Origin of the sequence: Pseudomonas fluorescens, from assembly GCF_902497875.1 — a bacterium.
GTDB lineage: Bacteria > Pseudomonadota > Gammaproteobacteria > Pseudomonadales > Pseudomonadaceae > Aquipseudomonas > Aquipseudomonas fluorescens_BR.
On sequence record NZ_CABVHY010000032.1, the window covers coordinates 1 to 86,877 of the forward strand.

86 protein-coding genes and 6 pseudogenes are annotated in these 86,877 nt (G+C 58.6%); 54 read left to right on the forward strand and 38 right to left on the reverse strand.

Features of this window, described 5'->3' with window-relative positions:
* The coding region (locus F8N85_RS26415) for an L-lactate permease (RefSeq protein WP_150806453.1) at positions 1–1,656 on the forward strand (1,656 nt) is incomplete at its 5' end.
* Between the two features lie 250 nt (positions 1,657–1,906).
* On the opposite strand, the gene F8N85_RS26420 is transcribed toward F8N85_RS26415, so the two are convergent.
* Both F8N85_RS26420 and F8N85_RS26425 read right to left on the reverse strand, forming a co-directional pair.
* Entirely contained in the window at positions 1,907–2,995 is a 1,089-nt protein-coding gene (locus tag F8N85_RS26420) for a polyamine ABC transporter substrate-binding protein (protein WP_150806454.1), read from the reverse strand.
* A gap of 50 nt (positions 2,996–3,045) precedes the next feature.
* Positions 3,046–4,347: an NAD(P)/FAD-dependent oxidoreductase gene (locus F8N85_RS26425; RefSeq protein WP_150806455.1), complete on the reverse strand. Its 1,302-nt coding sequence runs from the start codon at positions 4,345–4,347 to the stop codon at positions 3,046–3,048.
* A 166-nt stretch (positions 4,348–4,513) separates the two neighbouring features.
* On the opposite strand from F8N85_RS26425, the gene F8N85_RS26430 reads away from it, so the two are divergent.
* Positions 4,514–5,434, forward strand: coding sequence for a LysR substrate-binding domain-containing protein (locus tag F8N85_RS26430; protein WP_150806456.1), 921 nt, complete (start codon positions 4,514–4,516; stop codon positions 5,432–5,434).
* Positions 5,435–5,539: 105 nt separating this feature from the next.
* Positions 5,540–6,034 (forward strand): PaaI family thioesterase, encoded by a 495-nt coding sequence (locus F8N85_RS26435; protein WP_150806457.1) that lies wholly within the window; start codon positions 5,540–5,542, stop codon positions 6,032–6,034.
* 98 nt (positions 6,035–6,132) lie between these two features.
* On the opposite strand, the gene F8N85_RS26440 is transcribed toward F8N85_RS26435, so the two are convergent.
* Positions 6,133–6,600 (reverse strand): YMGG-like glycine zipper-containing protein, encoded by a 468-nt coding sequence (locus F8N85_RS26440; RefSeq protein WP_150806458.1) that lies wholly within the window; start codon positions 6,598–6,600, stop codon positions 6,133–6,135.
* Between the two features lie 249 nt (positions 6,601–6,849).
* Here F8N85_RS26440 and F8N85_RS26445 point away from each other — a divergent pair, with 249 nt between their 5' ends.
* Together F8N85_RS26445 and F8N85_RS26450 are read left to right on the forward strand one after the other, a co-directional pair.
* Entirely contained in the window at positions 6,850–8,562 is a 1,713-nt protein-coding gene (locus F8N85_RS26445) for a cation:proton antiporter (RefSeq protein WP_150806459.1), read from the forward strand.
* Positions 8,563–8,918: 356 nt separating this feature from the next.
* Entirely contained in the window at positions 8,919–9,287 is a 369-nt protein-coding gene (locus F8N85_RS26450; RefSeq protein WP_150806460.1) for a DUF5064 family protein, read from the forward strand.
* A gap of 16 nt (positions 9,288–9,303) precedes the next feature.
* Here F8N85_RS26450 and F8N85_RS26455 read toward each other — a convergent pair whose 3' ends face one another.
* From F8N85_RS26455 to F8N85_RS26465, 3 genes are read right to left on the reverse strand one after another with little or no spacing between them, the layout of a single operon-like run.
* Entirely contained in the window at positions 9,304–11,091 is a 1,788-nt protein-coding gene (locus tag F8N85_RS26455) for a SulP family inorganic anion transporter (RefSeq protein ID WP_150806461.1), read from the reverse strand.
* 48 nt (positions 11,092–11,139) lie between these two features.
* Positions 11,140–11,961 carry a polyphosphate kinase 2 gene (ppk2, locus tag F8N85_RS26460; protein WP_150806462.1) on the reverse strand — a complete coding sequence of 274 codons (822 nt, stop codon included), beginning with the start codon at positions 11,959–11,961 and terminating at the stop codon, positions 11,140–11,142.
* Between the two features lie 57 nt (positions 11,962–12,018).
* Positions 12,019–12,678 carry a hypothetical protein gene (locus F8N85_RS26465; protein ID WP_150806463.1) on the reverse strand — a complete coding sequence of 220 codons (660 nt, stop codon included), beginning with the start codon at positions 12,676–12,678 and terminating at the stop codon, positions 12,019–12,021.
* A 330-nt stretch (positions 12,679–13,008) separates the two neighbouring features.
* Here F8N85_RS26465 and F8N85_RS26470 point away from each other — a divergent pair, with 330 nt between their 5' ends.
* On the forward strand, positions 13,009–14,283 hold the full coding sequence (locus F8N85_RS26470; RefSeq protein ID WP_150806464.1) for a flavohemoglobin expression-modulating QEGLA motif protein: 1,275 nt from the start codon (positions 13,009–13,011) through the stop codon (positions 14,281–14,283).
* Positions 14,284–14,568: 285 nt separating this feature from the next.
* Here F8N85_RS26470 and F8N85_RS26475 read toward each other — a convergent pair whose 3' ends face one another.
* From F8N85_RS26475 to F8N85_RS26485, 4 genes and pseudogenes are all read right to left on the reverse strand, one after another.
* A complete protein-coding gene (locus F8N85_RS26475; protein WP_150806465.1) occupies positions 14,569–15,795 on the reverse strand; it encodes an acyl-CoA dehydrogenase family protein in 1,227 nt (408 codons plus the stop codon).
* Positions 15,796–15,853: 58 nt separating this feature from the next.
* Positions 15,854–15,946, reverse strand: a pseudogene (locus F8N85_RS35175) (hypothetical protein); the annotation flags it as partial.
* 184 nt (positions 15,947–16,130) lie between these two features.
* On the reverse strand, positions 16,131–16,451 hold the full coding sequence (locus tag F8N85_RS26480; protein WP_150806466.1) for a DMT family transporter: 321 nt from the start codon (positions 16,449–16,451) through the stop codon (positions 16,131–16,133).
* An 83-nt stretch (positions 16,452–16,534) separates the two neighbouring features.
* Positions 16,535–16,990: a carboxymuconolactone decarboxylase family protein gene (locus F8N85_RS26485; RefSeq protein ID WP_150806467.1), complete on the reverse strand. Its 456-nt coding sequence runs from the start codon at positions 16,988–16,990 to the stop codon at positions 16,535–16,537.
* Positions 16,991–17,232: 242 nt separating this feature from the next.
* Between F8N85_RS26485 and F8N85_RS26490 the strand changes: the two genes are divergently transcribed.
* The 4 genes and pseudogenes from F8N85_RS26490 to F8N85_RS26505 all read left to right on the forward strand — a co-directional run.
* Positions 17,233–17,847 carry an FMN-dependent NADH-azoreductase gene (locus tag F8N85_RS26490; protein WP_150806468.1) on the forward strand — a complete coding sequence of 205 codons (615 nt, stop codon included), beginning with the start codon at positions 17,233–17,235 and terminating at the stop codon, positions 17,845–17,847.
* A gap of 165 nt (positions 17,848–18,012) precedes the next feature.
* Positions 18,013–19,431: a PLP-dependent aminotransferase family protein gene (locus F8N85_RS26495; RefSeq protein ID WP_150806532.1), complete on the forward strand. Its 1,419-nt coding sequence runs from the start codon at positions 18,013–18,015 to the stop codon at positions 19,429–19,431.
* 135 nt (positions 19,432–19,566) lie between these two features.
* Positions 19,567–20,166, forward strand: coding sequence for a TIGR00730 family Rossman fold protein (locus tag F8N85_RS26500; protein WP_150806469.1), 600 nt, complete (start codon positions 19,567–19,569; stop codon positions 20,164–20,166).
* A gap of 115 nt (positions 20,167–20,281) precedes the next feature.
* A pseudogene (locus F8N85_RS26505) lies at positions 20,282–20,626 on the forward strand (isochorismatase family protein); the annotation flags it as partial.
* Positions 20,627–20,842: 216 nt separating this feature from the next.
* On the opposite strand, the gene F8N85_RS26510 reads toward F8N85_RS26505, so the two are convergent.
* The gene (locus F8N85_RS26510) at positions 20,843–21,265 is read right to left on the reverse strand and encodes an HD domain-containing protein (RefSeq protein WP_150806470.1); all 423 of its coding nucleotides are present in this window, start codon (positions 21,263–21,265) and stop codon (positions 20,843–20,845) included.
* A 340-nt stretch (positions 21,266–21,605) separates the two neighbouring features.
* Between F8N85_RS26510 and F8N85_RS26515 the strand changes: the two genes are divergently transcribed.
* The 7 genes from F8N85_RS26515 to F8N85_RS26545 all read left to right on the forward strand — a co-directional run bounded on the left by F8N85_RS26515 (position 21,606) and on the right by F8N85_RS26545 (position 28,338).
* Positions 21,606–21,896, forward strand: a complete 291-nt coding sequence (locus F8N85_RS26515) for a fructose-bisphosphate aldolase (protein WP_150806471.1) — start codon at positions 21,606–21,608, stop codon at positions 21,894–21,896.
* A gap of 261 nt (positions 21,897–22,157) precedes the next feature.
* Complete coding sequence (locus tag F8N85_RS26520) at positions 22,158–22,610, forward strand: Ohr family peroxiredoxin (protein WP_150806472.1); 453 nt, start codon at positions 22,158–22,160, stop codon at positions 22,608–22,610.
* 110 nt (positions 22,611–22,720) lie between these two features.
* Positions 22,721–23,173: an Ohr family peroxiredoxin gene (locus F8N85_RS26525; protein WP_150806473.1), complete on the forward strand. Its 453-nt coding sequence runs from the start codon at positions 22,721–22,723 to the stop codon at positions 23,171–23,173.
* Between the two features lie 252 nt (positions 23,174–23,425).
* Positions 23,426–23,932, forward strand: coding sequence for a peptide-methionine (S)-S-oxide reductase MsrA (gene msrA, locus F8N85_RS26530; RefSeq protein WP_150806474.1), 507 nt, complete (start codon positions 23,426–23,428; stop codon positions 23,930–23,932).
* 390 nt (positions 23,933–24,322) lie between these two features.
* Positions 24,323–24,829, forward strand: a complete 507-nt coding sequence (locus F8N85_RS26535; RefSeq protein WP_150806475.1) for a sigma-70 family RNA polymerase sigma factor — start codon at positions 24,323–24,325, stop codon at positions 24,827–24,829.
* Complete coding sequence (locus tag F8N85_RS26540; RefSeq protein ID WP_150806476.1) at positions 24,826–25,794, forward strand: FecR domain-containing protein; 969 nt, start codon at positions 24,826–24,828, stop codon at positions 25,792–25,794. Before F8N85_RS26535 ends, F8N85_RS26540 begins: the two co-directional genes overlap by 4 nt.
* Positions 25,795–25,896: 102 nt before the next feature.
* Complete coding sequence (locus F8N85_RS26545; RefSeq protein WP_150806477.1) at positions 25,897–28,338, forward strand: TonB-dependent siderophore receptor; 2,442 nt, start codon at positions 25,897–25,899, stop codon at positions 28,336–28,338.
* Positions 28,339–28,890: 552 nt separating this feature from the next.
* On the opposite strand, the gene F8N85_RS26555 is transcribed toward F8N85_RS26545, so the two are convergent.
* On the reverse strand, positions 28,891–29,874 hold the full coding sequence (locus F8N85_RS26555) for a GlxA family transcriptional regulator (RefSeq protein WP_150806478.1): 984 nt from the start codon (positions 29,872–29,874) through the stop codon (positions 28,891–28,893).
* 218 nt (positions 29,875–30,092) lie between these two features.
* On the opposite strand from F8N85_RS26555, the gene F8N85_RS26560 reads away from it, so the two are divergent.
* Positions 30,093–30,884, forward strand: a complete 792-nt coding sequence (locus F8N85_RS26560) for a cysteine hydrolase (RefSeq protein ID WP_150806479.1) — start codon at positions 30,093–30,095, stop codon at positions 30,882–30,884.
* Positions 30,885–30,945: 61 nt separating this feature from the next.
* Positions 30,946–31,044, forward strand: a pseudogene (locus F8N85_RS26565) (alpha/beta fold hydrolase); the annotation flags it as partial.
* A 3-nt stretch (positions 31,045–31,047) separates the two neighbouring features.
* Here F8N85_RS26565 and F8N85_RS26570 read toward each other — a convergent pair.
* Positions 31,048–31,389, reverse strand: coding sequence for a helix-turn-helix domain-containing protein (locus tag F8N85_RS26570; protein WP_150806480.1), 342 nt, complete (start codon positions 31,387–31,389; stop codon positions 31,048–31,050).
* 253 nt (positions 31,390–31,642) lie between these two features.
* On the opposite strand from F8N85_RS26570, the gene F8N85_RS34645 reads away from it, so the two are divergent.
* From F8N85_RS34645 to F8N85_RS26600, 7 genes are all read left to right on the forward strand, one after another.
* Positions 31,643–31,801 carry a hypothetical protein gene (locus F8N85_RS34645; protein ID WP_191636267.1) on the forward strand — a complete coding sequence of 53 codons (159 nt, stop codon included), beginning with the start codon at positions 31,643–31,645 and terminating at the stop codon, positions 31,799–31,801.
* Positions 31,802–32,017: 216 nt separating this feature from the next.
* Entirely contained in the window at positions 32,018–32,872 is an 855-nt protein-coding gene (locus F8N85_RS26575; protein WP_150806481.1) for a MurR/RpiR family transcriptional regulator, read from the forward strand.
* 2 nt (positions 32,873–32,874) lie between these two features.
* Complete coding sequence (locus tag F8N85_RS26580; RefSeq protein WP_150806482.1) at positions 32,875–33,519, forward strand: isochorismatase family cysteine hydrolase; 645 nt, start codon at positions 32,875–32,877, stop codon at positions 33,517–33,519.
* The gene (locus tag F8N85_RS26585; RefSeq protein ID WP_150806483.1) at positions 33,516–34,871 is read left to right on the forward strand and encodes a glutamine synthetase family protein; all 1,356 of its coding nucleotides are present in this window, start codon (positions 33,516–33,518) and stop codon (positions 34,869–34,871) included. Before F8N85_RS26580 ends, F8N85_RS26585 begins: the two co-directional genes overlap by 4 nt.
* On the forward strand, positions 34,855–35,607 hold the full coding sequence (locus tag F8N85_RS26590) for an N-formylglutamate amidohydrolase (RefSeq protein WP_150806484.1): 753 nt from the start codon (positions 34,855–34,857) through the stop codon (positions 35,605–35,607). Before F8N85_RS26585 ends, F8N85_RS26590 begins: the two co-directional genes overlap by 17 nt.
* Positions 35,608–35,757: 150 nt before the next feature.
* A complete protein-coding gene (locus tag F8N85_RS26595) occupies positions 35,758–37,101 on the forward strand; it encodes an APC family permease (RefSeq protein WP_150806485.1) in 1,344 nt (447 codons plus the stop codon).
* Positions 37,102–37,237: 136 nt separating this feature from the next.
* On the forward strand, positions 37,238–38,284 hold the full coding sequence (locus F8N85_RS26600; RefSeq protein WP_150806486.1) for an ornithine cyclodeaminase: 1,047 nt from the start codon (positions 37,238–37,240) through the stop codon (positions 38,282–38,284).
* A 211-nt stretch (positions 38,285–38,495) separates the two neighbouring features.
* Here F8N85_RS26600 and F8N85_RS35180 read toward each other — a convergent pair.
* From F8N85_RS35180 to F8N85_RS26625, 5 genes and pseudogenes are all read right to left on the reverse strand, one after another.
* Positions 38,496–38,600, reverse strand: a pseudogene (locus tag F8N85_RS35180) (metallophosphoesterase); the annotation flags it as partial.
* 158 nt (positions 38,601–38,758) lie between these two features.
* A complete protein-coding gene (locus F8N85_RS26610; RefSeq protein WP_150806487.1) occupies positions 38,759–40,351 on the reverse strand; it encodes an MFS transporter in 1,593 nt (530 codons plus the stop codon).
* Positions 40,348–41,445: an HlyD family secretion protein gene (locus F8N85_RS26615; RefSeq protein WP_150806488.1), complete on the reverse strand. Its 1,098-nt coding sequence runs from the start codon at positions 41,443–41,445 to the stop codon at positions 40,348–40,350. The genes F8N85_RS26610 and F8N85_RS26615 overlap by 4 nt, the downstream gene beginning before the upstream one ends.
* Positions 41,446–41,536: 91 nt before the next feature.
* Complete coding sequence (locus tag F8N85_RS26620) at positions 41,537–41,950, reverse strand: cupin domain-containing protein (protein ID WP_150806489.1); 414 nt, start codon at positions 41,948–41,950, stop codon at positions 41,537–41,539.
* 80 nt (positions 41,951–42,030) lie between these two features.
* Positions 42,031–42,792, reverse strand: coding sequence for an SDR family oxidoreductase (locus F8N85_RS26625; RefSeq protein WP_150806490.1), 762 nt, complete (start codon positions 42,790–42,792; stop codon positions 42,031–42,033).
* Between the two features lie 256 nt (positions 42,793–43,048).
* Here F8N85_RS26625 and F8N85_RS26630 point away from each other — a divergent pair, with 256 nt between their 5' ends.
* From F8N85_RS26630 to F8N85_RS26640, 3 genes are all read left to right on the forward strand, one after another.
* Positions 43,049–44,647, forward strand: coding sequence for a winged helix-turn-helix domain-containing tetratricopeptide repeat protein (locus F8N85_RS26630; RefSeq protein WP_150806533.1), 1,599 nt, complete (start codon positions 43,049–43,051; stop codon positions 44,645–44,647).
* Positions 44,648–44,872: 225 nt separating this feature from the next.
* On the forward strand, positions 44,873–45,493 hold the full coding sequence (locus F8N85_RS26635; RefSeq protein ID WP_150806491.1) for a dihydrofolate reductase family protein: 621 nt from the start codon (positions 44,873–44,875) through the stop codon (positions 45,491–45,493).
* 162 nt (positions 45,494–45,655) lie between these two features.
* Positions 45,656–46,138, forward strand: coding sequence for a cupin domain-containing protein (locus F8N85_RS26640; protein ID WP_150806492.1), 483 nt, complete (start codon positions 45,656–45,658; stop codon positions 46,136–46,138).
* Positions 46,139–46,196: 58 nt separating this feature from the next.
* Here F8N85_RS26640 and F8N85_RS26645 read toward each other — a convergent pair whose 3' ends face one another.
* On the reverse strand, positions 46,197–47,138 hold the full coding sequence (locus F8N85_RS26645) for a LysR family transcriptional regulator (protein WP_150806493.1): 942 nt from the start codon (positions 47,136–47,138) through the stop codon (positions 46,197–46,199).
* Between the two features lie 155 nt (positions 47,139–47,293).
* Between F8N85_RS26645 and F8N85_RS26650 the strand changes: the two genes are divergently transcribed.
* The 3 genes from F8N85_RS26650 (at position 47,294) to F8N85_RS26660 (ending at position 50,397) form a co-directional block, all read left to right on the forward strand.
* Positions 47,294–48,499 carry an MFS transporter gene (locus F8N85_RS26650; RefSeq protein ID WP_150806494.1) on the forward strand — a complete coding sequence of 402 codons (1,206 nt, stop codon included), beginning with the start codon at positions 47,294–47,296 and terminating at the stop codon, positions 48,497–48,499.
* A 121-nt stretch (positions 48,500–48,620) separates the two neighbouring features.
* Entirely contained in the window at positions 48,621–49,163 is a 543-nt protein-coding gene (locus F8N85_RS26655) for a Chromate resistance protein ChrB (protein WP_150806495.1), read from the forward strand.
* Positions 49,150–50,397: an MFS transporter gene (locus tag F8N85_RS26660; protein WP_150806534.1), complete on the forward strand. Its 1,248-nt coding sequence runs from the start codon at positions 49,150–49,152 to the stop codon at positions 50,395–50,397. Before F8N85_RS26655 ends, F8N85_RS26660 begins: the two co-directional genes overlap by 14 nt.
* 173 nt (positions 50,398–50,570) lie before the next feature.
* On the opposite strand, the gene F8N85_RS26665 is transcribed toward F8N85_RS26660, so the two are convergent.
* Positions 50,571–51,002: a DUF1801 domain-containing protein gene (locus F8N85_RS26665; RefSeq protein ID WP_224795751.1), complete on the reverse strand. Its 432-nt coding sequence runs from the start codon at positions 51,000–51,002 to the stop codon at positions 50,571–50,573.
* Positions 51,003–51,245: 243 nt separating this feature from the next.
* Between F8N85_RS26665 and F8N85_RS26670 the strand changes: the two genes are divergently transcribed.
* The gene (locus F8N85_RS26670) at positions 51,246–51,665 is read left to right on the forward strand and encodes an organic hydroperoxide resistance protein (RefSeq protein WP_150806497.1); all 420 of its coding nucleotides are present in this window, start codon (positions 51,246–51,248) and stop codon (positions 51,663–51,665) included.
* A 49-nt stretch (positions 51,666–51,714) separates the two neighbouring features.
* Here F8N85_RS26670 and F8N85_RS26675 read toward each other — a convergent pair.
* Positions 51,715–52,396 (reverse strand): annotated as a pseudogene (locus F8N85_RS26675) (cation:dicarboxylate symporter family transporter); the annotation flags it as partial.
* A gap of 226 nt (positions 52,397–52,622) precedes the next feature.
* On the opposite strand from F8N85_RS26675, the gene F8N85_RS26680 reads away from it, so the two are divergent.
* The 4 genes from F8N85_RS26680 to F8N85_RS26695 all read left to right on the forward strand — a co-directional run bounded on the left by F8N85_RS26680 (position 52,623) and on the right by F8N85_RS26695 (position 55,908).
* Positions 52,623–52,973 (forward strand): DUF6152 family protein, encoded by a 351-nt coding sequence (locus tag F8N85_RS26680; protein WP_150806498.1) that lies wholly within the window; start codon positions 52,623–52,625, stop codon positions 52,971–52,973.
* Positions 52,973–53,485, forward strand: a complete 513-nt coding sequence (locus tag F8N85_RS26685) for a DUF6644 family protein (RefSeq protein WP_150806499.1) — start codon at positions 52,973–52,975, stop codon at positions 53,483–53,485. Before F8N85_RS26680 ends, F8N85_RS26685 begins: the two co-directional genes overlap by 1 nt.
* A gap of 51 nt (positions 53,486–53,536) precedes the next feature.
* Positions 53,537–54,127 carry a histidine phosphatase family protein gene (locus F8N85_RS26690; protein WP_150806500.1) on the forward strand — a complete coding sequence of 197 codons (591 nt, stop codon included), beginning with the start codon at positions 53,537–53,539 and terminating at the stop codon, positions 54,125–54,127.
* A gap of 326 nt (positions 54,128–54,453) precedes the next feature.
* Positions 54,454–55,908, forward strand: a complete 1,455-nt coding sequence (locus tag F8N85_RS26695; RefSeq protein ID WP_150806501.1) for a TrkH family potassium uptake protein — start codon at positions 54,454–54,456, stop codon at positions 55,906–55,908.
* Between the two features lie 38 nt (positions 55,909–55,946).
* Here the strand turns inward: F8N85_RS26695 and F8N85_RS26700 are convergent, their stop codons facing one another.
* Positions 55,947–56,834, reverse strand: coding sequence for a LysR family transcriptional regulator (locus F8N85_RS26700; RefSeq protein WP_150806502.1), 888 nt, complete (start codon positions 56,832–56,834; stop codon positions 55,947–55,949).
* Between the two features lie 173 nt (positions 56,835–57,007).
* Between F8N85_RS26700 and F8N85_RS26705 the strand changes: the two genes are divergently transcribed.
* The gene (locus F8N85_RS26705) at positions 57,008–58,540 is read left to right on the forward strand and encodes an MFS transporter (RefSeq protein WP_150806503.1); all 1,533 of its coding nucleotides are present in this window, start codon (positions 57,008–57,010) and stop codon (positions 58,538–58,540) included.
* A gap of 117 nt (positions 58,541–58,657) precedes the next feature.
* Here the strand turns inward: F8N85_RS26705 and F8N85_RS26710 are convergent, their stop codons facing one another.
* The 3 genes from F8N85_RS26710 to F8N85_RS35185 form a co-directional block, all read right to left on the reverse strand.
* The gene (locus F8N85_RS26710) at positions 58,658–58,882 is read right to left on the reverse strand and encodes a hypothetical protein (protein ID WP_150806504.1); all 225 of its coding nucleotides are present in this window, start codon (positions 58,880–58,882) and stop codon (positions 58,658–58,660) included.
* A gap of 215 nt (positions 58,883–59,097) precedes the next feature.
* A complete protein-coding gene (locus F8N85_RS26715) occupies positions 59,098–59,766 on the reverse strand; it encodes a DUF3313 domain-containing protein (RefSeq protein WP_150806535.1) in 669 nt (222 codons plus the stop codon).
* Positions 59,767–59,814: 48 nt separating this feature from the next.
* On the reverse strand, positions 59,815–59,994 hold the full coding sequence (locus tag F8N85_RS35185) for a hypothetical protein (protein ID WP_224795752.1): 180 nt from the start codon (positions 59,992–59,994) through the stop codon (positions 59,815–59,817).
* Between the two features lie 268 nt (positions 59,995–60,262).
* Between F8N85_RS35185 and F8N85_RS26725 the strand changes: the two genes are divergently transcribed.
* A complete protein-coding gene (locus F8N85_RS26725; RefSeq protein WP_150806506.1) occupies positions 60,263–60,973 on the forward strand; it encodes a response regulator in 711 nt (236 codons plus the stop codon).
* Positions 60,970–62,319, forward strand: a complete 1,350-nt coding sequence (locus F8N85_RS26730; RefSeq protein WP_191636268.1) for an ATP-binding protein — start codon at positions 60,970–60,972, stop codon at positions 62,317–62,319. Before F8N85_RS26725 ends, F8N85_RS26730 begins: the two co-directional genes overlap by 4 nt.
* Before the next feature lie 211 nt (positions 62,320–62,530).
* On the opposite strand, the gene F8N85_RS26735 is transcribed toward F8N85_RS26730, so the two are convergent.
* The 5 genes and pseudogenes from F8N85_RS26735 to F8N85_RS26755 form a co-directional block, all read right to left on the reverse strand.
* A complete protein-coding gene (locus tag F8N85_RS26735) occupies positions 62,531–63,166 on the reverse strand; it encodes a DUF502 domain-containing protein (RefSeq protein ID WP_150806507.1) in 636 nt (211 codons plus the stop codon).
* A gap of 171 nt (positions 63,167–63,337) precedes the next feature.
* A complete protein-coding gene (locus F8N85_RS26740) occupies positions 63,338–63,604 on the reverse strand; it encodes a hypothetical protein (protein WP_150806508.1) in 267 nt (88 codons plus the stop codon).
* Between the two features lie 245 nt (positions 63,605–63,849).
* Complete coding sequence (locus tag F8N85_RS26745) at positions 63,850–65,397, reverse strand: phospholipase D family protein (RefSeq protein WP_150806509.1); 1,548 nt, start codon at positions 65,395–65,397, stop codon at positions 63,850–63,852.
* 69 nt (positions 65,398–65,466) lie between these two features.
* Positions 65,467–65,673: pseudogene (locus F8N85_RS26750) on the reverse strand (PLP-dependent aminotransferase family protein); the annotation flags it as partial.
* Positions 65,674–65,787: 114 nt separating this feature from the next.
* Positions 65,788–66,549, reverse strand: coding sequence for a FadR/GntR family transcriptional regulator (locus F8N85_RS26755; RefSeq protein ID WP_150806510.1), 762 nt, complete (start codon positions 66,547–66,549; stop codon positions 65,788–65,790).
* 246 nt (positions 66,550–66,795) lie between these two features.
* On the opposite strand from F8N85_RS26755, the gene F8N85_RS26760 reads away from it, so the two are divergent.
* From F8N85_RS26760 to F8N85_RS26795, 8 genes are all read left to right on the forward strand, one after another.
* The gene (locus F8N85_RS26760; protein ID WP_150806511.1) at positions 66,796–67,536 is read left to right on the forward strand and encodes an SDR family oxidoreductase; all 741 of its coding nucleotides are present in this window, start codon (positions 66,796–66,798) and stop codon (positions 67,534–67,536) included.
* 59 nt (positions 67,537–67,595) lie between these two features.
* Entirely contained in the window at positions 67,596–68,444 is an 849-nt protein-coding gene (locus F8N85_RS26765) for a fumarylacetoacetate hydrolase family protein (RefSeq protein ID WP_150806512.1), read from the forward strand.
* Positions 68,445–68,458: 14 nt separating this feature from the next.
* Positions 68,459–69,736 (forward strand): L-fuconate dehydratase, encoded by a 1,278-nt coding sequence (locus tag F8N85_RS26770; protein WP_150806513.1) that lies wholly within the window; start codon positions 68,459–68,461, stop codon positions 69,734–69,736.
* 5 nt (positions 69,737–69,741) lie between these two features.
* On the forward strand, positions 69,742–70,605 hold the full coding sequence (locus F8N85_RS26775; RefSeq protein ID WP_150806514.1) for an amidohydrolase family protein: 864 nt from the start codon (positions 69,742–69,744) through the stop codon (positions 70,603–70,605).
* Positions 70,602–71,378, forward strand: a complete 777-nt coding sequence (locus F8N85_RS26780) for an SDR family oxidoreductase (protein WP_150806515.1) — start codon at positions 70,602–70,604, stop codon at positions 71,376–71,378. Before F8N85_RS26775 ends, F8N85_RS26780 begins: the two co-directional genes overlap by 4 nt.
* Complete coding sequence (locus F8N85_RS26785; RefSeq protein ID WP_150806516.1) at positions 71,375–71,722, forward strand: L-rhamnose mutarotase; 348 nt, start codon at positions 71,375–71,377, stop codon at positions 71,720–71,722. The genes F8N85_RS26780 and F8N85_RS26785 overlap by 4 nt, the downstream gene beginning before the upstream one ends.
* Positions 71,723–71,878: 156 nt before the next feature.
* The gene (fucP, locus tag F8N85_RS26790; RefSeq protein ID WP_150806517.1) at positions 71,879–73,105 is read left to right on the forward strand and encodes an L-fucose:H+ symporter permease; all 1,227 of its coding nucleotides are present in this window, start codon (positions 71,879–71,881) and stop codon (positions 73,103–73,105) included.
* A 48-nt stretch (positions 73,106–73,153) separates the two neighbouring features.
* Positions 73,154–74,473 (forward strand): MFS transporter, encoded by a 1,320-nt coding sequence (locus F8N85_RS26795; protein ID WP_150806518.1) that lies wholly within the window; start codon positions 73,154–73,156, stop codon positions 74,471–74,473.
* A 372-nt stretch (positions 74,474–74,845) separates the two neighbouring features.
* Here the strand turns inward: F8N85_RS26795 and F8N85_RS26800 are convergent, their stop codons facing one another.
* Positions 74,846–75,802: a GlxA family transcriptional regulator gene (locus F8N85_RS26800; protein ID WP_224795753.1), complete on the reverse strand. Its 957-nt coding sequence runs from the start codon at positions 75,800–75,802 to the stop codon at positions 74,846–74,848.
* Between the two features lie 191 nt (positions 75,803–75,993).
* Here F8N85_RS26800 and F8N85_RS26805 point away from each other — a divergent pair, with 191 nt between their 5' ends.
* The 6 genes from F8N85_RS26805 to F8N85_RS26830 all read left to right on the forward strand — a co-directional run bounded on the left by F8N85_RS26805 (position 75,994) and on the right by F8N85_RS26830 (position 81,326).
* Positions 75,994–77,043, forward strand: a complete 1,050-nt coding sequence (locus tag F8N85_RS26805; protein WP_150806520.1) for an ABC transporter substrate-binding protein — start codon at positions 75,994–75,996, stop codon at positions 77,041–77,043.
* Positions 77,044–77,058: 15 nt separating this feature from the next.
* Entirely contained in the window at positions 77,059–78,126 is a 1,068-nt protein-coding gene (locus F8N85_RS26810) for an ABC transporter ATP-binding protein (protein ID WP_150806521.1), read from the forward strand.
* A complete protein-coding gene (locus tag F8N85_RS26815) occupies positions 78,123–78,965 on the forward strand; it encodes an ABC transporter permease (RefSeq protein ID WP_150806522.1) in 843 nt (280 codons plus the stop codon). Before F8N85_RS26810 ends, F8N85_RS26815 begins: the two co-directional genes overlap by 4 nt.
* Positions 78,962–79,750, forward strand: a complete 789-nt coding sequence (locus F8N85_RS26820; RefSeq protein ID WP_150806523.1) for an ABC transporter permease — start codon at positions 78,962–78,964, stop codon at positions 79,748–79,750. Before F8N85_RS26815 ends, F8N85_RS26820 begins: the two co-directional genes overlap by 4 nt.
* Before the next feature lie 35 nt (positions 79,751–79,785).
* Positions 79,786–80,799, forward strand: coding sequence for a proline racemase family protein (locus tag F8N85_RS26825; RefSeq protein WP_150806524.1), 1,014 nt, complete (start codon positions 79,786–79,788; stop codon positions 80,797–80,799).
* A gap of 368 nt (positions 80,800–81,167) precedes the next feature.
* Positions 81,168–81,326, forward strand: a complete 159-nt coding sequence (locus F8N85_RS26830; RefSeq protein ID WP_150806525.1) for a DUF2986 domain-containing protein — start codon at positions 81,168–81,170, stop codon at positions 81,324–81,326.
* A gap of 268 nt (positions 81,327–81,594) precedes the next feature.
* Here F8N85_RS26830 and F8N85_RS26835 read toward each other — a convergent pair whose 3' ends face one another.
* From F8N85_RS26835 to F8N85_RS26865, 7 genes are all read right to left on the reverse strand, one after another.
* On the reverse strand, positions 81,595–82,572 hold the full coding sequence (locus F8N85_RS26835; RefSeq protein WP_150806526.1) for an IS5 family transposase: 978 nt from the start codon (positions 82,570–82,572) through the stop codon (positions 81,595–81,597).
* A 126-nt stretch (positions 82,573–82,698) separates the two neighbouring features.
* Positions 82,699–83,139 (reverse strand): hypothetical protein, encoded by a 441-nt coding sequence (locus tag F8N85_RS26840; protein ID WP_150806527.1) that lies wholly within the window; start codon positions 83,137–83,139, stop codon positions 82,699–82,701.
* Between the two features lie 101 nt (positions 83,140–83,240).
* On the reverse strand, positions 83,241–83,741 hold the full coding sequence (locus tag F8N85_RS26845; protein WP_150806528.1) for a DUF4822 domain-containing protein: 501 nt from the start codon (positions 83,739–83,741) through the stop codon (positions 83,241–83,243).
* A 418-nt stretch (positions 83,742–84,159) separates the two neighbouring features.
* The gene (locus F8N85_RS26850) at positions 84,160–85,137 is read right to left on the reverse strand and encodes an IS5 family transposase (RefSeq protein WP_150806529.1); all 978 of its coding nucleotides are present in this window, start codon (positions 85,135–85,137) and stop codon (positions 84,160–84,162) included.
* Positions 85,138–85,326: 189 nt separating this feature from the next.
* Positions 85,327–85,563, reverse strand: coding sequence for a hypothetical protein (locus tag F8N85_RS26855; protein ID WP_150806530.1), 237 nt, complete (start codon positions 85,561–85,563; stop codon positions 85,327–85,329).
* A 46-nt stretch (positions 85,564–85,609) separates the two neighbouring features.
* Entirely contained in the window at positions 85,610–86,206 is a 597-nt protein-coding gene (locus F8N85_RS26860) for a DUF4157 domain-containing protein (protein WP_150806531.1), read from the reverse strand.
* Between the two features lie 217 nt (positions 86,207–86,423).
* A partial coding sequence (locus F8N85_RS26865) for a tRNA (adenine(22)-N(1))-methyltransferase (RefSeq protein ID WP_191636269.1) occupies positions 86,424–86,877 on the reverse strand: 454 nt, incomplete at its 5' end.

Below are 86,877 nucleotides of genomic sequence, written 5' to 3' on the forward strand. Positions count from 1 at the left end.
AAGGCGCATCTGGCGGCGCTGCTGGCTCTTACGTCGGCCTTGCTGATCGCGATCTTCGCCTTCGGCATGCCCGCGAACATGGCGGGCTCAGCCGCGCTGTATGGCGCCGCCAACGGCCTGCTGCCGATTGGCTGGATCGTGCTCAACATCATCTTCCTGCATCGGCTTACCACCGAGAACGGCTCGTTCAAGGTGCTGCAAGACTCCCTGACGCGCATCACCGACGATCGCCGTCTGCAATTGCTGCTGATTGCCTTCTGCTTCGGGGCTTTCTTCGAAGGGGCTGCCGGCTTCGGCACGCCCGTGGCGGTCACCGGGGCCATTTTGATCGGGTTGGGCTTCTCGCCCCTGGCCGCGTCCGGCCTGGCGTTGATCGCCAATACCGCGCCCGTGGCATTCGGCGCCCTGGGCACGCCCATCATCACCCTGGCCAAGGTGACCGGGCTGGATGAAATGGAGCTGTCGATGATGGTCGGCCGGCAATTGCCGTTCTTCTCGGTGATCGTGCCGTTCTGGTTGATCTGGGCCTTCGCCGGCTGGCGCAAGATGCTGGAAATCTGGCCGGCGATCCTGGTCGCCGGGGTCAGCTTCGCCGTGCCGCAGTTCCTCGTGTCCAACTACCACGGGCCGATGCTGGTGGACGTGATCGCCGCGCTGATTTCCATGGCCAGCCTGACCGGTTTCCTCAGGGTCTGGAAGCCGGCCACCGTGCATACCTCCGCAGCCCTGTCCGGGCGGGTCGACAACTCCAAAATAGCTGAGGAGCATGACGAACAACCCGTGGCCAGCGCGACCTTTGCCAGCGATGTCAAACCCGCGGTCATGCGCGCCTGGATGCCGTGGATCATCCTCACGGTCTTCGTCTTCGCCTGGGGCACCCAGAGCTTCAAAAACATGTTCGATACCCGGCAGGCTGTAGATCCGCAAACCAGCTCGGCCAAGCTCGATCCCCAGGGCAAGCCGATGCGCGAAGCGAACCCGATCTTCGCCCCGACCCTGACCTTCACCACCATTCACCAGCAGATCGAGAAGGTTCCGCCCGTGGTGCCCGCGGCCAAAACCGAGGAAGCGGTCTACAAGTTCAACTGGTTCACCAGCACCGGTAGCGGCATCCTGCTGGCGGCGATCCTGGGTGGATTGCTGATGGGTTATTCCATCCCGCAACTGATCCACCAATACCTGCGAACGCTGTGGGTGGTGCGTTACTCGCTCATTACGATCGTGGCCATGCTCGCCCTCGGCTTTCTCACCCGCTACTCCGGCCTTGACGCCACCATGGGCCTGGCCTTCGCCGCCACCGGCATCTTCTACCCCTTGTTCGGCACCCTCCTCGGCTGGCTCGGCGTGGCCTTGACCGGCTCGGACACGGCCTCCAACGTACTGTTCGGCGGCCTGCAACGGGTGACCGCCGAGCAACTGGGGATCAGCCCGGTATTGATGGCCGCCGCCAACAGTTCCGGCGGGGTCATGGGCAAGATGGTCGACGCCCAGTCGATCGTGGTGGCCTCCACCGCCACCCGCTGGTACGGCCATGAAGGGGAAATCCTGCGTTATGTGTTTTTCCACTCCATCATCCTGGCCATTCTGGTCGGTGGGCTGGTGACGTTGCAGGCGTATGTGGTGCCCTTCAGCCATATGGTGGTGGGCGGGCCTTGATGACGCGACGTGGTTGATTTTCTCGGCCCAAGGACGGGGCTCTCGTAGCAGCTGCCGAGCCTGCGAGGCCGTGTTCGAGCCGGGGTCGCGCTCGACCGAAGTCCTCGCAAATCCAGCGTACGCGGATTGCCTGAAAGAACCCATTGCCTGATTTTACGACCGCTTCTCGGTCGAACGCAGCCTCGCAGGCTCGGCAGCTGCTACGGACTCAGCAGTTGCACCATTTGTGGGATCACCAGGAGAGATACCGTCAGGTGTTGGTTTTCAGCTTGGTCCACAGACGAGTACTCAACCGTGCGATGGCAGCGGGGAGATCCTCTACGGTGAACAGCTTATCCATCACCGTTTTCTGTGGGTAAATCGCCAGGTCCTGCTTCACCGACGGAGTCACATAGGCATCCGCCGCACTGTTGGGGTTGGCGTAATGGACGCTGTTGCTGATGTTGGCGATGACCTGCGGTTCAAGCAGGTAGTTCATGTAGGCGTAGCCATTCTTCTCGTGCGGCGCGCTCTTGGGCATGACCACCATGTCGAGCCAGAGGGTAGAACCCTCATCAGGAATCGAATAGGCGATTTCGATCCCGTTGTTGGCTTCCTTGGCGCTGGCGGCAGCTTGCACAACGTCGCCATTGAAGCCAATCACCGCGCAGACATTGCCGTTCGCCAGATCGCTGATGTACTTGGATGCATGGAAGTACTGCACATAGGGTCTGATCTTGAGCAATGCCTGCTCGGCTTTCTTGTAATCCGCCGGCTCATGGCTATGGGGCGGCAGCCCCAGGTAATTGAGGGTAATCGGCAGGATCTGCGTCGGGTTATCGATAATCGCCACGCCGCACTCACTCAGCTTCTTGATGTTGTTCTCATCAAAAAACAGGCTCCAGGAATGGGTGACATCGGTGTTGCCGAAGATCGCCTTGATTTTCTCGACGTTGTAGCCAATACCCGCGGTGCCCCACATGTACGGATAACCGTACTGGTTGCCTGGGTCATTGACCTCCAGCTTTTTCATCAACTCCGGGTCAAGGTTTTTCCAATTGGGCAGCTGGCTTTTATCCAGTTTCTGAATCGCCCCTGCCTTGATCAATCTGGACAGAAAATGGTTCGAAGGACTGACCACGTCATAACCGGTATTGCCCGTCATCAGTTTCGATTCCAGGACTTCGTTACTGTCATGAATGTCGTAAGTCGCCTTGATCCCGGTTTCCTTGGTGAAACGGGTCAAGGTATCGTCGGCGATGTAGCCGTTCCAGTTGGAAATATTGACGACTTCGTCCGCGTAACTGGCTGCCGAAAACGTAGAGAGCAGTACTGCCAGGGAAAGAGTATTGACGTGCATGTTCATTCACCTTTTTTAGGAGCTTTTGTTCTTTTTTGATAGTCGGATTTCTAGATTTCTGTCCTGGCCCTGACCGCCTCCACGCGCATTCGAAGCATGGCACCGATGTCGAGTAAAGGTCGGGGCGGGAGCCAGCCGGGCTGCGCTCTGTGCATGACCGACTGCAATATTGGCGAGCTGGCACCCGAGGCCAATTCAGCCAGCAGACGTCCCCAAAGCGTCCCGCGCGCGACGCCCGAACCATTGCATCCGGCCACGGCAAACAGCCCCTCTTCGACCTTGGCAAAATAAGGTTGCCCGGTGCGTGAGGCACTCAGGTGTCCGGTCCAGGTGTAGTGAATATCCTGCTCGGTAAGCCACGGAAAACGGCGCTGCAAGCCCAGCACATGGTGTTTGCGACGGTGCAAGAGCTCACTGTCGGACAAATCCCGAGAGCGGTATTCCGCCGTGTTGCGGATCATCACTCGACGATCCGGGGTCAGTCGCACCGTGGCGCCGAGTGGCCGGGTGGACAGCACGCCCCAAGGCTCGACACCGCCGATAGCTCGGAACTCTTCGTCGCTGAGCGGCCGCGTGAGGCTGGCGCTGAGTTCCATCGGGAACGTTGCGCTGTCATCTATTCCCGTGCGTGGGATGAAAGCGTTCAGGCAAACCAGGACCTGCTTCGCCTCAATGCTTGCATCGATGCCATTCGCGCGAATACGTCCTTTATCCAAGCGCTCCAGGCCAGTGATATCGGTGTTTTCGTAGAGGGTCACATTGTCCGGCAGCGCATCCAGCAGGCCCTTCACGTATTTAGCGGGTTGAAGCAGTGCGTTGCCATTGCCGCACCAGATCGCGGCTTGGTAATGCCGGGTTCCCAGCTTTTGTATGAGTTGTTCACCTTGCAGAAATTGCGCAGAGGCACCGACAGCCTGCAGCGTCGCCAGCTTGGCCTCGACATGGGTCAGCTTGCCTGGATCGCTGACGGCAAAAAAATAGCCGCAATCCCTGAAGTCGCACTCGATGCCATGACGAGCAATGCGCTTGCGTACTTCCTCGCTGGCGACACGTCCAATTGACGTATCCACTTCAAAGCCGGCAAATCCCTGATTGCCTATAAGCTCATCATTGCCCGGATGTTCGTGGGCCACCACGAACCCGGAATTGCGCGCCGAGGCACCCTGCGCTGCTCGCTGCCGATCGACGACCACGATGCGTGCCTGAGGGTGCATTTCGGCGAGCGTATGAGCGGCACAAAGGCCGGTGATACCGGCACCGATGACTAGCCAATCGGCTTTTTGCGTGCCGCTCAGGCGAGCACGAACGGATGAATTTCCAGCTTGCGCAATCCAGCCACATACATTTTCCATGCATCACCTCATTTGACTGTCGTTCTGCGAGCCGCCTCTATCCAAAGCAGAAATACATGCAGTAATCGCATGAGTTGTTTGAGATGACGGTAGCTAGAGCTAGACTCTATAAGGTCTGCGGTCATACAACCAACGTTATAAAATCATTGAGCCATTCTGAAAACGCATGGATAAAATTCGCCACGTCCCCTCTCTTCAGGCCTTTCAGGCATTAGTGGAAGTCGCTGACTCGGGCAGCTTCACTCAAGCTGCGCAAAAGCTCTGCCTGACCCAAAGCGCGGTGAGCCGGCAAATCCAGCAGTTGGAGAGTCACTTCGGCGTACCTCTGTTCGTCAGGAGCAGTCGCAGTATTCGACTGACCCCAGAGGGCGAACAGGTGCTTGGTAGCGCCCGGAGTATCCTGGAGCAACTGAAAACACTCGAGGAGCGGCTTTCTCCGCTGCAGCGCCCTTTTCGCATCCGCATGCATGTGTCGCTGGCGGTTCGCTGGTTGCTGCCCAAGCTGAGCGACTTCTACCGGCGTCACCCGGAAATTTCCCTGTCGATCGAGACCGTCGCGACTGAGGTCGTCGAGCCGTCCAGCGACAGCGACGCCTACATTCTCTACCTGCCCGAGCCATCCAGCGATTCAGCCTGTCTGACCCTGTTCGAGGAAGCGCTGGTTCCGGTGTGCGCGCCTGGCCTGGCCAGCTCAGCCCAGCCACTGGCGTCGGTGGAGGATCTTGTCCGCTTCCCCCTGCTCCATCGTTCGGCGGACAAGCAAGCCTGGATCGATTGGCTGGCAGCCAATGGCGGCAAGTCGCTGGAGGACTACCGGCACATACCCTTCAACCTCGACGAATTGGCGCTCGATGCCGCGGCGCGCGGTCTGGGGGTGGCCGTGACCGACCTGACCCTGGCGCAGGAGTCTATCGAACGCGGGGTACTCGTCGTCCCCTTCGGCCGCCCGCTGAAGACCAGGGGGATTTACTCGCTGTGCCTGCAGCCCTCAGCGGCCTCTCATCCGGCGTCTTCACTGATCAGGCAATGGTTCGCCCGGCAGGCGGAACAGGACGAAGGTGGAATGTGTCTACCCCAACAGGGTTGATACCATCTGCAACCCTGCCTGACAGGTCGAACGTTCACCGGTTCTGCTTCGCCGTAAAAGCGGATAAGGCCGGTTGATATTTTCAAGGATTAAAAAGGTATAGCCATGTACGACGCCTCTCTGCAAGACATCGCCGCGCCGGAAGGCGTCTGTTATGGCTGCGGCAGCAGTAACCCACACGGGCTGCACATCAAGAGCTACTGGCATGCGGATGGCGTGCACGTCATGGCCGAGCATCTACCTGACGCCAAGTATTGCGGCTGGCCGGATCTGGTCTACGGAGGGCTGATCGCGATGCTGGTGGATTGCCATTCGAACTGGGCGGCCATGGCCTACCACTACCGTGCGGGAGATCGCGAGGTGGGAAGCCTTCCCCGCATCCACTGCGTCACGGGCAACCTCGGCATCAAGTTCATCAAGCCGACACCGATGGGCGTCCCGCTAGTCTTGCGGGCAAAGGTAGAGGGTGATGTGGGGCGCAAGAGCCGTGTTATTTGCGAGGTGTATGCCGGCGACGTACTCACCGCGATTGGCGACTCCACGTTTGTTCGCGTCGATACCGAGCAACTGGCAGCCGCGGCTCATGGTCGTGAGGATTGATGCTTCCAGGTTGACGACTGGCTCGCCACGACTCATGGGCCCTTGAGTTTTGTGGCGAACGCTCGAGGCAAGCGTTGGCAATGGAAATGAGCGCAGGCTCAGGGAGTCACTTGATAGCCACGCTGCTGCATGCAACTGCTGTAGGCGGAGGAAGTGGCAGCAGCGTTCTGCTCCGTAGCTCTGCGATCCTCGCGACGATCCTGGCGCTGCCTGGATCCGCCCACCACCACCCCTGCCACTGCAGCATCCTTGGCCTTGTTCTGGCGGTACTCCTGTTTGACATCATCGTCGACCCGGTCATATACCTCGTCATGGCGACGACCGCGCGCTCCGGCGACCGCGGCACCCGCGACTGCACCGGCAGCGGCACCCCGCACGCGTCCACCTGACTGCGAGCTACTGGTACTGGCGCTGCTCGTGGTACCGGCCTGAGCCTGGCATGCACTGATGTCCTGCTGGACGATTTCGGGGGACTGCCCTTTGAGCGGCGTTACTGTCTCGGCCGTGGCGCAAAGGCAAAACATCGAGAGGAGCGTGGCGACGCAGGGGAGTATGGACGGTTTCATAAAGACCCCATTGCTGTTTAGAGTGCTCTGGATCTTTTAGTTTAGCTTGGCATCTCGACCCAGCTATGCTTTTTGCGCGGACTACAATACCCCCAGTAACAACGCCCTGGTGTAGAGCCACTTAGGGAAGAGCCGATTTCAAAAAATCGGCAAGCTCTGGTGCAACTCATTCGCCTTGAATTTCACTGCGCAATGATCGCGGCTTGCTGCCTCTTCGTTTGAGTAAGTAGAGCCGTCGCGGGAGTTTTTATGTTCGTCAGCCTATTGATCATCCTCGTCTCTTCGCTGGTAGTCATTTCCCTGTTCCGACGCCTGCGTTTGCCGCCGGTGCTGGGCTACCTCTGTGTGGGGCTGATAGTCGGGCCGAAGGCGTTCGGTTGGGTGAACGAAAGTGAAGCGTTGCCACTCCTCGCCGAACTGGGCGTGGTGTTTTTGTTGTTCTCCCTGGGGCTGGAGTTTTCTCTGTCGAAAATGATAGCGCTGCGTCGGGTTGTATTTGGCCTCGGCAGCCTTCAAGTCCTGATATCCGCGGTGCTGTTGGGCGCTGTGCTGATGCTGTTAGGCATGCCAGCCACGCCTGCGTTTTTACTCGGCGGCGGTCTGGCGTTGTCTTCCACGGCCATTGTCAGCAAAGAGCTTGGCAGCCTCGGCGAGATTTTCAGCAGCCACGGCCAGAATGCCATCGGCGTGTTGCTATTCCAGGACGTGGTGGCGGTGCTGTTGCTGACCCTGGTGCCGGTGTTCGCCGGCACCAGCGATCAAGTATGGTATTGGGCGTTACCCGTGACGCTGGGCAAGACCGTCGCGCTGTTTGTCGGGCTGTCGCTGGCCAGTCGCTGGTTGTTGCCACACCTGTTTCATGAAGTGGCCGCGGCCCGTTCCGCAGAGCTGTTCGTGCTGTTGGCCCTGGTCATCGTTCTGCTGGCCGCCGGGCTGACTCACCTGCTCGGCCTCTCCCCTGCTCTGGGCGCCTTTCTCGCCGGCATGCTGCTGGGGGAAAGCCACTACCGGCATCAGATCGAGGCCGACATCCGGCCGTTTCGCGACATCCTGCTCGGAATATTCTTTATCAGTATCGGCATGCTCATCGACTTGCGGTTGTTTGCCAGCCACGGCCTGCTGATCCTCGGCCTGGCCCTGGGGTTACTGCTAATCAAGGGCTGCGTGGTCGCGCTATTGGTCAAATGGCGCGGCAGTGATAATGAAACCGCATGGCGCAGCGGCCTGGCATTGGCTCAGGGAGGTGAGTTCTGCTTTGCACTGATGGCGCAGATGCAGCAAAACAAAATGATGCCCGCCGACCTCGGCGGACTGCTGCTGGCCGCGACTTTCTGTTCAATGGTGGTAACACCGTCGCTGCTGCGCGCCGCCCCTCGCATTGCCGCACGCTTGCACCGCAAGCCCAACGAAGAAGCGAAACTCGAGGAAATCAGCGCGCTCAACGCGGGGGTGCAGGGCCATGTGGTGATTTGTGGTTATGGTCGCGTGGGGCAATCCATCGGACGTGTCCTGCGCAATAACCATCAGCCGTACATCGCTCTGGATAACGACCCGGTACGGGTTCAGGAAGCAGCGGTCGATGAAAGCTGTGTGCACTACGGCGATTCACATCGTGGTGAACTGCTGGTCGCAGTAGGACTGGAGCGCGCCAAACTGTTGGTGATCGCCGTGGACCAAACCGACATCGCACTGACGATACTCAAGGAGGCGCGCCAATTAAACTCGAGCGTGCCGATTCTGGTGCGCACCCGCGATGACAGTCAGTTGGTCGAACTGAAGGCCGCTGGCGCCAGCGAAGTCGTGCCCGAATTGCTGGAGTCCAGCCTGATGCTCGCCTCTCATGCGCTGATCATGCTGGGTTTTCCCGCGCATCAGGTGCAGGACCGGGTCGACCAGGTACGACAAGACCGCTATCGCCTGCTGCACGGTTTTTATCCCGGCGCCGAGGATGCGGAATCCTAGACAGAGCGCGCCTTGAATCTGGCAGTTTCATCGGTAGAAGTGTCGATTCGATCTGACACCCTCGCTTTCGAAGGCGATCAGCGGAAGGGTCATCAGACAGGCGTCAAACCAGCAGTAAACGCGAGGGGCATCCCCTCTCAGGTTTGGCAAAAGCGGCGCAAACCAATGACGTCATCATCCGCTTGCAGCTGGTCAACTGCCCGCTAAGCTTGATACAGAGCTGTGGCAGGGATCGGCCATTCCAGGCAGGCGTCAGCGCAGCAAGGGTCGTCGTTCAGTGCAACCAGCCCGAAGCCGAAGCTCAAAGGAGGCGATTTTACAGAGCCCACTGTCACTAAATAGCAAAGGAGCATCACATGTTCACGCCTGGTCACCTTAATCGCACCAATACTCTTGGTACTCCCGGAGTACCGGAATACAACGTTGATGTCTTCTATGAAGTTCGTCGCGACCCCAAGGAAGGCATGCTGATGCACTTCAGGATGGTCGGAGTGGTATCAGGCCGGGAGTTCATCGAAGAATTCGATATGCACCGTGACACTGCCTTCAATTTTGCCAGCCGGGTGGCCAAGGCTGCCGTCAAGCATGGGGTGCCCGCTAATGCCAGTCTGATCATGCGCGGTCACTCTGAATACGACGCGATGTTCAAGGATATCCGCGATAAGCTCGGCGCCAAGGCGGGCGAGCCGATAAACCTGGACAACCTTGAGAAGGACGGACTCTGACTGTCTCCGATGCCGCTCAGCGATCCTCGTCCTCCCGGTCCGTCCAATCCACCGGATGAATCACGAGATAACTGTCGACGGCGGCACCGATAGTCGGAAAAAACGCCTGTTCGCCAAACCGCGCAAAGAGCCCAAATCGCTTCAGCTTGTCCTTGACCGGGTCCTTCATTTCGGCCACGCACAACTTGATACCCGCCGCGTGCAAGGTTTCGTCCAGCTCAGCCAGCATGTCGGCGGAGGTCACGTCCACGCTGGTGACCGGTTCCGCCGCAACGACCAGCCAACGCACTGGCGTAGGGGATGTAGCCACTGCGTCCAGCACTCGGTCATGGAACAGTTCGGCATTGGCGAAAAACAACGGGGCATCCCAGCGAAACAGGACCAGCCCGGGGATCAGGCGCGCCTCGGGATAACGCGTGATGTCGTGGTAGCCCTTGACGCCATCGGCACGTCCCAATACCGCGGAGTACGGACGCCAGCCATCCCACAGGAATTCGATGACGGCGATCAAGATGGCCAGGCCGATGCCCTCGATCGCACCGAACACGGCGACGCCGACGGTGCAGACAATCGAGAGCCAGAACTCCCAACGCTGGATGCGATAAATTCGTCGCAGGTCGGCGACTTCAATCAGGCCGATAGCCGATGCGATCACGACCGCCGCCAGTGCGCTGGTGGGTAAATGCTCCAACAGGTCGGGCGCCACCATCAGCAGTAAGGCAACAGCCAGCGCGCCGACGACTCCGGTGAGCTGGGTTTTGGCGCCTGCGGCCTCGGCCACGGGCGTACGCGACGAACTGCTGCTGATCGCAAAGCCCTGAAAAAATCCGGCGGCCAGGTTGGCGACGCCGAGCCCCACCATCTCCTGGTTCGGGTCGACGTAGGTACGGGTCCGCGCCGCATAGACACGCGAGAGCACGCTGGTGTCGGCGAACGAAACAAGGGCGACGGCGCAACCGCCGATCAGGACGGGGACCATATCAGCGCGGGTGATCCAGGGAATAGCGAATGCCGGCAGACCTTGTGGAAGAGAGCCGAGGACCGACACACCGGCGCGCGCCCCAAGGTCCAGCACACCAACGGCAACCGTCGCTCCTGCCACTGCGATCAGAATGCCCGGTATGCGCTTGTTGCCCTTGAGTAGAAGGATCACCACCAGGGTGGCTGCGCCGACCATGAACGCGGCCCAGTTGGTCTTTCCATCCATCACCGCCGTGGCGATCGCCCATAAGTTTCTCAGCGGTCCGTCGGACTCGATCGAAAAGCCGAAAAGCTTCGGCAGTTGACTGATCAATACCGTCAGCGCGATCCCATTCATGTAGCCGTAGCGGATCGGCTTGGAAAGAAGCTCCGTAATGAAACCCAGCCGCGCGATGCCAGCCAGAATGCACACCGCGCCCGACACGATCGCCATCATGCCCGCAAGAGCGACTGCGCGCTGCGGGTCGCCGCCCGACAGTGGCAGGACGACGGCAAGGATAACGGCAGCCAGCGAGGAATCCGGACCCAGCACCAGAATCCGGCTAGGCCCGAACAATGCGTAAGCGAGTAGCGGAACGATAGTCGCGTAGAGCCCATAGATGCCGGGTACACCCGATGCCACCGCGTAGGCGATGCCGACGGGCACCAGCATCGTGGTCAGCACCAGTCCGGCCATGATGTCGTGACGCAACCAGGCCACTTGGTATTCGCGCAGCGTGCGCAGTCCAGGGAGCCAGCGGCTCCAGCCGGTATCGTTGCCGGTATTGCCACGTGCAATCCGGCCCGGTTCCGGAACGGGAGGCGAAGCATCCGAATGGCTCATAGGACTGTGACCTTTTGGTGTACACCGCAGATTCGTTTAACGTGCCCGTCAGAATTTTTCGGGAATGTGCCGCAGCGGATAATCCGGTTCACGATAGCCGCCTGGCTTCTGCCGCTTGGGCAAAACCACCTTCTCGCGCGGTACATTCTTGTATGGAATGCGGCTGAGCAAATCCGAGATGATGTTGAGGCGCGCCCGCCGCTTGTCGTTCGAGTTGGCCACAAGCCACGGTGCATGGTCGGTGTCGGTTGCCTTGAACATGTCGTCACGCGCGCGCGAGTAGTCATACCAGCGGCTGTAGGACTTGAGATCCATCGGGGTTAGTTTCCAGATTTTGCGTCCATCCTTGATCCGCGCCTCGAGCCGGCGGGTCTGCTCCTCCTCGCTGACTTCCAGCCAATACTTAAGCAGGATAACGCCCGAGTCGACCATCATGCGTTCCATGAGGGGTGCCAGGTTCAGGAAACGGGATGCCTGCTCATCGGTACAAAATCCCATCACACGCTCGACCCCTGCGCGGTTGTACCAACTGCGATCGAAGATCACCACTTCGCCAGCCGCTGGCATGTGCGACAGGTAGCGCTGTATATACATCTGGCTCTTCTCGCGCTCGGTCGGCGCCGGCAGCGCCACCACCCGAAACACCCGTGGGCTAACCCGTTCGGTGAGCGCCTTGATCGTCCCGCCCTTGCCAGCGCCATCGCGCCCCTCGAAGACGATACAGATCTTGATGCCTTTGGTTTTTACCCACTCCTGCAATTTGACCAGTTCGACGTGCAGCAGGCGCAACTGATCCAGATAGTCTTTGTTCGTCAGTTTCAAGCGTTCAGCGGAATCACTCTTGGGGACTTTCTTCTTGTTCTTTGCCATGACAAGACCTCATCAATACAAGTCGCCGATAGGTAAACAGCGTAAGTTGCTATGTGCTCATCCGCCGAGCGCGATGATCGCGACGATCAGCATCGTGCCGGTGACTGCCAACGTAATTGCGCCAAGCCAGGGTTTTGCGCCCGCGTATCGCGCAAGAATCCAGCCGGCGATGAATAGCACTCCGATCCCGACCAAATTAGACACGCGTACTGCAAGAGCCGTCTGTTCAAGCAACAGAAACGGCACCACGAGTGGGAATGTGGCGAACACCACCAACAGAAAAACGCCGAGGGCGCCCTTGAAGTCGTCCAGGCCGAGGCGCGGCTGCACTGCCCCGGCTGAGAGTCCGACCAGGCGCTGGCGCAGCGATTCCAGCTCCTCGGTGCCGGCCGCTGCCGCGAGACGCGGCGGTAGCTCATCGGCAACGAGCGCCTGCCCGGTGGTCGCATCCGCCCCGCACAAGCTTGCAAGTAATGTGCGGTTGCGCGTGCGTTCGATCAAGGTCCGTAACAGATACATCATCGCGTCAGCGAGTCCCCAGGCGAGGTTGCAGCCGAGTGCCGCGATCATCATCGTACGTTCATCTTCCTGGCCAGCCGTTGCCACACTGATCGTTCCGGTGAAGGTCATTGCCATGAGCAGGCCGAAGATCACCTCTGTGACACGTTCGATCGGATCGAGCACTCGTGCCCGCTTTTGTTCTCCAGTGCTTTGCATGCGTCCTTCCTCGCCGGGGCCGCGCGGCCATGCAGCCAGAAGCCATACACAGGCTTGCCCACCAGCGGCCAACTCTCGGAGATGGGCGCGGGCACCATGGATTGCCGCCTTGCAGATCGCTGCAAGAATATGAGGTGGCTAATCCAGCATAGACGCTCAATGAGTGGTCGTAGGCAACTACGTTTTATCCGCACGCACGTGCGCCCTGTGGACCGTCCGCAATGGGTCCAGGCCGTGTGAATACGCCGCCGTGCAACTGAAAGTTAAAAAACAGAGCACACTCTCAACTAAGCTTTTGAGAGTGACCCACATCTCCCAAGGAGCTTTTCTGTGAGCACCGCTCCCCTGTCCGAACTCGATGCCGCTCTGCCCGGTTTGGCCCGCAAGATCCGCGTGCTGGATGCCTTGGCCTGGCCGGATGGGGTCGAGGAGGTGTTCCTGGCGCATTGGCGCGCCGGGCATGCGGAATTGCCCAGGGTCGAGCTGCGTCCGCGCGAGCACAGCGCCGACATCGCCGCCCTGGAAGCCTTTACCAGCCACTGCGACGAGGGGCATCCGGCCGGGCGCTACCTCGCCATGACGGCGCGCAGCTATGCCACGGCCGGGCGCATGCTGGGTGCCATTGGCACACCCGCCTTCACCCAGTACTCGTCAGCGCTGTACCGGCGCCCGGACTTCTACTACTCACGCCTGAAACTGAGCATGTTGGACGCGGCCCAGTTCTTCCTGAACACCACCGACGCCCTTCTGGGGGGTGCGCGGATTCCACCGAGCCAGGCCGAAATCCCGGCCGAGGTCTTCGCCGCCTGGATGCAGCCGGAACTGGACCGCTTCTTCGGCCCGGGCCGGATCACCGTGGTGCTCGATCCGACCCTGGCCGCCAAGGCCATCGCCGGGGCGAGCCGCATCCGCCTACGGGCCAGCGCCCTGTTCTCGGAACTGGACAAGAACCAGCTATTGCAGCATGAGGCCTTCGTGCATGTCGCCACGGCACAGAACGGCGCGCTCCAACCCAACCTGAAAAGCCTGGGCCTGGGCGCGCCACGCACGACCCAGACTCAGGAGGGCATCGCCACCCTGGCCGAGCTGTTCACCGGCAGCATGGACATCAACCGTCTGCGCCGCCTCGCCCTGCGCGTGCTCGGGGTCCAGCAGGCACTGGATGGCGCCGATTTCATCCAGGTATTCGAAGGCTTTCTCGCGGCCGGTCAGTCGCAGGAGGAGTCCTTCCGCTCGACCCAACGGGTTTTCCGTGGCGCCAACCTGCGCGGTGGTTCGGCGTTCACCAAGGATGCCGCCTACCTGACCGGTTTGCTCGGCGTCCATACCCTGCTACGCATCGCGATCCGTGACAACCGGCCGGAACTGGTGGGCCATCTGTTCGCCGGGCGCCTCAGCCTGGGTGATACCGTACGCCTGGCCCCGCTCTTCGAGTCCGGCTGGCTCCAGGGGCCGGTCCATGTTCCAGCCTGGGCCGCCGATCTGCGTCTGCTCGCCGCCAACCTGGCGTTCTCCGCCTTTATCGCCCGGATCAAGCTGGATGTGCTCGATCTGGAGGTGCTCATGGCCTTCGCAGACGAGCATGAAGCCGATGCCAGCGCCTAGAGTAGAGGCGCCAAATGCAGAACCTGTGGCGAGGGAGCTTGCTCCCGCTGGGGCGCGAAGCGGCCCTAAAACCTGCAAGCCGATTCTGCCATGCATACCGCATGTGCAGGCTTTACGACTGCTTCGCCCGCGCGCGGACCGGCCGGCGGGAACAAGCGCCCTCACCACAATTAATATCATTTAACCAGGCCCTATGAGCGGGCTTGTAACCACCTCGGCAAGCCGCTCCATCGACTGGCAGCACCGAGTCCTCATGCACAAGGAGGTGCATGCCCAGTTGGAGCATCAGCCAACGCACTCCTTGCCAAAGATCGCCCGGGCAATGACCAAACGCTGAACTTCATTTGCGCCCTCGTAAATTTCGCCGATCTTGCTGTCCCGATAAATCGCTTCCAAGGGAAACTGCTCGCCAGTCGCGGCCAACTCCTTGACGAAGCCATAGCCGCCGCACACTTGAATGGCATCTCGTGCAACATCACCTGCCAGCGAACTGCCGATCAACTTCGCCATGGCGCACATCGACTGGATATTCGGACGTTTTTTATCGACGACCAGAGCGGCCTTGACGTAAAGATTGCGGGCGTTCTCCAATTGCGTCGCGTACTCGGCAAACTTGAATTGCCAGTATTGAAACTGCGCAATCGTCTTGCCAAAAATTTCGCGCTGTTTCATATAAGCACTGGCGAAATCGAACGCTGCCTGGGCCATGCCGACACCGCAGGCACCGATACCCACACGGCCAAGCGTCAGCGACGTCAACGCAGCTTTCAGCCCCGCACCACTGTTACCGACCAGATTTTCGTCTGGCACAAAGACGTCCTCGAAGTAGACATCGGCGGTCAGTTGGCAGTGATTTCCCATTTTCTTGTCGGGCTCACCCACCCGCACTCCATCGCTACTCATGTCCACCAGGAGCATGGTCATGCCATCTTCCATTTTGCAGAGCACAAACATGTAGTGTGCAACCGGTGAATTGGTGATCCAACGCTTGCGTCCGCTGATCCGGTATCCCCCTTCGACTTTCCTGGCTTCGGTTTTCAACGCCTTGACACTTAAATCGGTGCTCGCGTCGGGCTCACTCGTGGCAAAGGCGCCAACGATTTCGCCCCTGCACAGGGCGGGGAAAAGTTTTTCCTTGATCGAGGGCTGCGCGTGCTTGAGCGTATGGCCGAACAGGATCAACTGGACGTCAATCAGCGCAGCGGCCACACCAGAGGAAACGTAGGCAATTTCCTCGAGCATGATCATGGTCGCCAGTGTCGGGTACTCCAGTCCGGCACCCCCATATTGCTTCTCGAAAGGGATGCGTAAAAGGCCTGCATTCCCCATTTGTTTAAGCAATTGCCACGGGAACGCCGCGACACTTTCCGGCGTGTTATTCAGTTGGTGGGCAATGGGGCGGAGCACGGTTTCTGCAAAATCCCGAACCTGCTTGCGCACGGCAAGCGTTTCGTCAGGCAACCAAAGGTCATCGTAGATTTGATCAGAAATGCGCGGCGTGACTGTACTCATGTTTAATCCTTACTGGATGTCGTGACAATGGAGAATCAAATTACCCGGACATAGCCGTTCAGAACTGCGCGGCATCCAGCAGGTAGAGTGACTCACTGCCGGCTTTCACTGAGGCAGCCAGAGAATGGACACGTGGCAACAGGCGAGCAAAAGCCGAACTGAAGGTTGAAGGCAGTATCCACGCAAGGGTCGCCTTTCGATTGACGGGCTGGGACATTGGATTGACATTTCGGGACACTATCCAACTCGTCTTGCTGCACAGGGCCGGGGTTTAACGCGCCTATCTCCCGTTCGCTATATAAGCGATTCCCCACTAAACAGTGCCGCAATCATCCTCAGTTTCCAGACACCAGCTTGAGTCCGATAACGCCCGCCAGAATCAGCGCAATACAGAGAATCCTCAGTGGCGCAATGGAGTCGCCCAGCACCGCCATTCCCAGAATCGCAGTACCCGCCGCGCCGATACCGGTCCAGACCGCATAGGCCGTCCCCACTGGCAACGTACGGAGCGAGAGTGAAAGGAGAAAAATACTCGATAAGCCGGTGGCAGCTGCAAAGAGTCCAGGTGTCAATCGGGTGAAACCTTCAGACCCCTTCATGGCGAAGGCGAATGCGATTTCGAGAATGCCGGCGATGCCAAGTAGTGCCCATGCCATGGTGATAGATCCGTTCGTTGACTCGCCAGGCGTTACCGCCGGGCGAGTTTTGGTGTGTGCGAAGCACTCGCTGAAAAGCTATTTCAAGCGTTGGCAGCCGCAGTGGGGATCGAACGGAACGTAACTCCGAATCGGTTAAAAGCACTCATCAACCCGATCGCATAGGTCAGATCAGCGAGTTCTTTATCATTGAACTCGGCAGCAGCGGCTTCATAGTCAGCGTCTGGAACACCGGTTTCGGCGACGCGGGTGACGGTTTCCGCCCAAGCGAGCGCAATGCGTTCGCGGGTACTGAATACTTCACCCGCATCACGCCACACGGGTACCAGTACGAGTTTGTCCACCGTAACGCCGAGCTTGAGCAGATCGCGCGAATGCATATCGATGCAATAGGCGCAGCCATTTATTTGCGAAACCCGCAGGTACACAAGATCGATCAGTTCGTGTGAAAGGCCGCACTGTTGAAGAGTGACGTAAACCCCGCCGAAAGCCTTGTAACCTTCAGGCGAAGCGTTGGCGTAGTCGAGACGATTGCTCATGATGAATCCTTCTATTGGCTGATTGGAGGACTCCATCGTGCTGTGTCTTGGACTAGTGGAGAAGGTCCATGTTCGGTCTTTAGTTCCAGGCCATGATGGGGTCTTCCCGGAACCGTCATGGCCCAGTTCTGATTGCCATTCATGGACCTTTTAGGTAGGTCATGAAGTTTGTAGCATGACTGCCTGGCTCGCGCTCAGGCGTGAGCAACGGCATTCAGATACAACCTGGAAGTGAGTAAACAATGAAAATTCTGCACGTTAGTTGCAGCCCTCGCGGGCAAGCTTCCGAGAGCAATAGGCTCTCTCAAAACATTATTGGCTATTTGCTGAAGAGCGATCCAACGGCGGTCTTGATAAACAGGACAGTGGTGGGTGAAGGCGCTCTATCGCATGTTGATGAAAACTATGCGACGTCCCAACAGTCGTCCGCCGACGTATCCCAAGAGGGTTCTATTTCCCGGTCCGAAGAGCTGATTCAGGAACTGAAAAGTTCAGATGTTCTTGTGATTGGAACACCCATGCATAACTTCTCCGTACCTTCCACGCTGAAGGTCTGGATCGATCATATCGCTCGGGTTCGTCGGACATTCAATGTGAGCGCGCAAGGAAAAACCGGCACGTTACGCGACCGTCCGGTCTTTGTCGCCGTGTCCTCGGGGGGAAGATTTTCCGGGGAGCGTGCGCGTCAGCCCGACTTTCTTACCCCGTATCTAAAAGCCGTTCTGGGCATGATCGGACTGCATGATCTAAATTTCTTCACCATAGAAGGAACAGCCTTGGGCCCGGATGCGGTGGCTGAGGCCAGGACCCAGGCAGATCAAGCGCTTCAAGCGTATTTTTCTTCGTTTCACCCTTGATCTAATGGTGTTCATCAACAGGTTTGGTACCCACTATGGGGTCGCGGCTGCATAGGAGGGTTAGCCCCAACACCAGTCATTTCGCCTTCATGCAGGCAACCGATGATTTCAATGCCGTCATGCTGGATTTCCTGGATAAAAAATAATGGCGCAGTTCCCGCGGCGATGACAAATCAACTCAATAGCTTTTCACCACTCGACCCGACCTCCAGAGAGCCTATCTACCGGCAAATATACTGGCGGTTCCGTGGCGCGATAACGGACGGATTGCTCACACCGGGAGAGCGGATTCCCGCGGCCAGGGCACTGGCGAAAGAACTTGGACTGGCGAGAGGGACCATCGATACCGCGTATTCACTCCTGACCGCCGAGGGCTACATCCAGTCTCGCGGCCAGGCAGGCACGGTCGTGGCGCCGGGTATCAACGTCAGGGCCTCCTCTTCCCAGGCGGATCGAGTCTTCAGTTCGGCCGAAGGCAGCTCAATCCGGCATAAGGCGCAGGTATTGCCCTTTCAAATGGCCCTCCCCGCATTGGACGCCTTTCCAAGAAAAATCTGGTCGCAAATTGGCGCACGCTGCGTTCGCGCCACACAGGTCCCGGACATGGCCAATCCGTCGGTCTATGGACTGGAATCGTTGCGCACCGCGATTGCCACCTATCTACAAGTTGCGCGTGGAATTACCTGCACGCCCTCCCAAGTGTTCGTCACGTCGGGATACCGAAACACCCTGGCGTTGATTGCTTATGCACTCCTCAAACCTGGCGACCGCGTGCTCGTCGAAGACCCTGGCTACGCTCCCACCCGACAGTTGCTGGAGCATCTTCAGATAGCGGTTGCGCCCGTTCCGGTCGACCAGGACGGCATGCGGGTCACGCAAGGTGTGAACCGTTCGAAGGGCGTGCGTGCGGCCGTCGTCACACCGGCCCATCAGAGCCCACTGTGCGTGTCGCTGTCGCTGCCGCGACGCCTGGAGCTACTGGAGTGGGCGACTCGGCAACAAGCATGGATTATCGAAGACGACTACGACGGTGAGTACCGCTACATCAGCCGCCCGCTGCCCGCGCTCAAGAGCCTGGATCGCGATGGCCGGGTGCTCTATGCCGGCACCTTCAGCAAGGTGCTGTTTCCGGGGATCCGCCTCGCGTATCTGGTTGTGCCGCAAGCGCAGGTCGAACGCTTCGAACATGTCAGCCAGACATTCCTCGGGGGCTGCCCGGAACTCACCCAAGCCATCGTCGCCACTTTCCTGACAGAGGGCCATTTCGCTCGCCATATCCAGCGTATGCGAAAACTCTACGGCGAACGCCGGGAGGCGACCGCGAGGGGTCTCAAGAAAGCCCTGGGCGAGCGCATCCGCATTGATGCTCAACCGGGAGGCATGCACCTGATCCTGCGACTGCCGGAACAACAGTCCGATCGTTCGCTGGTCGAGCGCCTGCTGCAAGCGGGTATTTACGCAGAAGCCCTGACAGACTGGAGTATCTGCGGCACAACCGACTCCGCGCTGTTGCTCGGGTTCGCCAACATCGACTCGCAGGAATCTGCCGAACAGCTTGGGAAACGCATCCTGGAGCTGATGTGAAGGTATCGGCGCTGCTCTCCATGACCGCTACTCGATGAGCATGGCCCATTCAAACAGCCGATTCTTGGACCTTTTGCGCGGGTCCAGCAGACCCCATGATCTCAGCACTCAACACCATCGACCCGGAACAATCCGATGCCCACTCCTGCCCCACTTCGTAGCATTGCTGTTTTCTCTGGTTCCAATTACGGCTTCAACCCCGACTATGTTGAAGGTGCCCAAGCCTTGGGTCGGGAAATCGCCAAACGCGGCCTGCGACTGGTCTATGGCGGCACCAACAAGGGTTTGATGGGCGTCATGGCCGATGCTGTGCTCGCCGAGGGAGGCGAAGTCATCGGCATCATTACTCGCCTGCTGTTCGACCTCGGGCATCTGCATGACGGCCTGACTCGGCATGAAGTGACGCAAGACATGCGCAGCCGAAAAACCCGCATGAGTGAATGGGCGGATGCATTCATTGCATTGCCTGGCGGCCTGGGGACCTTTGAAGAACTGTTTGAAGTCGCGACCCTGACTCAACTGGGTGAACACCACAAAGGTGTCGCTTGCCTGAACATCGGCGATTTTTTCAACCCGGTTCGCAGCCTTCTCGACCATGCCGTGAAAGAAGGCTTCATGAAAGCCGAACACAGCGAGATGCTGATCTTCAACACCGATCCGTCTGCGCTGATCGATGCACTTGAGCAGTGGCAAGCCCCTACCGTAACGAAATGGATTGGCCCTCCGGGTTCTTGAACTCCGGTCATTCTTCCAAGTACCTTTTTTCCAGGTGATCACGCTATGCATTTTCGAGTCGTTCGCGCAGAAACTCGATAAACCGTTGGGATTTCGCTGGCAACGAATTCGCGTCCGCATCCAACGCCTGGGTATCGTCAACGCCATGGACGATGAACACTTCGCCGCCGCGATCAAAGCCACGGGCCGTAAAAAACTCATCATTGCCGGTGTCACCAACGACGTCTGCACGGTCTATCCGGCGCTCAGCCTGGTGCACAATGGGTATGAAGTTCAGGTGGTTGCCGGCGGTGGCGGCTCACCGACTGTCATGGCCGAGGACATCGCCCTGCGGCGGATGGATAAAGGCGGCGTGACCCTGGCCACCACCAACCAGCTGATTGCCGAACTCGCCGGAAGCTGGGCCATCCCGGAAGGCGGGCAGTTGGTGCAAGTGCTGATGACAGTGCTTCAAAACTGAAGACTTCCGTGAGCGATTGGCGGAACTGCTATGCGTTGTTCTGCCAATCTTCGGTTGAGCAACGGGCATGTAAGCGTGAAATCCCGGCCAGCCTACGATCCAAAAAAAACGCTGAATCATGGGCTGTCCCCAAATCCAAACACCAACCCCCATCAGCGTAGGAGCTGCCGAAGGCTGCGATCTTTTGATCCTTGGCTCCGAATACACACCCATTCGCTACGAACGCAACACACCCATCGCCCGCCGATACTTCTCAATGCGTTCCAGATCCTCCCAGGACGGCTGGGCAATCCGCGACAAGTCGCTGTTCTCTTCCAGATCCGCCAGCTTCACCACCCGCCCGATCGGGTTCTGCGCCGCGCGCTCGACAAACGCCTCGTAGGACTCGCCCGGCACCTTGGTCACCGACTCGATCGCCGTCAGCACCGTTTCGCTGAAGCCTTCCTTGCGCAGATCCTCGAAGCTGATACCGCAGTCTTCGACCACATCATGCAGCACCGCAACGATGCGCTCTTCCAAAGTGTTCACCCGCATCATGACTTTAAGCGGATGCAGGATGTAAGGCGCTCCGCCCTTGTCCACCTGCCCTTCATGCGCAGCGGCGGCGATGGTAATGGCGCGTTCCAGTGTCTGACTCATGGGATTCTCCTCAGGTTAAGCGCCATAACGACCAGTGAAATGACCGCGCAGGCATCCTACAGCCCGGTTGTGGGCACCAAAATGGACATTTATATTCGACCTGTCGCTGACAGCAATCGGCGATAGGGTTTCGCAGCCCTCAAGATTGACACCAAAGTACCGTCAGGCATGATGCAGCCGGCTCCGACCGCATAATGTTTTATGGCGGTTGTGCGTGGGAGGCCTTCGGGTCTGCCGGGTCTTGGTGTAAATCGTCCGGTCTGCGAACCCGCGCACAGCTGCCACCCAATTTGTTTCGCAGCAGAAAGGTGGCAATTCTTCTTTTGTGAGGATTTACACCATGACAACACACCCGCCCCGCCGCTTCACCCCCATGTCCCAATTCGCCACGGACTACCCCGTCCTGCTCATCGACAGCGACGCCCCGCTACGCGAACTCCACAACTGCGTCAGCGAACGCCTCAACGCCGTCCTCAAATACCTGCACCTCATGGCCTGCACCAGCCTCCCCGACTACGCCGAAAACGACATCAACACCGTCACCAACATTGCGCGGATCCTGATTCAGGATGTGAACGATGTGTTTGGGGTGATTGAACAGCGTGGGTTTGATACGCCTCAGGGGCAGTGAACCCTTGTAAGCCGGATACCGGCCACCTGCCCAATTTTCAAAGCCCGCCCTGCGCGGGCTTTGTCGTATCCGCGGGCGCAAAACTGGTCGCAATCGGCAACTCCCAAGCTGACATAGCATCGACCCGACCACTCGTCGCCGAGGCGTAGGGCTACCCCTTGACTCCGATTGGCATCTGCGCGATTATTATTTGCATCGCATACGATCTAATCGCATACGACAATAAACACTCACCTATCGCAACGTTTGAGGATCCACCCCATGAGCAAGATCGAAAAAGTCCTGGCCTCCGGCAAGACTCACACCACGTTAAGCAACGCTGGCAACACTTCGCGTGGCCATAACGGCAGCCTCGACATCGAGCTCTCGTCGCCCGGCAACGCGAACCCGGCGCATGTATTCGCCGCCACCCAACCGCACCCACACGCCGAACAACTGTTCGCCGGGGCATGGTCGGCCTGTTACATCGCTGCGGTCGGGCTCGCGGCCAAGCAGATGAAAGTGACGCTTCCAGCCGATCTGTCCGTCGACATCGAGATCGATCTGGGCCAGACCGGTCCGGCCTACTTCCTCCAGGCCCGGTTCGATGTCCGTATACCAGGCGTGGCACACGACGTCGCGACGGCGATCGCGCACGCCGCGCACGAAATCTGCCCGTACTCGAAGGCGACTCGAGGCAACATCGACGTGGCCCTCAACGTGCTCACGGCTTGACGCACGGAGCGGTTATCACATAGCTAGGCATTTTTCTCACAGCATATATATCGTATGCGATTAAATCGCATACAAATTACAATTTTATTGAACCGTTCAGGTAATCATCCATGAGCAAGATCGAAAAAGTACTGGCCACTGGCAAAACCCATACCACCGCCAGCAGCGCGGGCACCACATCGCGCGGGCATAACGGCAGCCTCGACCTCGAGCTCTCGTCGCCCGGCAACGCGAAGCCCGCGCACGTGTTCGCCGCCACCCAGCCGCACCCGGCCGCCGAGCAACTGTTCGCCGGCGCATGGTCGGCCTGCTACACCGCCGCCGTCGGGCTCGTGGCCAATGATATGAACGTGGTGCTGCCGTCTGATCTGTCCGTCGATATTGAAGTCGATGTGGGTCAGACCGGTCCGGACTACTTCCTCCAGGCTCGGTTGACCCTCCGCGTGCCGGGCCTGGCGCACGACGTTGCGACGACGCTGGCGCACACCGCAGACCAAATCTGCCCGTACTCGAAGGCGACACGAGGCAACATTGACGTGGCCCTGAACGTGCTCACAGCATGATCACCGCGCGACCGGTTCGACGTTGCCATGCTCGTCGAACCGGCCGCCGGCCTCTGATCGCAACCCTGGATTCAACCCGGGGACTGAGCGTTTACCGGCCGGACACCCAAGGATGAAATTGACGTTCAGACGAGCGCAGGTAAATACTCGAATGCCAGGCAAAACCATTCTTGGTACATCAACCGACAACTGGCGACCCATTAACCTGCGGCACATTCAAAAGGTAAGTTCACTGATGGGAAGGACCGTAATATGACGAAGCGAACTGAAACTGCCATTCTGGCCGGTGGCTGCTTCTGGGGCATGCAGGATTTGCTAAGGCGATACCCAGGCGTGCTGTCTACGCGGGTGGGCTACACGGGCGGTGATGTACCCAACGCTACCTACCGCAACCATGGCACCCATGCAGAAGCGATCGAGATCGAATTCGATCCGGAGCAGATCAGCTATCGCCAGATCCTCGAGTTTTTCTTCCAGATCCACGACCCGACGACAACAGATCGTCAGGGTAACGATAGGGGTACAAGTTACCGCTCGGCGCTCTTCTATTTCGACAATGAGCAGAAGCAGGTGGCCGAGGACACAGTGGCCGACGTTGATGCATCCGGTCTCTGGCCCGGCAAGGTCGTCACTGAGATCATGCCCGCAGGCCCGTTCTGGGAGGCAGAGCCGGAGCATCAGGACTACCTCGAACAATACCCCAACGGTTACACGTGCCATTTCATTCGGCCAGACTGGAAACTGCCGAAACGAGGCTGATGGTGAGACCAAGCCGCTGTTATGCCTGGGTTCCAGCGACGGAACCCAAGGTCGGCGCATAAGGCGTTATGCATTGAAAAAAAACGCGACACCCATTAGCCAGTCTCATTTTTCCGGGGGCCGGACATTGGTTGATGGAAGCGGCGCCAACCCAGACTATTCGAGCGATTCGCGACTTCATCGCGCAGTGACGCGTCGAAATCTCGCAAGGGGAAGTTCTTGCAGGTAGACGCTTTCTCTGGATTTACGATCCGCACGTGGCAGGTCGGGCCATGGGTCCTTTTCACGCAGACCACAATCTGTTCCATCGGCGAAGTCAAAGATTGCAGTCGTTATCATCACAAGGGTAGTATTGAGAACGATTCACACTAACATCTGGAACGCCAACGGGTGCAACCTCTTTCGACCAGCAAGCTGGGCTTCTTTTTCAGCGCTCACCATCGTTGGCTGCTGCAGCATATACAGCGCCGTATGCGCAATCACGCGGACGCCGAGGACACCGCCGCCGATACGTTTTGCCAGATGCTGGTGGCCCGGGTTGATCCCGACAGCATCGAACAACCTCGTGCTTACCTTTCGACTATCGCTCGACGACTGATTTTCGATCGTCATCGCCGGCGCAAGCTGGAATTGGCCTACCTGGAACGCCTGTCCACTCTGCCCGAAGCGCTGGCGCCCTCCCCCGAAGAACAGTTGCAGCTGATCGAAGCTCTGGTCGCCATCGACCGGGCGATCGACGGTTTGCCCATGGTCGTCAAGGCGACCTTCCTCTACAGCCAACTGGACGGTCTGAGTTACGTGGCGATTGCGCAGAAGTTGGGGCTGTCGGAACGCACGGTCAGCCGTTACATGAAACAGGCGTTGCGTCAGTGCTACCTGAGCGAATTATCGCCATGAGCAAGCTGCGCCTGGACCCTGTCAGCGAACAGGCCATTGACTGGATGGTCAAGCTACGTGCCGGTACGCCCGATGCCACGCTGCAAGAGCATTTCAACGCCTGGCTGAGCATGGACCCCGCGCACGCCCAGGCCTGGGAAAAATTGCAGGAACGTCTTGGTGGTTCCTTCAACACGGTTCGCTCCCTGGATCGACGTTTGCCCGGCCAGGCCGGCGAAGCCCGCAAACTGCTGCTGCAGCCCCAGGGTTCGCGGCGCGACGCACTCCGGGTGATCGCCGGTTTGGGGGTGCTCGGTGGCGGTTTGTGGCTGGGTGCTCGCAGCCCGCTGGGCGACTCGCTGTTGGCCGATCTGCACACCGGGCGCGGCCAGCGTCAGGACTTCAATCTGGCCGACGGCAGTCGCCTGAGCCTTAACGCCGAAAGCGCAGTGGATTTGCATTTCGATGAAAAGCAAAGGCTGGTGATTCTGCGTCACGGCGAACTGGTGATTGAGGTGGCCGGCGATCCCCAGCGTCCACTGCGCGTGCGTACCGCCCAAGGTGAAATACGCGCATTGGGCACGCGTTTCCTGGTCGCTCAGGAGCAAGACGCCAGTCGAGTGGTGGTACTCCAGCATTCGGTCCAGGCCCGGCTGTTCGGCGGCACAACGCTTGACCTGCAAGAAGGTCAGTCGGCCTTGCTGTATGCCGGGAAAATCAGCCCCGTTGCCGGCGACCAGCGCCATCGCGGCGACTGGCTCAGCGGGCGACTGAACGTGCTGGACGATCCCCTGGAGCAGGTGATCGGTGCTCTGCGCCCTTACAGTCGGGGTTTTGTGCGCATTGCCCCCGAGGTTCGCAACTTGCGCGTTCAGGGCGTATTCCCGCTCAACGACCCTGATCGGGCCTTCACCGCTCTGGCTGAAACCCTGCCAATCCGGGTAGATCGCTACGGCCCCTGGTTGACGCTGATTCGTGCGAAATAGTCCTGCTGATGAAATATTTTTGAAAATCACTCTCATTCGTGTCCGGTTTTCATTTCTCATCCCACCTATCTCCTGACACTTCCACACGATCAGGAGAATGCTGTGTTCAACCCGTGGCCCCATGCCCTTTCCGTCGCCGTTGTCCTGGCAACCCTGGCGAGCCCTGCCCTGGCGCAGGCGCAAAACCTGACCTTCAACCTGCCGGCCGGTCCACTCGCCAGCACGTTGAACGCCATCGCCAGCCAGCGCGGGCATATCGTTTCATTGGAACCCTCGCTGGTTCAGGGCAAACAGGCACCGGCAGTGAACGGCCAGATGCCCCCTGAACAGGCAATGCGCAGGGCGCTGGCTGGCAGCGGTCTGCAGTTGCGTGTCACCGAGCAAGGCAACTTCAGCGTCGAGCCAGCCACGGACAGCGATGCGGCGCTGCAACTGGGCGTCACCACCATCGTCGAACACAGCGCCGACGCCACCACCGAAGGCTCGGGCTCCTACGCCGCGCGGGCGGTGACCATCGGCAAGGGCACCCACACGCTCAAGGAAATTCCGCAGTCGGTCACCGTGATGACCCGCAAACAAATGGACGACCAGGGCCTGACTGACCTCAAAGACGCAGCCAACCAGACCACCGGACTGGTAGGGGTTCAGGGTGTGGGCAAAGGCATGATCCTGACCTCGCGCGGTTTCCAGATCGATGACTGGCAGTACGATGGCGTGCCGATCCCGCGCAACACCTACGCGCTGGGCAACTGGGCCACGCAGGACCTGATCTTCTTCGATCGCATGGAAGTGTTGCGCGGTGCATCCGGATTGCTTCAGGGCACCGGCAGCCCCGGCGGTGCGATCAACCTCGTACGCAAACGCGGCCAGAACGCACCGACCGTGACCCTCACCGGCAAGGCTGGCACCTGGGATCACTACGGCCTGCAACTGGACGCCGGCGGGCCGCTGAACCAGACCGGCACCGTGCGCGGACGCTTCGTTGCCGACGAGGATCAGAGCGATTCATTTATCGACTACGAATGGAGCAAGACCCACTCGCTGTATGGCGCTCTGGACATCGATCTACGCGACGACACCACCCTGGGCCTGGCAGTCAGCCACTCTGACGCCGAATCGCGGCCGATGCTGCGTGGCCTGCCACGCTACGCTAACGGCGACCCGGTCGACGTGTCGCGTTCAACCTACACCGGCGCTCGCTGGAACCATTCGGACATCGACGTCACCACCGTCTATGCCGATCTGGAGCATCGCTTCAACGATGACTGGGCCTTCAAGGTTGGCGCAGTGCGCATGAGTGAAGACAACGCATCCACCCACCAGCGCGTGCAAACCTCCGGGGCCGGTCTCAACGCCGACGGCAGTGGCGTGCAATACGCCGATTGGGTCACCGACTTCGACTCCACCAAGATCGGTCTGGACATGAACCTGACCGGGCATTTTGAAGCCTTGTCCATGCAGCAAGAAATCATGCTCGGCGGCAATTACGCCAAGATGACCACGGATGACCGTTACGCGCGAACCTTCAATAACAGCCGCGACAGCATTTTTGGTATCGACCACGACCGCCCCGAAATCAGCTACGACGGTTTGCTCAATACCGCTGGCGGCCGAGCGACCACCAGCCAGTACGACATACGCCAGAAAGGCCTGTACGGCAGCTGGCGAATCAAGCCATTCGAGCCGCTGACCCTGGTACTCGGCTCCCGGGTCAGCTGGTACGACTACAGCTACACGTCTGCGAACCAGGCGGCATTTACCAACCTTTCTATCGCCAATGCTCCAAGTACCACGAACGAAACCGGGGAAGTCACGCCCTACGCCGGCATCGTCTACGACCTGAACCGCGAATGGGCGGTCTATGCCAGCTACACCGACGTGTTCGAACCACAGACCGCACGCACTGCGAGCGGCTCGGTGCTCAAACCGGTGATCGGCAGCAACTACGAAGTCGGCCTCAAGGGCGAGCTGATGGATGGCCGGGTCAATACCTCCCTGGCCGTGTTCCGCTACGACCAGGAAAACCGTGCCGTCAACGACGTCGCCTCGGGCTTCGCCTGCGACGGTTGGTACTGCTCGACGGCCGCGGGGAAAGTTCGCAGCCAGGGGATCGAGGCAGAAATCAGCGGCGAAGTGCTCAGCGGTTTGCAATTGTTCGCCGGCTACACCTACAACACCACCAAATACCTCGAAGACCCCGTCGACGAAGGCAGAGTCTTCAGCCAATGGACGCCAAAACACATGCTGCGGGTCTGGAGCGACTACCAGTTCACTGGCGACTGGAACCGAGTCAGCACCGGCCTGGGCTTCACCACCCAAAGTCACACCCTGGGTTATGAACGAACTTACCAGGTGCCGGGTTACACCGTATGGAACGCCCGCCTCGGGTACCAACTCACCCCCGAGATCGGTCTGGCGCTCAACGCTAATAACCTGTTCGACAAGCACTACTACATGGCGGGGTACAACCAACTTAATGGCAACAACAACTTTGGTGATCCGCGAAACGTCATGTTCAGCGTGAAATACACCCCCTCGTTTTAGCAACGAAGCATGTGGCACTTACGCTAGGGAACCTGGCAGGTCGAGCCTTGCTTGATGCCTGCCAGAGACTTGCTCAGGTCACGAACCATGATTATCGGGATCGCAAGCGAAACCCCCTAAGCCAGAACAACGCATTCGCACAATCGGGCCAAGAGCGGCGTTCTCATCACTCGTGCAAGGGGGGCCAATTCAGGCGTCGCCCATTGGGCCTGCTCCTCGCGGATTATTTCGGCTGGCTCGTCGACCTCGCGGTGCCTGCCGAGTGCGAGGCGTTGCAAGCCTGGCACTCGAGAATGCAGGAACGTCCAAGCGTACAAAACTGTGTGACGATGTCAGACCCAACCAAGACGTCCGTTTGAAATCGAGTTCTCGACCGGCCCCTGCGATCCAACCGGTCGAGAGTCGGCAGTCTTCGCGGCCAGAAGTGGACTATCACGCAGATCCTATGGGGCTGCTTCAGCGTTGCAAGGCTGACTCGAACGAGCCTGGCGTGAGATTGCGAACAGATTCCGGCGCGGTTGTCGCGCAAGCTACCGGGGCGTGCAGCGCGGACTATTGGTCTGCCTTTCTCCCAGACCGGCCATCTCCTTTGGCCTGGCGAGCGCTGCGGCGCAGTTCTTGTGGCGTGCGCCCAATGACTCGCACGAAGCAGCGCAGCATGTGATCGGCATCGCCGAATCCGAAGCCCCTGGCGATCCCCTCGAAAGTTTGATGCCCGTCCTCAACCAGCGACCTCGCTGCCTCGATACGAAGGCGCTCGATAGCTTTCGCCGGCGTCACCCCGATGGATGCCGCGAACACGCGGCCAAACTGACGTACGCTCATATGCGCGACTTCTGCCAGGCGCTCAACTGACAGATCATCGCGCAGATGATCGCGCGCATAGCTCAGCACCGTGCGGATGCGATCTGAGCCAGGGTCGAAATCCAGCAGCGAAGAGAACTGATGCTGACCACCTGGCCGCCGATAGTAGACAACCAGCATGCGTGCGATGGAGCGCGCCACCTCCTTGCCCAGGTCCTGCTCGATCATGGCCAAGGCCATGTCGATGCCAGCCGACATGCCTGCTGACGTCCAGACATTCCCATCCTCGGTCCAGATTCGATCTCCGTCCACGCGCAGCGACGGATAGCGAGCTTGCAATTGTGGCGCGTAGTTCCAATGCGTGGTCGCGACACGACCGTCGAGCAGGCCGCTCTCGGCTAGCACGAAGGCGCCGGTACAGACGCTGGCAGTGCGGCGCGAGCGCAAGGACATCTGCCGGATCGCAGCCGCCATCGGCACTATCCAGTCACCGACCGGAACGGCTGGCGCGCCGACGATGATGAGAGTGTCGAGGCGGTCGACAACTTGCAATGCCTGGGTCGTGACCTGCAGTCCGCCTGAGGCGCAAATCAATCCGCCCTCAAGCGAAGCGAACGTGAATCGATAGCCCGAAGGGCGAGCACGATTTGCGTTGGAGAAGGCTTCGAGCGGGCCACTCAGATCCAGCAATACGAACCCTGAATAGACCAGGAAACAAACGTGACGCGGCATGACCTGACCGCCAAAAGTCTGGCTGAAGAGTCATTAGACGCCGCCCCTGTTTGGAACGTCAACGGGTGCAACAACGGGGCTCGGCCCTTGCCAGACTAACGCGCCCGCCTCTCTCAAGGCGGCTGCGTCAGTCGGCTGAAATCTAGGGATAAACGTCCTTTTCGTAGCTTCTTCTCGCCGTACCGTAGACGCGCCACTTCCACTTTGAGGACACGAAAATGACCTTCAACAGAACTCATCCCAAGAGAATGATCTCCTACGCCACCTTGTTGGGAGCCATCCTGATGGCGCCTGGCATCGGCTTCGCCGCCGAGACCCCCTACGCCGATCCGGTCAAGCCCGCACTCCCGGCCTCCACCTTTCAATGGGATCAAAGTCGAACTGCTCTGGTCGTGATCGACCCGCAGATCGACTTCATGAGCCCAGAGGGTGCAGGCTGGCCGGTCTTTGGTGAGAGCGTTACCGAGCAAAATCTAGTCCCGAATCTGCACCGGCTTTTCGCGGCGTTTAAGAAGTCCGGAACGACCGTAGCCATCTCGCCGCACTACTACTATCCCCACGATCATAAATGGAAGTACGAGGCGCCGGCGGAGACCGTTCAGCACACGCTTGGCCTCTTCGATCGCAAGGGCGCCTTGACGCTGGATGGGTTCCGTAACTCGGGTGCCGATTTCATGCCGCAGTTCAAGCCCTTCATCGAAGACGGCAAGACCATCGTCGCATCACCGCACAAGTTGTATGGCCCGCAAAGCAACGACTTGATGCTGCAGCTGCATAAGCAGCGGATCGACAAGATCGTCCTTGCCGGCATGGCCTCCAACCTGTGCGTCGAATCGCACCTTCGCGAGTTTCTGGAGCGCGGTTTCGAGGTGGTTGTCGTGCGTGACGCCGTCGCCGGCCCAAAGCTTCCTGACGGCGACGGATACGGTAGCGCACTGGTCGACTTCCGCTACATCGCCAACGATGTGGTAACCACCGACGAGGTAGTGGACAAGCTGGAAGGACGCTGACCATGGGGTCGACCAACCTCCCGACCAGACACGGGAGCCCTGGCGGCTCCCGTGCTGACTGAATAAGACCGATTTCACGGATGACCTACGGGCGATCACCGTACCTACCTTGGTAATGCACGGTGACTACGCCCAGATCGTTCCCATTGCCGACTCCGCGCTGTCAGGAGTCACTGTTGCCCGGTGCCGTGTACTCAGCAAGCGATGACGCAAGCCGTGCAATGGCATTCCGATCGCCTTGGTTAAGGCGGCGGTAATTCTCAATGACTCTGGTTTCTTCATCAGGCAGATCTTCTTTAAAACGGGACTTCTTCCCCGTCAAAAGGTAGAGAACGTCCACTCCCCTGATTGCGATGGCCGTCAAGTAGTCGGCCCTGGGAAACCGGGATCCCTTCTCGTACTTGCTTTGGGCGTTTGCCAAAACCCCTCCCAGAGCGCCGAACTCTTGCTGGGAGAGGCCTAGAGCCATGCGTTCCTCTTTCAGTCGCCTACCGAACATCTTCATTTTAGTAGCCTGCTCCATGAGTTCGGTTAAAAATCATAGCTTATCGAATATGGCTGCGCCGGCTCGAATATGAGCGCACAAGAGCAGCTAGGGATTGCGCCCTCACACTTGCTCACTGATCGTGTGAATGCAGGTGGTGGTGCGCAGCAATGGTATTGATCCCTGATAGAAGGCTCAATATTTTTCCAGCTCGCTCACTAACATAAGTGGAAACGAGCGCGGCTCGAAAAGGGTACATCGGAGGTTGATCAGAATGGACACGCAGAAGCTTAAACTCGCCGCCCGCGTGCTGATAGACGCCATGATTGAAGAACTCGATGAAGACGATCGATTGTATGAGAAGGGCTTTGCGGATGGTTACATCGCCAGCCCTTCGGCTGGCTTACAAACGACGGTGACACACCTCTGCTGAACCGCTCATGGAACGACCCATCCGCACCCAGTGCCTTAAAACCTGCGATTTCTCTCAAGAATCGCCTGCATACCATTGATATATATTGATTTTTTACAGCACCTGCGTCTGTTTTTACGTTTGTATTTCAAAAAACTAGACTGTAGCAAACACTACACATATACTCTTCTAAGCAAATGTGAAGCAAAACAAACACACCCATAAGAAAACGCCCACATGACAAATTTGCGAGAACAACTCACGGATGCCGCGCTGAACCCAACGCCTTCCGAACGCAAGGTGATTCGCGCGTTACTAGACCACTACCCGCGTAGCGGGTTGGGGCCTATGGCCAAGCTGGCTGAACATGCCGGCGTCAGCGATCCGACCATCGTGCGCCTGGTCAGGAAGTTAGGTTTCGGTGGCTATGCCGACTTTCAGGACGCCTTACTCAGTGAGATGGACCACCGTCTGCGGTCCCCTGTCACACTCTTGCAACCCCGCGCGCACTCATCCCAAGACGATGCCTGGACGAGCTACTTGAATGAGTGCAGCCGTACCCTGCAAGAAACCCAGGCACTGACCCAGCCTGAAGATGTGCGCGTGCTGGTAGATCTGATACTCGATACCCGCCATCAGCTTTTTTGCTTCGGTGGACGCCTCAGCAGTTTCCTTGCCGGCTACATGGTGAGTCACCTGCGCCTGCTGCGCCCGGGTTGCCATGCACTGGAAGACAACGCCCAACTGCCGGACCGGCTATACGACGTCCAGCGCCAGGACATTGTCCTGCTGTTCGACTACCGCCGCTATCAAACCCAAGCCCTTCGCGTCGCCAACGCCGCCAAGGCACGCGGTGCACGCCTTGTACTTTTCACGGACATCTACGCCTCGCCCTTGCGCGAACTCGCAGACCTGGTCATCAGCGCCCCCGTTGAATCCATTTCTGCCTTCGACACGATGGTGCCGGCGCTCGCACAAGTAGAAGCCCTGATTGCCGCTCTCACACTGCGCAGCACTGACCCGGAAGATCGACTGGAAGGCATCGACAAGCTGCGCACCAGTTTCGCCGCCCACCTCCTCGAGGAAAAATAATAATGTTCACACTCCCTCATCATTCACCACGTGACCTTCCTTATGTGCACGGCCATACCGCCCTGTTGCTGGTAGACATGCAACGTGCCTGGCTGGACCCGCAACTCGATCCACATTTGCAGGGTCCTCAAGCGGAATATTTTCTGACACGTACCCAGGCCAAGGTGATACCAAACCAGCAACGGCTACTCAAGGCGATGCGCGAAGCGAATCAGAATGTGCTCCATACCATCATCGAAAGCCTCACGGCCGACGGGCGTGATCGCTCGCTGGACCACAAGCTGTCGGACATGCACCTTCCCAAGGGCAGCTACCCCGCCGGCATCATCGACGAGCTGGCCGCCGGTGAGAACGAGGTGATCCTGCCCAAGACGTCATCAGGTGTTTTCAACTCGACCAACATCGATTACGTACTGCGCAACCTGGAAACCCGTCATTTGATTATCGCGGGCATTGTCACCGATCAGTGCGTGGACATGGCGGTTCGTGACGCAGCGGATCGCGGCTACCTGGTGACGCTGGTCGAAGACGCTTGTGCCACCTACACATCGGCACGGCACCAGGCGTGCCTTGAAGCAATCAAAGGCTATTGCTGGATCACTGACACCGAGACAGTTATCAAGCGCCTGCAGGAGATGCAAGCATGAATCGGCCCACACCTGGCAATGGCCTGATTACGCCCATTGCGATGACGACGATCGTCACCACCGATTTGATCGGCATCACGCGCGGCCGTTCATTTCCCACCGACGAACTTGAAAGCTATCAAGCCAGCGGCTGTGGCTGGGTACCGGCCAACAGTGCGCTCACCCCACAGGATGTAGTGGCCGACAATAATCCTTGGGGGGCTTACGGCGACTTGCGGTTGATACCAGACATGAACTCGCGCGTTCAGGTACCCAATGGTCCCGACGCCAATGCGCCTGCACTGGACTACGTTCATGCCGATATCTGTGAAACCGATGGTCGGCCTTGGGCTGCGTGCCCGCGCACGCTGTTGCGCAATGAAGTCGAACGCTACCGCGATGAACTGGGTCTGGATGTCACGGCCGCATTCGAACATGAATTCAACCTCGGCGAGCTTGATACACAGCCATCGCACCGTGCATTCTCACTTGGTGCGCAGCACCACGCGGCCAACTTCGGCGGCTGGCTGCTCAGTGCCTTGAGGGCCGCCGGGGTCGAGCCTGAAATGTTCCTGCCCGAGTACGGCAAGGCGCAGTACGAAATCACCTGTCGCCCCACACAAGGCGTTGCCGCCGCCGACCGGGCCGTGAACGTTCGCGAAATCACCCGCGAGATCGCTCGCCAGATGGGCCTGGACATCAGCTTCTCGCCCAAACTTGAAGAGCACGGTGTCAGCAACGGTGTGCACCTGCATATCAGCCTGCAGGATCAAGACGGCACCCCGGTGATGTATGACCCCGAACATACCAATGGCTTGTCGACATTGGGACAGCATTGGGCTGCAGGTGTGTTGAAGTACTTGCCGGCGTTGTGTGCCTTCAGCGCTCCGACACCCATTTCCTATTTGCGCTTGAAACCCCACCACTGGAGTGCGTCCTACGCCTGCCTGGGCCAACGCAACCGCGAAGCCTCGTTGCGCATTTGCCCAACGATCACCATTGGCGGCAAATCACCGGCTAAACAGTACAACCTCGAGTTTCGGCCACTCGACGCAACGTCTTCGCCACACTTGAGCATGGCAACCGTGCTGATGGCCGGTCGGCTGGGCATAGAACAGAAGCTCGCGTTGAACGCCACCACCGATGAAGAGCCCGACACCCTGACCGACGAACAACGGGAGGCTCGCAATATCATCGCCCTGCCGGGCACGCTTGGTGAAGCGCTGGCTTGCTTGCGCCAGAGTAAGGAGCTGTTCGAAGCGCTGCCAAAACTCATGATGGACGCTTACTTCGCGGTCAAGACTCAGGAGCTCAAATCGACAGAACCATTCACACCTGCTGAACTATGTGAACACTATGCCCGCCTTTATTGAAACCCCAGAGCATGGCTTGTACAGCGAGCCGGTTTACGCCCTGAGCCAAGAGCACTCCGAGCACCCGGTGATCTTGGTGTGTGAACATGCAAGCCCCTACATTCCGGCGCAATTGGAACGTCTGGGGTTGAGCGCGGAGGCGGCACGCGAGCATATCGCTTGGGACATCGGCGCCCACGCCCTGGCGCAACAGCTGTCAAAAACCCTTGGTGCGACCCTGATATCAGCGGGTTATTCACGCCTGCTGATTGACCTGAATCGCCCCCTCGAGGCGCCTGACAGCATTCCAGAGCGCAGTGAAGTCTACGAGGTGGTCGGCAACCAGAATCTAGACGATGCCACACGCCAATATCGACGAGACTGCCTGTTCACCCCTTTTCATCAAAAACTCAGTGCGTTGATCGACGCCAGGGTCGCCGCAGGCCGAGCCGTACGAATCATTGGGATCCACAGCTTCACCCCGATGTACTTTGGCCAGCCACGCACCCTGGAAATCGGCGTGTTGTACGCCCGTGCTCATGCCTATGCCCATCGGTTGCTCGAAGGCCTGGCGGCACAGGGCCTGAAGGTGGCGGCAAATCAACCGTATGAAATCAACCCTCTCGAGGATATGACCGTCCCCTTTCACGGTGACAAACGCGGCATTGATGCTGCGCTGATCGAGGTCAGAAACGACCTGCTGCGGACACCGGATGCCGTTCAGTCATGGTCAGATGTACTGGCTCCACTGCTCTAAACGCTGTTGCTTGGTAAATCGGTAATACAACTATAAAAACACCGCTTGGGCGCTTTTTAACCTGCCGGGTTTAAAAACTTGTTTCAGTCGCCGCGTTGTCATCAGACAGTGACCGAACATCCGCCTTACTCGCTTATGGAGTACCGTGTCATGGCTATCGAAGATTTTGGTTATAAACAAGAATTAAAACGTAGTTTGTCGCTTGCCGACCTGGTGATCTATGGAATGATCTTCATGATCCCCATTGCACCCTTTGGGGTGTACGGGTACGTGAACCAGCAAGCCCCTGGAATGGTGCCACTGGCTTACATCATTGGCATGGGGGCTATGTTGTTCACTGCATTGAGCTACGGCAGCATGGCGCGCGCCTTTCCCATTGCCGGTTCAGTCTATTCTTATGCGCAACGGGGCTTGCACCCCAACGTTGGCTTTCTTGCAGGCTGGTTGCTGCTGTTGGACTACTTGCTGATTCCGCCTTTGCTGTACATATACGCCGCCATGGCACTTAACCATCTCTACCCTGAAATTCCAAAGTTTGCCTTTATTTTCATTTTCCTGATCAGCGCTACGCTGGTGAACTTGCGAGGCATCACCTTCACCGCCCGCATGAACATTCTGTTCCTGATCGCGCAGCTCGTGGTACTGGGCATTTTTCTTGCCTGTGCCTGGAAGGCATTGCACGCAGGCGGCGGCAATGGGCAACTGACATTGGCCCCTCTGTACAACCCGTCGAATTTCAATTTTGCCTTGATGATGCAGGCTGTTTCGATTGCGGTGCTTTCTTTTCTTGGGTTCGATGCCATTTCCACGTTGGCGGAAGAGACCAAGGGCGATGCCGGTCGCAGCGTTGGCAGGGCCGCGCTGATCAGCCTGCTGATCATGGGTGGAATATTCGTCGTACAAACATGGCTTGCCGCTGACCTTGCAGCGGGCATGGGTTTCACCTCAGCCGACACTGCGTTCTATGAAATCGCCACCATCGCCGGTGGCGATCGGTTGGCATCCTTGACGGCTGTAGCAACAGCTTTGGCCTGGGGCGTGGCGGTGTCCATCACATCGCAAGCGGCAGTTTCGCGATTGTTGTTCGGGATGGCGCGGGATGGAAAATTACCAAAAGTCCTCGCAAAAGTTCACCCCAAATACAGCACTCCGCACTTGAGCATTTACTTGGTGGCGATACTGTCGCTGGCGATCTGTTACTTTTTTATCAATGCCGTCGACACCTTGACTTCACTGGTAAACTTCGGCGCATTGAGTGGCTTTATCATTCTGCATCTCACCGTCATTAACTACTACTGGCGCCGGCAGAAATCAGGAAACATTCTAGCTCATCTGATTTCACCAATTATGGGTTTTATCATCACCGGTGCAATCATGTACAACATGGGCCTGGACGCACAAAAACTTGGCGGTGTCTGGATTGCGATAGGCCTTGTCTACTTGTGCACTCTCAATCGAAAAGGTGCAAACCTGGTATTATCCAAGGATATCTGACTCAGCCATTATATTAATAAGCCTCTAAACACTTCGGTGCATTGATCACCCTAGCCCATGTATGGGGTAACGGATGGCGGCTGCCCTGAAACGCCGTTGATGCACCCATTATTGCTTTTGTCCGAAGGATGACAGAATGACCCGTTATATCGATGTTAACGACCTCACCCAATTGGTATCGCATAAAGGCTTGACGGCGTGCTTGGCGGAAATGGCCGAATGCATACGTGAAGATTACTTACGTTGGCACGAATTCGATAAGTGCGCGCGCCTTGCCAACCATTCGAAGGAAGGTGTGATAGAGCTCATGCCAGTGTCAGATACCTCGCTGTACGCCTTCAAGTACGTCAATGGCCACCCAAAAAACACCCTCAATGGCATGCTCACCGTAATGGCATTTGGTGCACTTGCTGATGTGGACACCGGCAAACCGGTGCTGCTCAGCGAAATGACCCTGACCACTGCAATTCGTACCGCCGCAACATCGGCGTTGGCGGCACGCTACATGGCCAGGCCTGGCTCGCGCAGCATGGCGCTGATTGGTAACGGTTCACAGAGCGAATTCCAGGCAGTTGCCTTCCACACGATGTTGGACATCAACGAAATTCGCTTGTTCGACATCGATCCCAAGGCGACCCGCAAGCTGGCAAAAAACCTCGAAAGCTTCCCGGCGCTCAAGATCGTGATCTCGACCTCGGTTGCCGAGGCCGTGCGAGGTGCCGATATCGTGACCACGGTGACGGCGGACAAGGCCTACGCCACTATCCTGACCCCGGAAATGATCGAACCCGGCATGCACCTCAACGCCGTCGGTGGCGACTGCCCGGGCAAGACCGAGCTGCACCGTGAGATCGTCGGGCGTTCCCGGGTGATCGTGGAGTTTGAACCGCAAAGCCGTATCGAAGGCGAGATTCAACAGATGCCCAGCGATTCGCCTGTCATCGAATTCTGGCGCGTGGTCAATGGCCAGGAAGCAGGCCGTAAACATGCAGATGAGGTCACGCTGTTCGATTCGGTTGGCTTTGCGCTGGAAGACTATTCAGCGCTGCGATATGTCCTGGCCGTTGCCCTGGCGTGCAATATCGGACGTGAAATTGAACTGGTGCCTGAACTGGAAAACCCAAAGGACCTGTACGCACGTCTGATTACAGCCAAGACGGAAGTTCACAAGAGACGCGCCTGAACAACATCGCCCCGCACCGCAATGTGAGGCGTCTTGATGACGTCCTGACCCTTCACGTAGTCGGCACAAAACAACTCACCGGCCCCAGAGCGCCCGTTAACATGGAAACCAACACCTACGAAAAGGAATTCAGGGCGCAACTCGTGGCGCTTTTGTTGCAAAGCTGTCGGCGGTGGAAATGTGTGTCTTGCCAAGACAGTCCAGGGAAAGGTCATTCCAGTAGCGAGACCAGACGCGGCTCTATTGAGGTCTCAAGCACCTCAAGCAGAGCCAGCGTCACCGGCAGCTTGAAGCGCCGCCGTCCAGCGCTGCCGGGGGCAAACGCCCTCGACGTGCGCGGTCAGCTCGCAAAGTCATAGACGGCGATCAAAGCCGTAGCCTCGTCCTGTCATCGTGTGGTGTACCTGCGAGGCTCTCGTGACCCGAAGGACGCGCAGGGAGAATCCGATCCAGTGCTGGTTGGCGTAGGCTGTCTCACGCGACGGTTCGCGCAGCGCGTACTTTCGCGTATCGCGAGAATCCGATCTTGATGCCGACCAGCATGGGGGCGGCGATTGCAAAAAGCAGGGTAACGGCGATGAACGCTGAGTCGAAGGCAATCACCGTGGACTGACCTGACACGACCCGGCCCAGGAGGCTCGTCGCTGCCCGGCCAGCGGCCACGGCATCCATGCCTTTCGCCGACAGCATGGCCGTCGTGGTCGTCAGCCGTTCGATGACCGCGGCCCCACCGGGAGTAACGCTGGCACCGAGGACCACGGCATTGGCGGTAACGTTATGCTCGATCAGCGTCTGGAGTCCTGCGACCCCCATAAGGCCACCCAGTTGGCGACCCGTGTTGAAAAGGCCTATTCCGCAAGCAAGGTTTCGGCTGTTGAGGTCGCTGAAAGCGATCAGCGTGATCGACAGAAACAGGAAGCCAAGGCCCAGGCCGCGTAACAGGATGGCTGCCATCATGTCGTCGGTGCCGCTTTCGCTGGTCGAACCGGACAGCATCCACATCGCAACCATGATCATCGGGATGCCAAAGGGCACAGTGGCGAACGGCGCAACGTGGCGGACCTGCATGAGAAAGGCAGCAATGAGCAGCGCGCCGATAAAAAAAGCACCACTGGGCAACAGGAGCAGGCCGGCTTCGGTGGGCGTGAACGCGAGGACCGACAGGGCGAACGCCGGAATCAGGAACGCGCTGCCGAACAAGGCGGCGCCGGCGACAAAGCTGACGATAAAGGCGAAGGAAAAATCGCTCGATTTGAACAGGGTGAAGTCGAGCAGACCCTGGCCTTTGGCCAACACTTGTTGACCGAGAAAGGCCAACAGAGCGGCTGCGCCGATCACCGTCATCCAGAGGATGCGAGGCTCCTCGAACCAGTCCCATCGGCTGCCCTGGCTGAGCACATAAGTGAAACAGAACAGGGTGGCAGAGATCAGCGAGAAGCCGATCCAGTCGAACGGCCGGTGCCGGGCCTTGGCGGGTATCGGGCCGCCTGCGATCAGCAGCAGTCCGCTAGCCGCCAAGGCCAGCGGAACAACGCTGAAGAAGATCCATGTCCAGGATTGGCTATCGATCAACCACCCCTGAAGGGCCGGGGCCAGCGTCGCGGGCGCGACAACGGCGCCCATGGCAAACAGGGCTTGAAGGATGGGTTGATGGGATCGCGCAAAGGCGCGAAAGATGATCGCCTGCCCCCCGACCAACAGGGTGCCGCCGGCGAAGCCCTGAATCATTCGAAACGCGACCAGCAGATCCAGTCGAACCGTGATGGCGGCAATGCCGCATGCCAGGCCCATGACCAGGATTGAGCCGATGATCAGGTTACGTGGAAAGAAACGGCTCATCAGCCACGGGGCCGTCATGAACCCGATCAGCTTGAGCGCGGTGTAGCCGATATCCAGCCAGGCAAACTCATCAGGCGTTGCATAGGTGTCGCCGATGATGTCGCCGCGTCCAAGCGACAGAACGGTGCTGGCGATCGCTTCCGTCAGCGTGGCAAGCACGATGCCCGCAATAAGTAGAACGCCGGTCGTAACGCTGGCGTTGCTCCGCGTGGTGGTAGCCGTGTTCATGACCCGCTCCCTTGCACAACCTCGACACGCGCGGACAGGCCCGGCACGATGCGGCCCGGCAACGGGTTGTGGGCAAGCCGGATCTTTACCGGAACCCGCTGCACGACACGCACGAAGTTCCCTGTTGCGTTGTCGGGGGGCAGCAAGCTGAACGCCGACCCGCTACCCGGTGCAAAGCTGTCGACCACACCTTCAAGTGCCCCGTTGGGGTAGCCGTCGACCGTGATGCGCACGTGCTGACCGGGGTGGATGTGTTCGAGCTGGGTTTCCTTGAAATTCGCCACGACCCACACATCATTGACCGGCACGATATCGAGCAAGGCAACGCCCGGCGTGACGAACCGGCCGATGCGGACCTGGCGGTTACCGACCACGCCATCAACCGGCGCGCGGACCACGGTGCTGTCGAGATCGATCCGGGCGAGATCACGCGCGGCCTGCGCCTGCGTCACCGCAGCAACGGCCGCTTCTCGCTGGGCGACAAGGACGGTGATGCGTTGCTGTTGAGCGTCTACCGTTGCCGAAGCAGCCGAAACCGTCGACTCGGCCCTGGAGCGTGCCGCGTCGGTTTCGTCGACCAGGGCCTGGCTGACTGCGTTGCTGAGGATCAGTTTGCGGCTGCGATCATGGGTCTTGTTCGCCAGATTCATCCCGGCGGCGGCCGAGCGGCGTTGCGCTTCGGCCTGACGAATCAGGGCCCGCTGAAGCTGGGTCTCGGCATCGACATGGGTCAGGCGAGCCTGGGCAGCGCTGACATTGGCCTCTGCTTGCGCAACCCGTGCGCGGTAGTCCCGGTCGTCGATCCGGAACAGGACGTCACCCGCCCGGACGCTTTGGTTGTCCTCGACCTCCAGCGCGGTGACATAGCCGGCCACCTTGGCGGCGAGCGAGGTGACGTCGCCGCGGACATAAGCGTTGTCGGTCGAGGTCGTGCCACTTGAAACAGCCATGGTCCATCCGGCTGCCACGACCACCAGGGCAGCGACGCACAGTAACAGGCCGATCCTCTTTCTCTTGCCTTGCCGCGCCACGACATCAGCGGTTTCAGCGCTTGCGCCGGTGGTAATGGCGGCCTTGTCCTGGAGCGCGTTCATGTTCTCATTTCCTGTTTAATGCCAAGGATCTACAGCCGAGCGGCAGTCGTCTGCCGCCCGCTGTCAGGCGTCGATGAGCGCGTTGCCGGGCTCACTTCCCGGTGGGCGTGACGAGCACCTTTTCGTCGCTGTCGAGGACGAACACGGCCAGCAGGCGTGCAGGTTTCGTGTCGCTGGCGTTTGCGCTGACCTGGTGATGGGAGCCAGGCTCCTCAACGAAGTTTTCGCCGACGTTGTAGACCTTTTCCGGTGCGTCGTTGACGCGGCTGCGGACCGCGCCCTCAAGCACCGTTGCGTAGATGAAGGCCGTTTTCGGATGCGTGTGGGCCGGCGACGCGGCGCCCGGCGCGTACTCGACCAGCACGCCCTTCATGCTCTTGCCGGGGATGTTGGGAATGGGGCGGTCGAATACGACCGTCACCTTGCCGGCGGGCCGCTCGTCGGCCGATGCTGAGGTGATCGACAGCACTGCAAAGGCAGCGGCCAGGAGGTATCGGGTAACCATGGCAATTCTCCTTGGTGGGTATGTGTTGTGAAGGCGCGGCCCGTTACCGGGCCTACGCTTTCCTGAAGGTTCCGGGAGCCTCAGCGTCCCGCTTGGGCCATCGACTGACCGAGCCAGTCCTCGAAGCGGATCGCGCCCAGGCGCGGGTTCTTGCCGGGAGTCAGGGATTGATCGTCGAGCACGGCGCCGAAGTAGCGCGCGTGCACGTCCGGCACCACCTTGCGCGTGTCCTGAGTGGCCCGCAGGAAGCGCCTGACCAGTTCGTCGAGCGGCATGGCCTCGGGACCGGCGACTTCGACCGTGCCATTGACCGGCGTTGCCAGCGTGACATCGGTAAGCGCCGCCGCCACGTCGTCGGACGCCATCGGTTGGATCAGCGCCGGCGACAGGCAAACCTCCTCGCCGACGGTGGCTGACTGCGCGATGCCGCCGACAAACTCGAAGAACTGCGTGGCACGCAGGATGGTGTAAGGAATGCCGGACGCCTTGATGAGGTTTTCCTGCGCGACTTTGGCCCGGAAATAGCCGTTCTCGGGAAGCCGTTCGCTGCCGACGATCGACAGGGCAACGTGATGGCGAACCCCGGCGGCCGCTTCGGCAGCCAGCAGGTTGCGGCTCGAGGTTTCGAAGAACTCGAGGACGGCCTGGTCTTCCCACGACGGCGCGTTGGCCACGTCGACGACGATATCGGCGCCATCCATCGCTTGGGCCAGGCCCTCGCGGGTAATGCTGTTCACTCCGGTGTTGGGGGAGGCTGCGAGCGCGTCATGGCCGCGCTCGCGGAGGTTCTTCACAAGTTTCGATCCGATGAGGCCGGTGCCTCCGATGACGACGATCTTCATGGGTTCTCTCCGCTTCCCGACGGCAACCATTGCTGTCGATGTAGAGAAAGAGTGCCTGCGCGCGTGAGGGAAGTCCTTGTGCCGGCCTTGAGTTTGTCTTTGGGCAAGCTTGGTTTTTCGTCCAAAGAAGCAAGTGGGCAACTGGCATCCCTTGCTGGACGGTGCAGCGGGTTACGCGCTGCCGTATTATCGATACCTCGTTCTAATCGCCAGCTCGGACACGGAGTCGAGGGCGCTCGACCAGGGGATCCTCACCTTGCAATTCGTGTTTGAAGACTACGTGCTCGATCAAGAGCGCCGGGAACTCACCTTGCGCGGGCAAGTCGTGGCCGTCGGGCCGCAGGTCTTCGACCTATTGCTGCAGCTCGTCAGCAACCGCGATCGCGTCGTCAGCAAGGACGACCTGCTCCAGGCGGTGTGGAGCGGCCGGATCGTCTCGGAATCGACGATCACCAGCCACATCAATGCGGTGCGCAAGGCCATCGGCGATACCGGCGAGGAACAGCGCCTGGTGCGCACGGTCGCCCGCAAGGGTTACCGCTTCGTCGGTGAGATCAAGGTCGGCGAGATCGGCGAAGCGCAACAGCCTGACCGCAAAGGCATCGACGACCCTGCGCCCGTGGACCCGAAGCAAACGCCTCCGTCCACGCTCGTCCTGCCGGACAAACCCTCCATCACCGTCTTGCCCTTCCACAACCTGAGCGGCGATCCGGAGCAGGAATATTTCGCCGATGGCATGGTGGAGGACATCATCGCCGCCCTGTCGCGAATCCGCTGGCTGTTCGTCATCGCGCGCAATTCGAGCTTCACCTACAAAGGCCGGGCGGTGGACGTCAAGGGCGTCGGCCAGGAGCTCGGCGTGCGCTACGTGCTGGAAGGTAGCGTGCGCAAATCCGGGAACAAGGTACGCATCACCGGGCAACTGATCGACGCGACGAGCGGAACGCACATCTGGGCGGAGCGCTTCGAAGGCATGCTCGACGACATCTTCGAACTGCAGGATCAAATCGCCGAAAGCGTCGTCGGCGCCATCGCGCCGCAGCTCGAACGGGCGGAAATCGAGCGCGCCAAACGCAAACCAACAGAAAGCCTGGACGCCTACGACTATTACCTGCGCGCAATGGCGAAACTCCACAGCGGCACCCGCGAAGCCATCGAGGAAGCGCTGCCATTGTTCTACAAGGCCATCGAACTCGATCCGGAGTTTGCATCGGCCTACGGCATGGCAGCCTGGTGCCACTTCTGGCGCAAGGTGAATGGCTGGATGACCGATCGGACTCGAGAGATCGCCGAGGGCGCGCGGCTTGCGCGTCTGGCAGTGGCGCTCGGCCGCGATGATGCGGTGGCGCTGACGCGAGGCGGACATGCACTGGCCCATCTCACCGGTGATGTCGATGGCGGCATTGCCCTGCTCGACAGGGCACGCCTGCTCAATCCCAACCTTGCTCCCGTCTGGTTCCTGGGCGGTATCCTGCGCGCGCTGCGCGGTGAAACAGACGAAGCGATTGAGCATTTGGCCCATGCCGCCCGCTTGAGTCCGCTGGATCCGGAAATGTTCAGGATGCAGGTCGGGATGGCGCTCGCGCATTTCTTCGCCGGGCACTTCGACGCCGCTTCGGCCTGGGCGGAAAAGGCGTTGGGGAACCTGCCCAGCCTCCTGGTGCCGGTTGCCCTGGTGGCGGCCAGTCACGCGCTCAGTGGACGAATGGACAAAGCGCAGCAGGCGATGCAGCGCCTGCGCGAGCTGGATCCAGCTTTGCGCGTCTCCAAGCTGAAGGATTGGCTGCCGATCCAACAGCCCGAGGATCTCGCGCGGTTCGCCGACGGACTGCGGCTGGCCGGGTTGCCCGAATAACCGCGGCCCGCTTGGCCCTCGCCGATGTCTCACAGTCATTCACACGCCATCGCGACAAGAAACGCGACATGGTCGCCTGATAGTAGTCAGGCGTCATCAGGGCCTCGCACTGTCGATTTCGCAGAGTCTCGTTCGACTATCGTTAGGGAATGAATCTGATGGGTCGCAGTGATCGCAGGCGTTCCCTGTACGAGAATTTTCACGAGGACGAACCTGAAGAAGCGTATGCGCAAGCTCATCGTTGCCGCTTTCATTAGTCTCGATAGCGTTATTCAAGCGCCCGGCGGACCTGAAGAAGATACCAGCGGCGAATTCCGCTTCGGTGGCTGGATAGTGCCCTACGCCGACGAAATCGGCCAGGCCGTGCAGGACCTGTTCTCGCAGCCGTTCGAGTTGCTGCTGGGGCGTCGCACCTACGATATATTCGCGGCGTATTGGCCGCACGTACCGGCCGATTCACACAGCCGCGCCATCGCTGATTTGTTCAACAACGTGCCTAAGCACGTGGCCACGCATCGATCCGATACGCTTGATTGGCACAACAGTCATGCGTTGGAGGGCAACCTTGCCGACGCGATACGCGCGCTTAAGCACCAGGGCGGCGCCCACCTATTGACGCAGGGCAGCGGCGATCTGGTGCGCCAACTGCTTGCAGCCGGGTTGGTGGACGAGTTTCGACTTATGATTTTTCCCATCGTACTTGGGCGCGGCAAGCGCTTGTTCGGCGACAACGCACAAGCGTCGGCCTTCACCTTGGCGCACTCGACCAGCACGCCTGGCGGTGTGCTGATCACCCGCTACGTGCGCAGCGGCGACGTGCGCACAGGAACGTTCGAAGAACGCTGATCAGAAAAAAGCCAGTGACGCCTGACAACTCGTTGAAGGCCGACGTCCCTGGCGGGTTGCGGCCTTGACTCAAACGTCAGGCCAGCTTGTTTATGGACCGATAGTAGCTTTAATAAAGTGTGGGGCTGCGAGTAACAATTGTTCCTTCCAAGGGAGAAGCAAATGTACACATTAAGAGTCTTTGTGGCGTCAAGCGCACTCACACTCGCCGCACTCATGACGTCTGCCGCGTCGGGCGCTGAGCAACCTATGGCGGGCCACATATCGGTTCTACCCTCTGATCTCAAATGGTCTGATGCACCATCGGTCGCGCCTGGTGCCCAAATCGTAGTCATTGAAGGCGACCTGAAAGCCGCAGATCCGTTTACCTTTCGGCTCAAGCTTCCTGCCAACTCCAAAATAGGTGTCCATACTCACCCGGTGGTCGAACGTGTCACTGTAATTTCCGGCACTTTTCACTTGGGAATCGGCGACAAATTTGACCCCGCCAAAGCCAGGGCCTACACGCCGGGCGGTATCACGATCATGCCTGTTGGTATGCCGATGTATGTATTCACCCAGGAAGAAACCGTGGTACAGATCCATGGGACCGGCCCGTGGGGTATCACTTTTCTCAATCCCGCGGATGACCCCAGAAAGAAGTGAACTTATCTGCCTGACTTTCCGGCCATCAGGCAGGCGCATGGTCGAGCATGCGCCTGCATCACGAATTCACAGGACTACCCGGTTTGCCACCACACGGCGTCAAACCGGCTGCAAGTACCTCCAACAACGCACTGACCTTGGGAAGCGCCTGACGGCTTTTTTGCCAAACCAGATTAATCGCCAGACCATCGGTTGCCAAATGGGGGAGCACTTCAACCAATGACCCCTCTTCAAGTTGATGTTTGATCAACCACGTCGGTAATTGCGCGATACCGCATCCCGCCAGTACCGCAATCACCAGGCCTTCGCCATCACCGACGACGAACCTTGCGGGCATGACCCTGCGCTCAGTTTCGCCTGGGCAGGCTCCTGAAAAACGCCAAGGGCCGACCGTTCCATCCCCCCAGCCGTACGCGATGCACTGGTGATGTTCCAGATCGCGATCGGTCTCAGGCGTGCCTTGCTTGCTCAAATACGCGGGCGAGGCACAGAAGATATGCCACTCACTGCCCAGGTAGCGATGCCCCAATGCGGCGGGCCAAACATCCGAACCACCGATGCGCACGACGATATCGACACCTTCCTCGATAGGGTCGATGAAACGGTCGGAAAACGAAATGTGCGGTAGCAACTGAGCGTGCTCCTGGGCAAACCGCAGTATGACCGGAAGTGCCTGCAAGCGGCCGAAGGCACCTGGAAGGCCAATGTGAACCCTGCCACGAGGCTCGGTGTTTTCGGCATGCAAGGACAGCTCAGCCTCTTCGAGGTCAGTCAGCACGCCTGTGCAGGTGCGATGGAACGCAATCCCCGCCTCCGTCAGTGACAAGCGCCGGGTCGTTCGATCAAACAAGCGCGCCTGCAGCCTGCTCTCCAGTCGAGCGATGCTTTTACTGATCGCCGAACCCGTCAGATTCATCCGCTCGGCAGCGGCCTTGAAACTGCCGCAGTCCGCGACGCAGACAAATACATCAATGCCCTTTAATCGCTCAGAGGAAAACATAGCCGCCCCGTATTCATGAATTCAGTTCCACCGACTCGATAAAAAACATCATAAATCAGAACTGGATTCCCAAGTAAGCTTGAGTCCATCGCATCCATCAACGATATGCGACTAGCAAACTCCATAAAAATAACCCGCTGAACGATGAGGCAAGGATGCTGACAACGCTAAAAAACTATCCGACGACAGTAAATTTGCTGCTGTCAGCGTCTCTCATATTGACCTTGGCACGAGCAATCACCCTGCCCTATCTGGTCATCTACCTTTCCGGCAGTTTCAGCTTGAGCGTCGCCGATATCGGCGTGGTCATTGGCAGCACACTGATCATCGGATCGCTATTGAGTCTTTACGGTGGCTTTCTGGTCGACAAGATGTCCAGTTACCGGCTGATTTCGAGCTTTTGCGGTGTGTTCACACTGGGGTTTCTAGGGACGTTTCTGGCTCGCGATCTTTGGCTGTTCTACCTCTGCCTGGTGTTGATCAACCTGGCTTATGCGGTCATTGATATCGCGGTTAAATCAGGATTTGGCAGCCTGCTTCCCGCCAGTGATCGCAGCGAAGTGTTCTCGATCAAATACACGCTAACCAATGTCGGGTATGCCGTCGGCCCATTTCTTGGAGCCGGCATGGCCAAGCTGGATATCAACTTGCCATTCCTGTTGTCTGCCGGACTTGGCGCCGGGTTCTTCTTCATCTATTTCGTTTGGGGCGATAGAGACCTGACCGCCGTGGATGCGACTCAGAAACCCGCACCGTTTCTGGCCCTGGGAAAACTTCTGCTGCAGGATTATCGGTTGGTCTGTTTCACCCTTGGCGGGCTGCTCAGCGCCGTGGTCTTTGGCCAGTTCACGGCTTATCTCTCGCAGTATCTGGTGGTCACGACAACGCCTGAAGCCACCTATCAGATCATCAGTACCGTTGTGGCGACCAATGCGCTGATGGTGATCAGCTTGCAATACTCCATTGGCAGAAAAATTTCCCACCGGCACCTGAACCTGTGGCTGGCGGCGGGACTGAGTATGTTCATGATGGGGTTGGCGGGTTTCGCCCTGTCGACCAGTGTTGTGCTCTGGGTGATATCCATGGCCATTTTCACTGTCGGCGAGATTATCGTATTCCCCGCTGAATACATGTTCATCGACAAAATCGCTCCCGACCACCTGCGAGGCATGTATTACGGCGCGCAAAACCTGTCCAACCTCGGTGCGGCACTGGGTCCGGTGCTTTGCGGAGTCGTATTGGCGACCCAGCCTGCCCATTACATCTTCTACATGCTCGCCCTTTTCATTGTTGCGGGTGGATCGTTTTACTTCCTGGGCGCCTCCTGTTTGAGCAAGACAACGGGTAACGAAGCGGATTGAGGGGCAGCCGCTGAGCAGGCTGCTAACCAGGGTTGCGATTCCCCTCGACTGTCTCTCAGCTGTTTGGTTTCTGGATTCAGTTCGGATAGGATGTAACCATCGTTACATTTTAGGAGTATCCATGAGCGCATTAAACTGGCTACTGATCACCTACAAAGTCCCGGCAGAGCCGACCACCAAACGCATTGCCTTGTGGCGCCGCGTGAAAGCCATGGGGGCCGTGTACTTGCAAAGCGGGGTGTGCCTATTGCCCAAGACCGATGACCATGTGCGCCGACTGCAGATGATTGAAAACGATATCGCCGGCATGGGGGGTGATTGTGTGATCCTCGAGACGGTGGCGCTGGACCGTGCGCAGGAAGACAAAGTCGTCGCTCGTTTCAAAGCCGATCGGGACGACCAGTACCGCGAGTTCCTCGGCCGCTGCACGGACTTCGAAGCCGAGATCGCCAAGGAGGTGGCGATCCAGAAGTTCACCTACGCGGAGCTGGAGGAGGAAGATACCGACCTGAAGAAATTGCAGCGCTGGTTCGAGAAGATCCGCAAGCTCGATTTCTATGGAGCGCAACTGGCCGAGGTAGCGGCGACGCGGCTGCAGGGGTGCGAGGCGCTTTTGGATGCCTATGCCAAACAGGTTTTCGAGGCTCATGATGAAAACCACTGACAAGTCGGATGGCACTTCGAATACTGCGCCAATCGAGAAGGCGTCAACCGTCAACGTCTGGCGCACCATGCCTGGCGGCATCTGGGCGTTGGGCTTCGTCTCGATGCTGATGGACATCTCCTCAGAGATGATCCACGCACTGTTGCCGCTCTACATGGTGACAGTACTGGGCACCTCCGTTTTGATGGTGGGCCTCATCGAAGGCATCGCCGAGGCTACGGCCTCAATCACCAAGGTATTCTCCGGGGCACTCAGTGATCGATTGGGCAAGCGCAAACTGCTCGCGGCGCTGGGCTATGGGCTGGGGGCGCTGTCCAAACCGATCTTTCCTTTGGCGGGCTCGCTGGACTGGCTGACCGGGGCGCGCTTTATCGACCGCATTGGCAAAGGTATTCGCGGCGCTCCGCGCGATGCGTTGGTGGCCGACATCACGCCGCCGGCGATACGGGGGGCGGCTTTCGGCCTGCGTCAGACTCTGGATACCGTTGGCGCATTCCTGGGACCGTTGCTGGCGATCGGGCTGATGTGGCTAACCGCGAACCACTTCCAGACGGTGTTCTGGGTGGCCGTCATCCCGGCCTTCCTTGCCGTCGCGGTGCTGCTGGTGTTCGTTCATGAGCCCAAACAAGTGGAAGGGACGCAGCGTGTGCGTGCGCCTTTGAGCCGGCGGGAATTGGCCCGGCTGGGCGCTGGCTACTGGTGGGTGGTGGGAGTCGCTACGGTGTTCACCCTGGCGCGTTTTAGCGAAGCCTTTCTGATTCTGCGCGGTCAGGCCGTCGGGCTGTCGCCGATGTGGGCGCCCGCGGTGCTTGTCCTGATGGGGGTGGCCTACTCACTGTCAGCCTATCCCGCCGGGGCCTTGTCTGATCGTGTCAGCCGCGTCGCGGTGCTCGGCGCAGGTCTGATCGTGCTGATTGCTGCCGACCTGACGCTGGCGTTCGCGCCGGGTATTGGTGGCCTGGTCGTCGGCGTCGTTCTATGGGGGCTGCACATGGGGTTTACCCAAGGGATATTCGCCGCCCTGATCGCCGATTGCGCGCCGGCTGAACTGCGCGGGACGGCATTTGGCATGTTCAATCTGTTGACCGGGTTAGCCTTGCTGCTGGCCAGTGTGATCGCTGGAGCGTTGTGGGACACGGTAGGTCTCCAAGGCACTTTCTTGATGGGAGCGGGCTTCGCTGTTCTGACTTTGCTGGGATTGTGGGTGATCCGGACGAGAGTCCAGGTTCGATAGCAACGAGCGATGAAATCCCGGAGCCACCGGCCATTCAAGGACCTTCAATCAATCAGCTCATTGAACATTTACGCAGGTCATTCAGACAGGACAGCAAGGCCGTCTGCTTCGGGTCCAAAAGCGGCCCCGCTGTCGGCTGTCGATGAGACCGAATCAGGGTTTCGCAGGGCAGCTCATTCAGCCGGTCTGGCGCGGGCCGCTCGCACCGACATGTTGAGAGCCACGGCGGCGTGAATGAGCGCCTTCAAGGCTGTTTGATCAATCCTGTCGCCCTCATGGAAATCAATGGCACGTCTGGTGTGGCCTTCGAGGCTGGAGTTGAAGAGACCTGAAGGGTCATCCAGCGAGGCGCCCTTGGCGAAGGTCATTTTCACGACATTCTTGTACGTCTCACCGGTGCAGATGATTCCGCCGTGCGACCACACCGGCACCCCCCTCCACTTCCATTCCTCGAGCACTTCGGGGTCGGCCTGCTTGATGAGCGTTCGGACCCGAGCGAGCATCTCGCCCCGCCAATCACTCAGCGCCTTGATTCTCGCCTCTATCAGCTCAGAGGCAGAGCCTCCTCCATCGCCTTCCTTTGAGTCGATCGTTGCCTTCTTCATGCTGGTTGTCGCTCTCTTCATGATGGTTCTCGCTCCCCCCGCCACTTGAGTATCGCTGACCGGTAATTTGTAACGGTCTGTATTTTTTCCGGCGATCTTACACAACGTTACACAAGCGCCGTTTCACGACACATCTGAAGTACATGTGAGTGAAAGAATCACCCGCCTCGGAATCCTGGTGTTACCCGATAACGCTACCGACATAAATGGTAAAGAGTCCCCAACCTTAGCAGGAACCCCTCCATGATCAATCACTTCGACAACGTGCTTTATACCGGCAAGACTCACACTACCGGAGGCCGCGACGGTGAGTCTCGAAGCTCGGATGGACGTTTGGACATCAAGCTTTCCCCTCCGGGCTCTTCAGGTACTGGCACGAATCCCGAACAGCTGCTGGCTGCGGGTTGGTCGGCTTGCTTCATCGGCGCGATTGGCAAGGCGGCCGCCAGGTTGGAGGTGGCTCTGCCTGCCAACCTGGCCGTCGATACCGAGGTGGACCTGGGCAAGACCGGGAATGGCTTTTTCCTCCGCGCGCGCCTCAATGTAAGTCTTCCGGGAGTGGATCCGGCTCTCGCACGGGCACTGATAGAGGCGGCACACGAAACCTGCCCGTACTCCAAAGCGACCCATGGCAACATCGACGTCGAGATCAATCTGGTTTAACAGATCGACAATCTGGCGATGACCCCTGCGATGCTCATCGCCAGAACGCTTACCCCTGAGAGACGCTTTTGAAGTCAGGCAACAGGGGACTGGCTGCCGTCGATGACGCAACAGCAATACTGTCTGCTTGAACCGCCTCGGGCCTCTCCTCTTCTACCTCCCCGTTAAGCGCTTTGTGCATCTTTACGATGTCCAGCGCGCCGACCCATTTAGCAATGGCCATGGTCCCGACGCCGTTGCCGATGGTGTTGGTGATCGCGCGCTTCCGACATGAACCGGTCGACGCCTAACAACAGCACCATGCCCGCCACCGGAATGGTGCCGAGGGAAGATAGCGTCGCCGCAAGAATGATGAATCCCGAACCGGTGACACCCGCAGAGCCCTTGGAGGTGAACATCAGCACTGCCAGTACGATCAACTGATCAGTCAGGGTCAACGGGGTGTTCGTTGCCTGCGCAATGAAGATGGCGGCGATGGTGCAATAGATCGCCTGACCATCCGGGTTGAAGGTCAAGCCCGAGGGAATGATCATCCCGGCAACGGGTTTGGAAACACCGGCCTTTTCCATCTTGGAAATCATCTGCGGCAGCACCGATTCCGAGGAGCTGGTGCCCAGTACTGTGAACAGTTCTTCCTTGATGAATTTCAGAAACTTCCACAGGCTGAAACCGCTGTCGCGGCAGATCGGCCCAAGCACGAAGATCACGAACACCGCGCAGGTCAGGTAGACGCCCACGCTGGCGCTGGTCGACATCGATCACCTGGATGAAGCGCAATCTTCGTTCGACTGAATAGTCGTTGGCCGGCGTCAGCTATCGGTCAAGAGCGGTGAGTCAGTAAAAGCAAAAATCAGCTAACCTGCCAACAGCACGGATTTGTACTATTTTTATAGCTTCTCTGGATTGACCTTCCTGATCAGAACGGACTGCCGTCGATCCATAACAGGAGATCGCGCCATGAAACGCTTGCTTGGGTCCCTTGGACTCTCGTTGTTACTGGTGGCATCGGCGGTGTTCGCTCATCACGGCTGGAGTGAGTACGACTCGAGCAAAACCTTGCAGCTGGACGGGACGATCGAGGAATCCGGCTATTCCCACCCACATGGATTCGTGCGTCTCAAGACCGACGACAAGACCTGGAACGTCGTGCTGGCGCCGCCATCGCGCATGCAGAATCGGGGTCTTTCCAAGGAAATGCTGAGTGTCGGTAATCGAGCCACGGTGGTCGGCTATCAGAATCGCAACAAGCCCGATGAGCTGCGGGCAGAAAGCATCACGGTCGACAACAAGACCACCGAGTTACGCTGATGCAGGCAACCGGTACCAGCGGTGGATCGGGTCCCGAAGGCTGGCTGGACTATGTGGATGGCTCGCAACTCGGTTCGGCCATGCGCAGCGAGCTGTGGCTGTATCCGATAGTCGAGGTGGTTCACATCATTGGATTCGTGGTGCTCGTCGGCTCTGTCGTCATGTTCGATCTGCGGGTTCTCGGGCTGTCGAGAGATATTCCGGTGACGGCACTGGCTCACCACCTCCTGAAGTGGGGAGTCGCTGGCCTGCTATTGATCGTCCCGGCTGGGCTGATGATGTTTTCAGCACACCCACATGACTTCGCATCCAACAGCATTTTTATTCTGAAGCTTTGCCTGATCGGTACCGCGGGCCTCAATGCGGCCCTTTTCCACGTGGGTGTGTTCCGTTCGGTGGCCCAGTGGAACACCGGCGCCGCGGCGCCTGGAATAGCAAAAATCCAGGCAATGCTGTCGATTATGTTGTGGATCACCGTGGTGCTCTGCGGTCGACTGCTGGCCTATACCTGACAGGGCAACATGGCGTGTTGCTGGCGGTCACTCACGACCATGGGCACTCTTATGCGCCGCACATTGTTATCCGGGCTTTTGTTTGCACTTGCATTCAGTTTCGGCCAGCCGCTCGCCTTCTCCGAAGCCCTTCCAGATGAAGAAGGCATCTGGGCGGCGCTCAAATCCGGCGGATATGTCGTCTTGATGCGGCACGCCATAACCGAGCCCGGCATCGGCGATCCTCCAGGCTTTACGCTCGATGATTGCCGCACACAGCGCAATTTGTCGGCCCAGGGACGTATCGACGCGCAGCATATTGGCGAGGCTTTCCGCCGCCGTGGAGTACCTGTGAGTGAGGTGCTTTCCAGCCGCTGGTGCCGATGTCTCGAGACCGCAAAACTGGCCTTTGGCAGCGTGACTCCCGCGCCGATGCTTGATTCGATGTTCAGGGAGACCGGTACTGCAGGCGAAGAAAAAATGCGGCAAGTGTTCGCGGCCGCCAAGCGGCGACCGTCTGCAGAAAATCTGGTTTTCGTTACCCATAACCAGAACATCCTGGCGCTGACCGGCTTATCCGTGGCCTCAGGGGAAATGGTCATTGCAGTGCCCAAGGGGGACGAACAATTCAAAGTCATCGGGAGGCTGAGTATTGAGCGTTAGGCTGGTCGCGGGTTCATGCCTGGCTGTGGAGTCAGTGGCCGGTATGTCTGCTGTGAGTCCAGAGTGTGTAAAAACGCTTCTACGAATCCTTGCTATGGTTTCTGAGGGTTTCATCGCCCGCGGGCCATAGGTCACAGGAATAGAAGTTCAGGAATCTACAGTGACCGCGGACATGGTCAGTCGCGACGCTTTTGGCTAAGTGTTCACGCAGATAGCTGATGCCGATCAGATGGACTCAGTTCCACTGGTGAATTTTACGCAAACTTTACGGGCAGCCATGTTGAGTCAATCGATACTGTGCGACGCTCATCAGCCAGGCGTCTTTTATGTCCATTGCAGTACTGCGGCTTATCGGATTTATCCTGGGTATTTTTTTGATCACATTGGCCGTGAGCATGGTGATTCCCATGTTTACGCTGGTGGTTTATGACCGCAGTGATGATCTGTCGGCGTTTCTCTGGTCGAGCCTGATCACGTTCGTCTGTGGGCTGGCGTTGATTATTCGCGGGCGTCCAGAGGTTGCCCAACTTCGTCCACGAGATATGTACCTGTTGACCACGGCCAGTTGGGTTGTCGTCTGCGCCTTTGCGGCTTTGCCGATGGTGCTCATCCATCACATCAGCTATACCGATGCATTTTTTGAAACGATGTCCGGCATCACCACCACCGGCTCGACGATTTTGACGGGGCTGGATACCGCGTCACCAGGATTACTGATTTGGCGCTCGATGCTGCACTGGCTCGGGGGAATCGGTTTTATCGGTATGGCTGTGGCGATTTTGCCTTTGTTGCGAGTCGGCGGCATGCGTCTGTTTCAGACAGAATCTTCAGACTGGTCAGAGAAAGTGACACCACGCTCTCACGTCGCGGCGAAATATATTCTGGTGCTCTACCTCGGGCTGACCGGGGTGTCCGCTCTGGCGCTATGGGTAGCGGGCATGACGCCTTTCGAAGCGATCAATCATGCGATGTCATTTATTTCAACGGGCGGCTTTTCAACCTCGGATGCATCTCTGGCGCACTGGCCTCAACCGGCTATTCATTGGATATCCGTGGTCGTCATGATACTCGGCAGCCTGCCTTTCACTTTGTATGTCGCCACACTACGGGGCAACAGAAGTGCATTATTAAAAGACCATCAGGTGCGAGGGTTCATTGGGTTTCTAGTGATTACCTGGCTGCTGTTGGGTACGTGGTTGTGCTTTAACAGTGACTACGGCTGGTGGGAAGCGTTTCGAATCGTGGCCGTCAATGTGACCTCGGTGGTCACGACCACCGGTTTAGCCCTCGGGGATTACACCTTATGGGGCAGCTTTGCTGTTCTGCTGTTTTTCTATTTGACCTTCGTCGGCGGCTGCTCCGGGTCTACGGCGGGAGGGCTTAAAATATTCCGCTTTCAGGTCGCCTCCTCATTGCTGGTGGGCAGCCTGAAACAACTGATTCATCCTCGTGCGGTCATTCGGAAAAAATACAACGGCCACCCGATTGACGAAGACATCGCGCGCTCGCTCTTGACCTTTTCATTCTTTTTCACCATCACCATCGGTGGCATTGCCCTGGGGTTGGCGCTGATCGGTCTTGATTGGACGACTGCTTTAAGCGGTGCTGCCACCGCAGTATGCAACGTTGGCCCCGGACTGGGCACGATCATTGGTCCTGCGGGCAATTTCTCGACCTTGCCGGATGCAGCAAAATGGCTGTTGACCATCGGCATGCTCTTGGGAAGGCTGGAAATTTTGACCGTGCTGGTGCTGCTCACACCAGTCTTTTGGAGGTACTGATCGGGTTGGCAGGAGCGCACTTTACACTGGCGTCCGGATCAGGTTTTGAAAAGCTCCGCGCCCATGAAGTCGATGAACGCGCGCAGCTTCGGCGCCAGGTGCTTGCTCGACGGCCAGAGCATGCGGAAGGTGCCCTGATGATGGTTGTAGTCGTCCAGCACCCTCACCAGTTCGCCGGCCGCGATGGCATCGCGCACCATGAAATCCGGAAGGCAGGCGATTCCAAGGCCATCGCGGGCGACGTGAAACAGGGCCTCGGTGGTGTTGCACACCATCGAGGCCAAGAGGACGGGTTCTGCCTCGCCCTCCGGACTGCGCAAGGGCCACGACTCGAACTTACCGGTACTCGGGAACTTGTGTTGCAGGCAGGCGTGGCCCGTCAGGTCGGCGGGCACGCGCGGAGTGCCGCGCGCGGCGAAGTACCGGGGCGAGGCAACTAGCAGCAGCTTGAAGGTACCCAGTGCACGGGACATCAACCGGGAATCAGTCGGTTCTCCGGTGCGAATGACAACATCGAATCCGTCCTCGATTACATCGACCATCCGATCCGAGAAATCCACGTCCAGTTCGATGGCGGGGTAGCGGTGCATGAAGGCCGTCAGCGCCGGCATGACCAAGCTGCTGACCAGCGGCATGCTAACGCGCAGCTTGCCTTGGGGCGCCTGCCGGGTTTCCGACAGTTCCAATTCCGCCGCCTCGACCTCGCAGAGGATGCGCCGGCAACGCTCCAGGAACAGCGTGCCCTCGGCGGTCAGCGTGATACTGCGCGTGCTGCGGTGGAGCAGGCGCACGCCCAGCCGCTCCTCCAGCCGGGCCACGCTCTTGCCCACGGCGGAAGACGAGACGCCGAGCACGCGCCCGGCTTGCGAAAAGCTACGGTCTTGCGCCGCCTGCACGAAGAACGCGATGCCATTGAGGGAGTCCATTCTTCACCGCTCCAAGAAAATTTGTCCGATATGTTCGGAACCTTAGCCCATTTTTCTTAATCGAGCCCGCACTTACGCTGACGGCTGCACAGGTTGGATGCGGCTGTCTTGGCTTTCGAGATACGGCTTTGGCGTCTGCCTGACCCTCTACTGACTCTTTGCGGATGTTTCCCATGACACAAGCCCTGACCGCCACAAGCGGTACCACCGGACGCGACTGGCTGCAACTGCTCGCCGCCTGCCTTACCGGCATCCTGATCCCGCTGTGCTTCACTGGGCCGGCCGTCGTGCTGCCGTCCATCAGTCAGGAACTGGGCGGGACGGCGGTGCAACTGAACTGGGTGGTCAACGGCTACATCCTGACCTACGGCAGCGCCATGATGGCGGCCGGCAGCCTGACCGACACCTATGGCCGCAAGCGCGTGTGGCTGGTTGGCCTGGCGCTATTCGTGCTGATGACACTCTTAATCTCGCTGGCGCCGACGGTCGGCTGGATCGACGGGCTGCGCCTTGCGCAAGGGCTGGGCGGCGCAGCCGCCTTCGCGGGCGCCATGTCCTCGCTGGCGCAGACCTTCCACGGCCCGATCCGCACACGTGTGTTCAGCCTGCTCGGCACCACGTTTGGCATCGGCCTGGCCTTCGGGCCGCTGGCGGCAGGCTGGCTGGTGGAGGTGGCGGGCTGGCACTGGGTGTTCCTGGCGACGGCGCTGATCGGGGTGGCCGGTTTCCTGCTGGTGTGGATCAGCGCCACGGAGTCCCGAGACCCAGACTCTACCGGCCTGGACTGGCCCGGCGCCCTCAGCTTCACCGCCGCGCTGAGCTTGTTCACCTACGGCATCCTGCTGGCGCCGGAAGAAGGCTGGCGCAGCGCTTCGGTGCTCGGCACGCTGCTGGCCTCAGTCGGGCTGTTCATCGCATTTGTACGCATCGAACGCCGCGTCGCGCGCCCGATGCTCGACCTGTCGTTGTTCGGCAGTGGCCGCTTCGTCGGTGTGCAGGTGTTGGCCGCATCGCCGGCCTTCTTCTTTGTCACACTGATCGTGATGCTGCCGGGCCGCTTCATCGGCATCGACGGACTGAGCGCATTGGAAGCGGGCCAAATGATGATCGCCCTGGCAGCGCCGCTGCTGGTCGTGCCGTTCCTTGCCGCGTTGTTGTCGCGCTGGTTCACCTCCGGCATGCTGTCTGGCGTCGGGCTGCTGTTGGTGGCGGCCGGACTGGTCTGGTTGAGCCAGGTGTTGTCCGGCGGGGCCGGCCCTGCGCTGATAGCGCCGTTGGCGCTGATCGGCGCAGGCATTGGCCTGCCTTGGGGGCTGATGGATGGCATGGCCGTGAGCGTGGTGGAGAAAGAACGTACAGGCATGGCGACCGGCATCTTCAACTGCGTGCGTGTTTCGGCTGACGGGATTGCCATCGCAGTGGCGGGCGCGCTGCTGGCGTTCTTGATTCAGGGCGGGTTGCTCGGCACCTTGACCGCGGCCGATCCAGCGGTTGTGATCGAGGTCGCCAATCGCGCCGCGCTCGGCGATCTGGCACAGGCCAGTGCCCTTGTCAGCGGAGAGCGCGCCTTGCTGCTGGCGACCTACGACCAGGCATTGCGCTGGGTCTTGTACGTCCTGGCCGCATCTTCGGCACTGACTGCGTTGCTGGTGTTCGCCTTGCTGGGTCGATCGCGTGCGCATGAAGAAGTGGGAGCGGCGGCATGAATTCGATTGGGACAGGCTCTCGGTCCCCCGACCGCACAGGGCATCGGGCTATACGCGGGTATCCAGCCGGGACGGCTCGACTCGGCTCATCGCATCAAGCCAGCGGTGCTGGCCACTTCAATGCAGGTTATGCGACTGATCCGCCAGCCCGCAGGCCTTCATCGACTCGTGCCGCAATGCCTCCACCTTGCGCAGATTAGAGTCGGGCCGGGCGCGAAATTGCGTGGCAAAGCGGTCGGCGCTGCAGCCGCAGAACCGGGCATGATCCGAGCGCACATGCTGCATGTAGTCGTCGTAGCTCTTGTACACCCCCGCGACGATGGTCTCCTTGCATCTACACACTCACGATGTAGCTCCATCGCTACTTGCGCAAACGTACTATTGCCCAGCGATAGAGTGAGTGAGCTTTCGTATGATTTGTAGTCTGCCGAACAGGCTCTCGCTGGCATCGATTGTGATCAGTTCAACAAACCGGGAAACACTGGGGCCAGACTTGGAGCAGCTAATCAGGCCATACTTGAAGGGATAGACATCGTTGCGCGGCAACCTGCGAGTACTTATTTCCCGCCGGATAAATAGACCTGCCGCATATCGAAGGCCCAGCCATCGAGCACCGGCTTGAAATCATCCAATGTCATGACCTGCTTATCATTTTCCAGTGTCAGGCCAGTTTCTTTGCGCACTATTTGCGCCACAACGTCATGATCGGCGGCATCCAGAACAGCTACTTCGGTGGTGATTTCACTGTCTTGGTCGCGGATGCCAGTAGCCGTGCTGACGCCGGCAGCAAGCAGTGTCACGGGAAGCCACTCATAAAATCGCAAGCTCTGAGTTCTGGCCGCGACCGAGATGATGGAGGGCCTGACGATTAGTGTGTCGGGGCCTGGGGTCGCGACGACAGTCATGACCTTGCCCAGTTGGTGTTTGAGGGCGGCATCGTAGTAATGGGTCACGGCCGAGAGCGTTGACTGCGGAGCGCGTTCGGTCGGCAGCACTTCTGGATAGAATACGCTCGGCTCGATATACACACGCCTGTAATGGTTGATATTGAGAGTCGGGCTCACCCAAGTCAGCACAACTTTCCCGGAGGGAAGCTTTTTTTCCGTCAGTTGACTGTAGTCATATAAGAAGCCCGAATACTCTTCGGGTGTGATGGTTTTACTGGCACACGCGGTGAGCGAAATGGATAGGGCAGCCATTAGCGGCAGCGAGATACTTCTTCCCATTGTTGGCGTTCCTGAAACGATATTTTTCATTGGTGGTACGTGTAGAGCTCAGGTGCCTGGGCGGCCCTCTGAGTCCTCGATTTTCAGTTCGCCATTAGCCATGATCCACTGAGTGAACTCGGAGATCGGCACAGAGTGGGAGTACTCCACCCATTGGCCGCACCCCGGACTGTAGCGCTCGATATAGCGGATCAGGACGACACGTTCGCGATCGCTGGAAAGTGCCATACGCGACTCTTGGAAAAGTACTGGATCGTTGCTCCAGACCTTGCTGGTGCGCTGCGTCAGGATCAAAGAGTTGGTGCATTTGTCTTGGCTGCTCAATGTCTGTATGGAGGGCGTTCCGGAATGGATTGCGCACAGCTTGCCTGAGCGTTTTTGCCAGGAGATGTCTGATTTATATCCAGGAAGTAGAAATGTTTCTCGATTGAAATAAATGACCGTAACGCCAGAATAGTTTTAGATACCTCCTTTTTTGCACCATGGATCGCTGAATGTGAGCAGGTTACTGATCGTCGACGACGATGTGGAAATCCTATTGCTGCTAGAGAAGTTCTTTCTCTTGCATGCCTATGAAGTGGAACTGGCCACCCATGGCAAAGCGATGTGGGCGGCCATCGAGCGCAAGCGGCCGGACCTCATCATTCTCGATCTGATGCTTCCTGGTGAGGGTGGTCTAAGCCTCTGTCAGAAATTGAGGCTAAACACTCGCATTCCGATTGTGATGCTGACCGCTATGGGCGAGTTGAGTGACCGTATTGTCGGCCTGGAGTTGGGTGCCGATGACTACCTGACCAAGCCTTTCGACCCTAGAGAGTTGCTTGCCCGGTTACGCGCGGTGCTGCGCCGCGCCAGTGATCCTGTCCACCCGCGTATCGAAGATGCACGGCTGGTTATCAGCTTCGCTGGTTGGCATCTGGACATCACTCGCCGCGAGCTGCGTTCGTCTGCTGATGTCATGATTCCGCTCTCTGGCGGTGAATTCGATCTACTGGTGGTCTTTCTTGAACACCCTGAACGTATCCTTACCCGCGAACAATTGATCGACCTGACTCGGGGGCAGAATCATGAAGCCTTTGATCGAAGCATCGACGTGCAGGTCAGCCGCCTGCGACGAAAAATAGAGCCGGACAGCAAACGTCCAGATCTGATTCGTACCGTGCGCAATGGCGGATATATGTTCAACGCCAAGGTGACGCGGACGTGATTCGTCTGATTCCGCACGTTGACACTCTTCGACGCCGGATTGCATTGACCATTGTCGCGGCGATGCTGGCCTCGCTTGTACTCTATGCCCTGTTTGTGCAGGTCGCCGGTGTCTGGGCCAAACCGCCCGTAGATCAAATCGGCTTGCTGGATCAGGTCGCTGCTACGACGCGAGTCATCCAGGCGGCGCCCCCGGCAATGCGCGCGCAGTTGTCTTCCGCAGCGAGCAATCCGACACTTGAGGTGCAATGGAGCGAACGCCGAAGCGGTTTCGAACTGCCTATGTCTGGTACCTTGGTCAGCCCGAACAGTTCGCCGGTTCTGCGTCAATTGCTGGGGGAGACACAACACAAAATTGAAGTCTTGCAGCCCGCCAATTGGCCCGCTGATAGCCCGCACGCTCGCTATGTGATGTTGGTACAACTGGCCGACGATAGCTGGTTGTCGTTTACGCCACCGCAACGCAGTTGGGGGATGAGCTCTGCGTTGCGTTTTGCCATCGTCATTGCCCTAGGCCTGGTTGCAACTTGGTTGGTGGCCTGGTTCGCGACACACCAGTTGGCTAACCCTCTGCAGCGCTTCACCAGCGCTGCGCAACGCTTTGGTGGGGACCTGCACGCCCCTCCCATTGATATCGAAGGGCCGCATGAAATTCGCCAAGCGATTATTGCTTACAACACCATGCAGGCGAAAATTCAGCAATTCATCGCCGAACGCACGCACATGCTAGCGTCGATCTCCCACGACCTGCGCGCGCCACTCACGCGTATACGGCTTCGTTGCGAGTTTATTGAAGACATTGAGCAGCAACGCAAGCTGATCCGCGACACGGATGAAATGCAATCGATGATCAACTCAGCTCTGGGGTTTTTCCGCGACGAAGCACTGCAGGAACAAGCCACCAGTTTTGACCTCTCTGAGCTGCTGCAAACTGTGATCGATGATTATAGCGATCAGGGTATCGTCGTCGGTTTTGCAGGACCGCCCCATCTGGTGTTTTTCGGCCGCCCAGTGGGCATTAAGAGGGTGACTGCCAATTTGCTGGAAAATGCCGTGAAGTATGCGCAACGACCGTGCATCGAATTGATCAGTGACACGTGCTCGGTCCGCATCGAGGTTAGCGATGAAGGCCCAGGGATTCCCGAAGCGGAGCTGGAGAATGTTTTCGCCCCATTCTTCCGACTTGAACCCTCTCGCAACCGTAACTCCGGCGGCGTGGGTCTTGGCCTGTCCTCGGCGCGGGCGATGGCACGCCAGCACGGCGGAGAGCTGCTACTGCGAAACCGTAATGGCGGCGGACTCGTTGCACACGTTGAGTTGCCCCATACGTTCTTGAATCGGCTTTAGTTTGGTTGATACCTTGGGGCTGAGGGTATGGCCCCCGGCGATGACGGAAACGCCAAGCGTTAGTGTTTTAGCAAGTTGATTGCACGTGGCTTTCGGGCAGTTCGCCGGTCAAGGCAATGGGGCCACATGCAGTCTGCCGAAAACCAAGGCAGGCCGGCCTGAACTGTTGCACATCCCCAGGGGCGCGTCGCGACCCTCTCCTCTGTTTGTTTCAAGGCAAGATTTTTGCCTGGCCCGTCAATTCCGCAGCTTCACGCCGGCTTACGCCGTTCTCCATGGCAGCCACCAGATCCTTGGCACCCGAGCCCCATTTGGAGATGACTTTGAAGGCGTCGGTGAAGGAAACGTCCAGGGGATGCACGCGGTTCGCGTCGAGAATGTAGATGGCGCCGGCCAATGGCGTGGGCACCGAGGGGACAAAAATCGTGTAACGGCCGTCCTCGAACACTTCGATGATGAAGGCCGGGACGAGCGCGTCCTCGATCTCGACCAGGGCAGGTTTCCAGACGGTTTGGTGGCTGTCCCCTGCCACCTGCTGCGTCAGGCTCCGGAACAACCCGTAACCGGGGATTCTTTCAAAGAGGCCCTTCTCCACCCGCTCGCGGGCCACCTGGCCCAGCCGCGTGCGCAAGGCAGAGCCGATCAGAAAGCAAATCAACAACATTAGAACAAGTGACAACGCCTGCTCGGCGGGGATCCAGTCCGGAAGGATCTTGGTGAAGGGCCGCACCAGTTGCCCAAGCGATTTCATACCCTTGAGCAGCAACAGGATGGCGAGGTAGATCGGAATGATTACGAGCAGTCCAGCAATCACCCGTTTGGTGATGAACGCAAGTGCCTGTTTCATATGCACTGCCTTTGTTTCTGGATGAGCGGAACGGGCCGCACCCTTGATCTCCCTGGGCAGTTGAAGTGCGCGGCACATTCGCCAGAAGACGCCGCGCAGCTACAACCGATTCCCGAACAGATCGACCGTTTTCAGCCCCCGGCAGCCACGTGGAGCCGGGGTTCAGGCTTACTATTGGTATTTGACGTCCCGAGCGGTGTCGCGTGTGTCCTGCTTGGTGTCGCGCTTGTCCTGGCGACAGTCGGCACGGCTCTTTTCATCGCCCTCTTTGCATTCTTCCTTGGTTTCCCTGGCGGCATCGCGCCCTTCCTGCTTGGTATCCCGCGATTCCTGCCGCTGGTCAGCCTGGTCGGTCGCGTAGGCCGGCACCGACACCCCGTACACACCAGCAGCGAGGGCCAGTGTCGCCAGTGCAGTTATGTAAAGGTTGCGAATCATGATCTTCCTCCTGTTCAAGAGTACTCAATCACTTGATTTCCCCGGTCATTAACCGGAGACGCTATGTCGCACGTGAACTTTAACGATAGGACGACATAGGCAGCCCCGCAAGGTCAGGCTCCTGAGGTATCGGTTGTGTGGTCACCATTGGCGGCAGGGGCCGGCAGCCAATGGGGCAGCGGCCATGCCTTGGGCCTGGTGTTGTCGGCGCGGCGGCGCAATGCCTTCGAGGCGCCGGCTTGGATCTAGAGCATTTTCTCCAGGCCGATCTTGTCGCTGAGCCAGGCCTTGAAGCTGCGCCATTTGCCGCCGGGCTCCTTATGCAAAGTATGCAGGCGGCCGTCGTCTTCGGTGATCCAGACAAGTTCGCCGTTTTCCAGGCGGGCCTGGTAACTCATGGCTGGCGCCATGCCCTCAAGCGCCAGCTTGCGCAGGTAGCCGGCCAATTCAGGGCTGTCGACCAGCACCCCGACTTCAGTGTTCCACAGCACTGAACGCGGGTCGAAATTGAAGGAGCCGATGAACACCTTCTGCTTGTCCAGGATCATCGCCTTGGTGTGCAAGCTGGAGTCCGAGCCACCACTGAAGCCAAAGGAAGAACCGCCACTGGGGTCGTCCGGCTGGCGCCGCACCTCATAGAGCTTCACGCCATGTTCGAGCAGGGTCTTGCGGTAGGGCGCATAGCCGCCATGCACCGCCGGCACATCGGTGGCTTCCAGTGAGTTGGTCAACAGGCGCACATCAACACCGGCATCGGCACGACCGAGGAGGTAGCGCATACCCGGTTCTTGGGGGACGAAATAGGCCGAGATCATGATGAGTTCCTGACTGACGCTATCGAGCTCAGGCCGCAGTTGTGTGGCCATCAATAACGCGCGGGCCGGTTCGTCGTCGGCCAGTACCTTGCTCGGGGCGTCCCACATCGCCTTGTTATGGGCCCAGATTAGCTGCTTGCGCCAATTCTCGAGTTGCGGGTGAGTCCGGTAGGTCATGAGATGGTCGTACAAGGCCTTGTTCTCGATACGTGCGGTCTGGAGCGATTGTTCCAGGCGCTGGCGGCTCTTGAGCAAGTCTTCGGCTGTTGGCTTCTTGAACAGGAAGTCACTGATCGGCTGGCTCAGGGCACTATTCCAGTACTGATCGAAGCTGTGGCTCAACTGCTCGGCGACCGGGCCGATGCAAAGCAGGTCCATGTCGGTGAAGTTGAGATCGGGCTTGGCGTCGAAATACTCATCCCCCAGGTTGCGTCCGCCGACGATGGCCGCGCTGTTGTCGGCCAGCCACAGTTTGTTGTGCATGCGCCGGTGCTGTTGGGAAAGATTGAGCAGACGGCCCATGGCTCGGGTAACCAGGGTGCTGCGCCCCAGATGCAAAGGGTTGAAGACACGGATATGGATGTTCGGGTGCACGGCCAGGGTAGCGATAACTTCTTCCTGGCCGTCGCTGGCAGTGTCATCGAGCAACATGCGTATCCGTACGCCGCGATCGGCTGCCAGCAGCATTTCACGCACCAGTGCCCGGGTGCTGAGACCGTTATGCACGATGTAATACTGCAGATCGACGCTTTTCTGCGCATTGCGGATCAACTCGGCGCGCGCCCGGAACGCTTCACTGCTGTTAGGCAGCAGGCGAAAACCCGAGCGCCCCACATGCTGGGCGGCCTGGGCCTGGATCGAGCGCCCGAAAGCCGAATCGTTGGCGGGTATTGCCTCGCTGAAGTCGTGGGGCAAACGCTTGGTGGCGCAGCCAGCGAGCAGCAGTGCGAGCAACATGGCGGGGAAGAACCGGGACATGGACAAGGGGCTCGTCCTCAACCACGACGGGTGTAGTTTTGACCTCGGGAGCCCGCCAATTGTTACGACTCAGCTGTCCAGTTCACCCAGCAGGCGTATGGCTGTGGCGCCGACCGTGCGCACCGCCTGTTCGATTTCCTGTGTTGCCCTGGAAGCGAAGTTCATTCGCAGGCAGTTACGGTACTTGCCCGATGCCGAGAAAATGCAGCCCACGGCAATCTGCACACCTTATTCCAGTAAAGCCCGGTTCAAGCGCAGCGTGTAGGAATTTTCCGGTCCTGGCCTGTAACAGAACTCTCATCGCGAGGACCTCACCCCGGGTTTTGCATCGTTCAGCCACAAGCAACTGCCCTGGCATCGGGATTAAGCGTCCCCGCTAAGGATTGATGCTTACTGGGCGCTACGGCTGAAAATCCTGATCACTTCATTCAGATGCTCGGCCATTGCCTGACGCGCCGCGTCGGGGTCGTGTTGCTCCAATGCTTGCAGCACACGGCGGTGTTCATCTTCCGAACGATGGGGCATGTCGCCCGAACTGTAATGGCTTTGCAGACGCTGGAACATGCTGCCGTATCGATGGCCCAACAGGTGTTGAATCATCAGCGCATAGGCCGGGTTGTCCGAGGCCTGGGCGATGCGGATATGGAATAGACGATCGCCGGGGTGAGTGTGTGAATCTTCAAGGTTGTCCTGCACGTTGCGCTCGAACGCCTCGCGGATGCCTGCCAGTTCTTCATCGCTAGCATTCACGGCCGCCAGTGCGGCGGCTTCGGGCTCGATCAGACGGCGGGCCTGAAGCAAGGCGAATGGCGGGCTTTCAGCGCTGAAATCAATCTCGATCCCCAGCTCAGGGTCCAGCTCTTTCCACTGATTGCGCGTGACCTGGACCATTACCGGCTCATTCGATACCGCTTGTACTGGAGGCTCGCAGACCAGCACCCCATTACCGACGCGCACATCCACCAAGCCGATCACTTCTAGCGCAATCATCGCCTCACGCACAGAGGCGCGGCTCACCCCTAGCAACTTGGCCAGCTCGCGCTCGGCCGGCAAACGGCTGCCCGGGGGAAATTCTCCGCTGTCGATCAAGGCCCGCAGCTGGTCGGCGATCTGCCGGTAAAGTCTTTGATTATCAATAACTTGAAATGGCATTTAGAAATAAGCTCTGGTCTGGACAGCATTCGACAAGCACTTTTGTGGGAAAAGACGCTTGTTGATGATTGAGGTGAATGCTATAAAAGGCCCAATGGCCTGACCATTGAACCCATAACGTGAAGTGATCATAGCAAACTTTATCCCGACACTTGAGTAGGTTTGCCATTTGATGCGCCCTAAATGGCCTGACCATTGGGCCAATACCTCACAAAAACAATAAATAATTAGCGTCATGGAGCACTTATGGATCTTTCCGGCAAACGCGTGCTGATCACGGCGGGTGCTCAGGGCATTGGCCTGGCCAGTGTCCAGGCGTATCTCGCTGCTGGCGCTGAAGTCTTCGCCGTCGACATCAATGCTGGCGCCCTCGAAGCACTTGAAGGTGCGCATCCCCATATTCTAGACGTCACCGATGCAAGCGCCATTGAGCGCCTAGCCCAAGAGCTTGGTCCGCTGGATGTTCTGTTCAACTGCGCAGGCGTGGTTCACAGCGGCAACATCCTTGAGTGCAGCGAAAAAGACTGGGCCTTCGCCCTGGACCTAAACGTTACCGCCATGTACCGCATGATCCGCGCTTTTTTGCCGGGCATGCTGGCGAACGGTGGCGGCTCGATCATCAACATGGCCTCTGTGGCTTCCAGCGTTAAAGGCGTCCCCAACCGTTTTGCCTACTGCGCCAGCAAAGGCGCGGTGATTGGCCTGACACGTTCAGTGGCGGCTGATTTCGTTAGTCAGAACATCCGCTGCAACGCCATTTGCCCCGGCACCGTTGACTCCCCCTCCCTGCGTCAACGCATCAGTGAACAAGCCCAAAGTGAAGGTCGCAGCACCGCCGAGGTCTACGCCGCCTTCGCTGCCCGCCAACCCATGGGCCGCATCGGCACCGCCGAGGAAATAGCGCAACTGGCGCTGTACCTGGGCTCAAGTGCCAGCGGGTTCACCACCGGAACTGCGCAAATTATTGATGGCGGCTGGAGTAACTGACTCCCGCTTCCACATTAGATCTGCGTCCCCCCTTAGTACTAACCAACAAAGGAAATCATATGAAACTGCTGCGCTACGGCGAAAAAGGCCAGGAACGTCCCGCTCTGCTTGATAACAACGGTCAATTGCGCGACTTGTCCGCAGTGGTTGCTGATATCGCAGGCGACACGCTGAGCCCGCAAAGCATTGCCCGCCTGCAAGATATCGACCCGTCCAGCCTGCCGCTGGTTGAAGGCTCGCCACGCCTCGGCGCTTGCGTCGGCCAAGTCGGCAAGTTCATCTGCATCGGCCTCAACTACGCCGACCACGCCGCCGAAACTGGCGCCGCCATCCCGGCCGAACCCGTGGTGTTCAGCAAGTGGACCAGTGCTATTGTCGGCCCGAATGACGACATCGAAATCCCGCGCAACTCACGCAAAACCGACTGGGAAGTCGAGCTGGGCGTGGTCATCGGCAAAGGCGGCCGCTACATCAGCGAAAGCGATGCCCTCGAACACGTGGCCGGTTATTGCGTAATCAATGACGTGTCCGAGCGCGAGTTCCAGCTGGAACTGGGCGGCACTTGGGACAAAGGCAAAGGTTGCGACACGTTCGGCCCGCTCGGCCCTTGGCTGGTGACCCGCGATGAAATCGCCGACCCGCATCAGCTCGACCTGTGGCTGGAAGTCGACGGCAAGCGTTACCAGAACGGCAACACGCGGACGATGATTTTCCAGATCCCGAGAATCATCAGTTACCTCAGCCAATTCATGAGCCTGCAACCCGGCGATGTGATCTCCACCGGCACTCCCCCTGGCGTCGGTCTGGGTTTCAAACCAGAGCCGGTGTACCTGCGCGCAGGTCAGCAAATCCGTCTGGGCATCGCCGGCCTTGGCGAACAAAACCAACGCACCGTGAATGCCCAGTGACAGGAAGCTGCACCATGACCATGATTACCGCTGTACGCGTTGAAGACATCCGCTTCCCTACTTCGCAATCTCTCGATGGTTCGGATGCGATGAACCCGAACCCGGATTACTCAGCGGCCTATGTGATTCTCGAAACCGATACCCCGGGCCTGGAGGGCCACGGGCTGACCTTCACCATCGGCCGTGGCAACGAGATTTGCTGCGCCTCGATCAACGCACTGGCCAGTCTGCTGGTGGGGTTGAAGCTGGAATGGATTGCCGAAGACATGGGCCGTTTCTGGCGCCACGTCACCAGTGACAGCCAACTGCGCTGGATCGGCCCGGACAAAGGCGCCATTCACCTGGCCACCGGTGCGGTGGTCAACGCTGCCTGGGACTTGTGGGCCAAGGCCGAGGGCAAGCCGGTATGGCGTCTGGTTGCGGACATGAGCCCCGAGCAGTTGGTGCGCTGCATTGATTTCCGCTACATCACCGACTGCATCACCCCCGCAGAAGCCCTGAGGTTGCTGCGCGAACGCGCCCGCGGTAAGACCGAGCGCCTGGCCCTGCTCGAAGCGCAAGGTTACCCGTGCTACACCACCTCAGCCGGGTGGCTGGGGTATGCCGACGACAAACTGCGCCGTCTGTGTCAGGAGGCGGTCGACGCCGGTTTCTCCCACGTCAAACTCAAAGTCGGCCACGACCTGAAGGACGACATCCGCCGCGTGCGCATTGCCCGTGAAGTGCTGGGCCCGGATCGCCAGTTGATGATCGACGCCAATCAGGTGTGGGAAGTCGATACGGCCATCGACTGGGTGCGCGAGCTGTCCTTCGCCAACCCATGGTTTATTGAAGAGCCCACCAGCCCGGACGACGTCGAAGGCCATCGCAAAATTCGCCTGGGTGTCGCACCGGTCAAAGTCGCCACCGGTGAGATGTGCCAGAACCGCATCGTGTTCAAACAACTGATCATGCGTGAAGCGATTGATGTGGTGCAGATCGACGCCTGCCGACTGGGCGGGGTCAATGAGGTGCTGGCGGTGATGCTGATGGCCGCCAAGTACAACTTGCCGGTATGTCCGCACGCCGGCGGTGTGGGCTTGTGCGAGTACGTACAGCACCTGTCGATGATCGATTACCTGTGCATCGCCGGCACTCATGAAGGTCGCGTAGTGGAGTTTGTCGACCATCTGCACGAACACTTCGTAGACCCGTGCATGATTCGTAATGCGGCGTACATGCCACCGCAGGCACCCGGCTTCTCGATCCAGATGAAGACCGCCTCCCGCGAACAGTACCGGTATCGGGGCTAACCGCCATGCCATCCTCACACCCACTTCGACTGGATGCTCACCAGCACTTCTGGCGCTATGACGCCGCGGCCTATCCCTGGATCGGCCGCGACATGGCGCGCTTGCGCCGGGATTTTCAGCCCGATGATCTAAGGCCTTTGCTGGATGCAGCCGGAGTTGACGGCTGCATCGCCGTGCAAGCCCGCGCCTGCGAGCGCGAAACCGATCAACTGTTGATGTTGGCTGCGCGTTATCCGTGGATACGTGCCGTGGTGGGTTGGGTTGACCTGTGTGCCGGCGACCTTGAACAGTCGCTGGAACGTTGGGCTGAGGCTACGGTGTTGCGTGGTTTTCGCCATCAGCTACAGGACGAAAGCTCACCTTGCGAGTTTATGCAAAACCCGGCGTTTAACCGGGGGTTGGCCACCTTGCAGCGTCAAGGGCTGGTGTATGAAGTGCTGATCAAAGCCCCTGATCTGGAGGCCGCAACACGCTTGTGCCAGCTACACGATCAACATCATCTGGTGCTCGATCACTTGGCCAAGCCTGACGTGCAGGCCAACGACCTGCACGCCTGGGCTGCGCAACTCGCACCGCTGGCGGCCCTGCCCCACGTCAGTTGCAAGTTATCGGGGCTGATCACCGAAGCCCATTGGCAAGACTGGCAAAGCGCGCAATTGACGCCCTATCTGGAAACCGCACTGCACCTGTTCGGCCCTGAGCGCCTGATGTTCGGCTCAGACTGGCCGGTGTGCCTGTTGGCCGGTCACTACACAGATACCTGCCGTTTGGTCGACAGCGTATTGCACAGCTTGAGTGCGCCGCAGCAAGCCGCGATTTGGGGCGGCAATGCCTGCGCTCTCTACGGGATTGAAGGAGTGATGCAATGAATCTGTACCTGCAAGACAAGGTTTTTATCGTCACGGGCGGCGGCTCGGGTATCGGTGCCGCCATCTCTTTAGGCTTGGCCAACGAAGGCGCCATCCCGGTCATTTTCGGCCATAGCCCGCTGTCGGATGAACTGAGGCGAGAACTGGATCTGCGCGGCGCGCAAAGCCTGTTTATTCAGGTCGAACTACGTGACGAAGACGCTTGTCGCGCCGCCGTCGCCAGCGTGCAGCAGCGCTTCGGGCGCATCGACGGACTGGTCAACAACGCCGGGGTCAACGATGGTGTCGGGCTTGAAGCCGGGCGTTCGGCATTCGTCGAATCGCTGGAAAAAAACCTGATCCATTACTACTTGATGACTCACTTGTGCGTGGACGCGCTCAAGGTCACGCGCGGCGCCATCGTCAATATCAGTTCCAAAACGGCTCTCACCGGACAAGGCGGCACCAGCGGCTACACCGCCGCCAAAGGCGCGCAACTGTCGTTGACTCGCGAATGGGCCACTTCATTGCGTGGCGACGGAATCCGGGTCAACGCGGTGATCCCGGCAGAAGTCATGACCCCGCTCTACGAGCGCTGGATCAACACCTTTGCCGACCCGAAAGCCAAGCTGGCGAGCGTTGTCGAAAAAATCCCTTTCGGCCAACGCATGACTACGAGTGAAGAGATCGCCGACAGCGTGCTGTTTCTGTTGTCGTCGCGCGCCTCCCATACCACCGGGCAATGGTTGGTGGTGGATGGCGGCTACACCCATCTGGACCGGGCGCTGACATGAGCGCCCAGCGCCAATGCCTGGCTCTGGACCTGATTGACGACCCCGCGTTGATTGCGGAATACGAGCATCTGCATCAACAAATCTGGCCTCATGTCAGCGAGCAGCTGCGCCAGCACGGCGTGCTGGACATGCAGATTTGGCGAGTGGGCACGCGGCTTTTCATGGTCATGGACACCGCCCCTGAATTCAGCGCCCAAGCGTTTGCACAGGCGGCTGCCAGCGATGCCCGAGTGCAGGAATGGGAAGCGTTGATGTGGCGTTTTCAGCAACCCACGCCATGGACAAAACCGACAGAAAAATGGGCACCGATGACTCGGATATTCAGTCTCACCGACCAACCCTGAGACAGATATAGAACCAGTGGAAGCGGGCTTGCTCGCGCTTGAATCACCCCGATGTTTCAGACAGATCGCTTCGCCTCCATCGCGAGCAAACCCGCTCCCACAGTAGATCCTGCAGACAGATACACCGTTCTAACAACAATAAAAAGGAAATACGCCGTGTCACTCAAGCACTCGAACGTCGCAGCACCGCCCATTATCCGGGCGATTACGTCCTATCGCAGGGCCCTGATTCTGGTGACCTCTCTGTTCTTTCTATGGGGTTTGTCCTATGGCCTGCTGGATGTCCTAAACAAGCACTTTCAAGAAACCCTACACGTCAGCAAGGCGCAATCCGGCTTGCTGCAAAGCGCGTACTTCGGGGCGTATTTTTTAATCGCCTTGCCTGCCGGTTTGTTGATGGATAAATATGGCTACAAGGCCGGCATCCTGCTGGGCCTGTGCCTCTACGCCACCGGCGCCCTGCTGTTTATGCCCGCGGCGGCGGCACAAAGCTTTCCGTTCTTTTTGTTCGCGCTGTTTACCATCGCCTGCGGTCTGGGCTGCCTTGAAACCGCCGCCAACCCCTATGCCACGGTGCTGGGCTCGCCTGCAGGCGCAGAGCGGCGCTTGAACCTGGCGCAATCGTTCAACGGTCTGGGGCAGTTTTTTGGCCCGCTGATTGGCGGTGCGTTGTTCTTCAGCGGTGCCAATAGCGCCGACACCACCCAGTCGCTGCAAATGACCTATCTGGTGATTGCCGCGATGGTGTTGCTGGTGGCCGGACTGATCGCCCGCACCCCGCTGCCCGACTTGCGTGAGCAGGAAGCTCAGGTCCAGCAGCACAACAGCAAAACCCTGTGGCAGCACCGCGAGTTCGTCACTGGGGTGATCACCCAGTTCTTCTATGTCGGCGCGCAAGTCGGCGTCGGTGCGTTTTTCATCAACTACGTCACTGAACACTGGGCGTTGATGAGCAGCCAGCAGGCCGCCTATCTCCTGTCAGTTGCCATGCTCAGCTTCATGTTTGGCCGTTTCTTCAGCACTTGGCTGATGGGCCGGATCAACGCTCAGCGCCTGCTGCTGATTTACGCACTGATCAACGTGGCACTCAGCGCCGTGGTGGTGATGGGTTTTGAAGGCGTGTCGGTGGTGGCTCTGGTCGCGATGTTCTTCTTTATGTCGATCATGTTCCCGACCCTGTTCGCCATGGGCGTCAAAAACCTTGGCCAACATACCAAGCGCGGCAGTTCATTCATGATCATGGCCATTGTCGGCGGCGCATTGCTGCCCTACGTGATGGGCTTGGTGGCCGACCACTCCTCCACTGCCGTGGCGTATCTGTTGCCGATGGGTTGTTTTTTGGTGGTCGCAGCCTATGCCCGTCGCGCCTTGAAAAAGCTGTAAGAGCTGTATTGATGTTGCTGAACTCCAAAAAAATAATGGGAGCACTTCATGTCTAACCCCGCATTGAAACAGGCGCTCAGCAAAATTCGCTGGCGCGTCTTGCCCTTTGTCGCATTGATGTTTGCGATGGCGATCATTGACCGTTCCAACATTGGTTTTGCCAAACACGCCTTCCAGGCCGACACCGGCCTGAGTAACGCCGCTTTTGCGCTTGGTGCGGGCATTTTCTTTATCGGCTACGCCGTGTTTGAGGTGCCCAGCAACCTGATGCTACACAAGATTGGCGCGCGTATCTGGCTGAGCCGGATCATGGTCACCTGGGGCCTGGTCTCGGCCGCGATGATGTTTGCCCACGACGAAACCAGCTTCTACATCCTGCGCTTTTTGCTTGGCGTGGCCGAAGCCGGTCTGTCGCCGGGCGTGGTGCTGTACCTGACTTACTGGTTCCCGCAGAACCAGCGCGGTTCGGCCTACGGCATTTACTACTTCGGTGTGCCGGTGTCGTTGATGGTCGGCGGGCCGGTGTCGGGCTGGCTGCTGGAAACCGCCCAGTTCGGCCTGGCTGGCTGGCAATGGATGTTCGTCACCGAAGGCCTCGCCGCCTCGATCATCGGCGTCTTGGCGTTCTTTTACCTGACCGACAAACCGCGTGATGCCAAGTGGTTGAGCACCGAAGAAAAAGCCGCGATTGAGCACGAACTGGAAAAAGAACAGCTGTTGAAAGCCAATAAAGGCCCATCTTCATGGCGTGCCGCGCTGATCAATCCCAAGGTACTGTACTTCACCCTGATCTACTTCACGATTCAGGTCAGTGTCTACGGCGTACTGTTTTACCTGCCTACGCGAATCGCCGAACTGCTCGGCACCGGCATTGGCCTGAAAGTCGGCATGCTGACCGCCATCCCGTGGATTGCCACCGTTTGCGTGCTATATGCGGTCACCCGCTACGCCGACCGTAAAGGCCAGCAGACCCGCTTCGCTGCCTTGATGCTGGCACTGGCAGCAGTGGGGATGGTGGGCTCGACCTTGAGTGGCAGTCTGCCGTTGGTGATTCTGGCGTTCTGCGTTGCCGCCGCCGGGTTCATCACCGTGCAACCGTTGTTCTGGACCTTGCCTACCCGCTTCTTGGGCGGTGCCGCAGCGGCCAGCGGGATTGCGGTGATTGGCGCATTGGGCAACCTTGGCGGCTTCCTCGCGCCGACGGTCAAAACCTGGGCCGAGCAGTACTTCAATAACGCCCACGCGGGGATGTACTTCCTGGCGGCTACCGCCCTGATCGGCGCGCTGATGCTGATTCGCTCGGCAAGTGCGGGGCACGAGCCGGACAACCAAGTGGGTGCGGTTCAGGTGACGCCATCGCCTAGCTGAAAATGTGTACGTGCTCGCGATGGCACTTCTTCGGTACATCAGGGGCATCGCGAGCAGCCCGCTCCCACGGACTGTATGTCCATGACATATACTGTTAAATGATGCCTGACGCCTTGTTCTTTCCAACCACTAGCCTTTGAGGTCTATCAAACCTGCGAGCATGGTTACCTGTGCTTCGACGCTTTGCAAAGGTACATCCGGATTGGTCCACGATAACTCAAAGGTTTGAATTGTGGACCAACGGCAAGTTTTCTGAAGAAGCTCACGCCTTGGTTAGAAAAAATGGTGGATCCGCCACTCATTGGTGTTGCGCGAACCTTCCTGGCGCTCGACCTGAATCAACAGGGCCACTGTTACTTCGAATCCGCGTATTCACTCCCTCAGTGCCTCGCTCTGGTACTGCCGCGGACACATGCCAAACCGGGCGCGAAACTCGCGGGAGAAATGCGCGCCGTCGGAGAAGCCGCAGTCCATGGCAATTTGGGTGATGCTGCTGTGGCTGTTCACGAGCAGCCAAGCGCCGTACTCGACCCGCAACGAGCGTTGGAACTCCATGGGTGAAAGCCCCAGCGACTGCTGGAATGCCCGTGTCAGTTGGCGTCTCCCGAGCCCCACGTAGCGCGCGATGGCATCCAGGGTCGGTAGGCTATCCATGCGCTGCTCGATATAGTGCGCGGCCTGGCGCACTCGCTCATCCTTGATGTCCGCCAGGTTTGCGTAGAAGTGCGCCTGTGGCTGCCGCCCCTGGCGAATACCTTGCAGCATCATATGCCGCACCGCTTGCTGGGCTTTTTCCCGTCCGCAATGCCGGGCCACCAGGTACAAACCGAGGTCGATGGCTGCAGTCGAGCCGGCACAGGTGATCAGGTCGCCCTCGTCGATGAACAGATGATCCACCGCCGCGGGGGTCTTGGGGAAACGTGCGCGAAATGCATCCAGCACGTTCCAGTGCACACATACCGAACGACTTCCGACCACGCCCGCCTGCGCCAGGGCGAAAGTGCCCGTGCAGATACCCAGCAACCGCGTACGACTCTTCGCGGCGCGCTGCAGCCAGTCACGCAAGTTATTGGGCATTTGAGTATTGAGGTAATCGTTACCACCGCAGATGGCAACGTAGTCGAACTCTTCCAGGTTCTGTGCCAGTCCCCCGGACACCTCCAGTGTGATTCCCGCGCTGGAGGTTCGTGGCAATCCGTCGACGCTCATCACACGCCACGCGGTATGGATCTGCCGGCTACCGCCACCCAGGTCGGCGGACAAGCGCAACACATCGATAAAGCCGGAAAACGCAGCCAGTGTGAATTGATCCAGAAGGACCAGTCCCACTGACAGCTGCGGACGGCCGCCCGCCTCAGGCCCGAGGGAGTCTGGCAGATGGCAATCTCGATTTATCCGAGTCATTTTTGTCATGACCTAACTATTCAACTTTAAGACCCCGAAGTGCAAGCGCTCGAATCAACGATACGAGCAAGATGCAGGTAAGGGGAAAAGTCCAACAACACCCCAGAGGACACACGATGAAACTGAAGACAGGTAAGAAAATCACCGTCGCTCTTTTAGTTACCGGCTGCATCTCCTCACAGGCCGCCATGGCTGAGCAGCAAAAGCTGACCGTTGCGCTGTATGGCGGTAACTGGGGTGAAGCGTTCCTCAAATGTGTTGCAGAACCTTTCACGCAAGCAACGGGAATTGCCGTTGCAGCAGAGGTCGGTACCTCGACCGTCACCCTGGCCAAGCTCCAGCAACAGAAGTCCAACCAGACGATTGATGTGGCCTGGATGGACGGCGGTATCAGTGAACTGGCCTATGCCGCAGGGGTCGTCGCCGATCTCGATCCCGCGGCCATTCCCAACCTGAAAAACATGCAGGACAAAGCGGTCTACGTCAATGCCGGCCATACCTTCGCCGTCAGCAGCGGCTTTTATTCCCTTGGCCTGACCTACAACACCAAGGAAATCAAGGAAGCGCCTACCAGCTGGAAAGATCTGTGGAAGCCGGAGTATGCCGGCGCCATCGCCCTGCCCTCGCCCGCCAACTCTTCCGGGGTGCCCTTCGTGTTTTTCATGGCCGATGTCTGGGGCATAGACCGGGCAAATCTGGAGCCGGTCTACACCAAGCTGGGTGCGCTGGACACCGCGCTGTTCTTCGACAGCTCGGGTGCCGCCACCAATGCCTTTCAGAGTGGCGAGGCGATCATCGGCGCGCACTTCAACGTCGGTGCCTGGGACTTGATCGACAAGGGCGCGCCCATCGGTTTCACCATTCCCAAGGAAGGTGCCTGGGCCACCGATGCGCGCCTGCACCTGATCAAGGGGGCAAAGAACAGCAAGGCAGGCGAGCAGTTCATCAATACCGCCCTGACCAAAGAAGCGGCGTCCTGCCTGGCCGGCAAGTTGTATCTGGGGCCGGCGGTGAAAGGTGTCGAGGTCACTGAAGACGTGGCCCGCAAGCTGCCATGGGGTGTGGGCGGTTCGATCGACAGTCTGCGGTTGTTCGACTGGAGCCAGATCAACGCGCAGCGTGCCAGTGTCACCAACGACTGGAACCGCAAAGTCACCGCCAACTAGCTCAAGAGGTCTGCAATGTCAGTTTTGTTGAGCATCGACAGTGTCTGTAAAAGCTTCGGGCCGTTCCAGGCGCTGGACAACATCCACCTGGACATCGAGCAGGGCGAATTCATCGTTCTGCTCGGCCCCAGCGGCTGTGGCAAAACCACTTTGCTGCGCTCGATCGCTGGCTTCATGCAGCCCGATTCCGGCAGCATCGCGATCGATGGGCAGGATGTGAGTCGTCTGCCCCCGTACCGTCGGCCTCTGAATACCGTGTTCCAGAACTATGCGCTGTTTCCGCACATGACCGTCTTGGAAAACGTAGCCTACGGCCCTCGGCGTCAGGGTGTCGGTCGCGCCGAAGCCCGGCTCAAGGCTCGAGAGGCACTGACGATGGTCGGCCTGGAAGCCCTCGAAGAGCGTTTTCCCCGCGGCTTGTCCGGTGGCCAGCAGCAGCGCGTGGCCCTGGCTCGTGCCATCGTCAACCAACCGAAACTGCTGTTGCTCGACGAGCCGCTCTCGGCCCTGGACATGAAACTGCGCAAGCGCATGCAGTTGGAGCTCAAGCACCTTCAGGCCAAGCTCGGCATCGCGTTCATTTTCGTCACCCACGATCAGGAAGAAGCGATGACCATTGCCGACCGTATCGTGGTGATGAATGCCGGACGAATCGAACAGGTCGGGGCCAGCAGCGAGATTTACAGCGCACCCGCCACGCGCTTCGTTGCCGACTTCATCGGCGAGGCCAACCTGATCGGCTATCAGGCCAGCGATAGCGGCGAGATTCGTTTGGGCATTCGTCATACCCCCATCACCAGCCCCGCAAAAGACCTGTTGCCTAACGGGGTGGCGGTGCTGCGCCCCGAACATCTGCAGGTGCTGGATGGATCGAGTCCCGAGAGCGCCGGTTGCTGTGAAATCAACGGCACAGTGACCGATATTGTCACCGTGGGCAGCCATACCCTGGTGCATTCCCTGATCGACGGGCAACCGATCGTGGCGCGCACCATGGGGTTCCCCCGAGCCGACCTGGTCACCGGCAGCGCCGTGCGCCTGGGCTTCAATCCCGCGCATTTGCACCTGATCGGAGAGCCGGTATGAAACGCCCGGTGCTCGCCCCGTCGTTGATGCTCTTCGGCGCCCTGGCATTTTTCACGGCGTTCTTTCTCGCGCCTTTCGCCGTGGTGATCTTCGCCAGTCTGACCAAGGGCGTCGATCAGGCGTTCACCCTCGAGCACTACGTCAGGGTGTTGGGCGACCAGTACCACTGGGACGTGATTCTGGTCACGTTTCGCATCGCCGCGCTGACCACCCTGATCTCGTTGCTACTCGGTTATCCGCTGGCCTGGTATCTGGTACGTGTCGTGAAATGGCGTGCCTGGCGCCGAGCCTGCGTGATTCTGCTGGTGGTGCCGATGTTCACCAGCAATATCGTGCGTTCGTTCGGCTGGATGGTGCTGCTGGGGCGTAAGGGGCTGGTCAATCAGAGTCTTATGGAAACCGGCCTGATCGATACGCCGGTACGTTTCCTGGGGACCGAACTCGGCATCCTGATCGGCATGGTGTACATCCTGCTGCCGTTTATTGTGCTCGCGGCCGGCAATGCCCTGGCACAAGTCGACCCGGCCTACGAACAGGCGTCCGAGGATCTTGGCGCCAGCCCCCGTGCCACGTTTTTCCATGTGGTGCTGCCGCTGACCATGCCCGGCATCATCTCCGGCTCGATCATGGTGTTCACCCTGGCGGCGAGCGCCTACGTCACGCCGGCCCTGCTTTCCGGCGGCCGGATCTCCGTGCTCTCGATGCTGATTTTCCAACAATACAGTTCGGTCTTCGACTTCAACTACGGCGGAGCGCTGAGCGTCGTGCTGCTGATCTTTACCCTGGTCATGGTCGGGCTGGCCGGACGTGTGGGCAGTATCCGGGGGAGCAATCAATGATCACTCAAATATTGGTCAGACTGGTGGCCTGGGCCGTGCTCGGTTACATGCTGCTGCCACTGGTCGTCATTCTCGGCGTCTCCGTGACTGCCTCGTCATTCCTGGCCTTCCCGCCACAGGGCTGGACGCTGGACTGGTACGCCAAGATGCTCAGTGATCCAAGCTATGTGGCGTCCTTTGCCACCAGCACCGTCCTGGCCCTGTTCGCTACCTTTGTCGCGGTGTTGCTCAGCGTTCCGGCCGCCCTGGCGATGGCACGCTACGACTTCCCCGGCAAAGCCACGATCCTCGCAGCCCTGACCTCACCGCTGGTATTTCCGCACATCGTTCTCGGGGCGGCGCTCCTGCAGTTTGGTGGCTACTTCGGATTGACCCGCAGCTTCCTGGCGCTACTGATTGGTCACACCATCATCATCTCGCCCTTCGTCCTGCGCTCGGTGCTGTCGATGTTGACGCCCGAGCAGCGCGCCCTGGAAGAAGCCTCAAGCGATCTGGGCGGCACACCCTGGGCCACATTCTTTCTGGTGGTGCTGCCGCAGATCCGGCCTGGGCTGGTGACCGGGTCAATCTTTGCCTTCATCTCGTCATGGATCAACGTGGAGCTGTCGATTTTCAACACCACGCCGAACCTGAACACCATACCGGTGAAGCTCTTCAACTACGTGCAGTACACCGTCGACCCGACCATTGCCGCTGCCTCCGGCGCCACCATCATCGTGGTCGTAGTCGCCGTGATCATTCTGGATCTGTGCATCGGTCTCGACCTTTTGTCAGAACGCAAATAACCCCCTCATACATCCCGTAAGCCAGGAGTTCAGTCATGCGCATGCAAGACACGTTCGATGTCATCTATACCCATACCGAAGGCGAACCACTGTGCATCGTCCACAGCGGTATTCCCTACCCCGCCGGCTCGAGCATTCTGGCCAAGCGTGCCTTTCTCGAGCAGAACTATGACTGGCTGCGCAAGGCATTGATGCAGGAACCACGCGGCCATAAGGACATGTTCGGGGTTTTTCTCACCCCGCCTTCAAGCAGCGAATTCGACGCCGGGCTGATCTACATGGACGGCAGCGTGTATTCGCATATGTGCGGCCACGGCACCATTGCCGTGAGCATGGCGATGGTCGCCCTGGGCCTGGTGCCACGCGGCAAGGATGGCATCACCAAAATCCGCTTTGAAACCACTGCTGGCCTGGTGGTGGCGGAGGTGGCGTCGGAAGGCGACACCGTGCTTTGGACCCGTTTCGAGAACGTGCCGGCCTACGTTGCCGCCCAGGACATTCCGATCCATCTTCCCGGCTATGGCGACCTCAAGGCCGACCTGGTGTGGGGCGGCAACTACTTCGGCATCGTCGACCTGACCAACTGCGACTTGCGCATCAGCCCGGACAACGGCAGCGAACTGTCGCGCCTCGGCCTGCTGGCTCGCGACCAGATCAACCAGCAGATGAAAATCCAACACCCCACCGAGGCCCATATCAACGACCTCAACTTCATCACGTTCTGGCACCCAGCGACCATCGAAGGCGCGTTCTACAAGAACGTCCACGTCTTCAGCGCCGGCCAGCTCGACCGCTCTCCCGGTGGCACCGGCACCAGCGCAATGATGGCGATGTTCGAGGCTCGAGGAAAACTGGGCCTGAACCAACCGATTCTGTCCGAAGGACTGCTGGGCAGCGGTACTTTCGAAGGTTGCCTGCTCGGCGAAGTCGACCTCAACGGCACGCGCGCGGTGCGTCCGACCGTCAAGGGCACGGCCAGCATCCTGGGGACGTCGCGCTGGGTGATCGAACGCAATGACCCGGTCGGGGCAGGTTTCGTCATCAACTGACACGCTGAAGCGGACAGACCTGTATGAGCCAAACGCCCGGGCACTTCCTCGGGCGTTTTGTATTGTGAGTATCGGAATGTTCCGGACAGCGCATATCGTTTGAAAGAACAGGTGTGTGTGCAAAGGATTATGCGACCCTTCGTGACAAGCAGATTCGACTATGCGCAAGGTAGTGGTGGCGTGCTGGCGATCGTGGTAGTAGGCAGAGCGATAATCTTGAAACCAACGTACAACACAACCGGCCAAAAGTGATCATTCGAAGGCGTCCAGGGGAAACCAGGGGCGATTCACCAAGAGCGTGCTACAGGGATCTGATCCAATGTCTTAAGCTGATATCATTCAATAATTTACAAGCTGAGTAGAAAAACATGAATCGTCAAAAAAAAATAAAGCAGTTATTAAAGGCTCACGCCAAAAAGGCTAGTGCCAAATTGGCACCGTCAAACAAGTCAAAATACATTAGTAAAGCTGACCGATTGAAACTGGATGCTGAATCCAGTCACGACTCAATCATTTCTGAAAGCTGATCCATGCATCCTAAAAACCACCGGAATTTACCAATCTGGTTGGGCCAGGCATTCCGAGGACGCGGCCTGACAGTTCATTCAGCCGAAGCCGCTTCGCGGCTCTGAATCGAACCAGATTCCCTAGGGAAGGTCTGAAGTACCCACCGATTTTTGATGCCCTCGCTGCGTGAGGTTCAAAAAACGCTGATTCGGTCGGAAATCAAACCGTTCCACTTTTTAATTCATGACTTTTCCTCTAATCGCGCTGTTTCAGGGCGATTAGCCCGCATTACAGGCGTACCTCTCCTGCATTTAACAATCGCTTTCGCACCATCCACAGGTTCGACAACGCGAACGACGTCGTCTGCTGAGCGATGTTTTTCGCCAGACCACGAAAGCGCACTTTCGTATAGCCAAACTGGCGCTTGATCACTCGAAACGGATGCTCAACCTTGGCCCCCACTTGCGCTTTCGCATATTCGATCTTGCGGCGCAGGCGACCGATCAAACTCGTTTTCGCATGCTGTTTATAGCTGCTGGGCCGAGCGGCAACCGACCAGATCATCTGGCGACCCTGATGTTCGGGACGCTTGTCTACACCGGTGTAACCAGCATCGCCAGAGACGTACGTTTCATCACCATGGAGCAACCGATCGACTTGAGTCACGTCCGCCACATTGGCCGCCGTGCCCACCAGGCTATGCACCAAACCCGACTCGGCATCGACACCGATATGCGCTTTCATTCCGAAGAAATATTGAGTTCCTTTCTTGGTCTGGTGCATTTCGGGATCGCGTTTGCCGTCCTTGTTCTTGGTCGAACTGGGCGCATGAATGATCGTGGCATCGACCACCGTGCCTTGGTGTAACAGCAAGCCGCGATCGCCCAGATAGCCATTGATGACCTGCAAAATCCCGCCGGCCAGTTCATGTTTTTCCAACAGACGGCGGAAATTGAGGATCGTGGTTTCATCGGGGATCCGATCCAGGTGCAGCCCCGAAAACTGGCGCAGGATCGTGGTTTCGTAGAGTGCTTCTTCCATCGCTGGATCGCTGTAGCCGAACCAGTTCTGCATCAGATGAACCCGCAACATCACCCGCAACGGATACGCCGGACGACCGCCTTCACCCTTTGGATAATGCGGCTCGATCAAGGCAATCAAACCCTTCCAGGGCACGACCTGATCCATCTCGATCAGGAACCGCTCGCGGCGGGTCTGCTTACGTTTGCCGGCATACTCGGCATCGGCGAAGGACATCTGTTTCATCGGGGCTCAACCGTTCGGTTCGTGTGAGGTGCGTATTTCACCAAATTTGGAAGTCTTTTTCAGAGCTTCCCTAATAAGGATGCAAGCACCTCAGCACGCCTGAGATGCTGTGCACCTATTTTACAACTACTGCGTAGATTTGGTTTCTCGTGCTTTATTTTGTTCTGCCAGAGCTATTGCTTTGAAATCATACGTAGGAAAAAACTCTGTCCGGTAACTTCCCCAAGCGGTGTTTTCGAGCGCAAGGTTTACCGCTGCGAGGCGCGAAGCAGGTAACCGTAGAACGATAACCTGCCCTATACCCATGGTTATATTCCAACTGATAATTTCTACACCCGCAGGAGGAAATGCTTTGTAAAACTCTTGTTTGGCGAGTTGCGCTCTCAGCTCCCCTAATGGTCGTGATTGATCGTGCTTCAGGAAAACAGTCAACATAAGTGCATTATCTGGCGTGACGCTAGCTTCTTTTGCCACCGGTGGGGCCGAGGGTTGGGCATTGGCGCTCACCGAGTATATTCCTGCCCATAGCAGAGTAGACGCTAATACAGCTTTAAGTGCAGTTCTCATTTTGTGCCTTTTTATTATTAGGTTTCATGAATGCCATCTCAGTGTCGCATCATTAGAAGCGGATGCTTGGCATCATGGATTCTATATATTTCCGGGTATATTTATTGTGACATTGAGGTTTTTATGGGTCCTTTGTAAGGTCCATGGACCACATAAATTCGGACAGGGGTGTTGGTTTCTACCATGTCGCGAGGCACCTCTCGTGAGTAGGTAAACTCTTCGTCATTCAGCTTTTCCAATCTCCTGACCACCGTTCTAACCGATCCCGTATCAGGAACTAGAATATGGTTTTTTTTATCGCCGGTAACAATGAAGTAACCGCCGCCGCCATTCTCGTACTTTGACCGTCCAGTATCGGTATAAAAAAACTCATAGCGATTGCGCTCTGGATCCCACATTGATATCCCAACAACACCTGGATATTTATCCTTTACGTCTACTTCCGGCATTCCTTCTATATAAACCTTGGTTGTCAACCATTGAGGAGATGAAGCTAACGCTTGAATGTCGGACTTAGCCTCCATCTGCTGTCCATAGCTGGTGAGTGGGCTGAGCAATCCAGCGAAAAACAAGCCCTTTAATACAGTATTATATTTCCGCATGGAAACATTCCTTGCTGAGTTTTAGTGGTGGCTCTTGTTAGTACTTTTGTTTTCGTAAAGCAACGATCACCGCGATCCACTCATGAAATATAGGACCAATATCAATTACTCACAATACCCCGGCATACTTCTGTAACAATTACAGCAGTGATTTGTTCAATCCATGATTTTAATGTTTCCTATAAATTCAACAAAGCAAGGGAACCTCAAAGAAGCCAAGCTGTACTGAAATACGCACTCACCAACTGATCCGAGCCGTTTATGGGAAACCTAGGGACGGTCTGAAGTACCCACCGATTTTTGATGCCCTCGCTGCGTGAGGTTCAAAAAACGCTGATTCGGTCGAAAATCAAACCGTTCCACTTTTTAACTCATGACTTTTCCTCTAATCGCGCTGTTTCAGGGCGATTAGCCCGCATTACAGGCGCACCTCTCCCGCACCCAACAACCGCTTTCGCACCATCCACAGGTTCGACAAGGCGAACAGCGTCGTCTGCTGAGCGATGTTTTTCGCCAGACCACGAAAGCGCACTTTCGTGTAGCCAAACTGGCGCTTGATCACTCGAAACGGATGCTCAACCTTGGCCCGCACTTGCGCTTTCGCATATTCGATTTTGCGGCGCAGGCGACCGATCAAACTCGTTTTCGCATGCTGCTTATAGCTGCTGGGCCGAGCGGCAATCGACCAGATCATCTGGCGACCCTGGTGTTCGGGACGCTTGTCTACACCGGTGTAACCAGCATCGCCAGAGACGTACGTTTCATCACCATGGAGCAACCGATCGACTTGAGTCACGTCCGCCACATTGGCCGCCGTGCCCACTAGGCTATGCACCAAACCCGACTCGGCATCGACACTGATATGCGCTTTCATTCCGAAGAAATATTGAGTTCCTTTCTTGGTCTGGTGCATTTCGGGATCGCGTTTGCCGTCCTTGTTCTTGGTCGAACTGGGCGCATGAATGATCGTGGCATCGACCACCGTGCCTTGGCGTAACAGCAAGCCTCGATCACCCAGATAGCCATTGATGACCTGCAAAATCCCGCCGGCCAGCTCATGTTTTTCCAACAGACGGCGGAAATTGAGGATCGTCGTTTCATCGGGGATCCGATCCAGGTGCAGCCCCGAAAACTGGCGCAGGATCGTGGTTTCGTAGAGTGCTTCTTCCATCACTGGATCGCTGTAGACGAACCAGTTCTGCATCAGATGAACCCGCAACATCGCCAGCAACGGATACGCCGGACGACCGCCTTCACCCTTTGGATAATGCGGCTCGATCAAGGCAATCAAACCCTTCCAGGGCACGACCTGATCCATCTCGATCAGGAACCGCTCGCGGCGGGTCTGCTTACGTTTGCCGGCATACTCGGCATCGGCGAAGGACATCTGTTTCATCGGGGCTCAACCGTTCGGTTCGTGTGAGGTGCGTATTTCACCAAATTTGGAAGTCTTTTTCAGAGTTTCCTTAGGTACATTTGACTGGCCGCTGTTGACCGACCTCTGACGGTCATGATGGGCAGAAATCGGCCAAAATCAGCCCTTCAAGTCTGCCGAGGCGCGCGTTGCCGGTCGATGCACCTGGCATCAACCGGGTTGATCGACGACCTTAATCTGCGTCAGCCCGACCAGCTCGGCCTGCTCTAAAATCTTTTCCGGCGTCGCGTCCGCAGTGGGCATGATCAGGCTGTTCTCTGCATCCCCAAAATGCAGCTGTAGCAGGTGCATCGCCGCCTCATGGACGGGCAGCTGAGGCTGCTTGAATTCGAATATGTGTGTGCGGGGCTCGCCGTTGAACAGGTATTCCAGAGTGTAGGTGCGCATGGTGGGATCCTCGTCATGGGAGAAGTTCAGCTGATTATCCCGCTCTTCAGTATGTCCCTTCCCGCACCCACCGTCGGACCTCAGCCTGTATGGCATAAGCCGGCGCCTCCACTGCATTGAAATCTTGTGTATAACGCTGGGCAAATCCTTCTACTCCCCATTCCTGATACTGCTGCACATGCTTTAATTCGTGGGCCCAGAGCGCGATGTTCTGTTCTGCGGTTTGGGCGTCCCGGAAGAGGATGATGTCGATCAGCGTCACGGCACCGACATCGGGGTTTTGCAGCATGGCAGTGGCCGCGCTGAATTGGCCGTTGTCGCTAACTTTGTAGCGCGCGGTATCGAGGACGCCGGGGTCGTACCAGCGCAGCAGTTGCTCCCGGATGTGCGGTGGAATGGGTTGGGTGCCGGCGTTGGCTGCTTCAGCGCGGGCTTGGCTCAGCCACAGCGCCAGGGCAGGTGCTGCGATCTGGTAGATGCCATCAGGCAGGGGGCCGAGCAGCGGTCCCACGTCTGGCAGGCAGATGCAGCCGTCCAGGCACACTTGTTTCTCGCCAGCCGGGCAGGCGTTGGTCTGGGCTGGCACTTCAAGAGTCAGGCAAAGAACCAACAGCGCCACCAGGCGCGTGGGGATGGGCGGCATTGGGCGCTCCAGGGACGGACGCAGCGCGAACAGTGGGTCACAATTGATCGACGACCCGCATAGCTTTAGCGTAGTCCCGAACTATGCGCCCCCAGGATAATCGCAGGAAGCGACAGACCACCTTTCCTGCGAATCTCCCACTTTAGTAGACATGTGTCCGCGGCAGCTATTGGCGGGTAGCAGCTCGGCGATTTTTCGTACAAACCCTGGACCGGGCTCAAGCCAGCAGTGCGGTGATCCAGCGGGCCTGCCGGGCGACGTCCTGAACTTTCTCCTCGGGCACGGCCTGCCGCGCCCGGGCGAAGTCGGTCAGGGTCTGCTGTTTCTGGCTCAGCATCCGCTGCCACTTGACCAGGAACGCCGGGCTGCGTGCCTGCATCTGCAGCGGGCCGAAGTACAGCTCCTCGGCGGTGTACATCACCGGCCCGTCGCGCTCGGCGACGATGATTTCGTAGTCGAAGCGGTTTTCCCGCAGCAATTCCTCGCAGAGGATGCGGTAGTCATTTTCCATCAGCCATTGGCGCAGTGGCTGCTCGCCGCCGTTGGGCTGCAGGATCAGGCGCTCCTGGCCATTCAGGCGCGCCTTGCCGCTGTCGAGGATGTCGCGGATCGTCTCGCCGCCCATGCCGCAGATGCTGATCGCCGTGATCCCGTCTCCCGGCTCGATCGCC

Coding starts and splice junctions, on each gene's coding strand:
- F8N85_RS26770 (WP_150806513.1), top strand. CDS start 68,459: ATGACCATGATTACCGCTGTACGCGTTGAAGACATCCGCTTCCCTACT.
- F8N85_RS26785 (WP_150806516.1), top strand. CDS start 71,375: ATGAGCGCCCAGCGCCAATGCCTGGCTCTGGACCTGATTGACGACCCC.
- F8N85_RS26600 (WP_150806486.1), top strand. CDS start 37,238: ATGACCCGTTATATCGATGTTAACGACCTCACCCAATTGGTATCGCAT.
- F8N85_RS26420 (WP_150806454.1), bottom strand. CDS start 2,995: ATGCACGTCAATACTCTTTCCCTGGCAGTACTGCTCTCTACGTTTTCG.
- F8N85_RS26645 (WP_150806493.1), bottom strand. CDS start 47,138: ATGTTTTCCTCTGAGCGATTAAAGGGCATTGATGTATTTGTCTGCGTC.
- F8N85_RS26620 (WP_150806489.1), bottom strand. CDS start 41,950: ATGGTTACCCGATACCTCCTGGCCGCTGCCTTTGCAGTGCTGTCGATC.
- F8N85_RS26430 (WP_150806456.1), top strand. CDS start 4,514: ATGGATAAAATTCGCCACGTCCCCTCTCTTCAGGCCTTTCAGGCATTA.
- F8N85_RS26860 (WP_150806531.1), bottom strand. CDS start 86,206: ATGCCGCCCATCCCCACGCGCCTGGTGGCGCTGTTGGTTCTTTGCCTG.
- F8N85_RS26595 (WP_150806485.1), top strand. CDS start 35,758: ATGGCTATCGAAGATTTTGGTTATAAACAAGAATTAAAACGTAGTTTG.
- F8N85_RS26635 (WP_150806491.1), top strand. CDS start 44,873: ATGCGCAAGCTCATCGTTGCCGCTTTCATTAGTCTCGATAGCGTTATT.
- F8N85_RS26465 (WP_150806463.1), bottom strand. CDS start 12,678: ATGCAAAGCACTGGAGAACAAAAGCGGGCACGAGTGCTCGATCCGATC.
- F8N85_RS26515 (WP_150806471.1), top strand. CDS start 21,606: ATGACAACACACCCGCCCCGCCGCTTCACCCCCATGTCCCAATTCGCC.
- F8N85_RS26480 (WP_150806466.1), bottom strand. CDS start 16,451: ATGGCATGGGCACTACTTGGCATCGCCGGCATTCTCGAAATCGCATTC.
- F8N85_RS26610 (WP_150806487.1), bottom strand. CDS start 40,351: ATGAACACGGCTACCACCACGCGGAGCAACGCCAGCGTTACGACCGGC.
- ppk2 (WP_150806462.1), bottom strand. CDS start 11,961: ATGGCAAAGAACAAGAAGAAAGTCCCCAAGAGTGATTCCGCTGAACGC.
- F8N85_RS26685 (WP_150806499.1), top strand. CDS start 52,973: ATGCAGGCAACCGGTACCAGCGGTGGATCGGGTCCCGAAGGCTGGCTG.
- F8N85_RS26680 (WP_150806498.1), top strand. CDS start 52,623: ATGAAACGCTTGCTTGGGTCCCTTGGACTCTCGTTGTTACTGGTGGCA.
- F8N85_RS26525 (WP_150806473.1), top strand. CDS start 22,721: ATGAGCAAGATCGAAAAAGTACTGGCCACTGGCAAAACCCATACCACC.
- F8N85_RS26695 (WP_150806501.1), top strand. CDS start 54,454: ATGTCCATTGCAGTACTGCGGCTTATCGGATTTATCCTGGGTATTTTT.
- F8N85_RS26485 (WP_150806467.1), bottom strand. CDS start 16,990: ATGAGCAATCGTCTCGACTACGCCAACGCTTCGCCTGAAGGTTACAAG.
- F8N85_RS26450 (WP_150806460.1), top strand. CDS start 8,919: ATGTTCACGCCTGGTCACCTTAATCGCACCAATACTCTTGGTACTCCC.
- F8N85_RS26625 (WP_150806490.1), bottom strand. CDS start 42,792: ATGAAGATCGTCGTCATCGGAGGCACCGGCCTCATCGGATCGAAACTT.
- F8N85_RS26735 (WP_150806507.1), bottom strand. CDS start 63,166: ATGAAACAGGCACTTGCGTTCATCACCAAACGGGTGATTGCTGGACTG.
- F8N85_RS26510 (WP_150806470.1), bottom strand. CDS start 21,265: ATGAGTCAGACACTGGAACGCGCCATTACCATCGCCGCCGCTGCGCAT.
- F8N85_RS26820 (WP_150806523.1), top strand. CDS start 78,962: ATGATCACTCAAATATTGGTCAGACTGGTGGCCTGGGCCGTGCTCGGT.
- F8N85_RS26500 (WP_150806469.1), top strand. CDS start 19,567: ATGCCCACTCCTGCCCCACTTCGTAGCATTGCTGTTTTCTCTGGTTCC.
- F8N85_RS26435 (WP_150806457.1), top strand. CDS start 5,540: ATGTACGACGCCTCTCTGCAAGACATCGCCGCGCCGGAAGGCGTCTGT.
- F8N85_RS26475 (WP_150806465.1), bottom strand. CDS start 15,795: ATGAGTACAGTCACGCCGCGCATTTCTGATCAAATCTACGATGACCTT.
- F8N85_RS26825 (WP_150806524.1), top strand. CDS start 79,786: ATGCGCATGCAAGACACGTTCGATGTCATCTATACCCATACCGAAGGC.
- F8N85_RS35185 (WP_224795752.1), bottom strand. CDS start 59,994: ATGGCACTTTCCAGCGATCGCGAACGTGTCGTCCTGATCCGCTATATC.
- F8N85_RS26585 (WP_150806483.1), top strand. CDS start 33,516: ATGAATCGGCCCACACCTGGCAATGGCCTGATTACGCCCATTGCGATG.
- F8N85_RS26815 (WP_150806522.1), top strand. CDS start 78,123: ATGAAACGCCCGGTGCTCGCCCCGTCGTTGATGCTCTTCGGCGCCCTG.
- F8N85_RS26850 (WP_150806529.1), bottom strand. CDS start 85,137: ATGAAACAGATGTCCTTCGCCGATGCCGAGTATGCCGGCAAACGTAAG.
- F8N85_RS26665 (WP_224795751.1), bottom strand. CDS start 51,002: ATGAAGAAGGCAACGATCGACTCAAAGGAAGGCGATGGAGGAGGCTCT.
- F8N85_RS26775 (WP_150806514.1), top strand. CDS start 69,742: ATGCCATCCTCACACCCACTTCGACTGGATGCTCACCAGCACTTCTGG.
- F8N85_RS26440 (WP_150806458.1), bottom strand. CDS start 6,600: ATGAAACCGTCCATACTCCCCTGCGTCGCCACGCTCCTCTCGATGTTT.
- F8N85_RS26575 (WP_150806481.1), top strand. CDS start 32,018: ATGACAAATTTGCGAGAACAACTCACGGATGCCGCGCTGAACCCAACG.
- F8N85_RS26845 (WP_150806528.1), bottom strand. CDS start 83,741: ATGCGGAAATATAATACTGTATTAAAGGGCTTGTTTTTCGCTGGATTG.
- F8N85_RS26780 (WP_150806515.1), top strand. CDS start 70,602: ATGAATCTGTACCTGCAAGACAAGGTTTTTATCGTCACGGGCGGCGGC.
- F8N85_RS26520 (WP_150806472.1), top strand. CDS start 22,158: ATGAGCAAGATCGAAAAAGTCCTGGCCTCCGGCAAGACTCACACCACG.
- F8N85_RS26560 (WP_150806479.1), top strand. CDS start 30,093: ATGACCTTCAACAGAACTCATCCCAAGAGAATGATCTCCTACGCCACC.
- F8N85_RS26495 (WP_150806532.1), top strand. CDS start 18,013: ATGACAAATCAACTCAATAGCTTTTCACCACTCGACCCGACCTCCAGA.
- F8N85_RS26655 (WP_150806495.1), top strand. CDS start 48,621: ATGAGCGCATTAAACTGGCTACTGATCACCTACAAAGTCCCGGCAGAG.
- msrA (WP_150806474.1), top strand. CDS start 23,426: ATGACGAAGCGAACTGAAACTGCCATTCTGGCCGGTGGCTGCTTCTGG.
- F8N85_RS26765 (WP_150806512.1), top strand. CDS start 67,596: ATGAAACTGCTGCGCTACGGCGAAAAAGGCCAGGAACGTCCCGCTCTG.
- F8N85_RS26835 (WP_150806526.1), bottom strand. CDS start 82,572: ATGAAACAGATGTCCTTCGCCGATGCCGAGTATGCCGGCAAACGTAAG.
- F8N85_RS26705 (WP_150806503.1), top strand. CDS start 57,008: ATGACACAAGCCCTGACCGCCACAAGCGGTACCACCGGACGCGACTGG.
- F8N85_RS34645 (WP_191636267.1), top strand. CDS start 31,643: ATGGACACGCAGAAGCTTAAACTCGCCGCCCGCGTGCTGATAGACGCC.
- F8N85_RS26690 (WP_150806500.1), top strand. CDS start 53,537: ATGCGCCGCACATTGTTATCCGGGCTTTTGTTTGCACTTGCATTCAGT.
- F8N85_RS26425 (WP_150806455.1), bottom strand. CDS start 4,347: ATGGAAAATGTATGTGGCTGGATTGCGCAAGCTGGAAATTCATCCGTT.
- F8N85_RS26445 (WP_150806459.1), top strand. CDS start 6,850: ATGTTCGTCAGCCTATTGATCATCCTCGTCTCTTCGCTGGTAGTCATT.
- F8N85_RS26755 (WP_150806510.1), bottom strand. CDS start 66,549: ATGCCATTTCAAGTTATTGATAATCAAAGACTTTACCGGCAGATCGCC.
- F8N85_RS26700 (WP_150806502.1), bottom strand. CDS start 56,834: ATGGACTCCCTCAATGGCATCGCGTTCTTCGTGCAGGCGGCGCAAGAC.
- F8N85_RS26490 (WP_150806468.1), top strand. CDS start 17,233: ATGAAAATTCTGCACGTTAGTTGCAGCCCTCGCGGGCAAGCTTCCGAG.
- F8N85_RS26580 (WP_150806482.1), top strand. CDS start 32,875: ATGTTCACACTCCCTCATCATTCACCACGTGACCTTCCTTATGTGCAC.
- F8N85_RS26640 (WP_150806492.1), top strand. CDS start 45,656: ATGTACACATTAAGAGTCTTTGTGGCGTCAAGCGCACTCACACTCGCC.
- F8N85_RS26615 (WP_150806488.1), bottom strand. CDS start 41,445: ATGAACGCGCTCCAGGACAAGGCCGCCATTACCACCGGCGCAAGCGCT.
- F8N85_RS26810 (WP_150806521.1), top strand. CDS start 77,059: ATGTCAGTTTTGTTGAGCATCGACAGTGTCTGTAAAAGCTTCGGGCCG.
- F8N85_RS26555 (WP_150806478.1), bottom strand. CDS start 29,874: ATGCCGCGTCACGTTTGTTTCCTGGTCTATTCAGGGTTCGTATTGCTG.
- F8N85_RS26795 (WP_150806518.1), top strand. CDS start 73,154: ATGTCTAACCCCGCATTGAAACAGGCGCTCAGCAAAATTCGCTGGCGC.
- F8N85_RS26540 (WP_150806476.1), top strand. CDS start 24,826: ATGAGCAAGCTGCGCCTGGACCCTGTCAGCGAACAGGCCATTGACTGG.
- F8N85_RS26740 (WP_150806508.1), bottom strand. CDS start 63,604: ATGATTCGCAACCTTTACATAACTGCACTGGCGACACTGGCCCTCGCT.
- F8N85_RS26760 (WP_150806511.1), top strand. CDS start 66,796: ATGGATCTTTCCGGCAAACGCGTGCTGATCACGGCGGGTGCTCAGGGC.
- F8N85_RS26670 (WP_150806497.1), top strand. CDS start 51,246: ATGATCAATCACTTCGACAACGTGCTTTATACCGGCAAGACTCACACT.
- F8N85_RS26455 (WP_150806461.1), bottom strand. CDS start 11,091: ATGAGCCATTCGGATGCTTCGCCTCCCGTTCCGGAACCGGGCCGGATT.
- F8N85_RS26715 (WP_150806535.1), bottom strand. CDS start 59,766: ATGGGAAGAAGTATCTCGCTGCCGCTAATGGCTGCCCTATCCATTTCG.
- F8N85_RS26570 (WP_150806480.1), bottom strand. CDS start 31,389: ATGAAGATGTTCGGTAGGCGACTGAAAGAGGAACGCATGGCTCTAGGC.
- F8N85_RS26840 (WP_150806527.1), bottom strand. CDS start 83,139: ATGAGAACTGCACTTAAAGCTGTATTAGCGTCTACTCTGCTATGGGCA.
- F8N85_RS26805 (WP_150806520.1), top strand. CDS start 75,994: ATGAAACTGAAGACAGGTAAGAAAATCACCGTCGCTCTTTTAGTTACC.
- F8N85_RS26745 (WP_150806509.1), bottom strand. CDS start 65,397: ATGTCCCGGTTCTTCCCCGCCATGTTGCTCGCACTGCTGCTCGCTGGC.
- F8N85_RS26590 (WP_150806484.1), top strand. CDS start 34,855: ATGCCCGCCTTTATTGAAACCCCAGAGCATGGCTTGTACAGCGAGCCG.
- F8N85_RS26660 (WP_150806534.1), top strand. CDS start 49,150: ATGAAAACCACTGACAAGTCGGATGGCACTTCGAATACTGCGCCAATC.
- F8N85_RS26855 (WP_150806530.1), bottom strand. CDS start 85,563: ATGCGCACCTACACTCTGGAATACCTGTTCAACGGCGAGCCCCGCACA.
- F8N85_RS26830 (WP_150806525.1), top strand. CDS start 81,168: ATGAATCGTCAAAAAAAAATAAAGCAGTTATTAAAGGCTCACGCCAAA.
- F8N85_RS26650 (WP_150806494.1), top strand. CDS start 47,294: ATGCTGACAACGCTAAAAAACTATCCGACGACAGTAAATTTGCTGCTG.